At 38.3% G+C, this 115343-nt stretch carries 115 protein-coding genes (2 of these 115 cut by a window edge); 74 read left to right on the forward strand and 41 right to left on the reverse strand.

Features of this window, described 5'->3' with window-relative positions:
* The 3 genes from MS6x_RS11640 to MS6x_RS11650 form a co-directional block, all read right to left on the reverse strand.
* Positions 1 to 776, reverse strand: partial view of a M61 family metallopeptidase gene (locus MS6x_RS11640; protein ID WP_482602194.1) — the 5' portion only. The gene continues 1024 nt to the left of window position 1, outside the view; 776 of the gene's 1800 nt are visible here — the first part of the coding sequence; the start codon lies at positions 774 to 776; its stop codon lies off the left edge, out of view.
* 81 nt (positions 777 to 857) lie between these two features.
* Positions 858 to 1268, reverse strand: coding sequence for a response regulator (locus MS6x_RS11645; protein ID WP_482602196.1), 411 nt, complete (start codon positions 1266 to 1268; stop codon positions 858 to 860).
* Positions 1269 to 1276: 8 nt separating this feature from the next.
* Positions 1277 to 3913 carry a PAS domain S-box protein gene (locus MS6x_RS11650; protein ID WP_482602198.1) on the reverse strand — a complete coding sequence of 879 codons (2637 nt, stop codon included), beginning with the start codon at positions 3911 to 3913 and terminating at the stop codon, positions 1277 to 1279.
* Positions 3914 to 4209: 296 nt separating this feature from the next.
* On the opposite strand from MS6x_RS11650, the gene MS6x_RS11655 reads away from it, so the two are divergent.
* The 3 genes from MS6x_RS11655 to bioD are packed head-to-tail and all read left to right on the forward strand — an operon-like array spanning position 4210 to position 6372.
* Positions 4210 to 5364: an aminotransferase class I/II-fold pyridoxal phosphate-dependent enzyme gene (locus MS6x_RS11655; RefSeq protein ID WP_482602200.1), complete on the forward strand. Its 1155-nt coding sequence runs from the start codon at positions 4210 to 4212 to the stop codon at positions 5362 to 5364.
* 4 nt (positions 5365 to 5368) lie between these two features.
* Positions 5369 to 5752, forward strand: a complete 384-nt coding sequence (locus tag MS6x_RS11660) for a putative signal transducing protein (RefSeq protein WP_482602202.1) — start codon at positions 5369 to 5371, stop codon at positions 5750 to 5752.
* A gap of 2 nt (positions 5753 to 5754) precedes the next feature.
* Positions 5755 to 6372, forward strand: coding sequence for a dethiobiotin synthase (gene bioD, locus MS6x_RS11665; RefSeq protein WP_482602204.1), 618 nt, complete (start codon positions 5755 to 5757; stop codon positions 6370 to 6372).
* Here bioD and MS6x_RS11670 read toward each other — a convergent pair.
* The gene (locus MS6x_RS11670) at positions 6358 to 7851 is read right to left on the reverse strand and encodes an ArnT family glycosyltransferase (RefSeq protein ID WP_482602206.1); all 1494 of its coding nucleotides are present in this window, start codon (positions 7849 to 7851) and stop codon (positions 6358 to 6360) included. The two genes, bioD and MS6x_RS11670, sit on opposite strands and share 15 nt — an antisense overlap.
* Entirely contained in the window at positions 7844 to 8608 is a 765-nt protein-coding gene (locus MS6x_RS11675) for a glycosyltransferase (RefSeq protein ID WP_482602208.1), read from the reverse strand. The genes MS6x_RS11670 and MS6x_RS11675 overlap by 8 nt, the downstream gene beginning before the upstream one ends.
* Positions 8609 to 8651: 43 nt before the next feature.
* On the opposite strand from MS6x_RS11675, the gene bioA reads away from it, so the two are divergent.
* Entirely contained in the window at positions 8652 to 9920 is a 1269-nt protein-coding gene (gene bioA / locus MS6x_RS11680) for an adenosylmethionine--8-amino-7-oxononanoate transaminase (RefSeq protein WP_482602210.1), read from the forward strand.
* Here the strand turns inward: bioA and MS6x_RS11685 are convergent.
* On the reverse strand, positions 9906 to 10340 hold the full coding sequence (locus MS6x_RS11685) for a cytochrome c oxidase assembly factor Coa1 family protein (protein WP_482602212.1): 435 nt from the start codon (positions 10338 to 10340) through the stop codon (positions 9906 to 9908). The two genes, bioA and MS6x_RS11685, sit on opposite strands and share 15 nt — an antisense overlap.
* Positions 10341 to 10407: 67 nt before the next feature.
* Between MS6x_RS11685 and MS6x_RS11690 the strand changes: the two genes are divergently transcribed.
* The 8 genes from MS6x_RS11690 to MS6x_RS11725 all read left to right on the forward strand — a co-directional run bounded on the left by MS6x_RS11690 (position 10408) and on the right by MS6x_RS11725 (position 17719).
* Positions 10408 to 11580, forward strand: a complete 1173-nt coding sequence (locus MS6x_RS11690; RefSeq protein WP_482607164.1) for a beta-ketoacyl synthase N-terminal-like domain-containing protein — start codon at positions 10408 to 10410, stop codon at positions 11578 to 11580.
* An 87-nt stretch (positions 11581 to 11667) separates the two neighbouring features.
* Entirely contained in the window at positions 11668 to 12246 is a 579-nt protein-coding gene (locus tag MS6x_RS11695; RefSeq protein WP_482602214.1) for a hypothetical protein, read from the forward strand.
* Positions 12247 to 12250: 4 nt separating this feature from the next.
* Complete coding sequence (locus tag MS6x_RS11700) at positions 12251 to 13678, forward strand: flotillin family protein (RefSeq protein ID WP_482602216.1); 1428 nt, start codon at positions 12251 to 12253, stop codon at positions 13676 to 13678.
* Between the two features lie 128 nt (positions 13679 to 13806).
* The gene (locus MS6x_RS11705) at positions 13807 to 14586 is read left to right on the forward strand and encodes a HipA family kinase (RefSeq protein WP_482602218.1); all 780 of its coding nucleotides are present in this window, start codon (positions 13807 to 13809) and stop codon (positions 14584 to 14586) included.
* Positions 14576 to 14959: a DUF3037 domain-containing protein gene (locus tag MS6x_RS11710; RefSeq protein WP_482602220.1), complete on the forward strand. Its 384-nt coding sequence runs from the start codon at positions 14576 to 14578 to the stop codon at positions 14957 to 14959. The genes MS6x_RS11705 and MS6x_RS11710 overlap by 11 nt, the downstream gene beginning before the upstream one ends.
* Before the next feature lie 173 nt (positions 14960 to 15132).
* Positions 15133 to 16227, forward strand: coding sequence for a biotin synthase BioB (bioB, locus tag MS6x_RS11715; protein WP_482602222.1), 1095 nt, complete (start codon positions 15133 to 15135; stop codon positions 16225 to 16227).
* A 79-nt stretch (positions 16228 to 16306) separates the two neighbouring features.
* Positions 16307 to 17155, forward strand: coding sequence for a cupin-like domain-containing protein (locus MS6x_RS11720; RefSeq protein ID WP_482602224.1), 849 nt, complete (start codon positions 16307 to 16309; stop codon positions 17153 to 17155).
* 69 nt (positions 17156 to 17224) lie between these two features.
* The gene (locus MS6x_RS11725) at positions 17225 to 17719 is read left to right on the forward strand and encodes a DUF6646 family protein (RefSeq protein WP_482602226.1); all 495 of its coding nucleotides are present in this window, start codon (positions 17225 to 17227) and stop codon (positions 17717 to 17719) included.
* A gap of 17 nt (positions 17720 to 17736) precedes the next feature.
* Here MS6x_RS11725 and MS6x_RS11730 read toward each other — a convergent pair whose 3' ends face one another.
* From MS6x_RS11730 to MS6x_RS11745, 4 genes are all read right to left on the reverse strand, one after another.
* A complete protein-coding gene (locus tag MS6x_RS11730) occupies positions 17737 to 18222 on the reverse strand; it encodes a regulatory protein RecX (protein WP_482602228.1) in 486 nt (161 codons plus the stop codon).
* A complete protein-coding gene (locus MS6x_RS11735; protein ID WP_482602230.1) occupies positions 18200 to 18400 on the reverse strand; it encodes a hypothetical protein in 201 nt (66 codons plus the stop codon). The genes MS6x_RS11730 and MS6x_RS11735 overlap by 23 nt, the downstream gene beginning before the upstream one ends.
* 142 nt (positions 18401 to 18542) lie before the next feature.
* Positions 18543 to 20093, reverse strand: a complete 1551-nt coding sequence (locus tag MS6x_RS11740) for an Rne/Rng family ribonuclease (protein ID WP_482602232.1) — start codon at positions 20091 to 20093, stop codon at positions 18543 to 18545.
* Positions 20094 to 20361: 268 nt separating this feature from the next.
* Positions 20362 to 20652: an HU family DNA-binding protein gene (locus tag MS6x_RS11745; RefSeq protein ID WP_013306152.1), complete on the reverse strand. Its 291-nt coding sequence runs from the start codon at positions 20650 to 20652 to the stop codon at positions 20362 to 20364.
* A 116-nt stretch (positions 20653 to 20768) separates the two neighbouring features.
* Here MS6x_RS11745 and mutY point away from each other — a divergent pair, with 116 nt between their 5' ends.
* From mutY to MS6x_RS11775, 6 genes are all read left to right on the forward strand, one after another.
* Positions 20769 to 21818 (forward strand): A/G-specific adenine glycosylase, encoded by a 1050-nt coding sequence (mutY, locus tag MS6x_RS11750; RefSeq protein ID WP_482602235.1) that lies wholly within the window; start codon positions 20769 to 20771, stop codon positions 21816 to 21818.
* A 27-nt stretch (positions 21819 to 21845) separates the two neighbouring features.
* Complete coding sequence (locus MS6x_RS11755) at positions 21846 to 22313, forward strand: single-stranded DNA-binding protein (RefSeq protein ID WP_482602237.1); 468 nt, start codon at positions 21846 to 21848, stop codon at positions 22311 to 22313.
* Between the two features lie 17 nt (positions 22314 to 22330).
* Positions 22331 to 23656, forward strand: a complete 1326-nt coding sequence (locus tag MS6x_RS11760) for a gliding motility-associated protein GldE (RefSeq protein WP_482602239.1) — start codon at positions 22331 to 22333, stop codon at positions 23654 to 23656.
* Positions 23649 to 24206 carry a gliding motility lipoprotein GldD gene (gldD, locus tag MS6x_RS11765; protein WP_482602241.1) on the forward strand — a complete coding sequence of 186 codons (558 nt, stop codon included), beginning with the start codon at positions 23649 to 23651 and terminating at the stop codon, positions 24204 to 24206. The genes MS6x_RS11760 and gldD overlap by 8 nt, the downstream gene beginning before the upstream one ends.
* Before the next feature lie 74 nt (positions 24207 to 24280).
* Positions 24281 to 25228 carry a pyridoxal-phosphate dependent enzyme gene (locus tag MS6x_RS11770; RefSeq protein ID WP_482602243.1) on the forward strand — a complete coding sequence of 316 codons (948 nt, stop codon included), beginning with the start codon at positions 24281 to 24283 and terminating at the stop codon, positions 25226 to 25228.
* A 30-nt stretch (positions 25229 to 25258) separates the two neighbouring features.
* Positions 25259 to 26368, forward strand: coding sequence for an MBL fold metallo-hydrolase (locus tag MS6x_RS11775; RefSeq protein ID WP_482602245.1), 1110 nt, complete (start codon positions 25259 to 25261; stop codon positions 26366 to 26368).
* Here MS6x_RS11775 and MS6x_RS11780 read toward each other — a convergent pair.
* Complete coding sequence (locus tag MS6x_RS11780; RefSeq protein WP_482602247.1) at positions 26361 to 26786, reverse strand: hypothetical protein; 426 nt, start codon at positions 26784 to 26786, stop codon at positions 26361 to 26363. The genes MS6x_RS11775 and MS6x_RS11780 overlap by 8 nt on opposite strands.
* A gap of 4 nt (positions 26787 to 26790) precedes the next feature.
* Positions 26791 to 27132, reverse strand: coding sequence for a heavy-metal-associated domain-containing protein (locus tag MS6x_RS11785; protein ID WP_482602249.1), 342 nt, complete (start codon positions 27130 to 27132; stop codon positions 26791 to 26793).
* Positions 27133 to 27408: 276 nt separating this feature from the next.
* Between MS6x_RS11785 and MS6x_RS11790 the strand changes: the two genes are divergently transcribed.
* From MS6x_RS11790 to MS6x_RS11820, 7 genes are all read left to right on the forward strand, one after another.
* Complete coding sequence (locus tag MS6x_RS11790) at positions 27409 to 28296, forward strand: DMT family transporter (RefSeq protein ID WP_482602251.1); 888 nt, start codon at positions 27409 to 27411, stop codon at positions 28294 to 28296.
* A gap of 72 nt (positions 28297 to 28368) precedes the next feature.
* Entirely contained in the window at positions 28369 to 29112 is a 744-nt protein-coding gene (locus tag MS6x_RS11795) for a head GIN domain-containing protein (RefSeq protein ID WP_482602253.1), read from the forward strand.
* Positions 29113 to 29364: 252 nt separating this feature from the next.
* Positions 29365 to 29820, forward strand: a complete 456-nt coding sequence (locus tag MS6x_RS11800; protein WP_482602255.1) for a DUF4199 family protein — start codon at positions 29365 to 29367, stop codon at positions 29818 to 29820.
* 97 nt (positions 29821 to 29917) lie between these two features.
* Entirely contained in the window at positions 29918 to 30598 is a 681-nt protein-coding gene (gene rplU / locus MS6x_RS11805; protein WP_482602257.1) for a 50S ribosomal protein L21, read from the forward strand.
* A 63-nt stretch (positions 30599 to 30661) separates the two neighbouring features.
* Positions 30662 to 30922 carry a 50S ribosomal protein L27 gene (gene rpmA / locus MS6x_RS11810; protein ID WP_482602259.1) on the forward strand — a complete coding sequence of 87 codons (261 nt, stop codon included), beginning with the start codon at positions 30662 to 30664 and terminating at the stop codon, positions 30920 to 30922.
* A gap of 155 nt (positions 30923 to 31077) precedes the next feature.
* Positions 31078 to 31659, forward strand: a complete 582-nt coding sequence (locus MS6x_RS11815; RefSeq protein ID WP_482602261.1) for a DUF3332 domain-containing protein — start codon at positions 31078 to 31080, stop codon at positions 31657 to 31659.
* Between the two features lie 275 nt (positions 31660 to 31934).
* Positions 31935 to 32300, forward strand: coding sequence for a DoxX family protein (locus MS6x_RS11820; protein ID WP_482602263.1), 366 nt, complete (start codon positions 31935 to 31937; stop codon positions 32298 to 32300).
* A gap of 12 nt (positions 32301 to 32312) precedes the next feature.
* Here the strand turns inward: MS6x_RS11820 and MS6x_RS11825 are convergent, their stop codons facing one another.
* The gene (locus MS6x_RS11825; RefSeq protein WP_482602265.1) at positions 32313 to 32660 is read right to left on the reverse strand and encodes a DoxX family protein; all 348 of its coding nucleotides are present in this window, start codon (positions 32658 to 32660) and stop codon (positions 32313 to 32315) included.
* Positions 32661 to 32778: 118 nt separating this feature from the next.
* Positions 32779 to 33300: a 5' nucleotidase, NT5C type gene (locus tag MS6x_RS11830; RefSeq protein WP_482602267.1), complete on the reverse strand. Its 522-nt coding sequence runs from the start codon at positions 33298 to 33300 to the stop codon at positions 32779 to 32781.
* Positions 33301 to 33513: 213 nt separating this feature from the next.
* Here MS6x_RS11830 and MS6x_RS11835 point away from each other — a divergent pair, with 213 nt between their 5' ends.
* A complete protein-coding gene (locus MS6x_RS11835; protein ID WP_482602269.1) occupies positions 33514 to 33849 on the forward strand; it encodes a CCC motif membrane protein in 336 nt (111 codons plus the stop codon).
* Positions 33850 to 33897: 48 nt separating this feature from the next.
* Here MS6x_RS11835 and MS6x_RS11840 read toward each other — a convergent pair whose 3' ends face one another.
* On the reverse strand, positions 33898 to 35001 hold the full coding sequence (locus MS6x_RS11840; RefSeq protein WP_482602271.1) for an SDR family oxidoreductase: 1104 nt from the start codon (positions 34999 to 35001) through the stop codon (positions 33898 to 33900).
* 69 nt (positions 35002 to 35070) lie between these two features.
* Positions 35071 to 36387, reverse strand: a complete 1317-nt coding sequence (gene ahcY, locus MS6x_RS11845) for an adenosylhomocysteinase (protein WP_482602273.1) — start codon at positions 36385 to 36387, stop codon at positions 35071 to 35073.
* Positions 36388 to 36514: 127 nt separating this feature from the next.
* Here ahcY and MS6x_RS11850 point away from each other — a divergent pair, with 127 nt between their 5' ends.
* From MS6x_RS11850 to MS6x_RS11890, 9 genes are all read left to right on the forward strand, one after another.
* Entirely contained in the window at positions 36515 to 37168 is a 654-nt protein-coding gene (locus MS6x_RS11850; protein WP_482602275.1) for a 4'-phosphopantetheinyl transferase family protein, read from the forward strand.
* Between the two features lie 214 nt (positions 37169 to 37382).
* Positions 37383 to 37643, forward strand: a complete 261-nt coding sequence (locus MS6x_RS11855; RefSeq protein ID WP_482602277.1) for a YkoF family thiamine-binding protein — start codon at positions 37383 to 37385, stop codon at positions 37641 to 37643.
* Positions 37627 to 38259: a nicotinamide riboside transporter PnuC gene (gene pnuC, locus MS6x_RS11860; protein ID WP_482602279.1), complete on the forward strand. Its 633-nt coding sequence runs from the start codon at positions 37627 to 37629 to the stop codon at positions 38257 to 38259. Before MS6x_RS11855 ends, pnuC begins: the two co-directional genes overlap by 17 nt.
* The gene (locus tag MS6x_RS11865; protein WP_482602281.1) at positions 38220 to 38783 is read left to right on the forward strand and encodes an AAA family ATPase; all 564 of its coding nucleotides are present in this window, start codon (positions 38220 to 38222) and stop codon (positions 38781 to 38783) included. The genes pnuC and MS6x_RS11865 overlap by 40 nt, the downstream gene beginning before the upstream one ends.
* A complete protein-coding gene (locus MS6x_RS11870; protein WP_482602283.1) occupies positions 38780 to 40312 on the forward strand; it encodes a DUF4301 family protein in 1533 nt (510 codons plus the stop codon). The genes MS6x_RS11865 and MS6x_RS11870 overlap by 4 nt, the downstream gene beginning before the upstream one ends.
* A gap of 92 nt (positions 40313 to 40404) precedes the next feature.
* Entirely contained in the window at positions 40405 to 40710 is a 306-nt protein-coding gene (locus MS6x_RS11875; protein ID WP_482602285.1) for a hypothetical protein, read from the forward strand.
* A gap of 217 nt (positions 40711 to 40927) precedes the next feature.
* Positions 40928 to 41110: a hypothetical protein gene (locus tag MS6x_RS11880; protein ID WP_482602287.1), complete on the forward strand. Its 183-nt coding sequence runs from the start codon at positions 40928 to 40930 to the stop codon at positions 41108 to 41110.
* Positions 41111 to 41574: 464 nt separating this feature from the next.
* Positions 41575 to 43749, forward strand: coding sequence for a TonB-dependent receptor (locus tag MS6x_RS11885; protein WP_482602289.1), 2175 nt, complete (start codon positions 41575 to 41577; stop codon positions 43747 to 43749).
* Between the two features lie 14 nt (positions 43750 to 43763).
* Positions 43764 to 44672 carry an ABC transporter substrate-binding protein gene (locus MS6x_RS11890; RefSeq protein WP_482602291.1) on the forward strand — a complete coding sequence of 303 codons (909 nt, stop codon included), beginning with the start codon at positions 43764 to 43766 and terminating at the stop codon, positions 44670 to 44672.
* Here MS6x_RS11890 and MS6x_RS11895 read toward each other — a convergent pair.
* Entirely contained in the window at positions 44665 to 45102 is a 438-nt protein-coding gene (locus MS6x_RS11895; protein WP_482602293.1) for a Rieske (2Fe-2S) protein, read from the reverse strand. The genes MS6x_RS11890 and MS6x_RS11895 overlap by 8 nt on opposite strands.
* 133 nt (positions 45103 to 45235) lie before the next feature.
* Here MS6x_RS11895 and greA point away from each other — a divergent pair, with 133 nt between their 5' ends.
* Together greA and MS6x_RS11905 are read left to right on the forward strand one after the other, a co-directional pair.
* Positions 45236 to 45712 carry a transcription elongation factor GreA gene (gene greA, locus MS6x_RS11900; protein ID WP_482602295.1) on the forward strand — a complete coding sequence of 159 codons (477 nt, stop codon included), beginning with the start codon at positions 45236 to 45238 and terminating at the stop codon, positions 45710 to 45712.
* Between the two features lie 105 nt (positions 45713 to 45817).
* Entirely contained in the window at positions 45818 to 46210 is a 393-nt protein-coding gene (locus MS6x_RS11905) for an HIT family protein (RefSeq protein ID WP_482602297.1), read from the forward strand.
* On the opposite strand, the gene MS6x_RS11910 is transcribed toward MS6x_RS11905, so the two are convergent.
* Positions 46197 to 46553, reverse strand: coding sequence for a hypothetical protein (locus MS6x_RS11910; RefSeq protein ID WP_482602299.1), 357 nt, complete (start codon positions 46551 to 46553; stop codon positions 46197 to 46199). The genes MS6x_RS11905 and MS6x_RS11910 overlap by 14 nt on opposite strands.
* Positions 46554 to 46555: 2 nt before the next feature.
* Positions 46556 to 47704: a sensor histidine kinase gene (locus MS6x_RS11915; protein ID WP_482602301.1), complete on the reverse strand. Its 1149-nt coding sequence runs from the start codon at positions 47702 to 47704 to the stop codon at positions 46556 to 46558.
* Between the two features lie 130 nt (positions 47705 to 47834).
* Between MS6x_RS11915 and MS6x_RS11920 the strand changes: the two genes are divergently transcribed.
* Together MS6x_RS11920 and aat are read left to right on the forward strand one after the other, a co-directional pair.
* Positions 47835 to 48212: a DUF3127 domain-containing protein gene (locus tag MS6x_RS11920; protein WP_482602303.1), complete on the forward strand. Its 378-nt coding sequence runs from the start codon at positions 47835 to 47837 to the stop codon at positions 48210 to 48212.
* 143 nt (positions 48213 to 48355) lie between these two features.
* Positions 48356 to 49021 (forward strand): leucyl/phenylalanyl-tRNA--protein transferase, encoded by a 666-nt coding sequence (gene aat / locus MS6x_RS11925; protein ID WP_482602305.1) that lies wholly within the window; start codon positions 48356 to 48358, stop codon positions 49019 to 49021.
* 11 nt (positions 49022 to 49032) lie between these two features.
* On the opposite strand, the gene MS6x_RS11930 is transcribed toward aat, so the two are convergent.
* Both MS6x_RS11930 and MS6x_RS11935 read right to left on the reverse strand, forming a co-directional pair.
* A complete protein-coding gene (locus MS6x_RS11930; protein ID WP_482602307.1) occupies positions 49033 to 49617 on the reverse strand; it encodes a hypothetical protein in 585 nt (194 codons plus the stop codon).
* A gap of 17 nt (positions 49618 to 49634) precedes the next feature.
* A complete protein-coding gene (locus MS6x_RS11935; protein ID WP_482602309.1) occupies positions 49635 to 50204 on the reverse strand; it encodes a DNA-3-methyladenine glycosylase I in 570 nt (189 codons plus the stop codon).
* A 583-nt stretch (positions 50205 to 50787) separates the two neighbouring features.
* On the opposite strand from MS6x_RS11935, the gene MS6x_RS11940 reads away from it, so the two are divergent.
* The gene (locus tag MS6x_RS11940; RefSeq protein ID WP_482602311.1) at positions 50788 to 51708 is read left to right on the forward strand and encodes a LysR family transcriptional regulator; all 921 of its coding nucleotides are present in this window, start codon (positions 50788 to 50790) and stop codon (positions 51706 to 51708) included.
* A 2-nt stretch (positions 51709 to 51710) separates the two neighbouring features.
* Here the strand turns inward: MS6x_RS11940 and MS6x_RS11945 are convergent, their stop codons facing one another.
* Both MS6x_RS11945 and MS6x_RS11950 read right to left on the reverse strand, forming a co-directional pair.
* On the reverse strand, positions 51711 to 52028 hold the full coding sequence (locus tag MS6x_RS11945) for a hypothetical protein (protein WP_482602313.1): 318 nt from the start codon (positions 52026 to 52028) through the stop codon (positions 51711 to 51713).
* 160 nt (positions 52029 to 52188) lie between these two features.
* Positions 52189 to 52581 (reverse strand): hypothetical protein, encoded by a 393-nt coding sequence (locus MS6x_RS11950; protein ID WP_482602315.1) that lies wholly within the window; start codon positions 52579 to 52581, stop codon positions 52189 to 52191.
* A 142-nt stretch (positions 52582 to 52723) separates the two neighbouring features.
* On the opposite strand from MS6x_RS11950, the gene MS6x_RS11955 reads away from it, so the two are divergent.
* The 6 genes from MS6x_RS11955 (at position 52724) to MS6x_RS11980 (ending at position 59226) form a co-directional block, all read left to right on the forward strand.
* Positions 52724 to 53398, forward strand: a complete 675-nt coding sequence (locus tag MS6x_RS11955; protein WP_482602317.1) for a TetR/AcrR family transcriptional regulator — start codon at positions 52724 to 52726, stop codon at positions 53396 to 53398.
* A gap of 5 nt (positions 53399 to 53403) precedes the next feature.
* Positions 53404 to 55071 carry a peptidase domain-containing ABC transporter gene (locus tag MS6x_RS11960; protein ID WP_482602319.1) on the forward strand — a complete coding sequence of 556 codons (1668 nt, stop codon included), beginning with the start codon at positions 53404 to 53406 and terminating at the stop codon, positions 55069 to 55071.
* 4 nt (positions 55072 to 55075) lie between these two features.
* Positions 55076 to 56428, forward strand: coding sequence for an HlyD family secretion protein (locus MS6x_RS11965; RefSeq protein ID WP_482602321.1), 1353 nt, complete (start codon positions 55076 to 55078; stop codon positions 56426 to 56428).
* A 2-nt stretch (positions 56429 to 56430) separates the two neighbouring features.
* Positions 56431 to 57834, forward strand: coding sequence for a TolC family protein (locus tag MS6x_RS11970; protein WP_482602323.1), 1404 nt, complete (start codon positions 56431 to 56433; stop codon positions 57832 to 57834).
* A gap of 279 nt (positions 57835 to 58113) precedes the next feature.
* The gene (locus tag MS6x_RS11975) at positions 58114 to 58479 is read left to right on the forward strand and encodes a hypothetical protein (protein ID WP_482602325.1); all 366 of its coding nucleotides are present in this window, start codon (positions 58114 to 58116) and stop codon (positions 58477 to 58479) included.
* A 135-nt stretch (positions 58480 to 58614) separates the two neighbouring features.
* Positions 58615 to 59226 (forward strand): thioredoxin family protein, encoded by a 612-nt coding sequence (locus tag MS6x_RS11980; RefSeq protein WP_482602327.1) that lies wholly within the window; start codon positions 58615 to 58617, stop codon positions 59224 to 59226.
* On the opposite strand, the gene MS6x_RS11985 is transcribed toward MS6x_RS11980, so the two are convergent.
* The 5 genes from MS6x_RS11985 to MS6x_RS12005 form a co-directional block, all read right to left on the reverse strand.
* Positions 59209 to 59937 carry an energy transducer TonB family protein gene (locus MS6x_RS11985; RefSeq protein WP_482602329.1) on the reverse strand — a complete coding sequence of 243 codons (729 nt, stop codon included), beginning with the start codon at positions 59935 to 59937 and terminating at the stop codon, positions 59209 to 59211. The two genes, MS6x_RS11980 and MS6x_RS11985, sit on opposite strands and share 18 nt — an antisense overlap.
* A gap of 58 nt (positions 59938 to 59995) precedes the next feature.
* Positions 59996 to 60700 carry a tRNA pseudouridine(55) synthase TruB gene (truB, locus tag MS6x_RS11990; protein ID WP_482602331.1) on the reverse strand — a complete coding sequence of 235 codons (705 nt, stop codon included), beginning with the start codon at positions 60698 to 60700 and terminating at the stop codon, positions 59996 to 59998.
* Between the two features lie 169 nt (positions 60701 to 60869).
* Positions 60870 to 61667, reverse strand: a complete 798-nt coding sequence (locus MS6x_RS11995) for an undecaprenyl-diphosphate phosphatase (RefSeq protein WP_482602333.1) — start codon at positions 61665 to 61667, stop codon at positions 60870 to 60872.
* Positions 61668 to 61931 (reverse strand): DUF3098 domain-containing protein, encoded by a 264-nt coding sequence (locus tag MS6x_RS12000; protein ID WP_482602335.1) that lies wholly within the window; start codon positions 61929 to 61931, stop codon positions 61668 to 61670. It lies immediately after the preceding gene.
* 85 nt (positions 61932 to 62016) lie between these two features.
* Positions 62017 to 62895: a cell division protein FtsX gene (locus tag MS6x_RS12005; protein ID WP_482602337.1), complete on the reverse strand. Its 879-nt coding sequence runs from the start codon at positions 62893 to 62895 to the stop codon at positions 62017 to 62019.
* 540 nt (positions 62896 to 63435) lie between these two features.
* Here MS6x_RS12005 and leuS point away from each other — a divergent pair.
* From leuS to MS6x_RS12025, 4 genes are all read left to right on the forward strand, one after another.
* Complete coding sequence (leuS, locus tag MS6x_RS12010; RefSeq protein ID WP_482602339.1) at positions 63436 to 66291, forward strand: leucine--tRNA ligase; 2856 nt, start codon at positions 63436 to 63438, stop codon at positions 66289 to 66291.
* Positions 66292 to 66349: 58 nt separating this feature from the next.
* Complete coding sequence (locus MS6x_RS12015) at positions 66350 to 66595, forward strand: SemiSWEET family sugar transporter (protein WP_482602341.1); 246 nt, start codon at positions 66350 to 66352, stop codon at positions 66593 to 66595.
* A gap of 143 nt (positions 66596 to 66738) precedes the next feature.
* Positions 66739 to 67839, forward strand: coding sequence for an alanine dehydrogenase (ald, locus tag MS6x_RS12020; RefSeq protein WP_482602343.1), 1101 nt, complete (start codon positions 66739 to 66741; stop codon positions 67837 to 67839).
* A 147-nt stretch (positions 67840 to 67986) separates the two neighbouring features.
* Positions 67987 to 68682, forward strand: coding sequence for a zinc metallopeptidase (locus tag MS6x_RS12025; RefSeq protein ID WP_482602345.1), 696 nt, complete (start codon positions 67987 to 67989; stop codon positions 68680 to 68682).
* A gap of 125 nt (positions 68683 to 68807) precedes the next feature.
* Here the strand turns inward: MS6x_RS12025 and MS6x_RS12030 are convergent, their stop codons facing one another.
* Both MS6x_RS12030 and MS6x_RS12035 read right to left on the reverse strand, forming a co-directional pair.
* Positions 68808 to 69278, reverse strand: a complete 471-nt coding sequence (locus MS6x_RS12030) for an Lrp/AsnC ligand binding domain-containing protein (RefSeq protein ID WP_482602347.1) — start codon at positions 69276 to 69278, stop codon at positions 68808 to 68810.
* Between the two features lie 89 nt (positions 69279 to 69367).
* Positions 69368 to 70741 carry a saccharopine dehydrogenase family protein gene (locus MS6x_RS12035; protein WP_482602349.1) on the reverse strand — a complete coding sequence of 458 codons (1374 nt, stop codon included), beginning with the start codon at positions 70739 to 70741 and terminating at the stop codon, positions 69368 to 69370.
* Positions 70742 to 70822: 81 nt separating this feature from the next.
* Here MS6x_RS12035 and MS6x_RS12040 point away from each other — a divergent pair, with 81 nt between their 5' ends.
* From MS6x_RS12040 to pckA, 4 genes are all read left to right on the forward strand, one after another.
* Positions 70823 to 71206 carry a DUF423 domain-containing protein gene (locus MS6x_RS12040; protein WP_482602351.1) on the forward strand — a complete coding sequence of 128 codons (384 nt, stop codon included), beginning with the start codon at positions 70823 to 70825 and terminating at the stop codon, positions 71204 to 71206.
* Positions 71207 to 71265: 59 nt separating this feature from the next.
* Positions 71266 to 72735, forward strand: coding sequence for an SLC13 family permease (locus MS6x_RS12045; RefSeq protein ID WP_482602353.1), 1470 nt, complete (start codon positions 71266 to 71268; stop codon positions 72733 to 72735).
* Positions 72732 to 73862 carry a glycerate kinase gene (locus MS6x_RS12050; RefSeq protein WP_482602355.1) on the forward strand — a complete coding sequence of 377 codons (1131 nt, stop codon included), beginning with the start codon at positions 72732 to 72734 and terminating at the stop codon, positions 73860 to 73862. The genes MS6x_RS12045 and MS6x_RS12050 overlap by 4 nt, the downstream gene beginning before the upstream one ends.
* A 263-nt stretch (positions 73863 to 74125) precedes the next feature.
* A complete protein-coding gene (gene pckA / locus MS6x_RS12055; protein WP_482602357.1) occupies positions 74126 to 75742 on the forward strand; it encodes a phosphoenolpyruvate carboxykinase (ATP) in 1617 nt (538 codons plus the stop codon).
* A gap of 72 nt (positions 75743 to 75814) precedes the next feature.
* Here the strand turns inward: pckA and MS6x_RS12060 are convergent, their stop codons facing one another.
* From MS6x_RS12060 to MS6x_RS12070, 3 genes are read right to left on the reverse strand one after another with little or no spacing between them, the layout of a single operon-like run.
* A complete protein-coding gene (locus tag MS6x_RS12060; RefSeq protein WP_482602359.1) occupies positions 75815 to 76558 on the reverse strand; it encodes a uroporphyrinogen-III synthase in 744 nt (247 codons plus the stop codon).
* 8 nt (positions 76559 to 76566) lie between these two features.
* Positions 76567 to 77220, reverse strand: a complete 654-nt coding sequence (locus MS6x_RS12065; protein ID WP_482602361.1) for a DUF4271 domain-containing protein — start codon at positions 77218 to 77220, stop codon at positions 76567 to 76569.
* Complete coding sequence (locus tag MS6x_RS12070; RefSeq protein ID WP_482602363.1) at positions 77217 to 78893, reverse strand: glycosyltransferase family 39 protein; 1677 nt, start codon at positions 78891 to 78893, stop codon at positions 77217 to 77219. Before MS6x_RS12070 ends, MS6x_RS12065 begins: the two co-directional genes overlap by 4 nt.
* A 130-nt stretch (positions 78894 to 79023) precedes the next feature.
* Here MS6x_RS12070 and MS6x_RS12075 point away from each other — a divergent pair, with 130 nt between their 5' ends.
* From MS6x_RS12075 to MS6x_RS12085, 3 genes are read left to right on the forward strand one after another with little or no spacing between them, the layout of a single operon-like run.
* On the forward strand, positions 79024 to 79752 hold the full coding sequence (locus MS6x_RS12075) for a polyprenol monophosphomannose synthase (protein WP_482602365.1): 729 nt from the start codon (positions 79024 to 79026) through the stop codon (positions 79750 to 79752).
* 2 nt (positions 79753 to 79754) lie between these two features.
* Positions 79755 to 81089 (forward strand): dihydroorotase, encoded by a 1335-nt coding sequence (locus MS6x_RS12080; protein ID WP_482602367.1) that lies wholly within the window; start codon positions 79755 to 79757, stop codon positions 81087 to 81089.
* Positions 81086 to 81535: a DUF4296 domain-containing protein gene (locus MS6x_RS12085; RefSeq protein WP_482602369.1), complete on the forward strand. Its 450-nt coding sequence runs from the start codon at positions 81086 to 81088 to the stop codon at positions 81533 to 81535. Before MS6x_RS12080 ends, MS6x_RS12085 begins: the two co-directional genes overlap by 4 nt.
* On the opposite strand, the gene MS6x_RS12090 is transcribed toward MS6x_RS12085, so the two are convergent.
* Positions 81519 to 82523 carry an NAD-dependent epimerase/dehydratase family protein gene (locus MS6x_RS12090; protein WP_482602371.1) on the reverse strand — a complete coding sequence of 335 codons (1005 nt, stop codon included), beginning with the start codon at positions 82521 to 82523 and terminating at the stop codon, positions 81519 to 81521. The genes MS6x_RS12085 and MS6x_RS12090 overlap by 17 nt on opposite strands.
* 102 nt (positions 82524 to 82625) lie before the next feature.
* Here MS6x_RS12090 and tyrS point away from each other — a divergent pair, with 102 nt between their 5' ends.
* Together tyrS and MS6x_RS12100 are read left to right on the forward strand one after the other, a co-directional pair.
* Positions 82626 to 83921 carry a tyrosine--tRNA ligase gene (gene tyrS / locus MS6x_RS12095; RefSeq protein ID WP_482602373.1) on the forward strand — a complete coding sequence of 432 codons (1296 nt, stop codon included), beginning with the start codon at positions 82626 to 82628 and terminating at the stop codon, positions 83919 to 83921.
* 98 nt (positions 83922 to 84019) lie between these two features.
* Positions 84020 to 84469, forward strand: a complete 450-nt coding sequence (locus MS6x_RS12100) for a hypothetical protein (protein ID WP_482602375.1) — start codon at positions 84020 to 84022, stop codon at positions 84467 to 84469.
* Here the strand turns inward: MS6x_RS12100 and MS6x_RS12105 are convergent.
* The 5 genes from MS6x_RS12105 to MS6x_RS12125 all read right to left on the reverse strand — a co-directional run bounded on the left by MS6x_RS12105 (position 84466) and on the right by MS6x_RS12125 (position 90998).
* On the reverse strand, positions 84466 to 85455 hold the full coding sequence (locus MS6x_RS12105) for a LuxE/PaaK family acyltransferase (RefSeq protein ID WP_482602377.1): 990 nt from the start codon (positions 85453 to 85455) through the stop codon (positions 84466 to 84468). The genes MS6x_RS12100 and MS6x_RS12105 overlap by 4 nt on opposite strands.
* A gap of 182 nt (positions 85456 to 85637) precedes the next feature.
* The gene (locus tag MS6x_RS12110) at positions 85638 to 85961 is read right to left on the reverse strand and encodes a T9SS type A sorting domain-containing protein (RefSeq protein WP_482602378.1); all 324 of its coding nucleotides are present in this window, start codon (positions 85959 to 85961) and stop codon (positions 85638 to 85640) included.
* A 176-nt stretch (positions 85962 to 86137) separates the two neighbouring features.
* Entirely contained in the window at positions 86138 to 86446 is a 309-nt protein-coding gene (locus MS6x_RS12115; RefSeq protein ID WP_482602380.1) for a T9SS type A sorting domain-containing protein, read from the reverse strand.
* Positions 86447 to 86640: 194 nt separating this feature from the next.
* Positions 86641 to 89478 (reverse strand): TonB-dependent receptor, encoded by a 2838-nt coding sequence (locus tag MS6x_RS12120; protein WP_482602382.1) that lies wholly within the window; start codon positions 89476 to 89478, stop codon positions 86641 to 86643.
* A gap of 104 nt (positions 89479 to 89582) precedes the next feature.
* Entirely contained in the window at positions 89583 to 90998 is a 1416-nt protein-coding gene (locus MS6x_RS12125) for a thrombospondin type 3 repeat-containing protein (protein ID WP_482602384.1), read from the reverse strand.
* 225 nt (positions 90999 to 91223) lie between these two features.
* Between MS6x_RS12125 and MS6x_RS12130 the strand changes: the two genes are divergently transcribed.
* The 5 genes from MS6x_RS12130 to MS6x_RS12150 all read left to right on the forward strand — a co-directional run bounded on the left by MS6x_RS12130 (position 91224) and on the right by MS6x_RS12150 (position 94741).
* Positions 91224 to 91910, forward strand: a complete 687-nt coding sequence (locus MS6x_RS12130; RefSeq protein WP_482602386.1) for a response regulator transcription factor — start codon at positions 91224 to 91226, stop codon at positions 91908 to 91910.
* Positions 91910 to 92974: a sensor histidine kinase gene (locus MS6x_RS12135; RefSeq protein ID WP_482602388.1), complete on the forward strand. Its 1065-nt coding sequence runs from the start codon at positions 91910 to 91912 to the stop codon at positions 92972 to 92974. The genes MS6x_RS12130 and MS6x_RS12135 overlap by 1 nt, the downstream gene beginning before the upstream one ends.
* Before the next feature lie 115 nt (positions 92975 to 93089).
* Positions 93090 to 93758, forward strand: coding sequence for a tRNA (guanosine(46)-N7)-methyltransferase TrmB (gene trmB / locus MS6x_RS12140; protein ID WP_482602390.1), 669 nt, complete (start codon positions 93090 to 93092; stop codon positions 93756 to 93758).
* A gap of 4 nt (positions 93759 to 93762) precedes the next feature.
* Positions 93763 to 94392 (forward strand): LysE family transporter, encoded by a 630-nt coding sequence (locus MS6x_RS12145; protein WP_482602392.1) that lies wholly within the window; start codon positions 93763 to 93765, stop codon positions 94390 to 94392.
* 1 nt (position 94393) lies between these two features.
* Positions 94394 to 94741, forward strand: a complete 348-nt coding sequence (locus MS6x_RS12150; protein ID WP_482602394.1) for an MGMT family protein — start codon at positions 94394 to 94396, stop codon at positions 94739 to 94741.
* On the opposite strand, the gene MS6x_RS12155 is transcribed toward MS6x_RS12150, so the two are convergent.
* Positions 94738 to 96084 carry a sensor histidine kinase gene (locus tag MS6x_RS12155; protein ID WP_482602396.1) on the reverse strand — a complete coding sequence of 449 codons (1347 nt, stop codon included), beginning with the start codon at positions 96082 to 96084 and terminating at the stop codon, positions 94738 to 94740. The genes MS6x_RS12150 and MS6x_RS12155 overlap by 4 nt on opposite strands.
* 326 nt (positions 96085 to 96410) lie before the next feature.
* Complete coding sequence (locus MS6x_RS12160; RefSeq protein WP_482602398.1) at positions 96411 to 97775, reverse strand: sigma-54-dependent transcriptional regulator; 1365 nt, start codon at positions 97773 to 97775, stop codon at positions 96411 to 96413.
* A gap of 361 nt (positions 97776 to 98136) precedes the next feature.
* Between MS6x_RS12160 and MS6x_RS12165 the strand changes: the two genes are divergently transcribed.
* From MS6x_RS12165 to MS6x_RS12210, 10 genes are all read left to right on the forward strand, one after another.
* Positions 98137 to 99483 (forward strand): TolC family protein, encoded by a 1347-nt coding sequence (locus MS6x_RS12165; RefSeq protein WP_482602400.1) that lies wholly within the window; start codon positions 98137 to 98139, stop codon positions 99481 to 99483.
* Between the two features lie 51 nt (positions 99484 to 99534).
* On the forward strand, positions 99535 to 100785 hold the full coding sequence (locus MS6x_RS12170; protein ID WP_482602402.1) for an efflux RND transporter periplasmic adaptor subunit: 1251 nt from the start codon (positions 99535 to 99537) through the stop codon (positions 100783 to 100785).
* A gap of 95 nt (positions 100786 to 100880) precedes the next feature.
* Positions 100881 to 101576, forward strand: a complete 696-nt coding sequence (locus tag MS6x_RS12175) for an ABC transporter ATP-binding protein (protein WP_482602404.1) — start codon at positions 100881 to 100883, stop codon at positions 101574 to 101576.
* 153 nt (positions 101577 to 101729) lie between these two features.
* A complete protein-coding gene (locus MS6x_RS12180; protein WP_482602406.1) occupies positions 101730 to 103292 on the forward strand; it encodes an ABC transporter permease in 1563 nt (520 codons plus the stop codon).
* Entirely contained in the window at positions 103256 to 104107 is an 852-nt protein-coding gene (locus MS6x_RS12185) for an ABC transporter permease (RefSeq protein ID WP_482602408.1), read from the forward strand. Before MS6x_RS12180 ends, MS6x_RS12185 begins: the two co-directional genes overlap by 37 nt.
* Positions 104108 to 104240: 133 nt before the next feature.
* Entirely contained in the window at positions 104241 to 106622 is a 2382-nt protein-coding gene (locus MS6x_RS12190; protein ID WP_482602410.1) for an ABC transporter permease, read from the forward strand.
* Positions 106623 to 106642: 20 nt separating this feature from the next.
* On the forward strand, positions 106643 to 109045 hold the full coding sequence (locus MS6x_RS12195; RefSeq protein WP_482602412.1) for an ABC transporter permease: 2403 nt from the start codon (positions 106643 to 106645) through the stop codon (positions 109043 to 109045).
* 35 nt (positions 109046 to 109080) lie between these two features.
* Positions 109081 to 111513, forward strand: coding sequence for an ABC transporter permease (locus MS6x_RS12200; protein WP_482602414.1), 2433 nt, complete (start codon positions 109081 to 109083; stop codon positions 111511 to 111513).
* Between the two features lie 407 nt (positions 111514 to 111920).
* Entirely contained in the window at positions 111921 to 114338 is a 2418-nt protein-coding gene (locus MS6x_RS12205) for an ABC transporter permease (protein ID WP_482602416.1), read from the forward strand.
* 121 nt (positions 114339 to 114459) lie between these two features.
* On the forward strand, positions 114460 to 115343 hold the start of the coding sequence (locus tag MS6x_RS12210; RefSeq protein ID WP_482602418.1) for an ABC transporter permease. It continues 1546 nt past the right edge of the window; the window shows 884 of its 2430 coding nt (coding positions 1-884); it begins with the start codon at positions 114460 to 114462; the stop codon falls past the right edge of the window.

Below are 115343 nucleotides of genomic sequence, written 5' to 3' on the forward strand. Positions count from 1 at the left end.
TCCATACCGTCACCCGAGGCATTGGGAATATAACATGCTAAAAAGGTATAGGAGCCATAATCAAAATTGGGTAATTCACCGTATACTTTTTCTTGTTCCAATACAACTTTTTTGACTTTTTCAAAATAGGTGTTTAATTCTTCGGCAGTACCATTGTGGTGTAGCGCTAAACGTACGTTCTGCCCATTTACATCGAATTCCTGTAATCCAAAGTTGCTTATTTCCGTAGGGGAATCCATAAAATAATACAGGTTGGGAGCAGAATATGTAGTACCAGAAACAAGGGGTAATTGGGTAGCGATCTTCCAATTTAAGTCCTCTCTAACCTTATAATCCACTTCTATTTTCCTGTCTTTCAAAGCGGGTGCATACATAAACGTTGCCGGGATGTTTAAGTGTGCATGGGTTTCATCTATTTGTGAGTAGGTTCCATCACCACGGTTTCCAAAGAGGGTATATGCAATATTTACAGTGCCGTTGTGATTATAAACAAACCAAGAGTACGGGTCTTTTCTATATATTTTTAAAGGGTCTCCTTTACCATCCGTTGCTATAAAATTGTATACATTTTTTGCAAATTCATGCAATGCATAACGGCCGGGAGAAGAACGGCTCATACGCACCTCCAGAGTATCGCTAATGACGTTTGGGAAATTGACTGTTATGTTGGCTTCATGGTGTGCTGCATTCTCAAACGAAATACTGTAGGTATTGGTTTGTGCTACCAGGGATAAAACAGATAAAAAAAGTACAGGAATAAATAGTAAAGATCGCATGGAAATAATTTTTGGCTAAGATACTAAAGCCCTATGATTTAAAAATATTCACGTTTTGAATCCTTTATTACTCGCGATGGTTTAAACAATGGTTTTATTTCCAAATTTTTCTTCTATGAGTTCTTTTAAACTTTTAATAATTGTCTCGCTAATAGGTTTGGTAATATACCTTGCCACAAACGGATTGCTTTTAAAAATATCAATATCACTTTGACTTCTAGAAGAGGTAAGGATAAAGACCATAGTATTCTCTGTATGTGCCATTTCCTTGAAAACGTTCATGAATTCATACCCGTCCATTGTAGGCATATTTAGGTCTAGGAAAATAACGTAGTTATGTTCTAAGGTATAATTGTGTTTAAAATACTCTACAGCGAGAAGGCCATTGGAGAAATTCAAAATAGTGCCTTGCAATCCTACGCCTTTTATAGCTTTTTCTAATAGAAAAGTAAATATTGGGTCGTCTTCGACCAGCACTAATTCATACTTCATTTTAAAATTTATAAATCTGTTATTTTTGTGGTTTGCTCCACGTTTTTCTTGATAACATTATCTATTTCTTCTGCCGAGCTTACTATAAAGTTAAGAATTTTTTCTTTTTCTTCCGTTTCCGTACCCCCTTCTTTAATTAGGTTTATTAAGCCCATTAAACGGGCTACCGGGGCCCTCACGACATGTGATTGGTTCCAAGAAATTTCACGTAATACTTTGTTTTGTTCCTCAATTGCCTTTAGATGTAATATGCGATCTGTAACATCTCTAGTGTTTACCACGATACCGTTTATAGTTGGTTCCTCTGTTTTATTTGTAGCAATGGTTTCTAACCAGGTCCATTCCCCATCTCCGTTTTTAAACCTAAAAGGTTTAATATATACTTGTGGGTTTTTTAAGGTCTCTAAAAACTGTGCATATACCTCATCATGATCATCAGGATGTATATGTTCAAATGCATTGGTTCCTACGAGTAATTCCGGAGAGATATTTAGTGTCCTATTGGACGTGGGACTTACATAGGTAAAGTTGGCTTCTTGATCAAAAATGGCTATGAGCTCCGTTCCTTCCTGTACCAGGGTTTTAAAACGACGTTCACTTTGCACTAACTGCTCTGCAGTTGTTTTTCTCTCCGTTATGTCACGCGTATTTAGAACAATACCTCTAATATGGGGTTCATCTAATTGGTTGGTAGCAATTGTCTCGAGCCACCGCCATTCTCCTTCCTTATTTTTAAATCTATAGGAAGTTGTTACCGTTTGTTTCTTGTCTACTATTTCTACAAGCTCTGATTGTAGCCTCTTTTGGTCGTCAGGATGAATGTATTCGAAAGCATTAGTACCAATAAACGTATCCGGGTCGATATTCAGCACCTTAGTGGAGCTTGGACTTACATAGATATAATTTCCATGCTCGTCAATAATGCCAAACATCTCGGTGCCTTCTTGAACGAGGGCTTTAAAGCGAAGCTCACTTTTTGCTAACTGCTCAGCTGCTCTTTTTATTTCTGTATTGTCCCTCGCAATACAGTACATAATTTCTTCTTCATCATCCCAGTTAGCAGACCAAATCATAGGTACTAAATAATTGCCCTTATGCAAATATCTATTTTCAAAATAGCGTATTTTTTCTCCGCGAACCACTTGTTTTTCTACTTCTAAAGATGCGTTTATATCATCTGGGCAAACAAAATCTGTATATTTTTTACCTATGAGTTCCTGAGGGGTATAACCCCAAATACTATAACAAGCCTTATTAATAGTTAAAAAATAGCCATTCTTATCAACGGTACAGATTATATCAAGAGAGGTGTTCAAAATCTTATCCGTTTCTTCTTTTGCTTTAAGCGTAACCTGCTGTAACAGCACTTCTGCGGTGATGTCTTTTGAAAAACAGGAGACTCCTAACAATTCGTTATCGTCATCATAAATTGGATTTAACGAAATTAGCCCATAGGCAGTTTTAGGATTAGATGAATCTTCTAGTTTTTCTTTTATGGAAAACTGCTCGCCGCTTAGGGCTCTGTCATAATAGGATTTCCACTTTATAAGGTTTTCTTTATCAAATTCCTTAATAAGGGCAGACTCACCTGGATAAAGCTTACGTCCCAAGTTTGCCCGCATCATCTGTTCAAAAGCTTTGTTTGCTATTATAAAGTTGTATTGGGTATCTACAGACCATAAAAGATCTTTGGTACTATTAATAAGGGATTCTTGATTTTTTTTTGCCATTTCAAGTTCAGCAGTGCGGTCTACCTCCTCTGTAATATTAAAAAAGGTTCCTTGTATAATTAGGGGTTCGAGGTTTTGGTTCCATTCAAGAACCTTACCTGTCTCCTTTACCCATAGTACATTTTTTTGATGGTCAAAAATTCTATAGGAAATGGTGTACACCTTATTTTTTTTTGCAAAACAGTTATCCAGTTTGTTAAGCGTCTGTTCGAGATCCTTCGGATGAATTCTACTCTTCCAATCTTCTATGGTCAACTGTTTTGATCCCTTTGTGTATTCCCCGATAATCTCGGCTCCCTCGGTATTTAGTTGTATAAAATCAGATGTTTTTTCCCATTTCCAAATCCCTATTTCAGTAGATTCTATGATACTATTTAAGAGCGTTTCTTTGGATTTTAGTTCAGCTTTTGTTTTTTCAAACCTTATCGTTGTTTTTCGAAGTTCAAAAAGTTGAAGAATTTGTTGGGCTAAGGTATGAAGTGCTTTACGTTGATAGTTATTAAGTTTTTGAGGTTTGGAGTCCATTATGCTCAAGACCCCGAAGGGTATATCCTCTGGATTCATTAACAACACACCAGCGAAAAAATTGATGTTTGGATGTGATACCACCCAAGAATCCTTCATGAATCTTGGATCCTTGGTCGTATCTGCTATAATTAGTTCTCGTATGTTGTTGGTAATCATGTATTGGAAAAACCTTGTGCCTACAGGGATATTGTCAAGTGTAACACCAAAATGCGATTTATAGCATTCTTTGGAGTTGCTTACAAGGGTAATTAGGCATATTTCTGCATTGCAGATACTTGCGCCTAGGCTTGTAATATTATCGTATAGTTCTTCTTGTGTGCTGTCTAACAACCCGTAGGATTCAAGAATATCCGGTCTTGTTGTATTGTTGTTTTTATTATCTTTCATAGCATCCTCAAGAAATCATTTCTACAAATAGTAGTAAAAAAGTAGGAAAATTCATAAATAAGACACGAATTTAAATTTTCTCCTAAACATAGCCGATTTTTTAAACTTGTTTTAATCAAATTTTAGTGTTTGTCGCTATTTCTAAGTTGTTAAATATCAAATTATTAATTCGATATTTTCATTGAGAGTTTAAACAACTGTTGAAGTATTTAATCAATCTCTCCAAAAAATTAATTTCTGCCATCAATTCGATACTAATTATAATAATGATGCAATAGAAATATTATTTTTGTGGGATGATTCAATTTCCAGAAAAACTGGCTAAGATGCTGGATGTGCGCAAAAGTCAAGGGACATTGCGTAAATTATCGGCAACGGATGGCACTATAGATTTTTTGTCCAACGATTATTTAGGTTTTGCGAAAAATGATGCCCTATTTTCCAAGACCTTTCAGTTACTCCTAAATGAAGGTGTGGCATCTAATGGGTCGGGAGGTTCGCGACTACTATCAGGAAATCATAAATTGTATAGAATTTTAGAACCATTGTTGGCTACCTTTTATACGTCCGAAGCAGCACTCGTCTTCAATTCTGGCTATGATGCCAATATGGGTATTTTTAGTGCGGTGCCACAGCGTGGGGATTTAATTTTATATGACGAACTTATACACGCCAGTATTCGTGAGGGTATACGAATGAGTAACGCAAAGGCCTATCATTTTAAACATAATAGTATAGATAGTTTAAAGGAAAAGATAGCGCTGAACAAAACTCAAATGGGAGTAGATACAACTATTTATGTGGTAACGGAGAGTGTTTTTTCCATGGATGGCGATACGCCAGATTTAAAAGCTTTTGCGGCTTATACGACCAAAAATGGGTATCATTTAATTGTTGATGAAGCTCATGCGGTAGGATGCAACGGGACAAATGGAGACGGAATTATACCCCAGCTTAATCTGGAAAATAAGGTTTTTGCTAGAACGGTTACTTTTGGTAAAGGGTATGGATGCCATGGAGCAGCCGTTCTTGGGTCTACTGAGTTAGTCGATTTTTTGGTGAATTTTGCCAAACCTTTTATTTACACCACGGCACTTTCCCCACATGCATTGGCTACCATTATTGCAGCACATGAATTTTTCAAAGAATCCGGTAAGGAAGAAGTGGAAAAGTTGAGAGGAAATATTACCTATTTTAAAAAAGAACTAAAAGCGCAAGGACTACAAAAGCATTTTATTACAAGTGAGTCTGCTATTCAGTCTTGCATCATAACGGGCTCGGGCAAAGCAAAAACCGTTTCTGGAAAGCTTGTAGATAAGGGGTTTGGAGTAAAAGCGATACTTTCACCAACCGTACCGGAGGGGCAGGAGCGACTGCGTTTCTGTATACATAGCTATAATTCCAAAGAAGAATTAGGATTAATCTTAAAATTATTATCATCCTATTTATAATGCTATGGAAGAAACTTTTTATCGACTAGCTTCTTTTGAATATGCGGCTGACGTCCAGATAATTAAGGGTAAATTAGAGTCCGAGGGCATTCCTGTCTTTCTTAGGGACGAAAATACGTTAAATTCCGACCCGCTTATCAGCAATGCTATTGGTGGCGTAAAATTGCAGGTGTATTATAAGGATAAAGAACGGGCTATCGCTATATACAATGAGGTACGTGCCTATGCGCTAGATGACGATAACAATCCCATAGTTTGTCCTAATTGCAAGGCTACAAAATCCGAAGTGTATTATACCAGAAAGGGTATTTTTAATAAACTTTTCCCATTTTTTGAAAAAAGAAAATATAAGTGTTTAAATTGTGGAATAATCACCAAACCCAGTTGAACATGCAGAAAATATTTGTTACAGGAATATCAACCGAAGTGGGCAAAACAATTGCTTCTGCTATAATTACAGAGGCTTTAGAGGCAGATTATTGGAAGCCAGTGCAAGCTGGAGACTTGGATAATACAGACAGTCATAAAGTAGCGGGTCTTATCTCAAATACAAAAACGGTAATTCATCCAAGTAGTTATGAGCTAAAAACACCTATGAGTCCTCATGCTGCTGCGGAAATAGATGGCGTTCGCATAGATCGTTTCCATATAAACGAGCCGGCGACCAATAATCATTTGGTCATTGAAGGTGCTGGTGGTATTTTGGTTCCCTTGAACGAAGAGGATACTATATTTGATATTATCATGCCCAGCTACAAGGTTGTTGTGGTTTCTAGACATTATTTAGGCAGTATAAACCATACTTTGTTAACCATTGGCTGGTTGCAACAAAAGGGTTATGATGTGTCGGTCTTATTTAGTGGGAATGCCAACCCACATACGGAGAACATCATTTTACATAAAACCGGGGTTTCGTTACTAGGTAGGATTCAAGAGGAGGAAAGTTTTGATAAATCTGTGATCAAACGCTACGCAGAGAAGTTTAAGCACATTTTAGAGACCCTCTAAACGCTGTAATATTTCTGCGTTTTCGACTACCGCATGTAGTTTGTAGTGTTTTTCCAAATATGCCTCTATATAGGTATTTTCCTCTACTTCTTTTTTATCAAAAATTCGTTTGTCCTTTCTAAGTATAACTGTTTTCGGCCTAAGTTCTTCCATAATATATTCTAGTTCTTCTACCGATGTTTTTCTAGGGTTGTCAAAGAACTCGAACATTTCGTCTTTGCACAAATTACTTGGATGGGTAGCTATCTTTGTAGGTGGATTTACATTGAGAAACCAGTACCCGATATGGTATTCTAAAAACAGAATATTCTTTTTATCCAGATTATTTTCAACGATAAAGGCAGGGACTGAGATTCCCTCCCCATTGTAGAAAGTTCCTTTGTCTATTTTGTTTTTGATGATATTACCATATTCCAGATAGCTTTCCATGGGTATCAATACCATCAATAATAGTATTAGGTTTCTAATTTTTGGATTAAAATGCCATCGTATGTGGGAAAGGGTAATGCCAACAAAAACTATCAATAATGGATGTAATTGAATTAAATAGTGTCCGTTTACCCTACCACCTTTAACGAAGGACAATACCACACCTATAATAGTTATAAAAAGGATTTGAATCGCGGGTTGTTTAAAATCAACAGATCCTTTTTTCCACACAAACCCAAAAAAGGCACTTAGAATAATCAGAATGGGCATCAATTTAAAAATTGAATAACGTCTCGATTCGGAATAGGCAAGTGGAGCTTTTACCACGGAATTATACCAAAGGTCCAATTGGTCTGCCAAAAAGTAGGGGAGTATGGTTAGTCCAATGATAGAAAGTATTCCCAATCCGTAGGCCATCGTTTTCCATATACCATTTCGATAGTCTTTCTCCATGATATGGTTATATAGCTGGTACAGTCCTATAAAAAGAACGGCATACGCCATATTTAACTTTACCATGAGCGCAATACCCATAAGAATACCGGCAAGGAACACCATTAAAAACTTTCGATTTTTTAAAAGAATATAAACGGCAGGCATAAAAAAGGCCATGGTAATATGTTCGGACATAACGCCTTGCAAGCTTCCGAATAAACTTTGAAGGAGAACGGCAGCGATTGCGCACCAAAAACCTATCTTTTTAGTGGCAATATGAGCGCCAATTTTATAGGTAAAAAATGAACTTATGGTAACCAATAACACCCCAAAAAGACGAATGGTAAAAATGCTCTTGCCAAATGCATAAATAATACTAGCAAAAAAGAAAAAGGTAAGCGGGGGCTTTACATCCCAAAGTTCGGTAAAGGGTAAATTACCTTCTACCCAAGATTGGGCAACCAATATAAATGTACTTTCATCACGATCTACATAATCCCGAAAAAAAAACGGAAACCGAATAAAGAGGGAAACTAAAAAGAGTATCAGAAATACAGCCCTGCTGTTAAGAATCTTGCATTTAGCCAGAATTGTATTTATAACCTGATTAGCCATGTACCTTTAAATTTTGTTGATGGCTCTGCCAAATACGATACAAATCTACCCATAAGCGAAAGAAATAGGAGAGTTTAACCTTGGAATCGCCTTTGTCTACCCATCTTTTAACGGGAATTTCATCCATGAGCTCCAGTGCATTTGATTTGCCGTAATGATTGAGTATTCTGCTGAAAATCTCCACATCAAATAGCCATTTAGATATAAACGGTTTCTTGAACGCCAGGACCGCAATTTCTTTAGTAAATACTTTGCACCCGCATTGGGTATCATACACTTTAATATCCAAAATATTGGAAATAAAAGAGGCGATTATCCTCCCGGACAAAAACCGGGAAAATTTTCGTTCCACAATAGAGCCTATTTTAAGTATTCTAGAGGCAAAAACAAATGTCTTTCCATCTTGCAAATAGTGTAAATAAGAGTAACATTCCTCTAAAGAGGTAGCTAAATCTGCATCTAAATAGGCAAAGTTTTCACCTATGTTTTCCTCTAAACAGTGTAAGACAACCTTTCTGATAGATTCTGCCTTGCCTAAATTTATGGTATTTGATACTTTTAATACTTGATTCGGAAACTCTTTTTCTAAGGTCAGTAGTCTGTCAATGGTATTGTCTGTAGAAGCGTCATCTACAAAAAAAAGGGTCGTGTTCAGTTCTTTTCCAAGGAAATTCTGAATCTCGGAAAGTGGAAGTCTGCTATATTCGTTGTAGCAGGGAACAATAATCACCACCTTTCCAAAATTTTTATTTCCCATCTTTGCAAAATACGTAAAACCTTGTGCAACAAAATAGCTTCAATTGAAAAATCTTCCTGAAAGAGATAAAAAACACCTATGGCATCCGTTGACACAGCATAAAACGGCAGCAGCGCCCTTGGGCATTGTTAAGGCCGAAGGAGCCTTGTTTTGGGATGAAGCAGGAAACGAATATATAGATGGCATCGCATCGTGGTACACCAGTATGTACGGCCATGGTAATCCATACATTATTGAAGCCATGACCGCCCAGATGAAGCAATTGGATTTTGTTCTGTTCAGCGGGTTTACCCATGAGCCAGCTGTACAGTTATCCGAAAGGTTATTGCCGCTACTTCCAAAGAACCAAGCTAGGATATTTTTTAATGATAATGGCTCCACTGCAGTGGAAGCAGCGATAAAAATGGCCTTACAGTACCATCATAATCACGGCGATAAACGCGATACCTTAATTGCGTTTGAAGATGGGTTTCATGGCGATACCTTTGGTGCGATGAGTGCTTCGGGGCTCTCTTCCTACAACGGACCATTTGAGGATTTTCTGTTAAAAGTAGAACGCATTCCAGTGCCGCAAAATCATAATTTGGAAGCAATTATTTCAAAGCTCCAAGATGTTATTAAAAAAAATGAATGTGCGGCCTTTGTTTATGAACCTTTGGTACAAGGCGCGGCGGGAATGAAATTTCATTCTGCAGCCGGATTGGATGCGCTTTTGGAAGTGTGCAAGAATGCCGGAATTCTTTGTATTGCCGATGAAATTATGACCGGTTTTGGAAAAACAGGTAAAAATTTCGCTTCGGAGAATATGCAGCACAAACCGGATATCATGTGTTTAAGCAAGGCACTAACGGCCGGGATGTTTCCTTTGAGTATTACCAGTTGCTCCCAGGAAGTGTACGATCGCTTTCTAAGCGATGAGATTTCAAAAGGTTTTTTTCATGCCCATACCTTTAGCGCGCACCCCATTGGATGTGCTGCGGTATTGGCTGGCTTAGATTTATTGGAATCACCCCAAATAGTGGAACGGCGTAATGTTATAAAAAACGCTCATGAACGCTTTGTGGCTGAGGTTAGGGGCAATCCAAAAGTGGAGAATGCACGCTGCATGGGTGTTATTTTGGCACTAGATTTGAATATAGAGATGGAGCGTTATGGAAACCTGCGCGATAAATTGTACCAATTTTTTATGGAAAGGGGAGTTATTTTGAGGCCACTTGGGAATACAGTGTACGTGCTTCCGCCTTTTGTGATGACGGATGGGCAGTTGAACAAAATCTATGATACTATTAGAAGCGCGCTAAAAGTCTTCTGAAGTTTCCTCTAACAGATCAATATGTTCATCATCCTTGATTTCTACCCTAATTTCATCGTATGTCCAGTTATCATCTTTCCCAGTGGCTTTTACAAACAAGGTTCCGGAATCCTTAGGGCCTGAAATAGGAATTTTCATATCTGCTGTTTTGTTTCCATTGATACTGTTGTAACTACCTTGTATCATCCCGTTCTTTACAATGGGCGAACCTAAAGCACTTATGATTTCTTCGTCTTGGTTTATTTTTTCGAGCGCATATTCGTAGGGTTGAGATTCTTCTAATACTGCCGTTACTCCATAGAACAATGACCCAATAAATAGGATAAATACAGTTAGTAAGCTCAAACAACCACCTAAAGGTACTGCCCATTTCCAGTTTCTTTTCCACCAATTTGGGTATTCAACCAATTCGTTGTTCATTGTTTTTTATATGGTTTTGCTTTCATGAAGATAAGAACTTTTACTTTTGTCCAATAATTCATTTTTCGTGATTCAACCTATTTCAATTACTGCTATTGGTTCTATTTCTGCTTTGGGGACTTCCCTTGAAGAGGTGTGGTCCAGTTACAAGAAACCAGAACATTTTTTTCAACAACGAATGTTTGATGTTCATAAGGAGTGGTTGGCACCATTGACCAAAGGTGGGAGGAAGGAAATAGAAACACTTCGAAAGTCGGATACGAAGTATAAAAAATTGGATGATTCCGTTTTGTTCGCTTTGGTTGCATCAAGAAAAGTGATTGTACAAGCCGGTTGGAAAGCGGCTGATAACTTTGGAATCAATATCGGGTCCTCGCGTGGTGCTACTTCTTTATTTGAACAGTACCACAAGGAATTTTTAGAGTACAAAAAGACGGCCACACTAGCTTCGCCCACAACTACCCTTGGTAATATATCTTCTTGGGTAGCGCACGATTTACAAACGAAGGGACCGGAAATTTCCCATTCCATTACTTGTTCTACGGCATTACATTCAGTTTTAAACGGAATCGCTTGGCTACAAAGCGGTATGGCCGATAAATTTTTGGTAGGAGGTAGCGAAGCACCTTTAACTCCCTTTACCATCGCTCAAATGAAAGCTTTAAAAATTTATTCTAAATATGGAGATACGGATAAGTACCCCTGTAAGGCACTGGATTTAGAAAAGTCCGTCAACAGTATGGTTTTGGGAGAAGGAGCTGCTATGGCATGTTTAGAACGTGAAATAGTACCTAATGCTTTGGCCACGATAGTTGGGGTTGGCTATGCCACAGAACCTTTGGAACATAATGTGTCTATCTCAACGGATGCCCTGTGTTTTCAACGTTCCATGACAATGGCATTAGGGAATATTTCACCAGAAGAAGTAGATGTAGTGGTGATGCACGCACCAGGTACGATAAAAGGAGATGAGACCGAATACTGTGCTATAGAAAAAATATTCTGTAACAAAACTCCATTTTTAACTACTAATAAGTGGAAAATGGGTCACACATTTGGCGCATCGGGAATGTTAAATATAGAATTGGCAGTTTTAATGCTGCGCCATCAAAAAGCTATTCAAGTCCCATTTATTAAACAGCAACAAGATCCTAAAAGCATTAAAAAAGTATTGGTAAACGCTGTAGGGTTTGGCGGTAATGCAGTAAGTGTTTTATTGGAAGCCCCTATCCATGAGTAATTTCAGTAGTTCTTAATCTGACCTTTTTATTACAAAACATATTACAAGAAAACAGTATCTTTCAAGTTGCCAACTAAACCAAAAATTATGGAACAATGGTTCGAGACCTTATCGCTTTTTGAAAAAATTTATTGGGTCGTTGCCCTTATCTCATCTGCTATATTTGTAGTGCTAATTGTCATGACCTTAGCAGGTGGTGATGCCGATGATTTTGGGGGAGATGTGGATGTTGAGATAGAGGGCGATACCGGAATAGGTTTTCAATTCTTATCCTTTAAAAATTTAATGGGCTTTTTGACCATCTTTGGCTGGTCCGGTATAGCATGTATAGATGGCGGACTTTCAAAAACAGTTACGGTACTCATTTCCGTAATATGTGGTCTTTTAATGATGACAGCTATGGCAGCTTTGTTTTACTACTTGGCCAAATTACAAAGTAGCGGCACGCTTAAACTCAAAAATGCTTTAAATCAGATTGGCGAAGTATACTTGACTATCGGTGCAAATAGATCCAGTATTGGAAAAGTAAGTATCAATGTACAAGGAACGTTACGCGAATTGGAAGCTTTGACTGATGAGGCCCACGACCTTAACCAAAGCAATGTTGTTCGTGTCAAAGAAATTACCGCCAACGGAATATTAATTGTTGAACTCTTAAATAAATAACCCTATGCTATTACCATTACAACTTGGTGGCGGAGCCTCATTATTGGCTGTTGGTTTCGCTATTCTCTTCTTTTTTATCATTATTATCTCCTTCATAAGGCGGTATAAACGGTGTCCGTCCGATCGTATTTTAGTAGTCTATGGTAAAGTAGGCACGGGTAATTCCGCCAAATGTATCCATGGTGGTGCTGCATTTATTTGGCCTGTAATCCAAGACTATGAATATTTAGATTTGACACCCATTTCTATTGAGGTAGATTTGGCAAACGCCTTGAGCAAGCAGAATATAAGGGTGAATGTTCCTTCAAGATTTACCATAGGGGTTTCTACAGAGCCAGGGGTAATGCAAAATGCTGCAGAACGTCTCTTGGGCTTGGGTGCGCAAGAGGTACAGGACTTGGCAAAAGAAATTATTTTCGGACAGCTACGTTTGGTAGTAGCTTCCATGGATATTGAAGAAATAAATTCGGATAGGGATAAATTTCTAACGAATATCTCGCAAAGCGTAGAGTCAGAATTAAAGAAAGTAGGTCTTAAACTAATAAACGTAAATATTACGGATATTGTTGACGAGTCTGGCTATATCGAAGCTTTGGGTAAAGAAGCTGCAGCGCACGCCATTAACGCGGCACGTAAATCCGTTGCGGAGAAAAATAGGGATGGGTCTATCGGTGAGGCCAATGCCGTACAGGACGAGCGTACCCAAGTGGCCGCTGCAAATGCAAAAGCGGTTGAAGGCGAAAATATTGCAAAAATTAATGTTGCCAATTCAGATTCTTTACGAAGACAGCGAGAGGCAGAGGCCGAACGTACTGCAATAGCTGCTGAGAAGGTACAAAGCGCAAAGGCGCTACAGGAATCCTACGCTGCGGAACGTGATGCGGAAATGGCAAGGGCAGATCGAGAGCGTAGTTCACAAATGGCAGATATTGTTGTACCTGCGGAAATTGATAAAAAGAAGGTAGAGATTGATGCAGAGGCAGATGCAGAACGTACCAGACGTATTGCCAAAGGACAGGCCGATGCTATTTTATTTAAGGCACAAGCCGAGGCCCAAGGTATCTTAGAAGTTTTAACCAAGCAGGCAGAAGGTTTGGATAAAATTGTACGCGCAGCGGGCGATAGTCCAAAAGATGCCGTATTACTATTGGTAGCTGATAAATTACCGGAATTGGTAAAAACACAAGCCGAGGCTATCAAGAACATAAAAATCGATAAAGTAACCGTTTGGGATTCTGGCGCAAAAACGGAAGATGGTAAAAACTCTACCGCAAACTTTATTTCGGGAATGTACAAATCCGTTCCTCCTTTACAGGATATGTTCAATATGGCAGGGATGCAGTTGCCTGAGTATTTGAAAGGCAAAGATACCGTGGAAGATAAATCAGATGAGATAAAGAAAACGAATTCTCCCAAGAAAAAGGAGGAGTAGTTTAGTTTTTAAAGGGTGACAGCAGAAATTGGCCATTGAACTATTGTTCTTTGGCCTTTTTTCTAAAATAGATAAGTATCTAATAGCTTTGGAAGTAACGACTTTTAAGATTTAGTATATTAGGCATAATGAATAAAATCGATATTCGCACCGTAGATGTAGTTCAGTATATAAAACCGCTGCGGGAAGGAGGTTCGCTTCCTGCAATCGTAAAAGCAGATGACGGATTTTTATATGTGTTGAAGTTTCGTGGTGCAGGTCAAGGCAAAAAGGCACTTATTGCTGAATTTATTGGAGGAGAACTAGCACGTTCTATTGGATTAAAAGTGCCGGAACTGGTGTTTATGAACTTAGACGACTCGTTCAGTAAAACCGAACCTGACGAGGAAATTCAGGATTTACTTAAATTTAGTGTGGGTTTAAACTTAGGATTACATTTCTTGTCAAGTGCAATCACTTTTGAGCCTTTGGCATCTAAAGTAGATGGTAGAACAGCGTCGAAAGTGGTGTTATTGGACAGTATCATCAGCAACATAGACCGGACAGCTAAAAATACAAACCTGTTAAAATGGAATGAAGAATTATGGATTATAGATAATGGTGCCAGTTTTTATTTTCATCATAACTGGGAAACTTGGGAAAGCCATTTAACGAGGACTTTTCCACTTATAAAGGATCATGTACTATTAGCTCAGGCAACTAATTTACAAGAAGCTGCGCTTGCAATAAAAGAGTCGTTAAATGAAAGGAGGATTGCTGAGATTGTATCGAACATACCCGAGGAATGGCTAATTAACGAAACGGATAACATGTCATCTAAAGAGATTAAGGAGGCCTATGTGCGTTTTATTACAGTACGGTTAGCTATGATAGATTTACTTGTTAAAGAAGCTGAGGATGCAAGATAGATGCACATTTGAATATGCGATTATTAGAGTTGTTCCTAAAGTGGAACGCGAAGAATTTTTTAACGTAGGGGTGATACTTTTTTCAAAACAAAAAAAATTTCTTAAGGTACTATATCAAATAAACCAAAAACTTTTAGAGGCATTTACCAACGAAATAGAACTGGAACATTTATTGGAATATCTAAAAGCATGGGAATTAATTTGTAAAGGCGCACCTTCTGGAGGAGCTATTGGAAAGCTAGAATTGTCAGATAGGTTTCGTTGGTTAACTGCAACTAGAAGTACTATTATCCAAAGCTCTGAAACCCACCCAGGACTATGTGAAGATCCTGAAAGAGAGCTTCAGGATATTTTTAAGAAGATGGTCTTATGAAGATTTATGTTATCGTGCTATATAAACGTGTGGTATGTTTGAGGTGTAGTTTTAGAAGTTTTGTATAGAAATAGTGCAATAAAGCATACTATTGAAAGCACTTTTCAATTCGTTTAATTATTATATCTACCCTAATTCAGCTATTTTTGAAACCTAGAACAAGCAATTAATTTATGAGCGCAGCCAGACATAATTGGACCAAACAAGAAATTCTCGATATATATAACAGACCTCTGATGGAGCTACTTTACGATGCCGCTACCATTCACAGGAAAAATCATGACCCTAATACAGTTCAAGTGTCCACCTTGCTTTCTATCAAAACAGGAGGTTGTCCAGAAGATTGTGGCTACTGTCCGCAAGCGGCACGTTACCATACGGATATTGAAGGAAATGACTTAATGACCGTGCCTCATGTGAAGGCACAGGCACTTCGTGCAAAAGCATCCGGTAGCTCTAGAGTTTGTATGGGCGCGGCATGGCGTAATGTTAAGGATGGTCCTGAGTTTGACCAGGTGTTGGAAATGGTACGCACTATTAATAAATTGGATATGGAGGTTTGCTGTACCTTGGGGATGATTACAGAAAATCAGGCAAAGCGTTTGGCGGAAGCCGGTTTGTATGCCTATAACCATAATTTGGATACTTCTGAGGATTATTATAAAGATGTAATTTCAACTCGTGCCTTTGAAGACCGTTTGGATACGATAGAAAACGTTCGTAAGAGTAATGTTACCGTCTGTAGCGGCGGAATTATAGGTATGGGTGAGGCCTTGGAAGACCGCGCCGGTATGTTGGTAGCGTTATCTTCGTTGAGCCCGCAACCCGAATCTACGCCTATTAATGCGCTGGTAGCTGTGGAAGGTACACCTATGGAGGATATAGAGCCCATTGCCATTTGGGATATGGTGCGTATGGTGGCAACCACACGGATTGTATTGCCGGAAACCCAGGTAAGACTATCTGCCGGCCGTACTCAAATGAGCAGGGAAGGGCAGGCAATGTGTTTCTTTGCAGGTGCAAATTCTATTTTTGCAGGTGATAAGTTGTTGACTACCCCAAATCCGGATGTGAACGACGATATGGAACTATTTAAGCTGTTAGGACTTAATCCTCAAAAGCCTTTCAGCAAAATTTCTCAGCCCAAAACGGTAGAGGCCTCGGATTCTGAGTTTCAAACCTTAGGTGAAAAACCAAAATGGACTAGGCCAGGGCATAAAATAGAACGTAATGAGTTGGCGAAACAAAAGGCCAAATTGACGGACTAAACTTACATTATTCCCTTTTTTAAGAAATTGTTATAAGCGGGTTGATTAAATTTGTTCTTCCTAAACAAACCGAGCACCATTGAATCTAGTCGAAATTCCTAGGGTAAAATCGATTTCTAAGCAAGACTTTGTTTCTTCCTATTTGAAACCACAGCTTCCTGTAGTGATAGAGTCCTTTGACGGTGGCTGGGAAGCACATTCAAAGTGGTCCTTGGACTATATTAAGGATATTGCGGGAGATAAGATGGTTCCCCTTTACGATGACCGGCCTGTGCAACATGAAGATGGTTTTAATGAGCCACATGCTACCATGAAAATGTCGGATTATATTGATTTGCTTAAGAGAGAGCCTACCAAATACCGTATTTTTCTTTGGAACATATTAAAGGAGGTCCCGGAACTGCAAAAGGATTTTAGCTATCCAGATTTTGGTATTCGATTGTTAAAGCAGGTACCTATGCTATTTTTTGGTGGCAGGGATTCCCATACTTTTATGCATTATGATATTGATTTAGCCAATATTTTTCACTTTCATTTTGAAGGAGAGAAGGAATGTATTCTGTTTTCACAATCCCAGAATAAACATCTTTATAAGGTACCACATTCCCTCATAACCCATGAGAGTATTAATTTTTCAAATCCAGATTTGGGGCAATGGCCCGCGCTAAGAAAGGTCAAAGGGTTTAGGACCACACTTAAACATGGCGAGGTTCTATATATGCCAGAAGGCTATTGGCACTATATGAAATATAAGACTCCTGGTTTTTCCATGAGCCTTCGTGCTTTGGCCAGAAACCCTAAAAATCTTGGTCATGCGGCATATAATATTGTGATTATGCGTCATTTTGATGTATTGATGCGAAAATTAAAAGGTCAAAAATGGATCGACTGGAAAAATAAACGTGCCATAGAACGAACTACCGTTTAGTTTATCTAGTTGTTGTGGGGTAATTAAATATATTTGCACCCTTAAAACGCGAATCATTAAGTTTTAGATATGAAAAATATAATAGTAGGGATAGTATTAGTTTTTGGAATAGCCACCATGAATGCTCAGCCGTTTGATGGTAAAGGAGATTCAAAATTTCAGGTCGGTGCAAGCTTTCAGGATAACGGAACGGGAATAACCGCAACCTATGATTATGGACTTGGTGAGAACTTCTCGATTGGAGTTTCAACAGGTTATGTTTTAGGTGTAGACGAAACGATTGGAGCTGATTTTGCCGACCGTATTAACGTGGTCGCTCGTTTTAATGCAAATATCGGAAGTGTGCTAAATATAAGCGATGCCGTGGATATTTACCCTGGCCTTAATCTATCTATGAAACAATTTGGGGGTCACTTAGGTGGGCGTTATTTCTTTAGTGACGGGTTCGGCATTTTTACGGAATTTTCCGTTCCTTTTGCAAAGTATAATAACGATACCTTGTCTGATGCAGAATTGCTGAACAATCAGTTTGTATTTGGTCTGGGTGCTGTCTTTAATCTATAGATTAAAACTTTGAAAAGTTAGGGAATAAGCCTTTTGGTTATTTCGTAGACCAAAGGGCTTTCCCATCCTCTGTATAAAAGGTAATCGGCCAGCTTTTTTCGTTTTTGGAAGATATTGGTCTCGGTAAGCTGTCTGAAGCGCTTTTCTGCAAGCTGCTCTAAGGTTTCCAAATAATCGGTTTCGTCAAGTTCCTTAAGCGCTAGATTGATGTTGTATTTCGTGATATCGCGCTGCTTAAGTTCGTTAACGATTCTATTCTTGCCCCACTTTTTTATCTTGAATTTACCACGGGCAAAACTGCGGGCAAAACGCTCTTCATTTAGAAAATTCTCTTTTATAAGATGTCCTAGGATTTCGTCAATAGCTACTGGAATCATTCCCATTTCCCTTAATTTGGAAGTAACTTCTTTGTGACAGCGGTCTTGATAGGCACAGTAGCTTTCCAGTTTTTTGGTGGCTTCTATCAAGGAGTAGGAGGTATTATTTTTTATCTCTTTGTTCAAGTGCTTTTTTGTATTTTTTAATTTTAATATACTCTAATTCAGCAGTAATGCCAGTTAGCACCGGCATCATCATAATAACATCAAAGGTGTCGCTTCGTACGAAATCCCTTCCCATAAATCCACCTAGGAGTATGCTCAGTACAATTAATATCCAAAACGTGTTCTTCGTTTGTTTCAACTTTGTTCTTCATGCCGGAGATTCCAATTTTATTAATTCTTCTGTTTTCAAAAGCTGAGGTTAAGATGTCTTAGCAAGTTAAGAAATAAGGTCCTAATGGTGCCAAACAAAAAAAGCGACTCCGGTTAGAAGTCGCTTTTTATTAATAAATTGTTTTACCGTCTTTATTCTTAAAACGGTAGTCGAGATACGTATACGCATCCCTTGGTTGTATTTTGATCCATCTTTTATGCTCCAAGAACCACTTGGTGCGTATAGAAGGAAATCCTTTTGTGATGTAGGCCGCAATAAACGGATGCAAATTCAAAGTAATACTTTTACTTTCCTTTGCAGGGCCTTTTAAAAGCCGCTCTAGATCTACGTTTATTTTGTCTATTAAAACTATGGGAGCTTCTACTTCCTTTCCTTTTTGGTTTGGATTTTCCTCTGTGGTCTTAATATTCATTTCTGGTCTCACACGCTGCCTTGTAATTTGAATGAGTCCAAATTTACTTGGCGGTAAAATTTTGTGTTTGGCACGGTCGTCCTTCATCTCATCTCTTAGATGTTCAAAAAGCTTTTTTCTGTGCTGCGCCTTTACCATGTCAATGAAGTCAACCACGATAATACCACCCATATCTCTAAGTCGCAACTGTCTTGCGATTTCGGAAGCGGATATCAGATTCACCTCTAACGCGGTATCTTCTTGATTTTTTGCCTTATTGGAACGGTTACCGCTGTTCACGTCTATTACGTGTAAAGCTTCGGTATGTTCAATAATCAAATAGGCACCTCTGCTCATTACCGCTGTACGGCCGAACGAAGTTTTTATTTGCCGGTCTATTCCAAATTTTTCAAAAATCGGAACTTGGGAGTCATAGTGTTTTACGATAGACTCCTTGTTAGGGGCAATCTCTGCTACATAATCCTTTACTTGATTATATAGGTCAGCGTCATCAACATGTATTCCTGTAAAGCTGTCGTTGAAGACATCCCTTAAAATGGAGGAAGCCCTGTTAAGCTCTACTAATACTTTAGAAGGTGTTTGTGCACGCTGTAATTTTTTACACATGGTGGACCATTTGTCCAACAAGTTTTGTAAATCTTTGTCTAATTCTGCTACTTTTTTGCCTTCTGCAACTGTTCTGATAATAATTCCAAATCCTTTTGGTTTTATACTCTTTACAAGTCTTTTAAGCCTATCTTTTTCCTCATTGCTGCCTATCTTTTGAGATACGGAAACACGATCGGAGAAAGGAACCATGACCAAATAACGACCTGCTATAGATAGCTCGGAGCTAATTCTTGGTCCCTTGGTGGATATGGGTTCTTTAACAATTTGCACTAAAAGGGACTGATTGGCCTTAACAACATCTGTTATTACGCCATTTTTATCAATATCTTTTTCGAAAGGGAAATCCTTTAAGGAGTACTCTTTTAATCTTCCAGAGCTCACCTGTTTTATGAACTTAAGCATAGAGGATAACTGTGGCCCCAGGTCGTGATAATGCAAAAAAGCATCTTTCTCGTACCCAACGTTGACGAATGCAGCGTTAAGGCCCGTTACCGGCTTCCGTATTTTGGCTAAAAAAATATCGCCTACGGAAAAGTCGTTATTGTCCTCTTCTTTATGCAGTTCAGTGAGTTTTCCGTCCTTTAATAAGGCAAAATCGACGGCATCGGAACTAGATCTTACGATTAATTCTCTATTCACCTGAATGTATTTATACTTACCTAAAGCTTACAATGGCATGTAAGCCAGATAAATTGATTAAACAATATCGTAAACAGATTTATATAAATCTGCCGAAGTTCATCTTTGGAACCTCTCTGTCAAAGAACGTTATAAAATGAAAAAGTAGTTGTAACAACTACTTTTTCTTGTGTCGGTTAGCTCTTCTGCGCTTCTTGCGCTTGTGTGTAGCTACCTTATGTCTTTTTCTTTTCTTACCACTCGGCATAAAGTTCTATTTTTAAGATTATTATTTAACTTGTACGTTGCTCTTTACTCCTTCTACAAAAACCTTTGCAGGTTTGAATGCAGGTATATTATGGGCCGGTATTTTAATTGTTGTGTTCTTGGAAATATTTCTTCCGGTTTTTTCTGCCCTAGTTTTAATAATAAAACTTCCAAAACCTCTAAGGTACACATTGTCTCCGCTTTCTAAAGAAGTTTTTACCTCTTCCATGAAGGATTCAACCGTTGCCTGTACATCTCCTTTTTCAATTCCCAGCTTGTCTGAGATTTTAGATACAATTTCCGCTTTCGTCATTAGATTTTCTGTATTTTTTTCGGGTTGCAAATATATAAATTAAATTCAATCTTTCTTTCTAAAGGGTTAATTTTAAGTATTTAAACTGCTACTTTTAACGCTTAGTACAATAGTTAATGGTTTTTTCGGATAAAATTCTAGGTTGGTATCAGAAAAACAAGCGCGATTTACCGTGGCGTTCATCTACTGATCCTTATAATATTTGGCTATCGGAAATTATCTTACAACAGACTAGGGTAGCGCAAGGAACGCCATATTATGTAAGCTTCATAGAAGCCTTTCCCAAGGTAACGGATTTAGCTAAGGCAAAAGAAGAAACCATATTAAAATTATGGCAAGGTCTCGGGTATTATTCTAGGGCTCGTAATTTACACGCCGCGGCTAAAATGGTGGTAGAGGAATATAATGGTCAGTTTCCGGAGAACTATAAAGAACTTTTAAAGCTTAAAGGCGTTGGTGATTACACCGCAAGTGCTATTTCATCTATATGTTTTAATGAAAGGCAGGCGGTTGTAGATGGGAATGTATTTCGTGTGTTGTCCCGTTATTTTGGGGTGGCAACGCCTATCAACAGCACGGCTGGTATTAAATATTTTAAAGATTTGGCGCAACAGGTGTTGCATGTTAGCAATGTGAGGGACTACAATCAGGGTATCATGGAATTTGGGGCAATACAGTGCATTCCAAAAAATCCAATTTGTGCCGAATGTCCGCTGAAAGACGGTTGTGTAGCTTTAAAAGAAAAGAAAACTGAGATTTTACCGGTAAAACTAAAAAAGACCAAGGTCAAAAATCGTTTTTTTAATTATTTAGTGCCCATATACATTGCTGAAGATGGTAGAAAACATACCTTGTTGAGACAACGCACAGGAAAGGGGATTTGGCAGAAGCTTTGGGAGTTCCCCTTATTGGAATCTGACAAGAACATGGATTTGGATGGAGTAGAACAAGGCTATGGAAAAGTTTTAGAACTAAAATATACACCAAATGTTAGCCTATTTAACACTAATGTAGTGGTGCATAAATTGTCGCATCAGCATTTACATACGAAATTTTGGATTTTGGAAGTTGATGAGATGGTACTGGATGCTATACCGATTACGGAATTAGAAAGATATCCTGTTCCTGTTTTAATATCGAGCTTCTTGAATGCATTTAAATTTTAGTATTTTTGTACTTCAGAAACTAGTATTATGAGCGGTACATTAAATAAGGTTATGCTAATTGGGCATTTAGGCGATGAGGTAAAGATGCATTACTTTGAAGGCGGTGGGAGCATTGGCAGGTTTCCAATAGCTACTAATGAAACGTACACAAACAAGCAAACAGGCGAACGTGTGACCAATACGGATTGGCACAATATTGTGGTGCGGAACAAGGCTGCAGAGATTTGTGAGAAATATTTGAGCAAAGGTGACAAGGTATATGTTGAGGGTAGGCTAAAAAACAGACAGTGGCAAGGAGAAGATGGCAACACTAGGTACACTACTGAGGTACATGTACAGGAATTCACCTTCCTTTCTACCAAAAAGGAAAGTATGGCCAATAATCAAGCACAGTCTGCGGGTAACATCGCGACTGCGCCCGTTAACGCACCGGCGCAACAAACAACCCCTACAGGAGTTAGTGAACCCGAACAGGAAGATGACCTTCCCTTTTAAAACCAAACAACTGACCATTGGATCCTGACCCTTTAAGTGATACGTTAAGTTTTTTGGTGATGGATGGCGCTTTTGCGTTAAACATTGGTGTACTTGTAATATTGCTCTGTTGTTCTGCACTAATCTCTGGTGCAGAAGTGGCACTTTTCGGTTTGTCGATTACAGAGGTGAATACGATTAGTGAGCAAAAAACACCTCGAGGATCTATTCTTATCTCTCTTTTGGAAAGGCCAAAAAAATTATTAGCTACCATCCTTATTGCCAATAATGCCATAAATATTGGTATCGTACTCTTATTTAATATAATAGGCGATACCTTGTTTTCTGATATTACACAAGTCCTTTTAGGATTGGTTTCGCTACGTTTTCTGTTAGAAGTGGTAGTAGCTACCTTTTTAATATTGATGTTTGGAGAGATATTACCCAAAGTATATGCTAACCGAAATAGAATGAGCTTTTCCCATTTTATGGCTTACCCGTTAAGGGTGTTGGATTTTCTGTTTTCACCTTTGAGTTTGCCTATGCGTTCCGGGACCATTTTCTTATATAATAAATTGGGAAAGGAAAAATCTAGCCTTAGTGTGGATCATTTGTCCCAGGCCTTAGAGCTTACATCCGAAGGAGACACAACTAAAGAGGAGCAGAAGATATTGGAAGGAATTGTAAGCTTCGGTAATACCGACACCAAACAAGTAATGCGACCCAGAATAGATATCTTTTCCTTAAACGATCAAATGAAATTTTTGGAAGTTTTAGAAGAGATTAAAAAAAACGGATATTCCCGAATTCCAGTTTTTGCAGATAATATAGACAACGTTTTAGGAGTTTTATACGTTAAGGATGTTTTGCCTTATTTAGAGCGTAAATCCTTTAATTGGTTAAGCTTGATACGGGAACCTTATTTCGTACCCGAAAATAAAAAGTTGGATGATTTGCTTACTGAATTTCAAGCTAAGAAGAACCATTTGGCGGTGGTTGTTGATGAGTATGGTGGCACTTCCGGTATCGTTACCTTGGAGGATATCATAGAGGAAATTGTTGGGGATATAAGCGATGAGTTTGATGACGAAGATCTTATTTATTCCAAATTGGACGACTTCAATTATGTGTTTGAAGGCAAAACCACGCTAAAGGATTTTTACAGGGTTATAAAGATTGCTGATGAAACCCATTTTGAGGAAAATAAAGGAGAGTCGGAAACAATTGCAGGTTTTGTACTGGAAATAGCTGGCAGTTTTCCAAAAAGAGGAGAGGAAGTGCTTTTTGGTGATTATAAATTTATAGTTGAAAGTTTAGATAAAAAAAGGCTAAAACAAATTAAGGTCACATTGCCAAATGAATAATAACTATTTTATTTTGTGTTTTTTCTGCCTCTTTGGTATGGCAGCTTGTAATGACGAATCGCCAATTCCCAAGCCAAAAGCGCAAATAAGATTGGAATATCCCCAAGGAGAATTGGCTACATTAGAGACGGCTAATTTTTCTATTAGCTACAATAAGTTGGCAAATCCGAAAGAAAATAATGAAATGGCGTATACCTTAGAATACCCTGAAATGAAAGGGGCTATTTTCTTAAGCTATAGAAGGCTGGATAACGATTTAGATAAATTGACAAGGGATGCGAAGCGATTGAGCTATGAGCATGCGGTAAAGGCACACAACATTGTAGAACAGCCTTTCTTAAACCCAGACGCAAATGTATACGGTTCCTTATTCGAAGTTCATGGCGATGCTGCTTCACAGACACAGTTTTTTGTAACCGACAGCACAGATCACTTTCTTACAGGCTCGGTGTATTTCTATACCAAACCTAACTACGATTCTATTCTGCCTGCCGCAGCCTATTTGCAGAATGATATTCGTAATATTATGGAAACGCTTCGTTGGAAGTAATATAATTTGAGACCGGTCATGTTTTCAAAACCTTACGGTTCTCGTTTGCCAATTTATCATAAGTGCTTTTTGATATGAAAAACCAAACGCTATTAGATTGCCATGTTAGAATTGCTCCCTATATTCATAACACGCCCGTTATGACTTCTAGGTTAATTAACAAAATAGCGGGAACATCAATATTCTTCAAGTGCGAAAATTTTCAGCGCGCTGGAGCTTACAAAATAAGGGGCGCTACAAACGCCATATTGCTCTTATCGGATGAACAGCGAAAAAATGGAGTAGTCACCCATTCCTCCGGAAACTTTGCCCAAGCTGTTGCTTTGGCAGCAAAGAGCTTAGGTATTATGGCACATATAGTTATGCCATCATCCGCTCCCGAGATTAAGAAAATAGGGGTAAGGGAGTATGGTGGTATTGTGTATGAGTGCGAACCTACTTTGGAGGCAAGGCAAGCTATGGCGGATAAAATTGGAAATGAAACCGGTGCTACTTTTTTACATCCTTCTAATAGCAAAAACGTAATTGTGGGCCAGGGTACGGCTGCTTTGGAACTTTTAAAAGAGATACCCGATTTGAATGTGATTTTTTGTCCCGTTGGTGGTGGCGGACTCATTGCAGGGTCTTCCTTGGCTGCGACTTATTTTGGTGATAACTGCATCGTTATGGGAGGTGAACCTTTTGAAGCCGATGATGCCTACCGATCCTTGCTCAGTGGAAAAATAGAAGGAAACGACACTGTAAATACAATTGCAGACGGACTAAAAACTACCCTTGGCGATAAGAATTTTCCCATTATTAAAGAACACGTATCCAAAATTATTCGGGTTACGGAGAACGAAATTGTCGCCGCCATGCGCTTGGTCTGGGAGCGTATGAAAATCATTATAGAACCTTCTAGTGCAGTAACTGTTGCTGCCTTATTGCGAGATGCAAAAGAAAATCCTAATATGTACTTGGACAAAAAAGTAGGTATTATTATTTCTGGGGGCAATGTTGATTTGGGTAATTTGCCTTTTTAAATGCAAAAATTCAAAAAAGTAGCTTGGAAAATGATTCTAATTCTAATTGGCCTATTATCTCTCGTAGCTATAGCTGGTATCGTATTCTTAAATAGTAGCCCAGAATTTGGAGGTACTATCTCAAAAGTGGAACGGGAAAAACACGAACGTTCCCAGAATTTTAAAAATGGTGCCTTTGTAAATTTAGGCGGAGTTTCAATGAGTCTTGGCTTTAGCGATTTCATTAAAAGTTTTAAAGGTTATTTGAGTAAGCAGCCCAATGCTATTCCTGATAATAATATTGAAGTGGTTTCTTTGGATTCATCTGCTGTTGCCAATTATAGCGGTGCTACACGACTAGTTTGGTTCGGTCATTCAGCCTTTCTAATTCAAACCAATGGAAAGCATATTCTCATAGACCCAATGTTCGGGAATGTTCCGGCTCCGCACCCCATATTTGGTGGTTCGCGGTTTAGTAAGGAATTTCCAATTTCCCTTGCCCAGTTGCCACGTTTGGATGCGGTTATTTTTTCACATGATCATTACGACCATTTAGATTATGGCTCCGTAGTAGCTTTAAAAGCCAAGGTAGATCGCTTCTTCACACCGCTGGGGTTAGGAACGCATTTAAGGAAGTGGGGCGTTGCAGCGGATTGTATCACCGAATTGGATTGGTGGGATGCAATTACTACGGACGGACTCACATTTACCTGCACGCCCGCCCAGCATTTCTCTGGACGAGGCCTTATGGATAAAGGCAAGACCTTGTGGAGCGGTTGGGCGATTACTTCTCGGACAGAGAATCTTTTTTTTAGCGGCGATAGTGGTTATGGTCAACATTTTAAGGAAATAGGCGAACGTTTGGGACCATTTGATTTCGCTATGATGGAATGTGGACAGTACAACGAACTTTGGAAGGAGATTCATATGATGCCAGAAGAAACAGCCCAAGCAGGTCTGGATATCAAAGCAACTGTAATAATGCCCATCCACTGGGGCTCTTTTAAGTTGGCTATGCATCCATGGACAGAACCGGTAGAACGCCTCTCCAAAAAGGCAGAGGAACTGGGCTTGCCAATCATAGTTCCAAGAATTGGCGCCCCTATCTATACCAACAAGTTGGAAAGGGTCTCAAATAACTGGTGGAAAGAAGTTAATTAGTGCTGTTCAGAATTTTGTCAGCATTCGAGATACTACTATTTATTTTTTCCCTTACAATTTTAACCTTTTCTTCCTCCTCGTCCAACCATTTTTGTTTTTCCTCGGTAAGTGCTTTTCCTTTCATAATTTCATCGGCATCGAATCGTTTTCCGATACCTTGCATCCAATCCATCATAGACTTGCTGGCGTCTTGCAAATCTCGCATAGCTTTGCCTTGCGGAGAATCTATTCCAAGCGAATCTGCCATGGGTTTTAATTGCCCAACAAGTTTTCCAATTTGGCTCATTTTTGGCATAACTTCATCATGTATTGCCATTACCTCTTGCATTTGAGTAGTACCTTCTTGCTTCTTTTCATCTTTACATGAAGAAAGAAAGATCAAGCAGGTTGATACGAATAAAAAAAGTATTTTTTTCATATTATTATTCTTTTACGGTAATAGTTTTGATTGTATAAACATAGGTTTTCACCTTAGTATTGGTAATGATGTTCTTTAGCTTTTCTGTGGTTATACTTTCTTTGTCATATAGTATGACGGCCTCTTTTTTTTCATAACTTACAACAGCCGAAACCACCCCATACGCATCCTCTAGATTACTACTTATTTTATCCGCGCATCCTTCTTGGCAGGCCATACCTTCTATACCAATGACAGCTGTACTCATATTTTTTTTCTCGAAACTCATTGTATCTCGTGGACTTTCTTGAGCAAATGAAATGTTGACTAAAACAATAAAGCTGATTAGGGTTAAAAGTGACTTCATAATACAGGTTGTTTTGGTGTATTGAATAATTAATCCCTAACGGTGGCAATTAAATTCCAACAACCATGTAAAGATACTAAAAGTTCAAAAAAATGATTCGGTTTTAATTGTAGATAAAACACACCTTTGGTAGCTGATTGCCAGCAGGTATCTACAGGTTTAAAACGGTGAAAGGGTATTAATTATCAATCCAAATACCAGGAATTATTGGGCGGATAGTTTTTTCCTCCTCACTTTAAATCAGAAAAAAGCATCACTTTTGCAAAAAAAATAGCTTTGAGTCATCAACAACGAAAATGGTTTTACCTGATTGTACTCTCGTTTATTTGGGGAACATCATATATATTGATAAAAAAGGGATTGGAAGGCTTCGCTCCTTTACAGTTAGGTGCTTTACGTATTGTGATAGCAGGAGGTCTTTTAATGTTGATAGGTTTTAGATCACTAAAAACGGTTGAGAAGAACGATTGGAAATGGCTAGCGTTGTCCGGTTTTGTGGGTAGCTTTTTGCCCATGTTTCTGTTTGCTTTTGCTCAAACGGAGATAGACAGCGGTGTAACTGCGGTTTTAAATTCTTTAGTGCCCCTGTTTACATTGTTCGTTGGTTTATTGGCCTTTGGTATTTCATTTACCCGTAATCAACTTCTAGGCGTTCTTGTAGGTCTGTCAGGTGCTTGTTTATTGGTTGTTTTTGGAAGTAGTATACATCCTGGACAAAATTATTGGTATGCCGGGTTGGTTGTCATTGCTACGATTTGTTATGCCAGCAATGCCAATATAATTAAGAGCAAGTTACAAAATGTAAGTCCCATGGGAATTGCGGTGGGTAATTTTATATGTATTTTAATTCCGGGAATGATTTTATTGCCATTGTCTGGAACACTAACTACCGAGGTTATTGGCGGAGAATTTTTTTGGAGTTCTTTGGGATATATTACATTGTTATGCATTATCGGGACTTGTATCGCCAAGGTCTTATTTAATAAATTGATACAGATTTCCTCACCTGTTTTTTCAGTCTCGGTAACGTATTTAATTCCAATCGTTGGAATATTTTGGGGAATTATAGATGGAGAAGTGTTTACGCTAAAACAGCTTGGGGCTTCACTTTTAATACTGGCGGGGGTTTATTTGGTCAATCAAAAAAAGAAAAAGGTAGTTTAAGAGCATTTGTTACTGTAACAATCAAAAACAATTGTAGTCTTTTAGTGGAAATCAATTTTAAAAAGAGCCAAAATGAAATTAGTAAGCATTACACTTTTAGGTATATTTTTCACCATCACATCAAGCATTGCGCAGGAGCAAACTTTTCAGGTCAAGGATTTTAATAAGATTATTATAAGTCCACATGTAGAAGTAAACCTTATAGCGGGTGACGAAACTTCCGTTGTTATAGAAAATGCAAAGGTGCCTATCCATAAAATCAATGTAGGTGTAGAAGGAAGTACATTAAGGGTTTATTTGGACGGCGCAAAGACGGTTACAAAATCTGAGAGAGTTTCTTCGGATAATTGGAACGGTAAACGACCAATTTACAATGGTACTATGGTAACGGCTACGATTACTTACAAAACCTTGAAAAATCTATCGGTAAGAGGAGAGGAAATAGTGCGTTGCAAGAGCGCGCTGGACCAGGACGAACTAAAGATGACCCTTTATGGAGAAACAAAGGTATATTTAGAGGATTTGGTATTGAATGAACTAACGGTCGCTATCTATGGTTCTTCCTATTTAGAAATAGCCAAAGGGAACGTTGGGCGCCAAGTGTTCCGCGCTTACGGAGAAAGTGAAGTAAATACTATTGGCATGGGAAATAAGGAGACTAAAATTACCGCGTATGGCGAAAGTAATTTTAGGGTTAAAGTATCGGACCGTTTAAAGGTTACCTGCTACGGGGAGACAACGATCAACTATGAAGGTAGCCCGGATGTGGATAATGGAATTATAATTGGAGAGGCTAAGGTTAGAAAAATCGGATAAATATTTATGGACGAAAGTCCTAGATTGTTACAACATTTTTAACGGTAATTAACGGACAACTGCGACTCATGAGGCTTCAGTTGTTTTTTTATGCTTTTTCTGTAGCGTGTATCTCACTCTTGCCGCACATATCGCTTAATATCGTTTACATCAAAGTTTAAATCGTTTGCGCAGTTTATAGTTAAATATTGAATTTAAATTTGATTTTTAAGTTATGGAGTTATAACTTATAACGAAACCAAAAAAACAGCCATGAAAAATTTCACATTGCCAATTCGTTTTGGGATTGCCACTAGTGGTAGTCTAATTGCATATTTTCTAATTCTCTCTCTTTTGGGGTTGCATACCAACGTGTTTTTCAGTCTTTTTAATGCTGTGATAACAGGCTTTGGAATATATGAAGCTATTAAATATTATAAATTACAAGAGGGGCAATCATTTAGGTACAGCACGGGTTTTACTACAGGGTTAACCACTGGTGGTATGGCTACAATCGTTTTTACTATATTTTTTGCTTTGTATTCCACGGAGCTGAACCCAGGATTTTTAGAAATTCTATCTTCTCAGTGGGCCAGTGAATACGAAAGTTTTGAGGCCATTGTTTTCTTTGTAGTTGCCGTAATGGGTTTTAGTACCACCGTCGTTCTTACGCTTACCTTTATGCAATTATTTAAGAGCTCTAATAATCTAAAGAAAAATCAAAACTAAATTCCGAAAAAAGCCTTGTAGATTAAGCAATAAAAAGTATATTTGCAGCCGCCTTTGGAAAAAATCCACTAGGTTTTAATTATACATTTTTAACGATATGTACGCAATTGTAGAGATGGCAGGGCAGCAATTTAAAGTTGCAAAAGACCAGAAAGTGTACGTTCACCGTTTACAAACAGAAGAAGGAAAAAAGGTAACTTTTGACAATGTTCTTCTTTTGGATGATGGTACGAACGTTACTGTAGGCGCCCCAGCTATAGACGGAGCCGCTGTTGAGGCTAAAGTCATTAAGCACCTAAGAGGTGATAAAGTAATTGTCTTTCACAAGAAAAGACGTAAGGGTTACAGAAAGAAAAATGGACACCGACAGTCTTTGACTGAAATCGTAATCGAAAGTATCGTTGCGAAGGGTGCCAAGAAAACGAAGGCAGCAGAACCTAAAAAGGCTGCTCCCAAAAAAGAAACTGCGCCCAAAGCTGCAGCTCCTAAGAAAGAAGCTGCACCCAAAAAGGCTGCTGCTCCAAAGACCACTAAAGCAGATGACTTAAAAAAGGTTGAAGGGATCGGTCCTAAGATTGCAGAGACTTTAGCAGCTGCCGGAATTTCAACTTTTGCGGAATTAGCGAAAACGAAATCGGAAAAAATTGCAGAAATTATTGCGGATGTTCGTGGGAATCACGTGACGGATACCTGGCCAGCACAAGCTAAAATGGCTGCTGAAGGTAAATGGGACGAATTAAAAAAATGGCAAGACGAATTAGACGGTGGTAAGGCATAATTGCCTAGCACTATAAGTATAACTTTTTTTCCATGATAACATGGGAGTAAAAACCGTAAAAAAATGGCACATAAAAAAGGTGTAGGTAGTTCTAAAAACGGTAGGGAATCAGAATCGAAACGTTTAGGTGTGAAGATTTTTGGTGGACAAGCTGCCATCGCTGGCAACATTCTAGTAAGACAGCGAGGAACAAGACATAATCCAGGTGAAAATGTTTATGCTGGAAAAGACCACACGTTGCACGCTCGTGTAGACGGTCTGGTTAAGTTTGAAAAGAAAGCTGGTGGTAAATCTTATGTTTCCATTGAGCCTTTTGAAGCTTAGAATTAAGAACATTAATTATAAAACCCCGCCTCATGGCGGGGTTTTTTGGTTTTAGCTATTGTACGAAACCGGATAGCGTTAAGAATCCATGGTTTAGAATCAATGGGCTATTAGACAACATGCTACTTTTGGAATAATTAAAAATTTAAAGTATCATGAAAAAATCTATTGTTTGTATTACAATGTCAAGCTTACTCCTTTTTTCTAGCTGTTTAGGCTCTTTTAGTGCCTTCAATAACTTAAAAGAATGGAATCAGGAAGTATCGGACAGTAAATTCGTAAATAACCTTGTCTTTTGGGGTTTGAACATCATTCCGGTTTATGGGTTATTTTTTCTTGGTGATGCTATCATTTTTAATGTAATCGAGTTTTGGGATGGTACAAATCCCGTAGCGATGGAGGAAGGTGATGAAGAACTGCAAATGGTAGAAAAGGATGGTAATACTTTTGAAATGATAGCTACTAAAAACCGTATTGAGGTAACCGTAGTAGATGGGCCTAAAAAAGGAAATAAGATAGATTTAGTGTACAAGCCAAGTGAAAAATCATGGAATGCTGTACGACCAAATGGAGAAATTATTAAGCTGTCGTCATTCGAGGAAGGATTCTATATCGTATATATGCCAAACGGAGAAGAAGTAAAGATAAATCCATATGAATCTAGAGAACAAGGTTTGGCTGTGCTAAATGAACATTCCGATTGCTATTATCTAGAGGGAATGTTAGCTGAGAACTAAAATGTAATCAGAATAAAATAAGCACCTTTATATTGGATAAAGGTGCTTTTCTATTTTAAAATTAGTTGGATTAACGACTGAAAGAATTCATTTAATTTGTTACCCATAAGTAGTTTTTTTTAAAAAATTGTCCATCGATGTTTGATAATTTGGATATATTGGCATGATTTAATGAACGTTTTTTAAATCGTTGTCACATCAATATTTAAGCTTAGAAAAGAATTAATTAATTATTAAGGGTTAACTTTAAAGCAAGAACGCTAACTTTTACTGCTATGGAATACATCACTTTTGCATTACAACTAATTGTTGGATTAAGTATTTTAAATGTTTGGTTAATTCAGCCAACTAAAAACACGCAATGGCGTGGTGGTAATGCGACAACTATAAAAGAGGAATTTAAAGTTTACGGGTTACCGGAATGGAGTTGTTATCTTATTGGATTTTTAAAAGTGGCTCTTGCTCTGGCTCTGATTGCCGCTTTTTGGTTCCCTCAACTTCTACAACCCTCGGCTATGGGTCTTGGCCTGCTGCTAGCAGGGTCTATCTTAATGCACATCAAAATAAAGGACCCTATTAAGAAATCTTTTCCTGCCTTTTTGTTCCTATGTATTTGTGCTTATCTAGCCTTTTTTGCCTAACAAAGCGTTGACTCATAAATTTTGAAGAAGTAGTAAAGCGATATAGCCATTGACTACCGCGTACAAAAATGCCGGGGTTGATTGTAAAATAGAATCTCGGATTTTTAGGCGTACCCCAAAACCTAACAGCATTAGTAAGCTAAGTCCTAAGGCCGAAAATAGACAGACCAAAGGACTATAAAAATAGCCAAGTATAAGGCCAAGTGCTCCCGCAAGCTGTAAGGTACCCACCAGTGTTCGTTGGTCGTCAAGGCCGTAGCGTTTAAACTCAGTATTCATTCTGGGTGACAAAAAACAGCCCATTCCAAAAAAGAGAAAAGAGCACGCCGAAAAAAATATTAGGAATATCTGTAAATTCATACCTAAAGTAAAGATAGACTAACCACGGTTGATACAGGGCTCAATTATTTTAAATGCCTTCTTTCGGTGTAAAAAGCTAAATAGAAGCTCATAAATTTGTTGTTTATTCGTCTTGAGGTTACATCAGTTTCTCCGCTATTTGAAGCCACGTATCTGCCCGTTCAAATCCTCTGGTATGTACGTTGTGCGGTGAGGTAAATAATATTCCCTTGTTCTCAAAATGCTGAAGATTATAGCTTCGGTCGTCTATCAATACATCGCCATTAAGAATGTGCTTATGCCCACATAATATTCTGTTTTGCCAAGGTATAAATGGAAAATGCTCATCTAGCCATTCGCTTTTTTCCTCTAAGGAATTAGGAAATTGCATGGCAGCCGAGGCAATATAGATGTCGTGCTTTTTGGAAAGTTCCGTTAAGACCCTAATGCTGTTAGGTATAACCTTTAAATCTCTAAAAAATCCCCTTCGTCTAGCATGTTGGCGAACACTATCTTGGTGGGCTTCAGGCACCATGTGCCAAACTTCTTTTCCGGCACATGTTTCTGGCGAAAGCTGGCCGTTGAACTCGGCATTGTACATTTCTATATGCGCGCCGTAGGTGTCCGCTATTACCTCGTCCATATCCACAAATATTCTCATAGTTTTTGTTTTTATGCTAAGTTCGTAAATGCCAGTAAATTCTGGAAATTATTATAGTCTGATAATGTTGAATATTCGCTAAACCTTAATGATTCTGTTAGTAAGACTATATTTGTAGATTAGGATGTTGTCGTTTTTAGATATGGATCAACTAGATAGCAAAACTTGGAATATTTTCTATAAAATGTTTATTTTAGAGCAAACTACATACCAATGACAGTAAATAAATTACCTAATTCAAAAATAATCTACCTCCTTGCGTTACTAAGCATATTTATTTTCTGTTTTGGGGGAATAGGGCTTATACCCGCCATAATTTCTTATGTTTTAGCAATAAAATCTGAAAAATTATATATGGCCAATTCAGATTTGTATACTAATCTGGCAACAATTAAGAAAGGGAAAATTATCGCTATTATAGGTATAGTGCTTAATTTAATAATCGTTGGAATTACTATTTGGACCTTAAGTACCATAGGCTGGGATGCATGGTCCGATGAATTTGTGAGAAAATGGAATGAAGGCTTAGAAAGTGGAGGAAGTTATTAAGAGTAAAATTTTCTATTCGTTGATTTAAAATCTGCTAAAGGGCAGCAATTACCATTGCTGCCCTTTAAAGCCTTGTGTTTTTGCATATTGAATAGTATCGCCCAAGTATTCCTCTAGATTATAGGTAGGCATGGGTAAAATACTTTCGAGTACCTCGGTGTCCCATTCGCAAGGTTTAGAGGTAAGATATGGCGTTAGGTGTATGCCTATCGTATCATAATAAAATTGCTCCAACTTTGATTCAAAGCCTGAAGTGGCCGAAATTACAGTATTGGTAAGCTTAAAGTTTTTAAAATCTACCGTTTCCAAAATTTTTGAGATACCACTATTAATTTTTGTTGTTTTGGCGTGTACAATATTTAACTGTTGAATTTGGGTATCGAATACGGCTACAATTACCCTAGCTGCATAATCCGTTGGTATAATGTTCAAGCCACTTTCGGCATTTGAGGTTATCCGAATACTGTCTTCAGAGTTGTTTCTGTGGAAAAACTTAGCAAACAGATAGAAAACCATGTATTTGGAAATAAAGAAATCTGGGCTATCCATAATATTACCGCCGAGTACACTTGGCCTTAAAATTTGTACGGGAATACCCGATGCCTTACCGGCTTGTATCACATATTTTTCAGTCGCATATTTAGAAGCTTCGTAATGGTTTCTATGTGTTTTTGGTTCGTCGGACAGATAATCGTTAGTAATAAGCCCTTCCTTATTCCCTACGGAAAAAGCGGTACTGATGTAAATGAATTTGTCTATCAGCTCTTTATAGGTATAAAAAATACGTTGGGTAAACTCCAAGTTTTCCTTAAAAATTTGATGCTTTGCCTCCGGTGCGGTCGAGAGGTTTACCAATCCGGCCGAGTGTATAAAATGACTAATTCTATGGTTCCCTAAGAATCCATTAGGATGTAAAAGCATGTTTGCAGCTACGACGGTTATTTTGGCTTTTATTGCTTCGCTATTGGTTTTTATAAAATCTGGGGCAAAATTGCTTGTTAGCATTTTGGTAATCCTGCTTGATGGTGTTTTGGATTTGCGTTCCCGTACTGGTAGGTAAATCTGCTCTATATCTGCCCATTTATCTTCCAAAAGTGAGAATAGAATTCTGGAACCTAAGGTTCCGGTCGCACCTGTGAGGAGTATAATCATATACCGAAGTTAAAAAGAAAACCCTTATCTAGAGGTGAGATAAGGGTTTTATAAGTTTTTAAATAACTATTAATATCTATAATAATCTGGTTTAAACGGGCCTTCTACGGTAACACCAATATATTCTGCTTGGTAGTCTTTTAACTCTGTCAATTCTGCGCCCAAGCGCGACAGGTGTAATTTAGCCACTTTTTCGTCCAAGTGTTTTGGTAGCATATATACATCGTTCTCGTAGTTGTCCTTATGCTTCCATAGTTCTATCTGTGCCAATGTCTGGTTGGTAAAGGAGTTGCTCATTACAAAACTTGGGTGTCCTGTAGCACATCCTAGGTTTACCAATCGACCTTCGGCCAAAACAATAATATCCTTGCCGTTAACAGTGTATTTATCTACTTGCGGTTTAATTTCATCCTTGGTGGCACCATGGGTTTTGTTCAGCCAACCCATATCTATCTCATTATCAAAATGACCGATATTACAAACAATGGCTTTGTCTTTTAGAGCTTCAAAATGTTCTGCACGGATAATATCCTTGTTTCCTGTGGTAGTAATTACGATATCGGCATTACCAATCACGTTCTCCAATTTTTTTACTTCAAAACCGTCCATACAAGCCTGTAAGGCACAAATGGGGTCAATCTCCGTAACAGTTACTATAGAACCAGCTCCCTTAAAAGATGCCGCGGTACCTTTCCCCACATCGCCGTAGCCTGCAACTACAACTTTTTTGCCGGCCAACATGGTATCTGTTGCCCTTCGGATAGCATCTACCGCACTCTCGCGACAACCGTATTTATTATCGAATTTGGATTTAGTAACAGAATCATTAACATTGATTGCAGGCATAGGTAAAGTGCCATTTTTTACGCGCTCGTACAATCTATGGACTCCCGTAGTTGTTTCTTCGGATAGTCCGTTTATACCTGCGGCCAGTTCAGGATACCTGTCCAATACCATATTGGTCAAATCGCCACCATCGTCCAAAATCATGTTCAAAGGCTTACGGTCTTCGCCAAAAAATAAGGTTTGTTCAATACACCAGTCAAACTCTTCTTCGTTCATTCCTTTCCAGGCATAAACTGCTATTCCTGCATCTGCCATTGCCGCAGCAGCTTGATCTTGTGTAGAAAAAATGTTACAAGAACTCCAAGTTACCTCTGCTCCCAAGGCTACCAATGTTTCTATTAGTACCGCTGTTTGTATGGTCATGTGAAGGCAACCTGCGATACGTGCCCCTTTTAAGGGTTGCTCGTTATGGTACTCTTCACGTAAAGCCATTAATCCTGGCATTTCCGCTTCTGCTAAATTAATTTCTTTACGCCCCCATCCAGCTAAACTAATATCTTTAACTTTGAAAGGTACGAATGGAATAGTTTTGGTGCTCATATTTTATTTGTTTTATCTTTAACTCTTAAGTATAATTGCTTTAAATCTATAAAAAGGAGAGGGCAAAAGTGCCATTTCGCATCTCTAAATTTACTGATGCGAAAGTACAAAAAAGACAAGAAATGTCATGCCGTTACACAAAACAATAGCTGTAAGTCATTATATATCCGTTGTAATTTGGAAGGTAGAGGAAACTGAGGAACAACTAGCATCAGGTATACAATTAAGTCAGCATTGCCAAACTCGTTTCAATGGCATGAAATCCGAAATGCATCGAAGGGCATTTTTGAGCATACGACATTTATTGGCTATTTATGGATATGTTGACCAAGATTTGTTCTATAATGAAGCAGGGAAACCTCATCTAAAGGACGGCACTCATATTTCTATTACCCATTCCCATAATTTTACGGCTATTATTATTGGTAAACGAGATGAGGTAGGTATCGATATTGAGAAGCAACGGGATAAAATTCTAAGAATAGCCCATAAATTTACCCCTGTACATGAATATAGAACCTTGGCTAATACCGAAGCTGTGGTGCGAAAACTGACCATAGTTTGGGGCGCAAAGGAATCCCTATATAAAATTTATGGCCAAAAGGGACTTAGTTTTTTACAACACATAAACGTCAGTGATTTCTTATTTGATGATGCACAAACCACAGCCATAATCCAGTATGAAGGCGGTACGGCTACCTACCATATTTCTTTTTTGGAGTTTGAAGGCTTTACCTGTGTGTATGCGTTTGGGGTGGATGTAGCTGAATTTGAAAACTAAACAGGTTATGGGAACAAAGAATCTAGAGAAGAATTTCTGAAAATAAATAGGATTAACGAACTAAGAAAAAGATTTTCTAAAATTAGTTTTGCGATAAAAATAGAATGCAGAACATTTAAATTCAGAAAGTATAAATTCCTTAAACCTTAAACCTTAAACCTTAAACCTTAAACCTTAAACCTTAAACCTTAAACCTTAAACCTTAAACCTTATAATGAACATATCCGTAGAACTAACATTTTCTCCCTTACAGGACGATTTTGAGGAACACATTATCAATTTTATCAAAAAATTGAGAGCTTCAGGACTAATTATTCTCGAAAACCCCCTAAGTACCCAGGTTTACGGCGACTATGACACGGTCATGAAAGTACTCCAATCCGAAATAAAAATAGCGTTCGAGTTAATGGACAAAGGCTTGTTGTACATGAAACTGGTAAAATCCGATAGGAGCGACTATGAACCCCATTTCTGATTTTTTTCTAGACCCTTACAAAACTAAGGAAACCTATATTATTGTATTGGAGGCCATAGTCTTTGTCTTTGGTATACTGAGTGTTTGGTTCGCCAAAAAGGAAAATATTTGGGTGTACCCTACGGGACTTATCGCTACGATACTTACGGTTTATCTTTTGTTTAGGGACGGACTTATGGGAGACATGACGATGAATTTCTATTTTTCCATTATGAGTATCTACGGCTGGTGGAACTGGTCGCGCACCAAAAACAGTAAGAAACTGGTGCAGATTTCAAGAACTACGACAAGGGAAAAAGGGATTGGTTTTGTACTTTTTACATTCACTATGTTGGTCACTTATGGTGTGTATACTGTATTTGATGTTGAAGTCACAACCAGTAATTACATCGATATATTTACTTCGGGCATCTTTTTTACGGCAATGTGGTATATGGCACTTAAAAAATTGGAAAATTGGACATTATGGATATTCGCGGATATCATTACCGTGCCATTGTATGCCTATAGAGGTTGGGGTATGCTTTCCCTGCAATACCTTATATTTACAATTCTCGCCATACAGGCCTATTTCGCATGGAAGAAAAGTATAGACAACAACCTTCAGACATTATAAAGGTGGTTCTTTTTGGACCCGAATCTACCGGAAAAACAACATTGTCAGAACAATTGGCACGGCATTACCATACCGTTTGGGTGCCGGAATATGCCCGCGAATACCTACAGCGAAAATGGAATAATGAACGCAAGACCTGTGAACCCCATGATCTGTTGCCCATTGCGGAGGGACAGATGAAACTGGAAAACGACTTGACCAAAAAAGCTACGAATTTGCTCGTTTGCGATACCGATCTCTTGGAAACCAAGGTATATTCCGAAGCCTATTATATTGGAATTTGCGACCCAATTTTAGAGAAATATGCTTTAGAAAACACCTATGACCTATATTTTCTTACATATATAGATATCCCTTGGGAGGCAGATGATTTAAGGGACAAGCCTGGTGAAAGAGAAGAAATGTTTTCTTATTTTCAAAAAACATTGGAGAAATACAATCGCAATTTTATTATCTTAAAGGGCGATAAAAAAAAGCGTTTACATACCGCTATCGAACACATAGAAAAGCTACTTAAAAAATGATGGAACTCACCGAAAAAGATAAAGAACAACTGGCTGCCAAAGGAATTAGCGCTAAAAAAGTAGAAGGGCAAATAGCAACTTTTAAAGAGGGTATTCCCTTTGTAGAACTCAAAAGAGCTGCCGTTGTAGGAGATGGAATTTATAAGTTTTCCGAAGTAGAAGAAAAGGAGCTGGTAGCTACTTATGATAAAAATTTAAAAAAATTGGACGTTCTTAAATTTGTACCGGCCTCGGGAGCCGCTTCTCGCATGTTCAAGGCGTTGTTCAATTTTTTAGAGGCTTATAATCCAAAGAACGAAACTTTAGAAGCCTATTTGGAAAGAACGAATGACAAGGATATCAAGGTTTTTGCGAACGGGTTGGAAAAGTTTGCTTTTTATGCCGATGTCAAAAGTCGCTTAAAGACAGACGGCCTTAGCAAGGGTAGCAAAGTACATGCCTTTGTAAACGAACTTTTGGATGAAAATGCACTGAATTACGGATTTTACCCTAAAGGGCTATTGCCTTTTCATAAATACGGAAGTGAAACTGTAACCCCTTTTCAAGAACATTTAAAGGAGGGTGCCTTGTATGCTAGTTCCCAAGGAAAATCGCTATTGCATTTCACTATATCCGAACAGCACGAGGCCATGTTTAATTTTGAACTGAATGACATACGCGAAAAGATATCCGAGGAAACACAAACCGATTTCCATGTAGCATATTCCTTCCAAAAATCGGCTACGGATACTATAGCAGTGGATATGGATAATAATCCATTTCGAAATCCGGATGGTACACTACTATTTCGTCCAGGAGGTCACGGGGCGCTTATAGAGAATTTAAATGACCAAGATGCAGATATTATTTTTATTAAAAATATTGATAATGTAGCAGTTAGCCGTGATGTGGATGCAGTGGCACAAAGTAAAAAAATATTGGCCGGTGTACTTTTAGATGTTCAAAATAAGACCTTTGCCTATATCAGGACATTGGAGAATAAAACCACCGAAGCCTTTAGTGAAATAAAGCAGTTTTTGGAAACAAAGTTGAATGCCAGATTGCCGGAGGGATATCAAAAGATGTCAGCTGAAAATCAAAAAGAAGCGCTTTTGTCAAAACTTAAACGTCCCATTCGTGTTTGTGGAATGGTAAAGAACGAAGGGGAACCAGGCGGAGGCCCGTTTTGGATTATCAATGCCAAAGGAGATCTTTCCTTACAGATTATAGAGTCTGCCCAAATAGATATGGCAAATACGGAGCAAGTTGCTATTCTAAAAAATTCGACTCACTTTAATCCCGTAGATTTGGTTTGTGGCGTTCGTAATCATAAAGGTGAAAAGTATAATTTATTGGATTTTGTAGATCATAAGCAAGGTTTTATTACCGGTAAAACAAAGGACGGTAAGGAATTAAAAGCCTTGGAACTTCCGGGACTTTGGAACGGAGCCATGGCCTATTGGAACACAATTTTTGTTGAGGTTCCTTTGGTAACGTTCAATCCTGTAAAAACGGTCAACGACTTGTTGAAGCCATCTCATCAAGGATAAATCAAATTATTTTTGCTCTGGTCTAAAATCCAAAATCATTTTTCTTCCGTAAATAAATCACGATACAAATAGTAACGATGAAATTTTATAGTATGAAAAAATACATAGTAGTTGGACTTATGGTAATTGGAACAATGGTTGCCGCAAAAGCGAGCGAACCTATAAATCTCATAAGTAATGAAGTGCTATTCTTGACTGCAGAAGAGTTCAAAAAGGTTAATTCAAAAGAATTGACCCCAAGGATAGTAGAGGAGTTGATAAAAGAATATCCAACGTCCAAACTAGGTGGGGTATATAAAAACGATAAAGGGGAATTTAAGCTTATTATGGTTTTGAAGAGTGGTACCAGAAGAACAGTGTATATAGATTCGAATGGTAACTGGTTCAATAGAAGGTAGTTAATTTAAAGAATTTAAAAAAAAGCCGCTTTTTAGCGGTTTTTTTATTCTCAAAAGTGACTTTTTAAAAATACCGGTGTCTTAAACAATAGAACACAAGAAGTTAAAATATGATATCTATAGTATTTACGGCAATAGGCATTCTAGTCTTTGTAACCTCTCTTTGTGTGATGGCCAAGATTTATTTGGAAAAGAATTAAGATTAATATTACGAAGCATGAATGAAATTATAAAATCAATTGTTTTAGGAGTATTGACCGTTACAATCTGGTTATTTGCCTCCGTAATATTAAATGATATCGGAAATACGGATTCCTCTGGAAATGAAAGTATTAAAGAACAAACAACCTTCGTGGAAACACTAACCATTGACTATGAAGGCGACACCAGAAAAATTTAAAACTTTAACCCCCGTTCAAATACTTTCGTTTGATAGTGTTTATTATGACGTAACAAAGTTTTAAGACTGATTTTTTTTGGTTGGTTGTGAGGGAGTTACTTCGGTAACTCCTTTACTTTTTTAATTGTTATGTATTTTTTTCTTTTATAGTATGAAAGATTAAAAATGTGTATTACATTTGCGACATCTCAAAGGGGTGCTAAGTCCCGAACAAGAATCAGGCTGGTCCTGAAACGAGTTCAGGACGAAGCTGAGATTATACCCAAAGAACCTGGGCAGTTAATGCTGCCAAGGGACAGACGAATACAAAGGTCTGGTAGACCTTTGTATGAGGAGTGAGATGGTGCGCTGGCTAAGGTTTAATTTTGCACCATGTCTCAAGTAGGGTAGCGTAATTGCTAACAAAAATCAAACTTTAATTTAGAATAATAGCCCCTTTTATTCGTAACTAAATTGTAGTACGAATGAAGCTATCTATTTTTACAATTGCCGCAGCTCTTGCGATGAACATGGGGCTACAGGCCCAACAACAACCAACGGATTCTTTACAGGGTAAAAAAGTAGACTTGGACGAGGTCTTTGTCTCTGCCATACGAGTTACAAAGGCATCTCCCGTTACCTTTTCAAATCTTACCAAAGAAGAGATTGCACCCAGAAATCTTGGGCAAGACATTCCCATTTTAATGAACTTTCTACCCTCTGTAGTCACTACCTCCGATGCGGGTGCCGGAGTCGGCTATACTGGAATACGTGTACGTGGTAGTGATGCAACTAGAGTTAACGTAACCATTAATGGAATTCCATATAACGATGCAGAATCCCAGGGAACGTTTTGGGTAAACATGCCCGATTTTGCCTCATCAACGGAGAGTTTGCAGTTACAACGTGGCGTAGGTACATCCACAAACGGTGCAGGAGCTTTTGGTGCGAGTCTAAATTTGTTAACCGATGGTTTTTCGGAGAATGCCTACGCTCAAGTAGGATCTTCTATAGGTAGTTTTAATACCATGCGCAACAACATAAAGTTTAGTACAGGGATGTTGAACAATTACGTTGAAATTTCAGGGCGTTTGTCCCAGTTGAATTCTGACGGGTATATCGATCGGGCACGTGCCGATATGGATTCCTACTTTCTGCAAGGTGCCTATAAAGATGACAATACAGTTATAAAGGCATTACTTTTTGGCGGACATGAAATTACCTACCAAGCTTGGTATGGTATTGATGTGGAAACATTGGAGCGAGATAGGACTTTTAACCCGTCCGGGATCTACACCGACGAGAATGGAGTCACACAATTCTATGATAACGAGGTAGATAACTACAAACAAGACCATGCCCAACTGTTATGGAACGAGCAAATAAGTGCCTATTGGAGTACTAACATTGCTTTGCATTATACTAGAGGTAGAGGCTTTTTTGAACAATTTAGGGAAGATGACGATTTTGCCACTTATGGTTTTGAACCGCTTACCGTAAATGGAGCCGAGGTAAACACAACGGATCTTATCCGTAGAAGATGGCTAGATAATGATTTCTACGGCACGGTCTTTTCTGCCAATTATAAAAGGGATAAGCTAGACCTGATCATGGGTGGTGGTTGGAATAAATACGAAGGCGATCATTTTGGGGAGGTCATATGGGCACGTTTTGCCAGCGACAGTGAAATTAGAGACCGCTATTACGAGGATAACTCTGTAAAGACCGACTTTAATTTTTACACCAAAGCCAATTATCGGTTGGACGAACAATGGTCATTTTATGGAGATTTGCAGTACAGGACCGTTGGATATCAGGCCAATGCTATTGAGACCGGTCTGGTAGACGATACCTTCAACTTTTTTAACCCAAAAGCGGGTTTAACTTTTGATTTGAACCGGAACAATAATTTATATTTTTCTTATGCCATAGCCAATAGGGAGCCCAATAGGAACGATTACGAAGGTGGTAATCCTAAACCAGAACGGTTACAGGATTACGAGCTGGGCTGGCGCTATGTTTCCCCAAGTGTACAGGTAAATACCAACATGTACTATATGCAATACCAAGATCAGTTGGTTCTTACCGGTGCACTAAATGATGTAGGTGCACCTCTGCGCGAAAATGTGGGCGATAGCTATCGATTAGGTCTGGAAATAGATGCGAACATAAGTCTTGGAGACAAGTTTGCCCTAAGACCCAATGCAGCATTGAGCATCAACCAGAACAGGGACTTTGTTTTTGAACGGGATGGGGAACTAGAAGAATTGGGAAATACCAATATTGCGTTTTCGCCAAATTTGGTATTGGGAAATATCTTTGTTTACAGTCCTACTGCAAACTTTCAGATGTCATTGTTATCCAAATATGTGGGAAAACAATATATGGGAAATATAGATTCTGACACCTCCGTTCTCGATGCCTATTCCCAAACCGATTTCAACATCCAGTACGAACTAAAATGCAATGGATTTTTAAAAAGCATTGTGTTTTCTGGTCTGGTCAATAATATTTTTGATGCAAAATTTGAATCAAACGGGTATTTTTTTACGTTCGACGATGATTTTTCAACGCCAAATACTATAACAACGATAGAAGGGGCAGGATTCTATCCACAGGCAGGTACTAATTTCTTGTTGGGTGCCATCCTTAATTTCTAAACAAAACAAAAATTATGGAGGAATTTAGGATTGCGTTGGATTGGACTGCAAATACGAACCATACCGGTTTTTATGTGGCCAAAGAAAAAGGCTTTTATGCAGAGCTGGGACTGGAAGTTGATTTGACTACTCCAGATAGGGATGATTATGCAGTAACTCCCGCTAAAAAAGTAGAACTGGGACAGGCAGATATGGCACTTTGTCCTTTTGAAAGCGTTGTCAGTTACCGTTCTAAAACCAATGTATTTGATGCTGTGGCAATCGCTACTATTTTTCAGGAAGATGTGAGCGCCATTGCAAGTTTGGACATTAGCGAAATTAAACGTCCAGCCGATTTGGATGGCAAGGTATACGCTTCCTACAAAGCGCGTTATGAAGATGAAATAGTGCGAAAAATGATACAGAACGATGGTGCTAGTGGCGATTTTAAAATAACGTATCCACAAAAGTTGGGTATTTGGAATACTATTTTAACGGGGAAGTCCCACGCTACTTGGATTTTTAGAAACTGGGAAGGAATACAGGCCAAAAATGAAGGCATCGCCTTGAACCTTTTTAAAATGGCGGACTACGGAATACCCTATGGGTACTCCCCAATAATACTTGCCAGCGAAAAAGAGGTAGACGAACGAAAGGATGCCTATACCCGTTTTCTGGCAGCTACTAAAAAAGGCTATTTATTTGCCCAAGAAAACCCGGCAGAAGCGGTCTCCTGTTTTACCCCTTTTGTAGCGGAACAGGACAAGAGTATCAATTTACTGCAAAGTCAGCTATTTACGTCTCCTTTTTATGGTACTGCTGAGAATTGGGGTGTTTTGGATAAGCAAAAAGTTAAAGAGTACTTGGATTGGTTGTTAGAAAGCAAGTTGGAGGAGCAGCCTTTTAGGGCAGCCGAGTTGGTGGTTTTTGGTTTGGTTAATTAGAAATCCGAACAGAATTTCCTCCAAAATTAGCTCTATATTCTAACATGTCGTAATAACGGTTGCCGTCGTCCGGTCTGTTTAACTGTTGGCCTGTAAACAAACTGTATTCATAGTCTTCGCAAGCGCAGGTGGCTACTTGGCCGGTAAAGGACATGGTAGAGCACTCGTTAGGAACGTGGTTGGGGCAACTGGCCTCAAAAGCACGGTATTGGTTAAAACCGGTATTGATGACAAACACACCTCGTGTTCCAACACCGTCTTGCCGTATTAATATCGCAGTTCCTGTATTTGTAAGCGGACTGTACAGCGGAAGTCTTAAGTTGAGTTCAAAACTAAAACCTATCTCCTGTAAGTACGGATTTCTATTCGTTCTTTCATCATCGCAGGCACATAAAAGACCTATAACCAAAAGGAATAAAATACGTTTCATTTGTAACTATGGTTTTAACAAATTCGAAGCAAAATTGCGTAAAAAATATGTATATTTGCGTTAAATCCTCTTTAAAAACGCCTGTGAATAAGGCATATACGGAGGATTTTTTTATTTATTAAATATTGTTGTCATGAGTAACGTATCTTACTACACTGCAGAAGGGCTTAAAAAGTTAAAAGCGGAACTAAATCAGTTACGGGATATTGAACGCCCAAAGGCCTCACAGGCTATTGCCGAAGCCCGAGACAAGGGAGATCTTTCCGAAAATGCGGAATACGACGCCGCCAAAGAGGCACAGGGGCTTTTGGAGATGAAAATCTCTAAAATGGAGGCCGTTGTTGCCAATGCCAGATTAATAGACGAATCCCAATTGGATACCTCCAAGGTGTTGGTCTTGTCTACCGTAAAACTTAAAAACCAGAATAACGGTATGGAAGTAAAATACAAACTGGTTGCCGAAAGCGAGTCGGATATAAAGACGGGCAAGATATCTGTTAGCTCTCCTATTGGTAAAGGATTATTGGGTAAAAAAGTAGGCGAGGTAGCAGAAATTGCCGTTCCTAGCGGTACTTTAAAATTAGAGATTATAGAAATCACAAGAGAATAATAAATTTTAATACGGTATATTTAATCCCATTCAAAATTGAATGGGATTTTTAGTTTTAAACATTCACCTTCTTTTTTAGACTCGAAACCTGAAAACCCTTACCCTATGCCAACCATTTTCACAAAAATTATAAACGGAGAAATACCTTGTTACAAGATTGCAGAGGATGATGACTTTTTTGCCTTCTTGGATAGTAACCCGAACGCCAAAGGGCATACTTTATGTATTCCTAAAATTGAAGTAGACAAAATTTTGGATATGGAAGAAGATCATTTTATAGGATTAATGGCTTTTTCTAGAAAGGTGGGTAAGGCTATCGGTGCGGCCATTGATTGTAAGCGTGTAGGTATTACTGTTATTGGGCTTGAGGTTCCGCATGCACATGTGCACTTAATTCCGTTACATACGATGGAAGATGCTAGATTTCAGCATAAGGAAATACTTACGCCCGAGGAATTCGAAGCAATAGCAGCAAGTATTCGCACTAATATTCAATAGGACCTGCTAAGAAAATATAAATAGCACCGGCGACCAAGGTTATCAATAGCAATAGTAGTACATAAAAGAAAACGGTCGCTTTTGACGATTTTGGCTCCGGGACTACCGTTTTTTGATAATAGCTGAACATCCGTTCTATATCCTCTGTCCAACTTACAGGATAGATATTGCATTTGCATTTGTTGCAGACCAATTTATTTGAAACCTCCGAAGTAGTTTTGTGAAAAAAACGGCCGTAGGTGTGTTTTTGAAAAAAGGTAAGGGTTAAGTCCTGATTGAAACACTCTGGACAGTTATTGGTGAGGCCGGCCTCCTTTATAACTACTAACTTTTCTTTTGCCATGATTATGCTGCTACTTTTAGGGATATCTGCATTATTGTGCCCTCTTTGCCCGACGAAAGTACTTTTATTTTTCCATTATGGTATTCTTCAACTATTCTTTTAACAAGAGATAAGCCTAATCCCCAACCTCTTTTTTTTGACGTTACCCCTGGATTAAAGATTGTGGCGTAATTACTTTTTGAAATTCCGGAACCTGTATCCGCTATAAGGATATTTACAAATTTCCCATCGGGAACAATCTCAATAACAATGCTGCCTTTACCTCTCATAGCATCTATTCCGTTTTTAACGAGATTCTCTATAGTCCAATTATATAAAGAACTATTAAGTAGTACCGGCAGGGTTTCTATTTTACTGGTGAAGGAAAAATGGATGAGCTTGGAACTACGTTTTTTTAAGTACTCATAGGCTTTTTCGGTTTCATCAACAATGTCCAATTTGTCCAGCTTAGGTAAGGAGCCAATCTTAGAGAAACGCTCTGTAATGGTTTGTAAACGATCAATATCTTTTTCTATCTCTTTGGTGATGTCAGGATTTATGTGTTCCGTCTTTAATAACTCGTTCCACCCCAACAAGGATGATAAAGGCGTGCCTATTTGGTGAGCGGTTTCTTTTGCCATACCTGCCCATAGCTTATTCTGCTCCGAAGATTTGTTGGTCTTAAAGAGGAAATAAATGACCGTACCGAACAATAAAATAATTAATAAAAGAGCAATGGGGTAATATTTTAATTTGTTAAGCACTTCGGAATTCCCATAATATAAGGTAGCCAAATGTTCGCCTTGCTGATCTACTGAAATAGGTGTGTTCTCGCTTCGGAATTGTTTTAATTTTTTTTGAATATAAATAGAGTCCGTTGCTTTTTCTTTTGGAATGTTGTTTACGCGAATAGAACTGTCCTTGTTGATTAAGATCATCGGAGTTGAGCTGTTGTTTTGGAAGACGCGAAGATGAAGGTTTCCAAGCTCCACGTTTTCGGAGGATTGCAAGAATTCCGACTGTGCTGTAGCCCAGATTTCCATTTTAAGACGCTCTTCTTCTTTAAAGGTTTTGAAAAAGCTATTGGTGTTCCAAAGAATAAGGCTAACCACCACAAAAGACCCAATAAGAAGAAAAATGTTCGAGGTCTTGCTTTTAGGGTTAAATTTCATTCCATTGTTTTCTAGTAATAAAGATAACCCAAATTGTAAATAATTGTTGTGTTGTATTCCTATGTGTTAGTTTTATAAACGCGTCATTTTATGTACTTTTGATTTAAGATTGAATAAAAGAGCATTTAAGATGGAATTAGAAGGTAAAGTAAAGTTAGTTGGAGAGACCAAGACTTTTGGTAACAACGGATTTAGAAAAAGAGAATTGGTCATCACAACAGATGAGCAATACCCACAACATATTTTGATAGAGTTTGTACAGGATAAATGTGAATTGTTGAACAATTGTGGTGTTGGACAAGATGTAAAAGTGGGGATTAACGTACGAGGAAGGGAATGGACCAACCCACAGGGAGAGGTTAAGTATTTCAACTCTATTCAAGGATGGCGCATAGAGACGTTGCAACAACAGGCTCCGGCAGCCGGAATGCCTCCTGTGCCTCCTATGGAAGCATTTGAACCGGCAGATAATCTAAACGAAGAAGACCATGACGACCTTCCTTTTTAACAGGAGGACTATGGATTATTGATAATTATAGATTTTTTAAATTTATTATCATTCGTTTGAAACATGAAACTTGTTTGACTTAAAAAAGTTGAACAAGTTTTTTCTTTTTTTTTGCTTTTGATTACATTGTACAATAAAACCTTGTGAACGAACGAAATCAAAATACCTCTGTTGTGTTTCTTTCGGATAGACTAGCTTTCCCTGATGTAAATCAGGCGAATGATGAAGGTCTTTTGGCCGTTGGTGGAGATCTTTCGCCAGAACGGCTTTTATTAGCCTATCAAAAAGGGATTTTTCCGTGGTTCAATGAAGATTCCTTAATTCTTTGGTGGAGTCCGGATCCGCGAATGGTACTTTTTCCAGAAAATATCAAAGTTTCTAAAAGCATGCGGAAAGTATTGCGGGACCAAAAGTTTAGGTTAACCACAAACACCTGTTTTGATACTGTAATGAAATATTGTTCCACAGTAAAGCGCGTGGACCAAGAGGGAACATGGATTACCGATGAAATGAAAAATGCGTACATAAAGCTTCATAAGTTGGGATTTGCCAAATCTTACGAAGTATGGGAGGGCGATAGTTTGGTAGGTGGATTGTATGGAGTAGATCTAGGTGCCGTTTTTTGTGGCGAAAGTATGTTTAGTTTGCAGCCCAACGCCTCTAAATTTGCATTTATAAAACTTGCACAGGAACTAAAAGAGAAAAATTATCGGGTTATTGATTGCCAGATGTATACAGATCATTTAGCAAGCTTGGGAGCAGTCGAAATCTCCAGAAACGAGTTTATTGGTATTCTTAACGACAACTAACAAAGTTTTTATTAGTAAAGAACATGGTCATAGTTTGGTGGCAACCTTTGGCTGATAGCTTTAAACTTTCCCTCCGCATCAAATAGAACCTCGTAGTCAATCTTTTGCTTTGTCTTTTTACCTGTAATTATAAAATTATACCGCAGATCGGGCAGGAGTAAATTTTGAAACGCATTTCGTAATGTTTTTTCTAAGGATTCCGTTTCGGTAGTTTGGTATTGTTGTCTAATCTCTTTTACCTTGTAGGTAGTGAAGCTAGCATTAAGGTAATTTTCAATTGTGGCGTACGCATCGGATGGTATATCTAGCGGTCGTATGATTATTTCGATATTTATAAGCGAACCAACATTATCAAAATTCATGAAATACCAAAGTCTATCTTTTTTGAATTTTGTGCTGTACCTATTCTCTGAAGTATCCTTTTCCTTATAATATCGGAGACGTTTGGCATTTTCTATAGAATCTTCCAAAAGTTTAAGGGACGCAATTGGCATTTGATTTTTCCTAATTCTATGTGCTCTTTCATAGGTGTCCTGAGAACTACAATAGTTGGCGCATAAAATCAGTGTTATGAGAATTAATAACCTAGTTTTCATTTCGTTGGAGTTTTTGACTAAGAAGCTACTTCGTTATACCTAAAGCAACTTGTTTCGTGATCATTTACCATTCCTGTTGCTTGCATGTGCGCGTAAATAACAGTACTTCCTACAAATTTAAACCCCTTTTTCTTAAGGTCTTTGCTTAGGTTGTCTGAAATAGGGGTATTTGCCGGAGCTTCCTTGTAGTCGGCAATGGTATTCTTAATAGTTTCGTGGTTTACAAAGCCCCAGATATAGTCGCTAAAACTCCCGTAGGTTTTTTGTATTCGGATAAACGCTTGAGCATTTGTGACGGTTGCATTTACTTTAAGTTTATTCCTTATGATTCCTTTGTCCTGCAAAAGCGCTTCTATTTTTCTTTGGTCGTAACTTGCTATCTTGGTATAATCAAAGTTGTCAAAGGCTTTCCTGAAATTTTCCCGCTTTTTGAGTACGGTTATCCAACTGAGGCCGGCTTGAAAAGTTTCAAGTATTAAAAATTCAAAAATTGTAGCATCGTCCTTTACTGGCACACCCCATTCTTCATCATGATACGCTTCGTAAAGAGAATCTCCCTTGCACCATCCACATCTATTTTTATCCATAATTTATTTTAAGGAACCTAAAGATAAGCCAATAACAATAACGACGTTTTTTTGATAACTAAAAGTATAGTGTCTAGTCGTTTGATCGTTGTGTTAAATTGTTAGGTAAAACAATAGTATAGCTGATGCTCCTTGTACTATGTAATCTTAGTAAACCACATATGTTTTGATTGTGGTACCATAAATGGATTTTTACTTTCTTAATGAAATTTTTAGGTTTAATGTGGCACCTATTTCCGTAATCCTATGAAAGGGCTTTAGCTATTGTTTTTTCGCATTCAGATTCTACCGTTCTCCTGTTGGGATAATTGGTGTTCGCCTTAGAAAATCTTTCGCTTAAGAATAGCGTTCGGAGTTGCTGAGAATTTAATTTTTCTTCAATTAGAGATGTTACCACATCGTTAGGTTTTGATACGTTTAATCCTCCTTCTGCCCGTTGAATTTTTGTATTGATTTTTTGTTGATTTTCGCTTTAGCTTTTTTAGGACTGTATTTCGTATAAGTTTAGTTATACAAAAAAATCCGGTGCTATTTAGTAATCGATTTTTGTTTATATTTATCTTGTAGAATATAAAAAATATTTATGAATTATACCTTGCATCAATTACAAGTATTCTTGAAGGTTACCGAAAAGGAGAGTATTACAAAAGCTGCAGAAGAACTTTTTTTGACACAACCTGCTGTATCGATTCAATTAAGGAATTTTCAGGATCAGTTTTCTATTCCTCTTACGGAGGTAGTTGGCCGAAAACTTTATGTGACCGATTTTGGTAAGGAAATTGCCGAAGCGGCAGAAAAAATTATAAATCAGGTCTATGCTATCAACTTTAAGTCTTTGGCTTATGAAGGACGGCTGTCAGGTAAACTCAAAATTTCAATTGTATCTACAGGACAGTATGTGATGCCGTATTTTTTAAGCGATTTTATAAACCATAATTCTGGGGTGGAATTGGTAATGGATGTCACTAACAAATCTAAGGTCGTTAGGTCCTTGGAGCGCAATGAAGTAGATTTTGCCTTGGTGTCTGTGGTCCCTGATCATCTAAAGGTAAGCTGTGTAGCCCTCATGGAAAACAAACTTTTTCTTGTAGGAAGCACGAAAAGTGAGATGAAGCCTAAAATAACCAAGAAAATTTTTGAACAACTACCATTAATTTACAGGGAGCAAGGATCGGCAACGAGAAATGCAATGGAGGCGTTTATCAAGAAAAACAAGTTGCCAGCGTCAAAGAAAATAGAGTTAACCTCAAATGAGGCTGTAAAACAGGCTGTAATTTCTGGGCTAGGTTTTTCTATAATGCCATTGATAGGAATAAAGAGCGAACTTTTGAACAAAGAATTACAAATTATGGAGGTGATGGGTCTTCCTATTAGCACTACCTGGAATTTAGTATGGCTTTCTGCAAAAAAATTATCTCCTGCTGCAACAGCATTTTTACATTATACAAAAAAAGAAAAGGAACATATTATTTCAGAGCATTTTAGCTGGGTGAACACGATTTGAAATTATACTTTGGCCGTATTCTCACGAAGTAATTGAGCCAGTTCTTCATCCATGTAGATGATAGGGACAGCATATAACATAGGCATATTTTCAAAAAAATGTTTTTTAAGTTCCTTGTTTATGGCGGTAAAAAGCAGCCCCTTGGTTTTGCCTATGATGAGCGTTCTAGATTCACTAATTAATTTGCCACTTTCCGTTTTTCTCTGATAAATAGTTTTTTCGGAAACGGCAGCTTGCAATAGTAGCTTTTTGTCCATTAATAAATTGATTATTTCAAGAGCCTGAGTGCGGTCGGTTGCCATTATGTGTGCAAGTATCATCCTTTTGTTTTTTGGTAAAACAATAGCAGCGGGTTTTTAAGGTTGTTAGGCGTTGTAAAATGTTCAAGTAACAAGGGGTATAGCAAACTGTATTTTCTAAAACTAGTCTTGATTTTTTATTTTACTGCCTTATTTCATTGATTTGTTTTACGATAGTTGGCTATAAGGTTTTGGTGTTTATGGGTTGTATTTTGTTATTCTTAAGATAGCGAACTGGGGTAAGTTTTGCTTTTATGCTAGGGTATAAATTGAAAAAGTTATCGCCATCTTCGCGTCTAAGGACTACACGCTGGGTGCCATCTGAGGCTATGTCCAAACTATCTACAATAAGTTTGCTGCCAAAAATATTAAAATAGTTGCCAATACCGTCCAAATCATTGAGACCACCTATGATTATTGTAGATTCCTTTAAAGGAAAACTAGTTTCATTGGTATCGTCCCAAGCGCTATAAATCGATGACTGTCTATGTTCAAATGATAAATGAAATAGCTCTTGTGCTCCACCTAAAAAAGGAGAGAGAAGTAATGCGAGTAAAAGTATTTCTTTGTTCATAGTTGTCTTAATTTTAAATCATAGTCATTAAATATACTATCATTAAGTAGAATTTCATATGGAATCCCCGTTAAATATTAGTTAAACTATCGCTAATTGGTAGTATTGCTATTATATTTGTAATTATCCTTAAACTGATGCTATGGAACATTTGCTTAAATCCGTTAAAATAAACATTAACGAGAAAATCTATCTCAAAGATCCCGAGTCTTCGAATTTAGGAAAGAGGATTATAGAAAATAGTATTCTAATGATCAATGAAATGGGCTTTGAAAGTTTTACCTTTAAAAAGTTAGGTATAAAAATTGGTTCTAACGAGAGTTCTATATATAGGTATTTTGAAAATAAGCACAAGTTACTCTTGTACCTCACTTCTTGGTATTGGGGCTGGTTAGAGTATCAGTTGGTATTTGCTACTAACGGAATTGCAGATGCTAAGGAAAAATTGGCAAGGACTTTGGAAATAGTAACGAAAAATACGGAAGAGGATTCTGCTTTTTCACATATTAACGAAGTACTTTTGAATAGAATAGTGATCAATGAATATTCTAAGTCCTACCTCACAAAGGAGGTAGACCTAGAGAACAAAGAAGGTTATTTTGTTATTTACAAGAGACTGGTGAATCGATTAACGGATATGATTAAAAAATTAGATTCAACATATGAGTATCCCTCCAGTTTGGCGAGTACTGTTCTTGAGGGATCTTTGCATCAACATTTTTTAAAGAATCATTTTAGCTCTTTGACGGATTGTCGTGGTAATGATGATCTTGGTCAATATTTTTCAAATTTGGTTTTCTCCGTACTTAAATCTTAAAAATAATGTCAAAAAATATTTTGACCGCCTGGCAGCGGCTTATTGGTATGTTGCGTTTGGATAAGCGAGACGTTTTGCAAGTATTTTACTATGCAATTTTTGCCGGACTAGTAAGCCTTTCCTTGCCATTGGGTATTCAGGCCATAATCAACTTAATTCAAGGAGCGCAGGTAAGTACTTCGTGGATTGTGTTGGTGATTCTGGTAACATTGGGTGTTGCATTTGTAGGGGTTTTACAACTCATGCAAATGCGTATCATTGAAAACGTGCAACAAAAAATTTACACTAGGGCCTCGTTTGAATTTGCGTACCGGTTCCCTAAAATGAAAATGAGTGCACTATATAACTATTATCCTCCAGAGCTGGCCAATCGGTTTTTTGATGTACTCAATATCCAAAAAGGAGTTTCCAAATTATTGTTGGATTTTCCCGCAGCGCTGTTGCAGATCATTTTTGGCTTGTTGTTGTTGTCCTTTTATCATCCGTTTTTCATTGCATATGGAATATTATTGTTGGTATTAATTTATATTGTTTTTAAATATACCATAGAGAAAGGTTTGGAAACCAGCCTTGTAGAATCAAAGAAGAAGTATGCGATGGCACATTGGATACAAGAGGTAGCCAGAACCATCATCAGTTTTAAGCTATCTGGCAGAACATCGCACGCCTTAAGGAAAACAGACAATTTAGTGGACAAGTATTTGGATGCTAGGGAAAATCACTTTAGGATATTGGTGTTGCAATTTGTCCAAATGATTGGCTTTAAAATATTAGTAACTGGTGGCCTTTTGATAATCGGTGGTTTATTGGTACTCAACCAGGAAATGAATATTGGTCAGTTTGTTGCAGCGGAAATTATTATTCTTACGGTAATCGCCTCTGTAGAGAAGTTGATTATGGGCTTAGAATCATTTTATGATGTACTAACTGCCTTGGAGAAACTGGGCCAAGTCGTAGATAAAGAATTGGAGCCACAAGAAGGCGAAAAATCCTTTGGGGATAATGAGGGTTTTACGGTAGAACTTAATAATGTTTCTTATTCCGTTCCTGGACGGAAGAGTAAAATAATAGATGATGTGAGTTTTATTGTTACACCAAAATGTTCCATTTTATTGCAAGGGGCAAATGGGTCTGGAAAGGCAAGTCTTCTGCGTTTAATTGCTGGTACGGCAGAACCTACAGAAGGCGAAATCTATGTTAACGACGTATCTCTAAAAGGGTTGCATCTTAACCATTACAGGTCACATTTGGGGCAATCGTTGGAGGAAGAGTCTCCTTTTGAAGGAACTTTATTGGAGAACATAACATTTGGGGATACAACTATTTCGCGGGAAGATATTTCGTGGGCGATAGAGAATACGGGATTGTCCGACTTTGTAAAACGACAGGAACTTGGATTAAATGCTTTTATTTTTCCTGAAGGAAAACAGATATCCTCTACGTTGGCAAAGAAAATTGTTTTGGCAAGAAGTATTGTGCGTAAACCTAGATTACTTATTTTGAACGATCCCTTTTATCAATTTGACGATGCAGAAGCGAAAAAAATCATAGAGTTTTTATTGTTGCCCGAACAGCCTTGGGCCATTGTGGTTACTAGTCGAAACCCAATATGGGCAAAACGCTGTGGCAGGATTATAACATTGGATAAGGGTAAATTAATAAGCGAAATATAAAACAATGCTCAACATTTCAAAGAGTAGTCTGAACAAGAAGGTAAGTCTTGAAGGCTATAGGTCTACTGAAAAGGTTTTTCATAAAAGACATTACAAGCACTTTAATCGATTCCTTAAGGTGTTTGCCGTAATTATGGTAATCATATTGTTTTTACCTTGGACGCAAAATGTAAAAGGAGTTGGTTTTCTTACCACTTTGAGACCAGATCAACGTCCTCAAACCATACAATCGCCCATACCGGGAAGAATAGAAAGATGGTATGTACAAGAAGGGGATTATGTAAAAAAGGGAGATACCATACTATTTATATCGGAAATCAAAAATGAGTATTTTGATCCGATGTTGGTGGAAAGGACCGGAGAACAGATTCGTGCCAAGTCTGCATCGGTTATTTCTTACGAAGGCAAGGTAGGTGCGCTTAACAATCAAATCGTTGCATTAGGTAGGGAACGGGAGTTGAAGTTGCAACAGGCACGGAACAAATTGCTACAAGCTAAATTGAAGGTGCAAAGCGATAGTATCGATTTTGAGGCCGCCAAGACCAATATAAAAATTGCGGAACGCCAGTTTGAGCGAACCCAGCAGCTAGAAAGCGAGGGATTAAAAGCGGTTACCGATGTGGAAGAAAAACGCCTTAAACTACAGGAAACGCAGGCGAAGTTAATTTCCCAAGAAAATAAACTCTTGGCCGCAAAGAACGAAGTAATTAATGCCGAAGTTGAAATTAACAGTGTGCAGGCCTCTTACACGGATAAAATATCCAAAGCCCAGAGCGATATGTTCACTGCGCAGTCTAGTCAGTTCGATTCCGAAGCTCAAGTGACCAAACTGCAGAACGAGAAAACCAACTATGAAATGCGGAACGATATGTATTATATACGGGCACCGCAAAATGGTTTTATAAATAGGGCGATACAAGGGGGTATTGGAGAAACATTCAAAGAAGGTGACCAGTTGGTAGGAATAATGCCGTCTGATTATGAAATGGCAGTAGAGACTTTTGTAGCACCTATAGATTTACCTTTGATTCATTTGGGTGAAAAAGTAAGGATTGAGTTTGATGGTTGGCCTGCGATAGTCTTTAGCGGTTGGCCCAATGTATCTTATGGTACGTATGGCGGTAAAGTAGTAGCCATAGAAACGTTTATCAGTGCAAATGGCAAATATAGGGTCTTGCTGGCGCCCGATGAGGAGGACCATGCCTGGCCAAAGGATATCAGGGTGGGTTCCGGAGCCAATACTATAGCTTTGTTGGAGGATGTGCCCATTTGGTTTGAACTTTGGAGGCAATTAAACGGATTCCCACCAAATTATTATCAGCCAACTGGTGCCCAAGCTAAACCGGTAAAGAAATAACGATGCGAAATAGTTGTACTGTTTTACTTTTATTGATTGCGTTTGTTGGTAGAGCTCAAGTTCAGGATTCCATTGTACTTCAGTTTAACGAATACTTGGGGTATGTTAAAAGTTACCACCCAATTGCGAAGCAGGCGCAATTGGCCATAAGTATGGGACAGGCAAATTTAATGAAGTCCCGCGGCGGTTTTGACCCAAAGATAGAGGTAGACTATGCACGTAAAGAGTTTAAGGGAACGGAGTATTATGATGAGCTAAACGCTACTTTCAAAATTCCCACATGGTATGGTATAGATTTAAAAGGAAATTTTGAGCAGAACGAAGGCGCTTTCTTAAACCCCGCCGAAACCGTACCCACAGATGGTCTTTACAGTGCAGGAGTATCGGTGTCCTTAGGAAGGGGTTCTTGGATAAATGAACGAATGGCAACCTTAAAGCAAGCCAAACTTTTTAGGGAGCAATCCAAGGCGGATAGGGATTTGTTGGTGAATCAAATATTGTTCGATGCTTCCTTGACGTATTTTGATTGGATACAGGCCTATAAAGACAGTAAAGTTTTTGCAAATTTTTTAAACAACGCTCAAATAAGGTTCGTAGGGATTAAAAAAAGTGCTTTGGCCGGAGAAATCGCGGCTATTGATACCGTAGAGGCCAAAATTGCCGTTCAAAGTAGGGCACTGGAATTGGAGCAGGCAAATGTTAGATTCAGAAATAAATCATTGGAGCTTTCCAATTTTCTTTGGTTGAACGATAATGTACCGTTAGAGCTTCAGCCCAATGTGATACCAGAAGAAAATATTGCCTCCGATATAGATACAACTCTAGAAATTTTAGGAAAACCCTTGGATAGTTTTACCCTAGAGAATCACCCAAAACTAAGGTCATTAGGTTTTAAGATAGATGGTTTACAGGTAGACAAGCGCTTAAAGACCAATAAGCTGTTGCCTACTATAGATATGGATTATAATTTTTTAACGGAAACGCCCGAGTTTATAAATTCCTTTGTCACGGAACAGTATAAAGGAGGGCTCACTTTTCAGATGCCTCTATTTTTGAGAAAGGAACGGGGAGATTTAAGGTTAGCGAAGATAAAATTACAAGATGCGGAGTTTGAGTATGATAATGCTCAAATAGAAATTCGAAATAAGGTTCTCGCCATTTATAATGAGCTGGATTCTTTTGAGAACCAGAATATACTTATAGATGATATTGTGATGAACTACAGGGTCTTGTTATCTGCAGAGGAAAGAAAGTTCAGTTTTGGGGAAAGCTCTTTGTTCCTTATAAATTCTAGGGAAAGTAAACTCATAGATGCAGTACTGAAACAAAATTCCGTTCAAAACAAATACTATTCCGCAAAAGCCAAGTTGTTTAATAGCTTGGCAGTGAATCCTGAAAATCTGTAATGTAGGTTTTTGCATGTTGATAACCAGAAGCTATAACTTTGGTATCGTAACCGCTTAGAGTCTACGCTCCTTTAGAAATCCTATCCCCATCGATTAGCATTATTTTTTGTCAATCCTAAGCAGTTATAGTTATAATAGTTATACTATTATTAATTAACATATTAACTATTGTTTAACGGATTATTGCTATCGAAATAAAATTTGTGAGGTATTTTTGTGTACGGCACTAGACCAACAACCTAGTCGATTTATAGTAGTATATATAAAAAGACAAATCATATGAAGAAGAGCAGACCAGTGTTGTTTCCCGAGTTTATTGGGAACGAAAACATGTCAGCCAAGGTAGATATCCGATGGCAGGATATTAGACCTGGACAAAAGCTGAAAATAGGAAAACCGTCTAATCGATATTATCAATATATCTCCCCATCACTTAATTTTAAGGAGCATAGTTTAGATAATCTAAGGGCTTTATTGGATTTGGAAGGAATTATCGTTTCCGTCAGAAGTGTTTTGAAAATGAAAAATGGAGAGTCATATGCCGTTTTGGGTAGAGAAGGTGAAGTTCCTTTTTGTAACAATAGCATACATGTGTACGCAGAACTTAGAAAATCACTTGATTCATTAGAACTTTTAGATGAGTAACTACATACTTCTACTGTGTACGAATTCTTAGATGGTCACGTTTGTTAATGTAACGGGAGTAAGAATATAGCAATATTTAAGGTTGTAAATTGCGCTGTTAATTCTTAATAGACGTAAACATATAGTATTAAAACCATGGTAAAATCTACAGAAGAACTAATTCAACAGGCTTTGGCCAAATCAATGTCTTATGCTGAATATAGAGCACTAGTAGCTACGTTGGCCGTAAACGGCTCATCTACCGGTCCTGTGCAGACAGATGATTTGGCGAACTATACAAAGCTGAACGATAGACGGATGCGGCGTTGGGATAAGATGGTAAAGATAACGGAAGAGCTTGCACAAGAAATTGAAAATATAAATAAGAATCACACATGGTTGGTGCTGACAGAAAGTTGGTGCGGAGATGCCTCTCCAGCTTTGCCTATTATGGAAAAAGTAGCAAGTCTTAATCCGGGTATTACCTTTAGGGTGGTGCTTAGGGATGAGAATGAGGCTTTAATGGGTAGATTTCTAACCAATGGCGGCATGTCTATTCCAAAACTTATTGTTTTGGATAATGCAACTCAAACAGTAATTGGAACTTGGGGTCCCCGATCTGGTAATGCCACAAAACTGGTGGAAGATCATAAGGCTATGCACGGTGCCATCTTACCACAATTTAAGGAGGAACTACAAGTTTGGTACAATACAGATAAAGGGGAAAGTATTTTAACAGAAGTATTAGAGCTACTTACTTTGGAATAAATAGGTAATCGTCCCTTTTTGAATTGGTTTGGATGCTTTACTAAATCTGGCTTTTAAAGCATAGGCAATGGCATTATCTACCAGACATCCATTCGATGTACCCGAGCTTTTTGCATTAAAACTGGCATCCGTAACATAGCCATTTGCGTTTACCTCGATATTCACAACGACTTTCCCCCCCTCTATACAAGTATAGATAGGTGGTGGTAGTTTGTAGTTGTTTCTATCTATAAGCGAGAAGGATATGCTTGTTCTTTTCTCTGCCAGATAGTTGGTGAATTCTTGTTTTTTAGCTTCTTTTTCTCCTAAAAGCTGCTTCTGTTCTTCGCGTTTTTTAGCAAGTTCCTTAATCTTTGCTGCGTATTCCGAGTCGGCAATTAAATCGTCGGATGGTTCGCTTTCATCAGAAGTTGCGTTTTCTTCTAGGATTTCCTCGAAGGTCTTTAGCGGTTCTGGATTCCCATAACTTGGTTTAGCCGTTTCGTTAAATGCGGTATGGCTTTTAATGGCTTGGGTGTTGGACTGCTCCTCATTATCTTTTTCTTCCTCAAGAATTTCCTCGAGTATCTCTTCGTCCAGAATCATTTCTACAACATAATCTTCGTCCTTTTCGGTTTTTCCTCCTAATTGAATCGAATAGAGTATCAATACAACAATTGCCATGGAAAACACGGTACTGATTAGGGATAATTGTTGCCTGTTAAAGTTCATTAATATATAACTGCTTTATTTGAAAAATAGTACAAAAAATGAATAAAGCTAATTGGGTTTACGTATCTAGTTCTTTTAATACTATTTCTTCAAAAGTTATTGGGTCTAGCGCTTTATTTACGTTGTAAACCCCTATTTTGGTTCTCCTAAGCGATGATAAATATGCGCCTGAGCTTAAAGCTTTTCCATAATCATGTGCAATAGAACGAATATAAGTCCCCTTACTGCACACAATTCGGAAGCTAATTTCCGGAAATTCGATTTTGGTTATTTCAAATTCACTAAGGCTTACCTTTCTGGTCGGTATAGTCACTTCTTTACCCTCGCGTGCGTATTCGTACAATCTTTTTCCGTCTTTTTTTAGCGCTGAAAAAATAGGTGGGGCTTGGTCTATCTCACCAATAAATTTTCTTGTGGTTTCAACTATGAGTTGTTCTGTGATATGGTCTGTATTGAATCTATACTCTACTGGTGTCTCCATGTCATAGGAGGGTGTAGTAGCACCGAGGATTAGCGTGCCTGTATATTCCTTTTCCAAGCCTTGGAACTCGTATATTTTTTTAGTGAACTTACCAACGCATACAAGAAGAAGTCCAGTTGCAAGTGGATCTAGCGTCCCTGCATGGCCTATTTTAATCTTTTTTAAGCCAAAGCGTTTTTTTAATACCCATTTTAGTTTGTTTACCGCCTGAAAAGAGGTCCACTGTAGCGGCTTATCAATTAATAGCAACGTACCATTCAAGTAATCTTCTTTTGTTTTCACGTTTTATTAGATATATAATTGATGTAACGCTTAGTTTAACACCGTTATCTTCTCTCTAAAATAGCCAAGTATCAATACCCCGACCGGCTGGTGTTAAAAAGCAAAAGCATTACTGGCATTCGTCAAATACCTAGCCATAGCACTTTAAATTTCAATTGATTAGACAACCCTATGGATTCATAAAACCGTAGATTATGGCAACGAGCCCAACAATCAAACAGTAGATGGCAAAATAGCTTAATTTACTTTTACGAACCAACTTTATCATCCAGGTACAGGCAGCAAGTCCGGCAATAAAAGCAGCGATAAAACCTGCTCCCATAGCTATATTGTTTTCTCCATTAAAAGTAAGATCTCCACTAAGTATATCTTTTGCGATTTTTCCAAAAATTAAAGGCACTACCATTAAGAAAGAGAAGCGTGCAGCTTTGGATTTATCTACGCCTAAAAGTACAGATGTAGATATAGTGGCACCGCTTCTAGAGATTCCGGGCAACATGGCAATAGCTTGTGAAACCCCTACAATAAAGGCATTTTTAAAACTCACTTTTTTATTGGTATCCTTGGCCTTATCCGCAAAGTATAGTAGCACGGCTGTAATCAGCAACATAAAGCCCACAAAGCGAATATTGCCGCCAAAAAAGGCTTCTAACTGTTCTTCAAAAAATAATCCTATGAATACGGCAGGCAGCATAGAAATAATAATCTTTACAGAAAACTTACTTTCTTCGTTCCATTTGAATCGTAAAAGTCCACTTATTATTTCCCAAACATCTTTTCTAAATACTACTATGGTGCTTAACGCTGTTGCAAAATGAAGTATTACCGTAAAAAGGAGACTTTCTTCCGGCACCGAATTATCACCAAGGATTGCTTTGCCTAATTCTAAATGTCCACTAGACGATACGGGTAAAAATTCTGTTAATCCTTGGATTATGCCTAGGATAATAGCATCTAAAACTTCCAATTAGCTTTTGGTTTTATGCGGATTCAACAAAATTGCATATACCTCTATTCCTAAGCCTATAAGCACTAAAGTAGGAGCTAATCGGATTCTCCTAAAGTTATATATTTCAGGATTAAACACATTTGGGTCATCTGTTCCGCCACCACTCATCAATATAAAGCCTAAGGTAATCAAGACCAATCCTATAAACATGAAGAGATAATTTTTCTTTTGGAAGATAAACTCTTGTTTTGGGGCGGGTTGCATATGTTTCTTCTTACTCATGATACAAAGTTAGTAAAGTTGTTGAATAAGTGCATGATGGCATTAAATAAAACCTGCCGAACCAAAGTAATAAAACACAATGGGTTTAATAATATAGTTCGTCCGTTCTTAGGTTTAAAAAACGTTGCGTTGCAAAATAGGTGCTTGTTAACGATATTAGAATACCTAGCACAAAAACCCCAATGAGTAAACTTATGATGATATATGGCTCGTCTAAAAGTCCCAGATCTTGAAAGTTGGTGTTCAGGTAATAAAGTACACCACCAATAGCTATCAAGGCCAAAACAGCTCCCAACATACCTAATTTTACATTCTGCCAAATAAATGGCCTTCTGATAAAGGTTTTGGTAGCTCCTACCATTTGCATCGTTTTAATAACAAATCGTTTGGAATAGATAGATAATCGAATAGAACTATTAATCAATAATACTGCGATAAAGGTAAAAATAGCGCTTGCCGTTAAAATCCAAAAACCAATTTTCTCCACACTTTTGGCTACCATCCCTACCAATACCTTGTCGTAGCTTACTTCATCTACATATGTTTTTTCCGAGAGGGTTTGGGCAATCTCCGTCACTTTTTCTTCCGTTACAAAATCGGCCTTTAGGTTTACATCGATGGAGTTTTTTAAAGGATTATAACCTAGGTAATCAACAAAATCTTCTCCAATATCCTCACTATGTTGTTTGGCCGCTTCCTCTTTGGATACATACACTGCAGATTTTGTATACTCGGACATGGCCAGGGTCTTCTGTAATTGCTCCACCTCTATCTCCTTTGCGTTCTCTTTCAAAAATATAGATATGGTAATCTGTTCCTTGGAGCGATCAGCCATTTTTTTCGTGTTCAACACCAAAAGACCCAGGATTCCCAATAAAAAGAGTACCAAGCCAATGCTAAGCACCACTGAGAAATAGGAGGAGATAAGCTTTCGCTTCTGGTAATTTTCAAAAGAAGTGCTCATAAGGCTAATTAAGTAGTGTAAAAATAGGAAAGTAATGTGAAATGAGCCACAACAATTAACACTGCTAATGATGAATTATAATAACGATTGGTTGCAAAAATGATTTGCGAACAGTTCAAAACAGGATGCTATCACCACAACATATAAACACCATTTCAAATTGTATCTCCTGTCTACAAGAGGCGCTGGCACAAAGTCCCAGGCGATTGGGGTGTCCTATTGCAACAGCTATGGTAACTATGGGTATTCCATAATTTTCACTGTAAAACCCAAACTACCCACTAACTTTTTGGAGAAGAATCCAATGATATGGCAGAGTGTCTAGTAGGAAGGGGAACAGCTTTTTTCACAGCTGTAAGGATACTACTTTTGAATAAATGGTGCCGTTTAAAGGCTAAATTGCAATAGAAAAGGGTTAATCGTCAATATCTTTTTAACTTTCATCGATTACACCTATTTTTGCCCCGCAAAATAAGGGCATGCCAAAGTGTTGGAAGAAAACTTTTAGGTGTGTTTTTATGTTTTTTATATAAGTATCCTATGAACTACGATTTTAATGCAATAGAGAAGAAATGGCAAGACCATTGGGCCAAAAATCAAACATTTAAGGCAGCGAATATTTCCGATAAAGAAAAATTCTATGTATTGGATATGTTTCCTTATCCTTCTGGTGCAGGTCTTCATGTGGGTCACCCATTAGGATATATCGCCAGTGATATATATGCACGCTATAAAAGACATAAAGGATTTAATGTGCTACATCCGCAAGGATATGATTCTTTTGGTCTGCCCGCAGAACAGTATGCAATACAAACTGGGCAGCACCCTGCAATCACTACCGCTGAAAACATAAAGACCTATAGAAGACAACTTGATCAATTGGGTTTTTCCTTTGATTGGAGCAGGGAAGTACGTACCTCAGATCCCAGTTATTATAAATGGACACAGTGGATTTTTATTCAATTGTTCAATTCGTGGTATAATACAGAAACCGATAAGGCAGAGGATATAAAGACATTAGTCGATATTTTTGAGGCGCAAGGAAGTACAGCGATTAATGCGGTCTGTGATGATACTGTTGTGCCATTTACAGCGGCAGATTGGGCGTCTTATTCAGACAGGGAAAGACAAGAAATACTGCTAAAATATAGGCTTACCTATTTGGCAGAAAGTGAAGTAAACTGGTGTCCGGCATTGGGAACGGTTCTCGCGAATGATGAAATTGTAAACGGAGTTTCCGAGCGTGGAGGTCATCCGGTTATTCGTAAAAAGATGACGCAATGGAGCATGCGAATTTCCGCCTATGCACAGCGATTGTTGGATGGTCTAAACAAAATCGATTGGCCCCAACCGCTAAAGGATTCTCAAACGAATTGGATTGGAAGGTCAGTTGGGGCGAGTGTCACTTTTAATGTACTTTCCGAAAATAGAACTGGCCAGCACGTCATCGACGTCTTTACGACAAGACCGGACACCATTTTCGGTGTTTCCTTCATGACCCTAGCCCCAGAACACGAACTGGTATCACAAATAACTACTCCAGAACAGAAAGGGGAAGTAGAAGCCTATGTGGAAGCTACGGCAAAACGTTCCGAACGAGATCGTATGGCAGATGTGAAAACTATTTCCGGTGCATTTACGGGAGCGTTTGCAGAACATCCGTTTACGAAAGAGCCTATTCCTATTTGGATAGGCGATTATGTATTAGCTGGCTATGGCACGGGAGCGGTAATGTCCGTTCCGTGTGGAGATCAACGGGATTATGATTTTGCAAAACATTTTGGTATCCCAATTCCCAATATTTTTGAAGGTGTGGATATTTCCGAAGAAGCCTTTGCCGATAAAGAAAAGGCAGTCATCGCGAATTCCGACTTCCTGAACGGATTGGGGCAAAAACAGGCTAGTAAAATAGCGATACAGACCTTGGAGACTTTAGGCCAAGGGGAAGGCAAGATAAATTATCGTTTACGCGATGCCGTTTTTAGTCGGCAACGGTATTGGGGAGAACCATTTCCGGTATATTATGATGCAGACGGAATGCCGCAGATGTTGGATGATAAATTCCTACCATTGGAATTACCAGAGGTCGATAAATACCTGCCTACCGAAACAGGCGAACCGCCCTTGGGAAATGCCAAAGAATGGCATTGGTTGCAATATGGCGAAGAAGGAAAAGTAGTTTCGGAAGCAGAGTTCAATAGTTCCTCACTAAAAGGTAGACTTGGAGGGCCTTTGGAATTGAACACCATGCCGGGTTGGGCGGGAAGTTCCCAGTATTTCAATAGGTACATGGACCCGCATAACGAGAAAGAAATTTTCTCCCAAGAGGCCATCAATTACTGGCAAGATGTAGATCTGTACATTGGCGGTAGCGAACATGCAACCGGACACTTATTGTATTCCCGTTTCTGGCAAAAATTCATGTTCGATAAAGGCTTGGTTCCTAAGGATGAGTTTGCGAAAAAGTTGATCAATCAAGGGATGATTACGGGGACGAGTGCTTTTATTTATAAGGATATTGATAAAAATAAAGTCTATTCCAAAGGAAGGTTAAGTAATAAGAATGTTATTCCTATTCACGCAGATGTTTCGTTGGTAAATGCCTCAGATGAATTAGATGTGGAAGCTTTTAAAAGGGGGAAGCCAGAATACAAGGATGCTGAGTTTGTTTTAGAGGATGGCAGGTACATAGTAGGCCGCGAAATCGAAAAAATGTCCAAATCCAAATACAATGTCGTCAATCCAGATGCTATTTGTGAGGAGTATGGGGCAGATAGTTTACGGCTATATGAAATGTTTTTGGGGCCTTTGGAACAATCAAAACCGTGGAATACCGCAGGTATTACCGGAACGCATTCTTTTTTGAAGAAGCTATGGCGTTTGTATCATTCAGGCACTGATAGTTCTTTTTCTGTTTCGGACAACGAACCAACCAAAGAGGCTTTGAAAACCCTTCACAAGACCATTAAAAAAGTAGAGGAGGATATTGAAAACTTCAGTTTTAATACCTCGGTATCTACCTTTATGATATGTGTAAACGAGCTTTCTAGTCAAAAATGTTCCAGCCGTGAAATTCTAGAACCGCTTGCCATTTTGGTATCGCCCTATGCGCCACATATTGCAGAGGAACTTTGGGAGAAACTAGGGCATGCGGAGTCTATATCCACATTACCCTTCCCAACATTTGAACCGAGCTATTTGGTAGAGAGTACCAAAGAATACCCTATTTCGTTCAATGGTAAAATGCGCTTTAAATTAGAATTGCCGTTGGATTTAAATAAAGATGAAATTGAGGCGGTTGTTATGGCGCACGAAAAAACCAAGGACCAATTGCAGGGTAGAACACCTAAAAAAGTAATTATTGTGCCTGGTAAGATTGTGAATATTGTAGGTTAACCTACCTGTAACCTGCTCAATAGTCAAACGTATAAAATACCAGAATCAAATGCACTACATGGAAATAATAGGTCTGGTTGCTGCTAGTTTAACCACAGCTGCCTATGTTCCGCAGGTATATAAAACCTGGAAAGAGAAATCAACTAAGGATATTTCTTTAAGTATGTATGCCGTTTTGTTGACCGGTGTCCTCCTCTGGTTAGTGTATGGGATTTATTTAGGTAGTTTGCCTATTATTTTATCAAATATTATTACTTCTATGCTTTTGTTATTTATGTTGGCTATGAAATTAAAATATAAATAATTTGAACTATACCCCTATTTTTTAGGGGGTAAATTATTTAAAACATATGTTTTTGCCCAACAACCCCTACATTTTATCGAATAATACTTTTAAAATCCTTTTAATAGTTACAACTTAGCCGAATAATCTAAAAAAGTAACGCAATGATTGTTGGTATCCCAAAGGAAATTAAGAACAATGAAAGTCGGGTGGGAATGACCCCTGCCGGAGTTTTTGAAATGGTAAAGAACAACCATACCGTGTACGTGCAGTCCGGTGCTGGGGAAGGCAGTGGTTTTTTTGATGCCGATTACCAACAGGTCGGAGCTATGATTTTAGAAACAATTGAAGAGGTATATGCTATTGCCGAGATGATTGTAAAGGTGAAGGAGCCCATTGAGAGTGAATATGATTTAATTCGTGAGGGTCAGATTTTGTTCACCTATTTCCACTTTGCTTCCAGTGAATCGTTGACCAAAGCTATGATCAAACAAAAAGCAATTTGTATTGCGTATGAAACGGTAGAAGATGAGGAAGGTACCTTGCCTTTATTAACGCCCATGTCCGAAGTCGCAGGAAGAATGGCCATTCAGCAAGGAGCCAAGTACTTGGAAAAACCGGTAAAAGGGCGTGGTGTATTGTTAGGAGGTGTTCCTGGAGTGGCACCAGGGAAGGTACTGGTCTTAGGTGCCGGTGTCGTAGGCATACAAGCTGCAAAAATGGCAGCCGGTTTGGGCGCTCATGTGACTATTATGGATATTAATATGAAACGGCTTAGATACGCCAATGATGTGATGCCGCCCCACGTGGTAACCGAGTTTTCAAACGAATACAATATCAGAAAACATATCAAAACACATGACCTTATCATAGGAGGTGTATTGTTGAAAGGCAAGAAGGCTCCAAATTTAATTACGAGGGATATGCTGAAAGAAATGCGGCCCGGAACGGTTATCGTAGATGTAGCGGTAGACCAAGGTGGATGTGTGGAGACCACCAAACCAACGACTCACGAAGATCCTATTTATATCATAGATGATGTGGTTCATTATTCCGTTGCCAATATGCCTGGCGCTGTGCCTTATACGTCTACCGTAGCTTTGACCAATGTAACATTGCCTTATGCCGTTAGGTTGGCAAATTTTGGGTGGGAAGTAGCTTGTGAAAAAGATGCCAGCTTAAAAAAGGGTCTTAATATTATCTATGGAAAGGTAGTATATCAAGAAATTATAGAAGCTTTTGGTTGGGAAGAAATCCTTGTTTAAAAGTACATTTTGTCAGTATTTCGAACCTCTCCAGACCTTTTACAGCGTAAAAAGGTTTTGGCGGGGTTTTTGCTTTTAGGTAATCGATTTCTTTAACAGATGGGAATCTTTAGTATATTTAATTTGAAATTTAAAAGTTGAAATGTTATGATGGGATATTATATATTGATAGGTGCTATTGCTTTGGTAAGCTGGTTGGTAAGTAGCCGACTTAAAAGTAAGTTCAAGCACTATTCAAAAGTGCATTTACAAAATGGGATGAGTGGTGCCGAGATTGCGCAGAAAATGTTGGATGACCATGGTATTCGCGATGTGAAAGTCGTTTCCACTCCTGGTATGCTAACAGACCACTACAATCCTAAAAACAAAACGGTAAACTTAAGTGAAGGAGTATACAACCAAAGAAATGCATCTGCTGCTGCTGTTGCGGCTCATGAAGTAGGGCATGCCGTACAACACGCCACTGCTTATGAGTGGTTGGGAATGCGTTCCAAATTAGTGCCTATTGTTAGTGTAACATCAAGTATGTCTACTTGGGTAGTTTTTGGGGGTTTAGCTCTTGGAGCAGCTGCTGGAGTTGGTTTTGGGTATTGGGTGGCCGTTGCTGGTTTGGTAATGATGAGTTTTGCCACGTTGTTTAGTTTTATAACCTTACCGGTAGAGTACGATGCTAGCAATAGAGCTTTGGCATGGCTAAAGAACAAAAATGTAGTTACCCAAGCGGAATATGCAGGTTCTGAGGATGCTTTGAAATGGGCGGCGAGGACGTACCTTGTTGCAGCAATAGGTTCCTTGGCAACTTTAGTCTATTGGGGTCTTCAAGTGTTTGGAGGTAGAGATTAGAGAATGTTGAAAGAATTTAAAAGCCTGTCGGTTTTATGCTGTACAGGCTTTTTTTGTTTATAGTTTCTCAATAGAAAACTACCTCAAAATGTTTGTGGGTCGACTTAGTGATCGGTTCGTATCTACTAAATCGTAATCTGTCGGTCTATTTGTTGTGCGAGGGAAATAAAGGTTTCTGTTCTAGAAACACCTTCGATTTGCTGTATTTCCTTATTCAGCACATGCATTAAGTGCTCGTTGTCCTTGCATAAAATTTTGATGAGTATAGACCAGTTGCCCGTGGTGTAATGGCACTCTAACACTTCCGGTATTTTTTCCAATTGTTTAACCGCAACGGGATTACTCATGGCCTTGTCCAAGTAAATACCAATATAGGCCATAGTGGTGTAGCCCATGACTTTGGGATTAATCACAAATTTAGATCCGGCTAAAAGGCCGGAAGCCTCTAATTTCCGTAATCTTTGGTGTATAGCTGCTCCTGATATTCCAATATTACGGGCAATTTCTAGTACAGGTTTACGGGCATCCTCCATCAAGAATCTTAGGATTTTCTTGTCTATACCATCAATTTTAACGTTTTGACTGGATGATTTCATAATCGACATATCAATTTGAAATCAAAAATAGATAAAATACCCCTGTATTGTTAGTTTAGAAAAAAAGAACTATCGATTATGAATTTCTTTTAGCTCGCTACGGTATCCGGATTATATCCCAAATAAGGTACATGGTGTTCTTTGAAACGAATACCATAATTTTCCAATTCTTTAAGAATTGGGGTATACACCTCTTTTGAAATAGGAATCTGTACGCCTGGTTCGGTAATTTTTTTGTTTAGGATAAGTAAGGTAGCAATGGCTACGGGAAGGCCTACGGTTTTTGCCATGGCCGTATGGGTCCTGTCTTCACCAAGCACCACCATATTGGAATCTATTTGTTCTTTTTCGCCATTTATTTCATAGCCAAATTTGTGGTACATCACAATCATGTCCTTATCTTCTGGTGCTAAAGTCCAACTATCTTCCAGTATTTTTTGTAGAATTTGTGCAGGTGTAGCATCTTTAAGTCCAATACGTTTTGTCGTGTCAAAAAGATTTAGCTCGGTTAGCTTGTCCCACATAATATCATCTTGGTCTATCTTTAAATAGTGTCGTAATTTAAGCTCAACGGAGTCGGTTGGAGAATATGGTAAAAACAGGTTCACGAATTCGCGATAGGTCATGATTTCTGAATCTTCAATGGTATAACTATCGTCAGTCATCCCTAATTGTACAAACATATTCCATGCTTTGGAAAAACCTACCCTGCGCATGGTACCTCTATAAATAGTAAGTGCATTTTGTAATCCGTACGCTTCCTTATAATTTAGGGAATCTCGATTGGCATAGCCTTCGAACCGGCCATAGCCCTCGATTTCGAAAAACTCTGTCCTGCGAAATAATTTGTGATAGGGAATAAACTTATACGTTCCTTCCTGAATAAACTTTGCGGTTCCCCCTTGGCCTGCCAAGACTACATTTCTAGGATTCCAAGTAAATTTATAGTTCCATAGGTTCTTGTCCGATTCTGGCGCTACCAACCCTCCGGTAAAGGATTCGAACAATAGAATTTTACCACCTTTATCCCTAATACGGTCAATGACCTGCATAGCACTCATGTGGTCGATACCTGGATCAAGGCCTATCTCGTTCATGAAAACCAACCCGTTTTCTTTAGCAGCTTGGTCCAGTTCCATTATTTCTGGACTCACATAAGATGCGGTAACCAAATGTTTTTTGAATTTGATACAATCTTCCGCTACTTTGATATGAAACCGCGCCGGAAGCATGGAAACAACAATATCTGCATTTTTGATTGCCACTGCGCGTTCCTCGTTCTTAAAAACGTCTAAGTGAATTACGCTACAGTTAGGGTGTGCTGTAATGTTTGTTGGGATGGCGTCAGGGTTCAGATCACCTATTGTAAGATGTAATGAGTCACTTACCGATTTATCTAAGAAATAATCTAATAAATATGAGGTGGATTTACCAGCACCAACTACCAAAATTTTTCGCGACATATGTATTGCTTACTTTTGTTATAGAACGATAAACTAAGGTATCAAATTGTTATATTTTTAAAAAATTAACGCAGATAAGTTATGAACAAAACAATATTTGTGACGGCATGTATTTTAGGTCTTTTTGCTGTTGTGTTTGGCGCATTTGGTGCACATGGGTTGCAGAAGCTTGTAGATGCCAAGGCTGTCACCAGTTTTGAAACTGGTGTTCGGTATCAGATGTATCATGTTTTTTTATTGTTTGTGCTAGGCTTATTGCCTGGCCTAACTATTCGCATAAAACGCACCGTTTTTTATTTGGTGATAGCTGGTATCGCTCTATTCTCTTTTTCTATTTATTTATTGGCTATCAATAGCTTGTTCGATTTTGATTTTAAGGTGATTGCTTTTATAACGCCTATCGGTGGTACTTTACTTATTGCTGCATGGGGGTTGTTAGGTTATAATATGTATAAAGCTAAATAGAGCCTATTTGCTTTTTAATGTATATTAGGTCATTGATGAAAACGAACAGATAGGTATTTATGAATAAGACGAAATTAATAGGTCGTATATTAGGTCCACTATCTTTCTTTCTAATACTATTCTTTTTTCGTCCCGCAGGACTTTCCCAAGAGGCCAATGCTGTGTTGGCCACCACGGTTTGGATTGCCATTTGGTGGATTACCGAGGCTATACCTATTGCTGTTACAGCATTGCTTCCGTTGATTTTATTTCCTTTGTCCGGTGGATTAGAGTTGTCTTCTACCGCTGCTTCCTTTGGTCATAAATATGTTTTCCTTTATATGGGTGGATTTATTATTGCTATTGCTATTGAAAAATGGAATCTACATAAACGCATCGCTTTAGTAATCATCAATTTTATTGGTTCGGACGTACGTAAAATTATTTTGGGTTTTATGGTTGCTACGGCTTTTTTATCGATGTGGATTTCCAATACCGCTACCTCCGTAATGATGCTGCCAATTGGTCTGGCGATTATCAAACAACTCAGGGACAATCCGGATACTATTGAAGATGAGAACCAAACGTTCGGGAAAGCGCTAATGCTGGCCATCGCTTATAGTGCTTCAATTGGTGGGGTAGCCACGTTGATTGGCACACCTCCCAATTTGGTTTTGGCAGGTGTTGTTTTGGATACCTATGGCTATGAAATTACATTCATGCAATGGTTCAGCTTTGGTCTGCCTATTTCAATTATCCTTCTTTATATCTGTTGGAAATACCTAACTCGGTACGCATTTAAATTCAAACAAATTCAATTTCCCGGAGGAAAACTGGAGATCAAACGACAATTGAATCAGTTGGGTCGACTATCCTATGAGGAAAAAATGGTAGCTTTTGTTTTTGCGTTGACTGCATTTTGTTGGATATCTAGGTCCTTTCTATTGCAAAAATTCCTTCCTGCATTGGACGATACCATTATTGCCATTTTTTTTGCTATTGTTTTGTTTTTGATTCCTGCAAAAAATAAAAGGGAGCATTTGATTAAATGGGAGGAGGCTGTAAAAATGCCATGGGGCATTATCTTGCTCTTTGGAGGGGGCATGGCCTTAGCCAAGGGTTTTGAGGTAAGTGGACTGGCCGTGTGGATCGGTAGTCAAATGGCGGCACTCTCCGGGCTTCCCATTTTACTTCTGATACTGGCATTGGTTGCAGCGGTAAATTTCCTAACGGAGATCACGTCAAACTTAGCGACTACTGCTATGCTTCTGCCTGTACTGGCACCAATGGCATTGACCATAGATGTCCACCCTTTTGTTTTAATGGTAGGTGCTGCCGTTGCTGCTTCTTGTGCATTTATGCTCCCAGTGGCAACGCCACCCAATGCCGTAGTATTTGGTTCTGGGTATCTTCGTATTCCGGATATGGTGGGTAAAGGTTTCTTTATGAACATTGTTTCTATTTTCTTGGTAACATTATTTGTATATTTTGCATTACCAGAATTATGGGGTCTTGTTATAGATACATTTCCTGAACAGTTGAAAAAATGAGATTTTTGTTGATTCCAGATAAGTTCAAAGGGTCGCTTACGAGTGAAGAAGTTGCCAGTGCCATACAGTTTGGTGTAGAGCAGGTCTTGCCTAGAGCTACCTTTCATATAATTAAAGCTTCCGATGGTGGTGATGGATTTTTAGAAGCCATTGCACGATATAGGCCATGTGTAGGTATCCAAACGGTTGGTAAGGACCCTTTGGGCAGGGCTAGATTATGTAGCTATTTGTATAATCGAGAAGAATCTGCTGCATATATAGAGCTAGCAAACGCTTCTGGCATGGAGCTGCTTAAGCCGAAAGAGCGCAACCCCATGGAAACATCTACCTACGGTACTGGATTGCAAATCAAGGATGCTATTGAAAAAGGAGTACGTAATATCTATGTGGGGTTAGGTGGTAGCGCCACCAATGATGGAGGTATTGGGATTGCCAGTGCTTTGGGATTTGTTTTCCTGAACGGAAAAGGTGAGGCTCTGGAGCCTATCGGTAAAAATTTGATACATATTAGGGATATTGATACCTCTGGTGTCTCTCAGTTGTTGCAAGAAGTATCGTTTTTTGCGGTTAACGATGTGGGTAACCCCCTGTATGGTGCCGATGGTGCTGCCTTTGTGTATGCCAAGCAAAAAGGAGCTTCTGCTAGCTCCATAATAAAACTGGATGAAGGGCTTCGGAATTTACATAACATTGTTAGGCAGCGATTCGGCAAGGACAATTCTTTGATTCCTGGAGCCGGTGCGGCAGGTGGTACAGGGTATGGACTTAAAAGTTTTTTAAAGGCTGACTTCTTGCATGGAATAGATTTTATACTCGAACTATCAGGAATCGAAACGACGCTGGCTTCGGATACATTTGATTACATCATTACCGGAGAAGGAAAGTTGGACGAGCAGACCCTTAACGGTAAACTTGTACAAGGTGTATTAGATTTAGGAAAGAAATTTGACATCCCGGTTCTTGCTGTTTGTGGGCAATTGAATATTGATAGTGCTCTATTAAACGAAATGGGTATCATGGATGTTATCGAAATACAGAATAAGAAAAAACCACTTTCCTATAACATTAAAAATGCAAAAGAGTTGTTGGAACACGCAATCGAAGAATTTTATAAAAACATAAGATAAACCAGTCAGTGAACTCGCTGCATTCCACTACTACAAAGTGATAAAATCGTAAAAAAAGTATTTTATTTTATCAAAATCACAATACAACGAGGTGTTTTTCGATTTAAATTTAAACTCTTGTAAAAAAGGTATTAGTATGTTCAATAGTTTTTATCGTGAAATAGGGATAGTGCAATTCAACCGATATCTCTCTGATTAAAGCTTAAAATCAATCTGCTTCAGATATAATTTTAATAGCTTTGTACAAATTAAATTTTGAATTTATGACTGCATCCGACCAAAATACGAAAACGATTTCGTTGAAAGATTATGGTATTACGCACGAGAATATACACTATCAACTAAGTCCTACCCAACTGCAGGCGATAACTGTGGAAAATAAAATGGGGGTTGAAACATCGAATGGCACTTTAGCTGTAAATACCGGGGAGTTTACGGGACGGTCTCCCATGGATAGGTTTATTGTCAAAGATAGTATTACAGAAGATAAGGTGTGGTGGGGAAATATTAACATTCCTTTTCCAGCAGATTCCTTTGATGCCTTGCACAAAAAAGTTATTGCTTATCTGAACGATAAAAAAATATTTGTCCGTGACAGCTACGCATGTGCCGATCCGGAATATAAATTAAATATTAGGGTAATAAATGAATACCCATGGTCTAACATCTTTGCTTACAATATGTTTTTAAGGCCAACCGAGAAGGAATTGGAAAGCTTTACCCCGGAATGGACGGTAATCAATGCGCCAGGTTTTATGGCGAACGCATCTGAGGACGGTACCAGACAGCATAATTTTGCGATTCTTAATTTCACTAAAAAGATAGCCTTGATCGGCGGTACCGGTTATACTGGAGAAATAAAAAAAGGTATATTTTCTGCATTAAACTTTATACTGCCCGTAGAGAAGAACACTTTGCCAATGCATTGTTCTTCCAATGTTGGAAAAGAAGGAGATACCGCTATTTTCTTTGGCTTGTCCGGGACAGGGAAAACCACCTTGTCTACCGACCCAAACAGGGAACTTATAGGAGACGATGAACACGGTTGGACCAATAAGAATACGGTTTTTAATTTTGAAGGTGGGTGTTATGCCAAAGTCATTAACTTGTCCGAGGAACAGGAGCCTGAAATTTATGGAGCTATAAAACCCGGCGCCATATTGGAAAATGTTGTTTTGGATAGCAATAAAAATGTAGATTTTGCTAATACTTCAATAACGCAAAATACGCGGGTAAGTTACCCTATTTATCATATTGATAATATTAAGCAACCATCTATTGGAGAGAATGTAAAGAATATTTTCTTTTTAACGGCAGATGCTTTTGGCGTGTTGCCTCCAATCTCCAAGCTTACGCCTAGCCAAGCGGCATATCATTTTATTTCTGGATATACCGCAAAAGTTGCGGGTACTGAAGCTGGAGTTGTAGAACCACAGCCTTCTTTCTCCGCATGTTTTGGCGCACCATTTATGCCATTGCATCCAACAAAGTATGCAGATATGCTAAGTAGGAAAATGAAAGAGAGCGGTGTAGCAGTTTGGTTAGTGAATACAGGTTGGACAGGAGGCCCCTATGGAATAGGAACACGAATGAAATTGAAATATACCAGGGCAATGATAAGTGCTGCCTTAAACGGCGATTTGGGATTGTACTCATACGATAAGTACCATATACATTCTGTTTTTGGAGTAGCGCAACCTAGAGAATGTCCAGGTGTTCCAACCAATGTTCTGAGTCCTAGGACTACATGGAACGATGATAAAAAATATTATACCACTGCATTTAAGTTGTCGAATGCATTTAGGGAAAATTTCAAAAAGTTTGAAAGTTACGCCAGCGAGGAGATAAGAAGAGGTGGCCCACAGCGGTATGCATTTTAGATAAGGGATAACAAGCATAAAAAAACCGGCAATAATGCCGGTTTTTTTATGCTATATCATTGGTAGTCTTTGTTACTTGTTAACGCTTGTAATATATTTTTGCAATGCCATGGTCATTGATGGTGTTTCAGGAGTAGGTGCCTTAATATCGATTCTAAGACCTGCACCATTCGCCGCGTCTACTGTAGAATTACCAAACACTGCTATTCTTGTTTCTTTTTGTTCAAAATCAGGAAAATTCTGAAGTAAAGACTCAATTCCAGAAGGGCTAAAGAACACTAAAATATCGTAATAGACATTTCTTAAGTCGGATAAATCGCTAATTACCGTTTTATAAAAAACACCTCGTTTCCACGAAATACCAAGTGTATCTAGGGTATCTGGAACATCGGGCTTCAAAGCGTCCGATGATGGTAGAAGAAATGTCTCGTCCTTATATTTTTTAATGAGCGGTACCAGTTCGGAAAATTGTCTTTTACCTACGTAAATTTTACGTTTTCTATATACGACATACTTTTGAAGGTAATAGGCAACAGCTTCGGATTGACAAAAATATTTCATGCTATCCGGAACTTTAAACCGCATTTCTTCGGCAATCCTAAAAAAATGATCCACCGCATTCCTACTGGTCAGTATTATTGCAGTATACTCCTTAGGATCGATCTTTTGTTGGCGAACGCTTTTGGCATCCACTGCTTCCACATGTATAAACGGTCTAAAATCTACCTTAATTTTCTCTTTGTCAATAAGCTTGGAATAGGGAGAATTTTCCATCTTTGGTTCGGGTTGAGAGACCAAAATCGTTTTTACTTTCATATGTCGCTCTATTTGAGAAGGCTTCCTATTAGTACTAAGGGTGCAATTTCGAGAGTGCAAAGGTACAAAATAAAATAGAAGAAATGGTTAGCAAAGAAGTTTTGATAATTCTTTAGCACTAGGCCCCAACCAATTAGGTTAACACTTATAAATAGGAAAATAGTTGTAATAATAACAATCTTAGGGCTAATGCTTACGTAGGCTAGTAAAAGATTAGCTAAGAAAAATAGGATGCCTCCATAGTTCAGATAGGATGTTTTTTTGAAAATAATTTCGCTAAAAACAGATTGCGATCCAAAAATAAATCCATTAGCTAATTGCAATGCTATTTTTAAAAGTAAAAACAGAAAAAAGCCTATTAAAATTAAAGGATATAGATAGGAATGCTGGGTATTATCAGTAGGCATAAAATACTCGTAAACGAAGAACAGGAACAGTGCGGTATTGATGACTTGAAATGCAGTAAAAAGGATATGAAACCAGTTGAGTAACCGTTCTTTTTTATTATACATAAAAATATACTTGTTGTTGAACGGCAAAACAATAAAATTTAAAAAACGAGCGTAGTATAGGCTTTTCGCAATAAGTAGAAAAATTAGACTACCAAAGATGAGTAAGGTAATCCAATCCAATGATTCATAAGTTCTTAAAATGGGATTCATTGCAGTAAAGGTATGGGTTTACCGTTAAGTCCAAAATACAGATTGTTTTCCGAAATTACCATTCTAACGTAGCTGGGGTTTTTAACCTTAGTGCTAAAAGGCAAGGTTAGGTTAAAATAAGTGGTATCCTTGGCTTGTAACTGCTTTGTTTCTGTTCTTATTGGTTCAACTGTTAAAGCCTTTATCTCCTTCACTTTCTTATAGCGATCTAAATAGGCTACCCCAAACTCTAATTCGTTCAACGGAATCTCAAAATTGTATGGGTTGTATACTTTTAGGGTAAGTGGTATACCCAATTTTGCATCTGTTTTATCAATATCGACTATGCATTGGAGTTTTCGGTATGAATTAAATTTTTCAATATACCTTCCATGATATTCTCCTCCAGTCATTTTGGTAAACGTAAAAGGCCATTCCTTAGCATATTTAGATATGTACAGTATATCTTTACCTCGAACCGTTTCTTCTGAATTATCTATCGAGTATTGGTTCTTTCTGTATTGCACATTGTTTAGCGAAAAGGAAGTATTTCCGCTGTAAAAGGCATACATGGGAGCATTTCGATAGGAGTTTTCAAAAACGACTGGGCTATCTTCGGCTTCCTTGGCCACTTTAGAGACCCATTCTTTATTTCCATGTGTTTCGTAGTAAATATTGAATAATAAAGGCTGATGAACCAGCCCAACACGTAGGTATAATATGATGATGATATTAGCCAACCCTAAGCGATAAACCCACTGTGCGTTTGTTTTGTTTTCCAACATATATTGGAACACCAAAACCACCATTGGAATGCATATTATTATAATCCATTGGGTCTGTACCCTGCGATTAAAGGTAGATATGAAAAAGAATAGGACAACCCCATAGGTTAAAAACAAAAGGGCCTTATTGAAAAGACTGTTTGCCTTACTCTTAAACAAAGCTTGGTAGATAAATGGGAACGTTAGTCCAAAAATGGCCACTAGATTCACAAAGAACCCTAAGGTATATTTTTCAAAATCATAAGCTCCGTTGGGCCGCTCTGATATATGATAGTTGATAGAGACAAAATCTTGTTGGTAGAGCCAATGAAAATGTGGTGCATAGCATGTTAATGCAATTGCTACGGCGTACCAGGCATATTTGTTTTTAACCAGTTTTAGATTGGATAATAGCACAAATATAATAACCAGCACCGCATGGTATTTACTATACATTAAAGCAGCCATTACCGCACCCAGTAGAACCGATAGGCCTAAAGATGGTTTTTCAATAAACTTTTTGTAGACCAATAGAAAACAGGAAGTAAAAAACAGTAAGGGCGTATCTGGCAACGTAAGGAACCCATAGGCGTTTAGTAAGGTCATTGAAAAGACCAACACGAAAAAATGGGGTATAAATCCGTTCTTTTTCGGATGGTCTATGAGCAACCATAACACCAGAATATTGGCTACGGATAGCAAGCAGCTTATAAATCGCACACCTAGTTCTCCATTGAAAAAGAAGCTGCTGATTTTTATTAATAAAGCCACCATAGTAGGATGGTCAAAATAGCCCCAAGCCATGTTTTGACTATAGTACCAATAGTAAGCTTCATCATAGATCAGCTCCGTAAAAAAGGATTGTACGATATTGAGCGCTAGAATAGCGGCCAAAAAATAATAAAACTGTTTAGGTATGTTGGTTAACATGGTCGGTTTAACTTGATGCAAAACTACAAATTCTGTTCATTACCCAGTTTCTAAAAAAATCATAAAGCTTTATCCCTTGCACTTCTACCATTATTAAAATAGTATTTTTGTTTAAATACGGTACTATTCTATGACCAACAGCATTGTAATAATTCCAACTTACAACGAAATCGAAAACATCGAACCCATTATTAGGGCTGTTTTTGAGTTACAAAAAGAGTTTCATATACTTATCGTAGACGATAATTCACCAGATGGTACTGGCGCGGCGGTTACCAAGTTGCAGGAAGAATTTTCTGATACACTATTTTTGGAAACGCGTATGGGAAAATCTGGGTTGGGGACTGCATATATTCATGGATTTAAGTGGTGTATTGCCAACAAGTATGATTATATTTTTGAGATGGATGCCGATTTTTCCCATAACCCATCAGATTTGTTACGCCTTTTGAAGGCTTGCGAAAACGGTGCTGATGTAGCTGTGGGTTCGAGGTACAAACAAGGTGTAAATGTAGTAGATTGGCCGTTGTATAGGGTATTGTTGTCCTATGGTGCCTCATTTTACGTAAAAATGATTACCGGGATGCGTGTTCATGATCCTACAGCCGGTTTTGTGTGTTATAAAAGGGCAGTTTTAGAATCTATTAATTTAGATTCGGTACGTTTTGTAGGTTATGCTTTTCAAATCGAAATGAAATTCAGGGCCTATCTAAAGAATTTTAATATTCAGGAGATTTCAATTATTTTTAGAGATAGGGTAAGTGGTAAATCCAAAATGAGCTCTTCTATCATTACCGAAGCTATTTGGGGAGTTCTCTCTATGAAAATTAAAAGTCTATTTCAACGCAATAAGTTTTAGTTATGGCCAAGATACTTATAAAGAATGGGACCCTTGTTAACGAGGGCAAGATACAAGAGCTGGATATCCTGTTGGATGGAGAGTTAATCGTTAAAATAGCACCGAGTATTTCTGATGCAAATGCAGAGGTAATTGATGTGGCCGGAAAATTTATTTTACCTGGAATCATTGATGATCAAGTACATTTTAGAGAGCCCGGTCTTACGCATAAAGGAACAATAGCCACCGAAAGTAGAGCGGCAGTAGGCGGTGGGATTACAACCTTTATGGAACAGCCAAATACAGTTCCGCAAGCTACTACCATAGAAAAACTGGAACAAAAATTTGCTACGGCCAGTAAAACGGCTTTTGCCAACTATTCCTTTCCTTTTGGCGGAACCAACGATAATCTTGAGGAGTTAAAACGTTTGGATAAGAATTCCTGTTCCGGAATAAAGTTGTTTTTAGGGTCTTCTACCGGTAATATGTTGGTAGATGATGAAGAAGTGATAGAGCGTATTTTTAAGAGTACCGAAATGGTTATTTCAGCACACTGTGAGGATGAAACTACTATTCGTCGCAACTTGGCGGAATATATGAATACCTATGGAAATGATATCCCAATCGAATATCATCCTCTTATCAGAAGTGAAGAAGCCTGTTATTTATCTTCATCTAAAGCTATTGCATTGGCAAAAAAAACGGGAGCAAGATTACACGTGTTCCATTTATCAACTGCAAAGGAAATGGACCTGTTTAGAAATGATATTCCTTTGGCCGAGAAAAAAATAACTGCCGAGGTATGTTTGCATCACCTTTGGTTTTCTGATGCGGATTATAAAGAAAAAGGAACCTTGATCAAATGGAATCCGGCGGTAAAGACATCCGAAGATCGCGACGCGCTCTGGGAAGCACTCTTGGACGATAGAATAGATGTTGTTGCTACTGATCATGCCCCACATACACTTTCGGAAAAGGATAATGTGTATACGAAAGCACCAAGCGGCGGTCCTCTAGTACAGCATGCTTTGCCAGCAATGTTGGAAAAACACTTGCAAGGGAAAATAAGCTTGGAAACAATGGTTCAGAAAATGTGTCATAATCCTGCTATACTATTTAAGATAGAAAAAAGAGGATATCTTCGGGAGGGGTTTTATGCAGATTTAGCGATTGTTGATCTTAATCTTCCTTGGCGGGTAACCAAAGAAAACATAGCCTATAAATGTGGCTGGTCTCCTTTTGAAAATGAAGTGTTTAAAGCTTCGGTTACGCATACTTTTGTAAACGGACATTTAGCCTATGAAAACGGCATCTTTTCTGAGGAGCGAAACGCAAAAAGACTTACGTTTAACAGATGATGAAAAAATCTATCGGCATATTATTGGTTCTTTTGTTCCTGACCTCTTGTGTGGAAAATCTAATCGAAAAACCTGACAATTTAATCCCAAGGGATAAAATGGTAGCTATTTTAGAGGAGATGGCAATTTTAAATGGTGCAAGAGAGCATAAAGCTAATATTATTGTCCTAAAGGAGAATGGTATTGATCCAACACAATACCTTTTTGAAAAATATGATATCGATTCAACTATTTTTGTGGAGAGCGATCGATATTATGCTTCGCTACCTTTAGAGTATGTTAGTATGTATGAAGAGATTGAAGCCTCGTTAATAGTGAAAAAGGAGATAATGGATGCGGCAAAAAAAATCAAAGACAGTCTCAAAGTATTGGAACGGCAAGCCTTGCGCAAAAAAAACGATAGCTTGGCAAAGATTCCAAAAAAGTTAGCTAGTGATCAGAAATAAAGTGATTGGCACTAAGTTTAATGGTTTCGTCCAATGTTTTAAATTCAAATTCTAAAGTCGCTTTGATTTTATCACTACTGTACATCTCCCTATTTTCAAGGGAATAAATGGTACTTTTTGTAATTCTGCGTTTTTTTCCAGTGAGTAGATAGGCCACCATATCCAAAAATCTAAGTATTTTTAATTGCCATATTTTAAGCTTCCTGAAAGGTGCTTTTTTGCCCATAGCTAAGGCAATCTTTGTTAGTATTTCCTTGAACGTAATGTTGTCCGAAACGAGAATAAAACGTTCATTTTTAATATTGGACTTTAATAAGCTGATCATTATCTTAACGACATCCGAAACAGTTATAAAACCAGTTCCACCGGGCGGATAATAACTGGAACCCTTGTTAGCGGTCTTGAAGAATTTACCACTAGCTGTTTCCCAAAAACCAGGTCCTAAAATAACTCCGGGATTTACGATAACAATCTCTAAATTTTCCTGTGAGCCACGCCAAACCTCCATTTCTGCCTCATACTTGGTCAATGCATACACGTTTTTGTTTTGGTTTGTCCATTCATTTTCTTCGGTAGCTACCTTGGTAACTAGATTTCTCCCAATGGTGCCTATGGTACTCACATAGCATAACTTTTTCACCTCATTAGCGGTACAAAGATTAACAATGTTTGCAGTACCTTCTACATTAACTTTTTGTAAGGTATCAAAATCATTGGGGTCAAATGAAATTAGTGCGGCAGCATGGTATACATACTCAACCCCCTTAAACGCAATTTCCAAAGCCGGAATATCTAGAATATCGGCTTTTATCCATTCAATTTCATTAAATAGCAGATATGAATTGTTTGTATAATAGGAGAATACTTTTTTTACTGAGGCCAATTTGGATTCGTTTCTGTAGATTGCCCTGACCTGTGTCTTGGAACGTACTAATTCCAAAAGAAGATGTGAACCTACCAACCCTGTGCCTCCGGTAACTAAAACCATAACTCAAAGTTAGGGAATACAGGTAAATAAAATCCCTATAATTTCTGGTAGATAGCCTGCGGATTTCCTTTTATATTTGCATAATATCTAAGAACAACACGAATGACTTTGAATTTTGTTAAGGAACTGGAATGGAGGGGAATGTTACACGATGCAATGCCCGGTACAGAAGAACATCTACTGGAAGGTATGCAATCTGCGTACGTAGGGATTGATCCAACGGCCGATTCACTTCATATTGGTCATTTAGTTGCTGCAATGATGTTGCGCCACTTTCAGTTGGCAGGTCATAAACCATATGCGCTTATTGGTGGCGCCACGGGAATGATAGGTGATCCATCCGGAAAATCTGCAGAACGGAATCTTTTGGACGAGAAAACCTTACGTCACAACCAGAATGCTTTAAAAGAACAACTTTCCCGGTTTTTGGATTTTGAAAGTGATGCTGATAATGCCGCAGTTTTGGTGAATAATTATGATTGGATGAAGGATTTTACATTTCTCGATTTCATACGCGACGTTGGAAAGCATATTACCGTAAATTATATGATGGCTAAGGATTCCGTTAAAAAAAGATTGTCCTCCGAAGCCAAAGAAGGAATGTCCTTTACCGAATTTACCTACCAATTGGTACAGGGATATGATTTTTTACATCTGTATAGAGAACATAATTGCACGCTACAAATGGGTGGTAGTGACCAATGGGGAAATATTACTACAGGTACGGAGATGATCAGACGAATAGGTGGAGGCAAAGGTTTTGCACTTACTTGTCCTTTGATTACCAAGGCCGATGGCAGCAAGTTCGGAAAGACAGAAAGTGGTAATGTTTGGTTGGATGCCAATAGAACATCACCCTACCGATTTTATCAATATTGGCTAAACACCTCTGATGCAGATGCGGAGAAGTATATAAAGATTTTCACCTTTATTCCTAAAACTGAAATTGAGGCACTTATTTCTCAACATGCGAAAGCACCACACACTCGTTTGCTCCAAAAACGTTTGGCAGATGAAATTACCGTCATGGTCCATTCTCAAGATGATTTAGATAATGCGATAAAGGCCAGTGCCATCTTGTTTGGGAAATCTACCGCGGAAGATTTAAAAGGCTTGGATGAAAAAACCTTTTTAGATGTTTTTGATGGAGTACCACAGGCGGAGATTCCAATCTCGGAACTTGAGGATGGCTTGAATATGATTGCTGCTCTTGCTGCCAAAACTGGCTTTTTAGGTTCAAATGGGGAGGCACGCCGTGAGCTCAAACAAAATTCTATCTCTGTTAATAAGGAAAAAGTGACCGATGCATATGCGATTACCAAAGTTGATTTGATTAACGGTAAATTTGTATTGCTACAACGTGGTAAAAAGAATTATTACGTGCTGGTAGTAAAGTAGCACCATGCATGCGGTTTATAGTTGCTTTTAAATTGAAAAGTGACGCAACCATTTTGAATGTATTCTATCTTAATTAATATGAATATATACGTTTTAAGATGAATAAGTGGTACGTTGCCATACTTTACGTTTTTATGTTATACTCGTGCTCCGAACCTGATACTTCTACTTTCGATGATGCGGGGCTACAATTCGTTGATCAAAAATGGAAATTGGTACGGATGTCGGGAAACATGGTGAATTCTGTGACAACAGGAGCGGAAATGGATTGGCAGGAGTACTATATCTTTAGTGTGAACGGTACGTTTAAAAAATATAGAACAAGGGCCGGTGTCGTTTCAGAAGCTGCAGGGACTTTTGAAGTAGCGGAATATGAAAATGACGAAGCCGATTATTTAGAGCTAAGTTATACCGAAGGTTTGGAACTCATTGGAAACTGTTTTGGCAATCAAAAAGAAGTATTAATGTATAGGTCCGCTACCGAAATTTCTAATACATGGCAAGCCTGTGATGGTCCGGGCTTGGATTATGTTCTTACAGAAGACTAAAGCACCATTAAATTACAGCCCCTAATATCGGAATCGTCAAACCTTCCTAAAATTTCAAAATTATCATCATCGTATTTTTTGCCTAGATCTTGGGTGGCAATAAACGAACACGAATTCTTGTTTGCTAGATCAATCACATTAATGCCGCCGGTTTTCCCATGAGGTAAATAGGTCAAGGGGTCTTCGGTATCCCTTACTAAAACCCGCATCCAAGGCGGACAATTAAATATGCCATTTCCTTTGGAGTAAGCTTGTGATAGTAGTTCGGTCATCCCGTATTCAGAATGAATATGGTCAACACCGAAGCCTTTTTTGAGTAGGGCATGTAATTCTTCGCGAATAAGTTCTTTTCGGCGACCTTTCATGCCTCCGGTTTCCATAATTGTAGTGTGGTTTAGGGAGAATTGATGTTGTTCGCAAAAATCCAAAAGTGCAAACGAAACACCTAGTAATAAGGTTTTGGTTCCCATAGCTTCTAGTGCAATCAGATGTTTTTTTAATTTATCAAAATCGTTTAGAAAAAAACCGCTCTTTGGGTGGCCTGATTTTTGTATAAGGTCGTTTACCATATAGATGAGTGAAGAGCCTTCCCGCTCTAAATAGGAGGGTAATAATGCAAGAATACAAAATGAGGAAGGTTTACCGTAGAATTGTTCAAAAGCGGTAAGATAGCTTTTTTCGTATAGGCCAATATCTGTAACAATATGTTTGCTGGTGATGCTTCCAGAGGTGCCGCTGCTCGTGAAAATTGCCTTTGGGGAATCCGTAGTACTAACCAGCTTTTTGTTCTTAAAAAATTGAATGGGTAGAAATGGTATGTCCTCTAAAAAAACAACCTTTTCAGGTGCTATTTCAAGATGCATACAAAAGGATCTATAAATAGTGTTGTTGGTATATTGAAAACGAAAGGTGTCTAGTGCAGTTGCCAAGAATTCTGCCTCTGCCTTAATTTGAAACAGGGCTTCATTATGTACTATCTTTCCCATAAATACAAAGGTAGGAAACACCAATAGATATAGAAATGCTAATGGTTGTATTAAGTTTTGGTAAAGAAGTCAATGTAAAGGTACTTTTGATCAATACAAAGTAATTTAGGGAGAAGCTGAGTCTCTTCTGCTAAAGTGATTGGAATCTTTTCAATTAGGATTTATTTACTTGCATTACAGATCTAACGCACTACAAGTTTTCGATTAATAGATTTATGGTTCTCTACTACTTGTACCATATACACTCCGGGGGATAGACGGGAAATATCCAGTGTTTTGCTAGAAATTCTATCGGTAAGTATGAGTTCGCCAAAAACGTCAAAAATCCGTATGTGCTTTATGGCATTTTGTTCTGTAGTTACGTAGACAATATCCGCAGTGGCAGGATTAGGATAAAGCTTAAAACCTGAAATTTCCGGATTTGTATTTTGCGCAAGTAGTTTATTGTCCTGTGCATTGTTCAGTAGGGAAAATCCTAAAAATAGGATAACGTAGATTTTTTTCATTTTGTATTGATTTGGGATCAACACAGTAAAGGTACATCAGGAACAAAGAGGTTGTCTGAAAATGTTGTGAAAGCTAGTATTTTGTAGGTCAATGGAATACGTTCCGTTTTTCATCGGTTTTTTTTACCGATGGTCGATATGGAATAAAAAAAAAGGTTAATGGGATGGCAGAAAATTTACTTGATAATCAGCTTTCGTGTTGCAACTTTGTCTTTTTCAAAAACACGCAAAACATAAACTCCGGCATCCAAGTCACCAACATTTAATTCTTTGCGCAAAATCGTTGTTTTTAACACTAAGGTACCAAGCACATCATAGATTAGAATTTCTTTAGCATCATTATTTAAAGTGGAAATATATACCTTGCCTGTGGTAACGGGATTGGGATACATGCTGAAGCCATCTATCTCTCCCTTGCTTTGGGTACTTTGCCCATAGCTAAAAGAAATAAAAAGAAAACAAAGGATAAAGTAGATTTGCTTCATATATAGCTGGTTACAAATGCTATGCCATAAAGATATGAAATCTATTGGCCTATAATAAAACTAGACTATTCTTTATTGCTTTTTTTCGATGAAACGCAAAAAAACCCACTTTTGGTGGGTTTTTATTAATGTTTCTAGCTCAATTCTAGAAGAATCTGAATCTTGACTCTTTAAATATTCTAGTTTATCCGGTATTAGAACTGATAGCTATAACCTAAGGAAATTGCCTGTCCTGGATATCTTGAAGAAAATAATTGGTCTTCAGCACCAAAAGACTGATAAACACTTTCAATCTTATCGTTTAAAATATTTTCAAAACGTAATGAAATTTTACTGTTTTTTTCCTTTCCAAGCTCTTTACTAAGATTAAATTTTAGATTATGAAACGGTAAGGTAAAAACATCGGGAATATCACCGTTACCAACTATTTCGAGAGTTTTCCCTTGTATGTTATAGTTAAGTCCGCCTTGCCAACCGTTTTCACTATTGTCATAATTGAAACCTATGTTCAATAATAAAGGAGATTGACCTTGTAATTGACGACCATCAGGAAGGTTCTCTCCTTCTCTTAGGTTATCTGTTCTCGCTTCCCGCTCATCTTCTGTAAAAGTTTGATTCGATTCTATGATAGAAACGTTAGCGTTAAAAGAAAAATCTTGCCAACCAGGGATAAAGTCTAAATTTCTTCTAACTTCCAGTTCCCCACCATATACGGTTGCATCCCCTAAATTTAATGGTATAAATTGGCCCCTAGCTTCTCTAATAAAAGAAAGTTCAATCGGATCATCAAAGGTCTTGGCGAATGCACTCAAAGCAAAAAAATTGGTTCCCTCGCCATACGACTCAAAGCGAAGATCAAAATTATTGATATATGTAGGTTGTATATTTATATTACCTATGAAAAAGGTGCTTGATACAGGGTCAAATATTTGGGCATTGGAGGCTTCTTTGAATGAAGGTCTTGCCGTAGTGCTGGAGAAGGAAGCCCTTAGCTTTTTATTTGCTTCTTCGTTTAACTCGTAAATAAAATTGGCCGATGGGAAAAAGTCCATTTTATCCAAAATTGTCGCTTGGTCAAAAACTTCACCATCTTGGTTTTCTCCTGAGTAAAGCAAATCAAACTTTTCTAAACGTAACCCTACGATTGCATTTAACCTGTCAGAAAATTTAAATTCATCGGATACATAGCCAGCCGAAACTGTAATCTCTGAGTCAAAGGAATCGGATATATTGGAATCACGTCTCACGTACGTTCCTTCTCTTGTAATAGTGCTATAGATATTGTCAGGAGCTAAAACTTGGTCGGCATCCCCACCGAAACCAAGGCTAAAATTACCTTCTCGTGACTGTACGGGATGTGAGAATTGATCTACAATAAATTCTCGTTGTTTTAACGTATGAGCTCCGCCAAATTTAAATTTTGCATCCCTACCGAATAATTGGTGTCTTCGCGTTAAATCCAGTTTGCCAGCTATATTTATTTCTTCAAGATTTCTCCAAATTCTGCTGGGGTCCCCAGATTCACTAGGTGATATTGAAAAGTTACCTGTCTCGTCATTAAATCTAAACGGTGTGGTCCTTAAGTCTTTATCGTATATTTTAGAAAGGGTGGGTGCAAGTTTCCAAGAGACTTTCCACGAACCATCTTCATTTGCATGTTCTCCGTTTAATAGAATGTTGGTAATGGAACGCTCAGTGTACGTTAATACATCTTTAAATATTACATTTGAATTTACATTGAAGTTATCTTGCCTAAGGTAAGCAGCGCTAGATTCTCCATTTTGTATATGAAGTATATTTAATTTGTATTTGGAGGTTAGACCTTTTAATGAAATACCGGCAAGGCCACTAATCAAAACATTATTTACGCCTAAATTACCAGATTGTGTACGGTCATCTATTAATTCAAGGACAGACCTGTCCTGGTCCTGTTTTCTAAAGACTTGTCCGTTTACGATTCCATCGTAGAATTCCGTACTATTTTTGTACGTCAAAGAAGCCAAGTAGCCAATTTTTTTACTTCCTTCATCATTTAAATTATATTGGTTGCCAGCAGTAAAGCCAAAATTAAAATTCATTAGACTTTGTTCTTCCAGTGCTTTGAGATTTGGCCTAAATAATTGGGTCAATTGTCTTATTCGTGGGCCATTGGCAGCTGGGTTTGGTGTTTCAACGCTTTGTGGGAGTACTAAATCTCTTCTTCCGCTATCAAATCCAAGGATGTCACCTGCACTTCCCTCAGAGCTTAAGTAATTATTATTAAAGTGCATAGTGGAATTATATCCAAGACCTACCGAAACACTATATTCGGCCCTAGTCGGAAAGTCTTTAGTTACGATATCTACAACACCTCCGGTAAAGTCGGCTGCTTGGTCTGCCGTTGCGGACTTAATAACGAGTATGTTATCTAGAATATTGGTAGGGAAAATGTCCAACTGCAATGTATTTCTGTCAGGGTCTAATCCGGGAACGTCAACGCCATTTAAAATAGATTTGGTATAACGGTCTCCAAGACCACGCACATAGACAAATTTACCTCCTTGAACGGATACTCCTGGGACCGATTTAATAGCACTAGCGATGTCACTAGCACCTGATTTCTTCATACTTTGAATAGATAGCCCATCCAATAATGCAACGGAGTTTTTTTGAAGGTTTAGTACAGATACCTCTGTATTTTTTGAAATCGTTGTGGTTACGACTACTTCATCCAATGCATTTGCAAGTGGATTTAATGTAACATCAATTATTTGCTCAGCACCGGGTCCAATTACTACTTCAGATATCGCTTTTGTTTCATATCCTAAATAGGAAAATGTAACGGTATATGTTCCGGGTTCTACCTCCAATACATATTTTCCGTCAAAATCCGATGTAGTTCCTATGGTGGTTCCGCTTATGAGTATATTGGCAAACGGTAGCACATCATTCAATTCACCATCATTGACGGTTCCTGAGATAATGCCGCTTTGTGAAAAAGCATGGAGTGAAGATAGTAGTGATAAAAAAATAAATACTAGTTTGAGTTTCATCTAAAAATGTTGTTAGAACAAATTGTCTGTTAATATATAAATTGCTCGTCTTAATAATTTAAGACGAGCAATTTGATACAGTGATTAGGTTTTTAAGGATCCTATTAGAAACCTAAGCCAGCTTTCGTGTTTGAATATGTCCATGAAAAGGCAGAAGTGGTAGCTCCTACAGTTGGCATCATTGGGGCAATAGCAGAGAATGTGGCTGCATCAGCTTCAAAAGTAGATTCATCTGTAGTATCATTAAATATTTCTGCAGATGTTGTAACTCCTGTGGGTAATACTACTTCCCAATCAGAAAAGACCAGTGTTCCGGCGGTGTAGTTTGCCGCAACTCCAGCGTTATCCAATTCCACGTCCGAAAGTTGTAAGTCTGTGCCAATTCCTGTAAAACCAGTTACCAATATATTAGAATTCGTTCCAGTAGCTCCAGATCTAAAATCGGCTACCTCTCCATTTTCCTCATTATTGTCAAGTCCTATTAGTGTAGCGTTTGTTAAAGTGTAAGCCCCGGCAAGTGAGCCTTCAGGACCATCTATTTCTAACGCGTGATCAGAAACGTTTCCTTGAACAACGATGGCATTGTCAATAGTACCGCTATACGCTTGGTCAATGTCAAGTCCGTCATCACCTACTGCCCATACGAATAAGTTAGTTGCATTTACCGTTCCACCAAAGAATTCGATACCATCATCAACATTACCAACAACTTCAACATTGTCAACAGTTGTTCCGGAACCTACGGCGCCTAATGTAAGACCGTTTATTTCGTTCCCTTCACCGATTAAAGCCCCGCCATGACGTATAGATACATACTGTATGGTGCCACTATCATCGGCAGCATTGCTACCACCATATAATCCTTTGTCTCCATCAGTATCGGATGGGATACCTTCGATTTGTGCAGATTCAGCGTCACCGTCAAACGAAGAAGGTGCATTACCCAATACGATAAGTCCTCCCCATAACCCTCGATCGTTTTGATCAAGATTGGTACCTGCAGTCTCTCCAAATTGGATATTATCAGCAAAAGAGGTAAAAATAATGGGAGCCTCAGCAGTCCCAACGGCTTCTATTTTACTTCCTCTTGTAATAACAAGCACGGAAGCGTTGGCGCCTGAACCTGCACTAGCTTTAATTATCGTACCAGCTTCTATGGTAAGAGTAGCTCCGTCCGTTACAAAAACTCTACCGTCTAGATTGTAAACAGAATCTGAAGTCCAAGTAGTATTAGAGGTAATATCAGAATCTACTACTACAGTGCCGCCAGCAGGAGGTGTTGCACCATCATCAATAGGGTCGCAAACATCACCAATACCATCACCATCACTGTCTGCTTGATCGGCATTTGCCGCAGCTGGACAGTTATCAACGTCATCGTTGATTCCGTCATTGTCAAAATCAACATCCACTTCTACTGGCGGAATGACCGGATCGTCATCGCTACATGCCACAAATGTTAAAGAACTGACAAGCAGTACAAGGCCAATTACCCTTTTAATAAAATCGAATTTTTTCATTTTCTCGTTTTTAGAATTAATCTTTAATTACTGTTTTACTTTTTGAACAATAGAAAGTTATTTTCGCTGCAAAGAAACCGGTATCTTGTAAAGGTGCAGTTACCTCCATGTTAAACATTTATTTTTTTAGTGTTATCTAAAGGTTACTACATTAAATCAATGTTAAGCGACACTGTAGTTTCGCTATTATCTTTACTTTTGAGAAAACAACCCTACCAAGAAACTATGAAAAAAAAGGATATTAGAATACTATTAGTAGATGATGAGCCAGATATTCTTGAGATTGTTAGTTACAACCTCACTGCCGAAGGCTACGAAGTGTTTACTGCTAAAAATGGACTTGAAGGAGTAGCTAAAGCAAAAAAGAAACAACCTCATCTGGTTATTTTAGATGTAATGATGCCAGAGATGGACGGTATAGAGGCATGTGAATTACTTCGAAAAACTAGCGGATTAGAAAACACGGTCATTACTTTTTTGACAGCCCGTGGCGAAGATTATTCACAAATGGCGGGTTTTGATGCAGGGGCGGATGACTACATAACCAAGCCAATAAAGCCCAAAGTACTCGTAAGTAAGGTGAATGCCTTACTTAGGCGAGTGTTAAAAGGAGATGATTCACAAGAAGATATTACCCAGGTTGGAGATATCATTATAAATAGGGAAGAGTATAAAATTGTTAAAAAGGGAAAGGAGATTATTCTACCCAGAAAGGAGTTTGAACTTTTGGCGCTTTTGACTTCCAAGCCTAGCAAAGTGTTCAAAAGAGAGGTTATCTTGGATAAAGTTTGGGGCAATGAGGTTGTAGTAGGGGGGCGAACTATAGATGTACATATCCGAAAGCTAAGAGAGAAAATTGGGGAGGAACATTTTAAAACGGTAAAGGGAGTGGGATATAAGTTTGTACTCTAATGTCTGGAAAATCAAAGAAGTCCTATAGGTTTGCCTTAAGGTCTTCCCTTTATATTAGTGTTTTGTCTGGATTGGTTCTAGGCTTTTTATGTTGGCAATTTGACTATGTAAATAGCTGGTTTTTATCAGCTGCTATTGTACTTATTTACATAATTTCTTTTGTCACACTTCAAATTCGTATAGAGAAATTCATTTATAAACGAATTAAAAAAATCTACGATGATGTGGCATTGTTAGAATCCTCTACATTAACTACTGATCCTATCACTACAGACATGCGAACGCTTACCGCAGAAATCGAAAAATTTGCTAAGGACAAGAAGATAGAAATCGATACGTTAAAGATTCGAGAGGAGTATCGAAAGGACTTTTTAGGGAATGTATCCCATGAACTAAAGACTCCCTTATTTACCGTTCAAGGTTATTTAGAAACGCTTTTAGACGGTGCAATTGAAGATAAAAACGTTAGAAAAAAGTATATTTCAAGGGCTAACAAAGCCGTAGATAGACTTATATACATTGTAAAGGATTTAGATTTAATTACAAAGTTAGAAGTTGGAGATCTACGATTAGACAAACAGGATTTTAATATCATTGAGCTAATACAAAGCGTATTTGATCTTTTAGAAATGAAAGCCGCAAAAAACAATATTATCCTGACTTTTGATATGCCTTATGATAAGCCAATTATGGTATATGGCGATAGGGAAAAAATTCGGCAAGTACTTACCAACCTGTTGGTCAACTCCATAAAATATGGTAATGACAACGGTACCACAGAAGTAAGTGTTGAGAATTTAGTTAAAAATAAGGTGATTGTAAGGGTAACCGACAACGGTGATGGTATCCCCAAAGAGCATATTCCCAGATTGTTTGAACGCTTTTACAGGGTTGATCAAAACCGAAGTAGAAAAGAGGGTGGTTCCGGGTTAGGACTAGCGATAGTAAAACATGTTATTGAAGCTCACGGAGAAAAAATATACGTAGAAAGTGTATTGGACGTAGGATCGGAGTTTTCGTTTACCTTAGAAAAGAGCAAGCCCGAAGTTTTAGATACGGTGTAGGTTTTTAATTTTTAGATATCAAGAGCAACTGGCATAAGCTATTTCCTAAGTTTTCCTAGCAGATGGTTATCAGTTCTTACTCATTTCATAGCTTTGCATACTTATAAAGGAAATAGTGGGAAGTAAGAACAAGCTTAAAAGATTTAAGGAAAACGAAACATTTAAAAATGTGATTCAACCCACAAGGGACGCCGTGAGCAAAGGCTTTTCCAAACGCGGAACTTGGAATGATCATTTCGGAAATAACAATCCCATTGTATTAGAGTTAGGCTGTGGCAAAGGGGAATACACCATAGGGCTTGCAAAACTGTTTCCCAACAAAAATTTTATTGGAGTTGATATCAAGGGAGCGCGTTTTTGGCGTGGTGCCAAAACAGCTTTGGAAGAGGGGCTGGACAATGTCGCTTTTTTGAGAAGCCAAATTGAATTGGTGGATCGGCTTTTTGCCGAAAATGAAGTCTCGGAAATCTGGATTACCTTTCCTGACCCGCAAATCAAGTACAAGCGAACCAAACACCGTATGACCAATCAGGTGTTTTTAAATCGATATAAAAAAGTACTAAAACCGGGCGCTCTCTTGCATTTAAAGACCGATAGTGAATTTATGCACGGTTATACGTTAGGGCTATTGCATGGAGCTGGGTATGAGGTACTATATGCCAACCATAACGTATACAAAAATGAGGGAAGCCCTAAAGAGGTCTTGGAACTACAAACATTCTACGAAAATCAGTACCTTGAAAAAGGAAAACCGATCACCTATATCCAGTTTCGGATAAATTGATGCTATGCAACACCTTTTGATTCTTTTTTTTGCCACGTTCTCTGCCGCATTTATGGCAACTGTTCCTCCTGGATTGTTAAACGTTAATGCTGCTAAAACCAGTGTAGAAAAGAATAAACTTAATGGTATTGTATTTAGTTTGGGCGTGTCTACCATGATTATGTTACAGGCATTTGTAGCTGTGTTCATATCTAAGTTTCTCCATAAGAATCCAGAAGTGGTCGCGGTATTATTAAAAGTTGCCATTGGTGTTTTTGCAGTATTGTCCGTTTATTTTTTTATGGCTGCAAGGCGTAATAAGAAAAAAAAAATAAAGGAAATTAAGATTAGTAAACGAAGTAGTTATTTTAAAGGCGTTTTTCTTGCAGGTGTCAACCTATTAACTATTCCCTATTACAGCGGATTAAATATTATGTGGAATGCATCTGGGTGGATAAAATTTCAGGTTTTGGATATTGCAACCTTCGTTTTAGCGGCAGGTATGGGTACTTTTTCCGTACTCTATCTTTATGTTTTTTATTTTGATAAACTAGAGCACAAGACACAAAAGTTTGCCAAAAACGCCAATTATATTTTAGGATTTTTAATGTTGGTATTACTGGTAATCACTATTATTAGAGTTTACAATACCTAGAATGTCGGATAACACTAATTTTTTCGCAAGGGTTTATGAGGTGGTAAAGCAGATACCTTACGGTAGGGTTACGTCGTATGGCGCGGTGGCTAAATATTTAGGAGCCGCCCGCAGTGCAAGAATGGTTGGCTGGGCAATGAATGCTTCACACGGTATGGATGATGTTCCTGCTCATAGAGTAGTCAACAAACAAGGACTTTTAACAGGAAAGCATCATTTTGACGGAACGAACCTCATGCAACAATTATTAGAAAGTGAAGGTGTTAGTGTAATTGACAATCAAATTCAGAATTTGGAAAGTCACTTCTTGGACCCCTGGAAAGAGTTGGGAACACCAGAAGATTACTAGTCGAAAGTAAGCGTAAATTGAGTAGTGTTACCCGAGGCAACACTAATGCTCCCACCGTGGAGTCTCATAATTTGTTTGGATAGGCTCAATCCAATGCCCGTGCCCGTATTTTTTGTAGTAAAGAAAGGAACGAAAATTTCATCGATTAGATTTTCTGGTATTCCCGCACCATTGTCTGTAACTTGGATAAATTTTTTGTTCGATGCAGTTATGCCAGCGGTAAAATGGATATAGCCTTCATCTATTCCCTCTAAGGATTGTTTGGCATTTTTACCCAAGTTTAACAATACCTGTGTCAGTTGTTTTTGGTCAATATAGAACTCCAGTCCAATGGGCTCTATTTGAGTTTTTATAGTAAGACTGGAATTTGCTTTTTGCTCCTGTAGCAAGACTATGATTTTTTCAAATAGGGACTTAGCGGGTACCAGTTCCCGGTCTGGTTCTGGAATGCTTAAAAAGTTTCGATAAGATTGTACAAAACTCATTAAGTCAGACCCCTGTTCTTTGATTACCTCTAAGCCCTTAGTTGTGTTTTTTATTTGTTGCTCGGAGAAATGGGTTGGTATTTCTTGGTCGTTAGCCTTTTTAAAGTAATTGAGAATCGATTCGGAAATAGAGGTTATTGGGGTAATCGTATTCATAATCTCATGCGTAAGTACCCGAATAAGTTTTACCCAAGAGTCTGTTTCTTTTTCGTCTAGTTCCTTATGGATATCATGGGCGACTACTAAAAGTAACTGTTCGCCTTCTATAACAATCGGTGTGCATTTAAGACTTAGTTCTTTTTTGCCCCGTTCGTTTCCTAGTTTAAAAATCGTATTACCAAAAGGTTTAAGCTCTGCAAAAAGTGTATAGAGTTCTTTATCTACTTGGTTCAGTTGCTTTACATGATTTAAGGGTCTATAGTTCAGAAGTTCTTGAACGGTAGGATTCGCATAAAGAATATGCCCCTTAGGATTAATAGTGAAGATGCCAATATCGGCCTGACGTAGTATTTCTTGATAGTATTGTTCTTGTGCTTGTTTTTTTAGATGAATATCCTGAATCATGGAGTTAAGCATATTTAAACTATGGTTAAGCTCTTCCAATGACTTGACACTCAGCTTCTCTGGAAATCGTAATGTGAAATCTTCGTTCTTAATTGCATCGAAAAAATAAGCAATTTTTCGATTGGTCTGGTTTACATAATCGATAAGTCCAACAATTTGGAAAATCATGATAATTGCTCCAATACTTCCAACCACATATTGTTTGTTAAAAAAGAAATAGGTTGCAAATACTACCGTCAGCGTCATAAAAATGACCCGGAACACTAATTGTATATATATATTTCTGCTTACCATATTTCAAGTTCAAGTTCAAGTTCAAGTTCAAGTGTCAAGTCTGCCCGCCATAGGAGGGTTCAAGTTCAAAAATCAAACACAACCGTAACTGCAACTGTAAAACGAACTGCTTTACCGCTATTCTTATGTCATTGCGAGGCACCAAGCATTCTGTTATTTCCCAATGTCCGTATTTCAACAGTTTGCCACCTCGCAGCGGCCTTTGTTTATCACTTCTACATTCCCGCTGCTCCTAGCAAAGGCGATTACTTTTTATTCGTGACTTTCTACTTATTACCGCGAACTGCAACTGCCCAGTGCTTACTTTTTTCACTACCCTCTAAACACTATGCCCCTTTTTTCTTCAATTTATTATAAAGTGTTTGTCTAGAGATACCAAGTTGTTCTGCAGCTGCGCTGTAGTTTCCATCATTTTGGTTCAAGGCATTGGTAATCATTACTAATTCCATTTCCTCCAAAGTATTTGGTCCATTTTCCGTTGAAACTGCTTGCCCTGTTTCCAATAAAAAGTCAGTAGGTTTTAAAACATTTCCTTCAGATAGGATTACGGCCCGTTCCATAGTGTGCAGGAGTTCCCTTATATTGCCAGGCCAATGATAGTCCATTAATTTTTCTTGGGCTGCCTGATTTATTTTTAGACCAGGCTTTCCATATTTGTTCACGAATTTATTCAAGTAAAAATCAGCCAAGACGAGCACATCTCCTTCTCGTTCACGTAAGGGCGGTACTTCTACCCGTATGGTATTAATTCTATATAACAGGTCTTCTCTAAAAAGTCCGTCCGCTACCATTTGATCTAGGTTACAGTTGGTAGCGCATATCAATCGGATATCCACTTTAATAGGCTTATTGGAACCTACCCTAACGATGATTCTATTTTGAATAGCAGAAAGTAATTTAGCTTGTGTCTGTAGCGAAAGATTCCCTATTTCATCCAAGAATAAGGTACCTCCGGTAGCGGCCTCAAATTTTCCCGCTCTATCCTCTTTAGCATCTGTAAAGGAGCCTTTTACATGGCCGAACAATTCACTTTCAAAAAGATTTTCCGAGATAGAGCCCATATCAACAGATATGAAAACTTCGTTATTTCTACTAGATCGGTTATGTAATTCTCTTGCAATCAATTCTTTTCCGGTTCCGTTTTCTCCGGTGACTAGCACATTTACATCTGTCTTTGCTACTTTTTGCACAAGATTTAGTACCGAGTTTAAGGCTTTGGAAGTTCCTACGATGTAATTTTTATTTTGGTTAATGACCTGTTTAAGGTTGTTCTCCTTTTGTTTAAGCTGGGTGACTTCTTTGCGGCTTTTTCGTAGTTCATAGGCAGACTTTACAGTAGTTAACAACCGCTCATTGTTCCATGGTTTTAGGATAAAATCTGCGGCCCCTTCTTTTAAGGCTTCTACAGCAAGGTCAATGGCACCGTAGGCTGTCATCATTATTACGGAAATATGTGGTGATTTTTTTCTTATTTCCCTAAGCCAATACAGGCCTTCGTTTCCCGTGTTTACGCCGGCAGAAAAATTCATATCCAAGAGGATAATATCAATAGCGTTAAAATTGGGAAAGGATGAGATTTGATTGGGATTAGAAATGGTTTGTACACTTTTATGCTCAAATTGCAATAATATCTCCAAAGCACTTAGGACACTTTTGTTGTCGTCTATTACAAGTATGTTTGCATCTGTCATGATATTCTTTAGTTTAAAATAATGCTAGTCCCTAAACCTTACATAGGTAGTAAATTCCAAATTGCTGACCTCACCAATAAACCTATATTCTATTTTAACTGCTATGCCAATCTCTCTACAAAAATAAGACAGCTTTAGTTGTCTTTGAGTTTAGCACAACTTTCCTTATACCTAATTTCGGTTAAAACTACAAATCAAAACCTTTACGATATACCTGCTGTCCAAATTTTTGACAATATCTGTATATTTATTTTACACTTGATTTTATGATAGTAAGAGTATTTTGTGTTAAAATATTGATTTTCAATATATTGAATTTATGGCACGTATATAGTATTGAGTTTGGCACAGTAATAAACGTATGAATTTAAAAATTAAAATAACGCTACTTTTTTTCTTTGTGCTTGGTGTTAACGCTAGAGCACAAGAGCAATGGACCTTGGATGCTTGTATTGCGTATGCACTGGAGCATAATCTGTTACTTAAGGACTTTACGTATACCAGTGATGCTAATAGGGAAGACTATCGGCAATCTATTCGAAATTTGCTGCCCGAGATTAATGCTAATTCTAATTACACTATTAATTCAGGTCGTGCAGAAGATCCTAATACCGGTACTTTCGTAGTACAGGATTTCTTTTCTAACAATTATACATTACAGTCCAATATAGATTTATTTCAAGGTTTTCAAAAAATCAATTCCATAAAGGCTTCTAAATTTTTATTTCAAGCTGCAAAGGAAGAGCGTTTGCAACAAAAATATCTTTTGGCTTTCAGGGTCATGCAAGCATTTAATAACATCAGATTTTTTGAAGGTCTGGTTACTATTGCAAATGAACAGGTAAACGTTTCAAAAACCAATTTCCAATTAGTGGAAAAGCAGATTGAACTAGGTCTTATGGCGGGGGCCGATATGTATGAGGCAAAATCTGCCTTATTATCCGATGAGTTGAATCTTACCCAAAGCGAAAATCAATTGGCAGCGGCCAAGTTGGTGCTGATTCAAGAAATGAATCTAGAAAACACCTCGGATATTTCGATCATTGCTGATTTTGAGATGGTAGCGGACACAGAAGTCGCACAAGAGATGAAATCAGATACGGTATATGCCAAAGCCCGGGAATTTCTGCCATTGATCAAGGCACAAGAACTAAGGGCGCAGGCTGCAAAAAAACAAGTAGGAATAGCTAGAGGTAGGTTTTATCCTTCACTATCGCTCTTTGCAGGGATGGGCACAGGCTATTTTGAAACTTTTAGAGATAGCTTAGGAAATACGTTGCCTTTCAGGGAGCAGTTCAGGGATAATTTTTCTAGATTTTACGGACTCAACCTTAATATTCCGATAAGTAACGGATGGTCCGCAAGATCGAGAGTTAAACAGGCAAAAATAGAAAGACTACGACAGGAAAATAACTTGGAAGTACAGGAACAGGTACTTTTTCAAACTATTCAGGAATTGGTTCAACAGTATAATGCTCTTCAAGTAGAAACCGGGCAGAGCGATCAAAATGTAGAAGCACAACGTATGGCTTTTACAATCGCACAAAAACGGTATGAAAAAGGTATGATAAACGGGATTGAACTGTTTACTGCAAAAAATCTTTTTGCCAGTGCACAAAATGAGAATCTACAGGTAAGGCTACGTTCTGAAATCAATAAAAGCACCTTGGATTTTTATAGGGGTTTACCGGTCTTTAATATTAATTAGGATAAAACGTTTTCTGGATTTACGAAAAGGTTAAAAAGAATACAATAAGAAATGGACATACAATTAGAGAAAAAGAAAGGATTAAGGCCAAAGCATTATGGGTATATAGCCATAGGTTTGTTAGTGCTTTTTGTGGGGTATCAGCTCATTTTTGCTACATCAGTTTCCACGTTTAGAACAGAGAAGGACAAACTCTCCATAGCAGCCGTAACACAGGGCAAGTTTGATGATTATATTACCATAAATGGTAATGTTGCACCTATTACTACAATTTATATGGATGCTTATGAAGGTGGCCGTGTAACGGAAAAATTGATAGAGGAAGGCGCCATGGTCAAAAAAGGAGATATTATTCTAAAGTTGGAAAATATGAACCTTTACGAACAGATTCTAGCTAGTGAAAGTAATTTGGCACTTAAGCAAAACGATTTACGTTCTACGAAACTTACATTTGATTCCCGTCAGGTGGAAGGTCGGCGATCTCTTGCTACTGCCAGTACTGATTTACAACGACTGAAACGGAATTATGAGCAGAATAAGGCCTTATTCGAGGATGAGCTGATTTCTAAAGAAGCCTATCAGCTTTCAAAAGAGAATTACGAGCTTTCTCAAAAGCAATACGATATTGTAAAGATGCAGACTGAAAATGATGATGAATTGCGCGTTACGTCTTTAACTGGTTTGGACGCAGATTTGGCCCGTATGCAAAAAACCTTGGGCATGGTCTACCAGCGATTGGATCATTTAAATGTTCGTGCTCCCGCAGATGGTCAATTAGGGTTCTTGGACGCGGAGATTGGACAGAATATTTCCCAAGGACAACGTATAGGTCAAATCAATGTATTGACAGATTATAAAATAGAGGCAGATATAGATGAGCACTATATTGATCGTGTAAAGCGTGATTTAAGTGCAGTTTTGGAGCGTAATGGAAAAGACTATCCGCTTAGAGTTCGAAAAGTATATCCAGAAGTACGTAACGGTAGATTTAGGGTAGATCTTGTTTTTACGGATGACAAACCGGAAACCATCCGTACCGGGCAGAGTTATAACATTAAACTACAGTTGGGCGAATCCAGTGACGCCTTGTTGCTGCCTAAAGGGAGTTTTTTTCAAAGCACTGGCGGGCAATGGATTTTTGTTGTTACCCCGGGTACGGATGAAGCGATTAGAAGAAATATCAGAGTAGGAAAACAGAATGCTCGATACTATGAAGTACTGGAAGGCTTACAGGCCGGTGAAGAAGTAATAACCAGTAACTACGATAGTTTTGGAGAAGCGGAACGAATAGTCTTAAAGTAAAATAATACCCCAAACCCTCAAAGAGGGATGGTTATACAAGGGTTTTAATGGAATAGCTAAAAGCAAGATTTATACAAAACAAAAACAACGAACAAATGATAACAATTAAAGATTTAAAAAAGAGCTTTCGAACAGAGGAAGTGGAAACCTTAGCATTGAACAATGTGAATCTTAAGGTTGAAGACGGCGAATTTGTAGCCATAATGGGTCCCTCAGGTTGCGGGAAATCTACCTTATTAAATATCATTGGAATGCTTGATAACCCCACGGACGGAAGTTACAATTTTGCTGGCCACGAAGTTGCCGGCCTTAAAGAAAGTCAACGTACGCAATTGCGTAAAGGAAATTTGGGATTTGTTTTCCAGAGCTTTAACCTTATAGATGAACTTACCGTCTACGAAAATGTAGAACTGCCCCTTATTTACTTAAAAATGGGAAAGGCGGAACGTAAGGAAAAAGTGATGAAAGTTTTGGAACGCATGAAAATTGCTCACAGGGAAAAGCATTTTCCACAACAATTATCAGGTGGTCAACAACAACGTGTCGCTATTTCCAGAGCTGTGGTAACAAATCCTAAACTAATTCTTGCAGATGAGCCAACAGGTAACTTAGATTCTAAAAATGGTATCGAAGTTATGAATTTGCTTACTGAGCTTAATCAGGAAGGTACTACTATTGTTATGGTAACGCACTCGGACAGAGATTCTCATTACGCTCATAGAGTTGTGAATTTATTTGATGGTCAAGTAGTAACGGAAAGTCAAAATAGGGCTATTGGCGCCATGATGTAGTTTTACAACCTACTTGGATATATTAAAAAATAGGAGATAAATAGTAAGGAAGTTTATTCATCAATAATTTACCGAAATGTTTCGGTACTAAAGCTAATCATCAAATTCAGTTCTCTTTTTGTGGAGTGAAGCATCAATCAAAAAACGAACATCATGTTCAAAAACTATTTTAAAATCGCTTGGAGAACACTCTGGAAAAACAAAGGATACAGTGCACTGAATATTTTTGGGTTGGCTATAGGAATTACCTGCGCTTGTCTCATATTGCTTTGGGTTGAAGATGAGATAAATTATGATAGTGTTTTTCCAAAACAAGATTTGATATATTATGTGCCTACAAACCAAACCTTTGAAGGTGAAGTATATACTTATAACGTTACCCCTGGACCACTTGCCAAGGATTTAAAAGAAGAAGTGCCTGGAATTGCACGATCTGCAACAACATTTGGGGAGGAGATGTTGCTCACAAACGGGGAAACGGGAATCAACAGATTTGGAAGGTATGTGCAACCTGATTTTTTAGAAATCTTTAGTTTAACTTTTTTGGAAGGAGAATTGAAGACAGCCCTTTCCAGACCAGACGGAATTGTGTTGACACAGAAAACCGCAATTGCGCTTTTCGGCACCGATAAAAACGTCTTGAATAAAGTACTGCAATTGAATAGTGAGTTTTCCTTTACCGTAACGGGTATCATACAAGATTTGCCAAGTACGATTACCTATAAATTTGATTGGCTTATACCCTTTCAGCGTTTCCAATTGGGACAAGAAAATATGGCTTGGGCCGAACGATATGGTGGAAATTTTGCTGATACTTTCGTAGAACTTACTCCAAATACTGACTTTAAAACAGTAGATAGCAAGGTCAGGAAAATGATAGCTTCCAAAATAGAATATGCTACGGAAGTTCCAAATGAGGCGTTTTTACATTCCATTAAGTATTGGCATCTACGTTCCGAGTTTAAAGAAGGGAAAATTGTTGGAGGCAAAGTTACTTTGGTCAGGTCGCTGGCCTTCATCGCTTTAATTATTCTTGTGATTGCCTGTATCAATTTCATGAACCTATCTACGGCGAGAAGTAGTAAGCGGGCCAATGAAGTTGGTGTGCGAAAAGTATTGGGATCTAGTAGAAAAAGATTGGTAGGTCAGTTTTTAACGGAGTCTATGATTTTATCCGCTATGTCTGCGATATTAAGTGTTGTTCTTGTAGTGTTATTGCTCCCATACTTCAATACCCTAGTAGAAAAGCAGATAGCGCTTAGATTGGGTGACCCTACTCATGTTCTTTTTGTTTTGGGTATCACTTTGATTTCTGGTCTTTTGGCAGGTTGGTATCCCGCCCTGTACTTATCCTCTTTTAGACCTGCAGAAGTACTTAAAGGTACCGGTAAAAATCCAGGAAACGCATCAATAGTTCGTAAAGGTTTGGTGGTTGCTCAATTTGCGGTTTCTATCATGTTCATCATCTGCAGTACAATCATCTATCAACAGATACAACATGTAAGCACTCGAGATGTAGGTTATAGCAAAGGAACATTACTAAATCTACCCGTAAATGGGAATCTGATTGAGAAATTTCAACCTATTAAAGAGGAAATGATAGCATCAGGTCTAATAGATAATGTGGCGCTGACCAATGCAAATATGCTCACAGGGGGTTTTAATGGGCAAGGATATCGATGGCAAGGGGGCAGAATTCCGAGAATGTACTGGTAAGATATAGGTTTGTAAGTCCAAACTTTTTTAGCACCGTAGGATTAAATTTACTTGAAGGTCGTAGCTTTAACAACGATACTATGATAGACAGTACCAATGTTATAATAACCCAATCTTTTTCTAAATTAATGGGAGAAGATAGTGCTATTGGTAAAACTATTATGGACGATGGTATCAACTATAATGTAATAGGTATAGTTAATGATTATGTCTATGGGGACGTGTACGGTAATAACAATACAGGACCGGTTATTTTTTATAGTTATTCGGACAATGCGAACACCATGTATGTGAACCTAAAAGCAAATGTGTCATCGACTGATGCCTTGGCCGTGGTACAAAACGTACTTAAAAAGTATAATCCTTCATTTCCATTTGAATATCGATTTGAAAATGATTTGTTCAATTCAAAATTTAAGAATGAAGCGCTTGTAGGTGAACTGTCCAAGATTTTTGCTGCATTGGCCATTATTATCTCTTGTTTAGGCTTATTTGGTTTGGCAGCTTATACCTCAGAACAACGTAAAAAAGAGATTGGGGTTCGAAAAGTATTGGGTTCTAGCGTTTCAAACATCGTCCGGTTACTGTCGAAAGATTTTATGGGTTTGGTGGCAATTTCCCTACTTATTGCAATCCCTTTTGCATGGTGGTTTATGAATTCATGGTTAGAACGCTTTGCATACAAGGTCGCTATAGAGCCTTGGGTTTTTGCGGCGGCTGGCGCAGTTGCGATCATCGTGACCATAGTCACTGTTAGTTTTCATGCAGTGAAAGCCGCAATAGCAAACCCTGTAAAAAGCTTGCGAACAGAATGATAAGGTTCCCTATTTAAATCGAGTTTTGGTAAACATGCTTTTTAAAACGCAAGGATTATATGAAAGAAATAAAACAGGCAAAAATAATAAAAAAGTAAATTAGTTTATTCATCAATCAAATATCGAAACAGTCATGTTTAAAAACAATCTTAAAATCGCTTGGCGAAATCTCTGGATAGATAGAGAATATAGTCTTATTAATATTTTTGGTTTGGTTGTTGGGATTACGTGCAGCCTATTTCTCATTTTGTACGTGTTGGATGAATTAAGCTATGACCGCTACAACGAAAAATCGGAGCGGATGTATAGAATAGTCTCCTATATTCAAGAACCGGAGCGGGATATGAAAATGGCCAACACACAGTTTCCGTTAGGACCGGTACTCCAAACAGAATTTCCCGAAGTTGAGCAATCTGTTAGGGTGGTAAGGGAGAATGAACTCTATTATGAAGTTGGTCAAAACCAATTTTCCGAAGCAAAAATTTACTATGCGGATGAAAATATTTTCGAGGTGTTTACCTATCCGTTTATAGAGGGATTAGCGGATAATGCCTTGATAGAACCTAATTCTATGGTCTTGACCGAGTCCATGGCCAAAAAATATTTTGGAAGTGTTGCTGTAATAGGGCAGACAATAAAAAACAGTAGAAACGAATTATTTACGGTGTCTGGTGTTATCGCTGATATTCCTAAGAACTCACACTTTATTGCAGACGCATTTATTGCTTCCAAGACACTTCCCGAAGACTTTTCAAACTCTTGGGGACAGTTTGGCACGTATTATACCTACGTGCTATTAAAGCCCAATACCGACCCCATGGTGCTTCAAGACAAGATGCTCTCCCTTTACGATTCGTACATGGCAGAGATTTTTGAACCCTTCAATGTTAAGATTCATTATGGTGTCTATCCTATAACTTCAATTCATTTAAAATCTGATTTTGAGGGTGAACCAGAAGAAATAGGTAGCATGTCCTACATCTATATTTTTGCTATTGTCGCCTTTTTTATGTTGCTTATTGCAAGCATAAACTATATGAACCTTACGACCGCAAGAGGTGCTGGCAGGGCAAAGGAAATAGGAATACGCAAGGTAGTAGGTTCCAACAGGAGGCAACTGGTAAAACAGTTCATTTTAGAATCGATTTTGGTTACTGCTATTGCTACCCTATTAAGTATTCTTATGGTTATTCTTCTGTTGCCCTATTTCAATGATATCTCGGGCAAGATGTTGGATATAGGAATACTTTTAAACCCTACCATTGTTTTGGTTTTAGCTGGTATTGTTTTTTTGGTAGGCTTTATAGGGGGCAGTTACCCTGCAATTTACCTTACCGGCACCAGTGCTATTAATGTCCTTAAGGGAAAATTGGCAAAGGCGTCTAGCAATGCTATTCTTAGAAACGGACTGGTTACGGTTCAATTTACCATTTCAATGGTAATGCTCATCTGCACGTGGGTGGTTTACAATCAACTGGATTTTATGAGGGATAAAGATTTGGGATTTAACTCCGAGCAAATTATTTCTATGGATATAGACCCTGTAAAAAATCCCAACGGGAAACTTACAACGTTTAAAAACGAAATGAAAAAGCGTCCGGAAATTCTTATGGCAAGTATTTCGGAGTCCGCCCCGGGCAAAGATTCAAACTTTAACTTGTTTACGGTAGAAACCAATGACGGTTTTATTGAAAAAGGATTAGACGTATACGGTGTGGATGAAGCGTATTTTGAAACCTTGGGCATTAGATTGATAGAGGGAAGGAACTTTTCCCCGGATATACCTGCCGATACCTTAAATAATCTTATTGTGAACAAAGCTATGGTAAAGGCCTTAGGTTGGGAAAAGGCCCTAGGTAAGAAGGTAACCAATCCTGGCGGGGATTTTGAACTTGAGGTTATTGGAGTGATAGACGATTTTAATCAAAAATCCTTGTATAACCCTATAGAGCCCTTGATTTTGGTTTACAGGCCTAAAGCTTCCGGGTTGCTTCTAAGGATAGCGAGTACCGATATTTCAAAAACCGTGAACGCTCTTGAAACATCATGGCAACAAATGTTTCCCGATACACCTTTTGAGTATAATTTTTTGGATCAAGAGTTTAATTCCCAATATGGTGCCGATCAAAAAAGGGGGCAGATTTTTACCGCTTTTTCGGCATTGACCATTCTTATTTCTTGTCTTGGCCTTTTTAGTTTGGTCGCTTTCACGACCCAGCAGCGAAGAAAGGAAATCGGTATACGAAAAGTAGTAGGGGCAAACATTTCCGATATTGTAGGTCTCATCATCAAAAGTTTTATGGTTTTGATAGTACTTGCCTGTATATTGGCATTTCCCATAGCCTATTATTTCATGAACAAATGGTTAGAGGTGTTCCCCTATAAGACAGACTTAAAGATATCTACGTTTCTGTTTTCAGCCTTGGTAATAATGACCATAACCCTTCTTACTGTAAGTTTTCATACCATAAAATCTGCCATGGCTAACCCCGTAAAAAGTTTACGCACAGAATAAATAATCAAAAAACGAACATCATGTTCAAAAACTATTTTAAAATCGCTTGGCGAAACCTTTTGAAGAACAAAGGGTATTCTATTATTAATATTGGAGGTTTGGCCATTGGTTTAGCCTGTTTCCTGCTGATTGCCATTTTTATATCCAACGAGCTTTCGTATGATACGTATCACGAAAAGAAAGATTCCATTTACAGGGTAATTCATCATTCAAATGCTGCTAATCCAGATGATGCTTGGGTGTGGGGCAATGCTCCGATTGGTCCGGCGTTACAATCGGATTTTCCAGAAATTATTGAAAAGACACAGTTTTCCGGTAGAAGTGATATCCTGTTGGAGTACAATAACCGTAAGTTTCAAGAAGGGGAATGCTTTTATGCAGATGCCTCCGTTTTTAATGTCTTTAGTTGGCCCTTACTCAATGGGGATGCTAGAACCGCCCTAGAGGCTCCCTATTCCATTGTTCTAACTGAAAGCACGGCAAAAAAATATTTTGGCAATGAAAATCCTGTTGGTAAAACCATCGAAGGTATTGGTGGTAGGGCAGCAGATGGAACCTACACCGTTACAGGTGTAATGAAAGACATTCCTCAAAATTCCCATTTCAATTTTGATGTACTCATGTCCATGAGTAGTTTTCAACAGACCAGGCCCGAGATTTTCGATTGGTGGGGCTATGTTGATTTTTACACCTATCTCTTGGTTGCCCCGAACTTTGATCAAGCTGCATTTGAGTCCAAGATTCCAGGTTTTTTAGAAAAACATATTGATTCGGAAGAAGCTGAAGAGTATTACTACAACTTCTCTTTGGAAAACATGAACGAAATATATCTGTATTCTACTGCAGATCGGCAACCGGGCGAAACGGGTAGTTTATCCAATATCTACATATTTGCTATCATTGGACTCTTTATTTTAGTTATTGCCAGCATCAATTTTATGAATTTGTCCACTGCACGTTCTTTAGAAAGGGCAAAAGAAGTGGGGATACGTAAAGTAATTGGTGCGGAACGAAGGGGCCTAATATATCAATTCTTAGGGGAATCGTTGATTTTGGTGCTGATTGCCTCACTTCTTGGTCTTGGTCTAGCATTTATAGGCGTACCATGGTTGAGCTCGTTAACAGGTAACGTATTTACGATGGCCTCTTTTATGACCGTGCCTATCCTTCTGCTTTATTTTGGAACGTCTTTGTTGACCGCGCTTGTTTCGGGCAGTTATCCAGCTTTTGTACTTTCTGGGTTTAGACCGGTCAGCGTACTTAAAGGCGCCTTTAGGACATCGCCTCAAGGGACCAACCTTAGAAAAGGCTTGGTCGTGCTTCAATTTAGCATATCCATTGCTCTTATTGCCAGTACGGTGGTGGTATACTACCAACTTGGGTTTATGCTAAATAAGGAGATGGGCTTTGATAAGGAACAACAATTGATATTGGACTTTAATTGGGACAACGAGGTACTGAACAACGCTGAGGCGATTAAAGGAGAGCTCTTGGCGCTAGCTGATGTGAGCTCAGTTTCCCTCTCAAGAACGGTACCCAGTAGTCACTTTCCTGCTGCGGGAACAGACATAGAAACGTATGAGGGAAATATGGAGAATTTTTCCCCCTACATCTACGAAGTTGACAATAATTTTATTCAACACTATAAAATTGATGTGGTAGCCGGCAGGGCATTCTCTCCAGATTTTCCGGCAGATAGTATTAGCTCTCTCATCATAAACGAGGCGGCCGCTAAAGAATTCGGATATACGGACCCAAATCAGATTATCGGAAAAAAGTTTCAACAATGGGGGCGCGAAGGAACCATCGTGGGGGTAGTCAAAGATTTTAACTATATCTCGCTGCACTCGGAGGTCGCACCGCTTACCATAAGGCAAGTGCCATACGGAAGGTACCTTTCTTTACGTGTCAGCTCAACTAATTACACCAAAGCGATAGCGGCAATAAAAAACAAATGGAGTCAATTGGCTCCGCATAGACCGTTCCTATATAGCTTTTTGGATGATGCTTTTAACAAGCAATATGTAGCTGATATACGTTTTAGAAAATTATTTACGATATTTTCTTGTTTGGCCATTTTTATTGCTTGTCTTGGTCTATTTGGATTGGCAACCTATAGCGCAATGTTGCGAACGAAGGAAATTGGTATACGAAAGGTGCTAGGGGCCGAAGTCTCCAGTATAGTTACCCTATTGTCCAAAGATTTTATTAAACTGGTAGGTATTGCCATTCTTATAGCCATACCCTTTTCTTGGTACGCTATGCGACAATGGCTTAATGAATATGCCTATAGTATTGATGTGGAATGGTGGGTATTTGTTCTAGCTGGGGCAATAGCGCTTTCGATTGCGATAGCTACCGTTGGTTTCCATGCGTTTAAATCTGCCAATAACGACCCGGTGAAAAGTTTACGTACCGAGTAAAGCAGACATATCATCAAAATTAAAAAAAGAGAATCATGCTCCAAAACTATCTCAAAATCGCTTGGAGAAACCTTAGGAACAATACGTTTTATTCCTTGATAAATATCGTAGGAATGACCGTGGCCATGATATGTCTGCTCTTTGCTGGAATCTATTGGAACGACGAACGTCATTTTGATGATTTTCATACAAATAACCCCAATTTATACAGGGTTACCACGAATTTTGTGGAACATAAAGGGGCCATTGCAAAAACCGTTGGTGCAACCGGACAGGTTCAAGGGAAGGCCTTCAAGGATGCCATACCTGAAATACAGCAATATGTTCGTGTGATGGGCGGTGAAATCTACAACGAGGTTACTACAGAAGATAAGACCCTTAACTTAAATATCCTTTTTGTAGATCCTAATTTCTTTGATGTCTTTACCTTCCCATTAGTCCATGGCGATAATACTGCGGCGCTAGCCGATCTGAATTCGGTAGTAATTTCAGAAAGTACAGCGATGCGACTTTTCAATTCTACCAATGTGGTCGGTGAGGTATTGCAAATGAACAATGACCCATCTTTTCAACGTTTAAAAAAACCTTTGGTGATTTCTGCCGTTGTCAAAGATGCTCCTAATAATTCTTCCATTCAATTTGAGGTTTTACTCCCTTTCAGTTTTTTAGAACTTTCTTTTGTAGATGCCAATTGGCTCAATGCGTATTTGGGAACCTTTTTGGTCTTGGAACCTTCTTCCAACCTAGAAGCGGTGATACAAAAATTTGATCGTGTTTTTGATGTGTATGCCAAAAATCAAGTAGCGCAGGAAATGATGCGTTATGGTTTCAATTCCAACATCAGCTATGGGTTACAGAACATCGAAGAAATACACCTAAATCCCCTTTTGAGTGGTGATAATTTCAGTATTGAATCGGGTGCTGGGGTAAATGCGAGCAATCCGATTTATTCCATTGTTTTTGCTGCCATTGCCCTACTTATTTTAATCATGGCGGCCATTAATTTTATCAATATAAGTATCGCTTCGGCCATAAAAAGAGCAAAAGAAATAGGAGTTAGAAAAATAACAGGGGGCAATACGACTCAAATCGTTTTTCAATTCCTTGTGGAATCGGCCTTGCTTTGTGGGATTTCATTTTTAGTTACTATGGTATCACTAAAACTACTGACCCCATTTTTCAATGCTTTGACCGGTAAACAGTTTGAGTTTGTCCAATTGCTCAATCTTGAAACCGGAGGCTTCCTCTTTTTAACTTTTGCGGTGGTTATCTTAATTACCGGTCTTTATCCGGCTTTTGTACTTTCCAGGCTAAATCCATCAGAGGTCCTTTATAATAAGTTGAAATGGAACAAGAGGAATGTAGCCGGCCGTGGTTTGGTTGTCTTTCAATTTTCTTTGGGAATCTTTTTACTCATTGCAACAATCGTTTTCCATTCGCAGATGGATTATATACGTACCAAAGATTTAGGCTACAGCCCCAACCAAATCATTACCACCACTATTTCAGGGAACAGGGATTATGACGCCATTGGCAAAGTATTAAAACAAGAATTGTCGAAACAAGCTGCAATAGCCACTGTTTCTTACGCCCGTAATTACTTTTCGACTGGGGTAACCAGCAACGACCGGCAAATCGAAACCGCTTTCATGCAGATAGATGAAAACTACTTGCCCGCTGTTGAGATTCCAATACTCTTGGGGCGTAATTTTTCTAATGATTTTGCAACCGACCCTACCACTTCAGTGATTGTGAACGAAACTTTCGTAAAAGAATTCAATTTATCCGAACCCATAGGGCAAAGGATAGGGCTTATTGAAAATGATGAAGGAAACCAGATTAAAACCATAATTGGAGTGGTGAAAGACTTTCATTTTGGTTCATTAAGGGAGCCTATAGCCCCTATGGCCATGTCTATGTTGCAAGTTCCTATTGGCGATATCTTGGTTAAGTTTCAAAAGTCAAAAAAAAAGGAAGCCATACAGGCGTTGGAAAAAGTGTACAAGACTATAATGCCAAAGGCGGTGTTTGCCTACAATTTTTTAATTGTGCAGAATGCCAAACAATACGAAAAAGAACAGCAATGGCAAAAACTGGTAAATATAGCTACGATACTTTCTTTACTGATCTGCTGTATGGGTTTGTTGGGCATGGCTCGCCTAGCTATAAATCAACGTGTTAAGGAAATTGGAGTTAGAAAAGTGCTAGGGGCAACGGTTGTACAAATAGTAAGGTTGAACACCACCGGTTTTATGAAACTGGTAGGTATTGCTTTTGTAATAGTAGCTCCCGTTTCTTGGTTTGCAGCTGATTTTTGGCTTCAAAGTTTTGCGTATAGTATACCCTTATCCTTTTGGTTATGGGTATTGGCGGGAGGGATTTCGATTCTTATAGCAGCTTTGACCATAGGCATTCAAGCGATAAGGGCAGCGAGGGCAAATCCCGTAAAAAGTTTGCGTACGGAGTAGCCTCCAACCCCCAAAGGTGAAATCGTTTATCGGTATGGGTAAAAGGTTGTTTAAAAAACCTACTCCCTTTTTTCAAAGGGAGGTGACGGCCTGCTGACGTAGGAATCATGTGTTGGGAAGGTTAACACAAATGAAAAGAATAGTCGGGTAAATTGTGTAAATGCCGCTAGACTAAATCTCCTTTTTCTCTGTCAAAAGCAAATTCATTACTCAATTTGTAAGAAGAGAGGCACTTAAAAATTTCAAATTAAGCGTAACGCTGTAAAAATTATATACATAACGTGTAAAAAAATTTTACAGTCGGTGTTATATAGTTGTATATAACTATTTGATATACAGATTATTGAATGTGTGGCATGAATATCGATTCGTGTTTTATTCATCACATCAATCAAAATTAATCGATCATGTTCAAAAACAACTTAAAACTTGCTTGGAGAAGCATTAAAAAGGACAAACTCTTCACTACAATTAAAATTGGAGGGTTTGCGGTCGGTATCGCTGCCTGTCTCTTAATAGCCTTATTTATTCGTGATGAAGTTAGCTATGATCAGCATTACGAAAACAAGAACCAAATTTACAGGGTTGTGATGCAAGGCGAGTTTCAAGGAGAGCTTTTCAAAAGTACCCATTTTCAACTGCCCTTTGCCGAGGCCCTACAAACCGATTTTCCTGAAATACAGAAGGCCGGCAAAGTAAATACAATTGAAATTTTCGGCGCTGGAAAGCGTGGCATGCGTTTGCAAGGAGAATTACAGAATAATTTTGAGGAAGGTTTTATTTTAGCTGACCAAGGAGCCTTTGATATTTTGGAACTTTCATTGGAGCAAGGTAATCCAGAGATTGCTTTGACAAATCCAAGAAGTATGGTGCTTTCCAAGGCTAAGGCCGATAAGTACTTTCCAAGCGGAAACGCCCTAGGGCAAACCATCATTCTAGATAATAATGATGCCAAACCGTATCGGATAACTGGGGTCATGAAAGAGGTGCCTAAAAACTCCCACCTAAATTTTGATTTTGTCCTACCGATTGTGGATACAAACGGCGGTTGGACCAACCAAAACTACTTTACTTATGTTTTAGTAGATGAGCGAGTTAGTATACCCGAACTACAGCTAAAAATGAAATCCATTGTAGAGAAATATATTATTCCTGCCCAAATGGAACGAGGTCGTGCCCCAGATTTTATTGAGGTACTTCGTGGAATAGAATACAAACTACAGCCTGTGACCGATATTCATTTGTACTCAGATATTAAAATGGGAGATGGTCTTAAACATGGGGATATCCGCTTTGTTTGGTTGTTTGCTGCTATTGCAGGTTTTGTTCTACTATTGGCCATCATTAATTTCATCAATCTATCCACCGCAAAATCTGCCAATAGGGCCAAGGAAGTTGGTCTTCGGAAAACCGTTGGTGCTTTCAAGTACAATCTTGTTTCCCAGTTTCTTACGGAATCCGTAATTTTCAGTGGTATCTCTTTTGTACTTGGAGTGCTCATCGCCTGGCTATTACTTCCGTATTTCAATACTATTGCCGCTAAGAGCATTACCATACCATGGATTGCATGGGGATTTATACCTATGCTACTGGTATCTTCACTTTTGGTTGGAGCCATCGCAGGATTATATCCGGCTTTTTATTTATCCGCCTTCAGACCTGTAGATGTACTAAAAGGCAGCCTCAGTATTGGTAGTAAAAGTGGAAGATTACGAAGTGGTTTGGTGGTGTTTCAATTTACGACCTCCGTTGTTTTGATTATTGGGACGTTGATTATTTATAAGCAAATGGATTATATCTTAAAGAAGGAATTAGGATATGACAAGGAGCAGGTGGTTATTTTGGAAGGAACTGGCGTTTTGGGTACTAATACTGGTACATTTAAAGAACAACTTTTGGAACTACCACAAGTAAAGGAAGTAACTATTACGAATTATTTACCCATAGATGGTGCGAATAGAAATGGGAATACTTTTAGAGTGGCGAACGAAGGTAATGAAGGCACTAGTACTCCCGCTCAAATTTGGAGGGTAGATTATGATTATTTAAAAACACTGGGCATACAACTAAAGGAGGGAAGGGATTTTTCAAAAGAATTCGCTTCTGATTCAACAAATTCAATTATCATTAATTCAAAAATGGTTGCAGAAATGGGACTTGTTGATCCTTTGGGCAAGCAAATAAACAATAACGATCGAGACTGGACTATTATCGGTGTTGTAGAAAACTTTCATTTTAAGTCCCTAAAGGAGGATATTGCCTCCTTGTCTTTGGTTATTGGTGCCGATAATGGAACCATATCCATAAAACTCGAAAAAGGGAATGTCAACGAAGCTTTAGCGGGAATAACGGCAATATGGAGTAAGAGTGTACCCAACCAAACTATTAATTATAGTTTTTTAGATCAAGAGTTTGCCCAAATGCATGCAGATGTGCAGCGCATGGGTAACATTTTTAACAGTTTCGCCCTCTTTGCGATTTTGGTAGCTTGTTTAGGCCTATTTGCTTTGTCCGCATTTATGGTGGAACAACGGAAAAAGGAAATAAGCATCCGTTTGGTCTTGGGCGCACCCTTCAAAAGCATCTACCGGCTGCTGACCATGGATTTTATGAAACTGATTTTAATCTCCATTGCAATAGCCATACCCTTGGGTTGGGTTCTGATGAACCGTTGGTTAGAAGATTTTGTATATCGGGTGAGTATTGGTTGGGAACTATTTATAGTTGCCGGCGGTATTGCGCTCGGCATAGCCATCTTAACGATTAGTTATCAGTCGGTTGCAGCAGCGCTTATCAAGCCTTTAAAGAGTTTGAGGGCGGAGTAAATACGAACTTATCTATCGTTATCTCAAAATTCAATACTCAAACAAAAGTAGATGAATAGTGGGGAGTTTTAAGCTTAAGAACAGGTTCCTGTGTATACAGGAATGAAATAGAAATATCATCATGCTAAAAAATAACTTAAAGATCGCTTGGAGAAGCTTAAAGAAGCAATCCTTTTTTACCCTGTTGAATATCTTTGGTTTGGCCATCGGTATTACCGGAGCCCTTCTGATTTCACTTTATGTGTATGACGAACTGAATTACGATACCATGTTCGCAGATGTAGATCGCATTTACCGTATAGATGCGGATATTAAATTCGGTGGTGCAGAAATTAAAGCTGCTGAGGCCGCTGCACCCATGGCAGCGGCCTTGGAAAAGGACTTTCCTCAGGTAGAACAAACCGTTAGATTACGCACTAGAGGTAGTGCGCTGGTAAGGCCTGAAGGTGAGGATGTAAATGCGAAAGAAACGGATATTGCCTTTGCCGACGCCTCCTTTATCGAGTTTTTTGGCATCGATATAAATTCCGGTGATGCTAAGACAGCCTTGGCAGAACCCAATACCGTAGTAATTACACAAAAAGCTGCAACTAAGTATTTTGGTGAGGAAAACGCTTTGGGAAAACGGCTGTTGCTCAATAACACCAGTACTTTTACCGTAAGCGGAGTCATAGAAGATTTACCTAAAAATTCCCTTCTACGTGATTATACCATGTTTATGGCCATGGAAGGTCATCCTGCGGCAAAAGAAAATAATTGGGGAGGTCACAATTTTTTCACGTTCATAAAACTGATACCCGGCGCTAGTATTAAAGAGTTTCAAGAACCGCTTCGTGGCATGCTGGAAGATTACATGCTGCCATGGGCCCAGGAGTTTTTTCCGGGAATGACTGCAGAGACTTTTGCTGCCTCAGGTAATTACATCCGCTATCATACCATACCCTTACGTGATATTCATTTGTATTCCCAAAGGGATACAGAAATGAGCGCTAATGGGAGTATCCA

The organism is Maribacter sp. MS6 (genome assembly GCF_056839185.1).

Coding starts and splice junctions, on each gene's coding strand:
- MS6x_RS11645 (WP_482602196.1), bottom strand. CDS start 1,268: ATGAAGTATGAATTAGTGCTGGTCGAAGACGACCCAATATTTACTTTT.
- MS6x_RS11650 (WP_482602198.1), bottom strand. CDS start 3,913: ATGAAAGATAATAAAAACAACAATACAACAAGACCGGATATTCTTGAA.
- MS6x_RS11655 (WP_482602200.1), top strand. CDS start 4,210: ATGATTCAATTTCCAGAAAAACTGGCTAAGATGCTGGATGTGCGCAAA.
- MS6x_RS11660 (WP_482602202.1), top strand. CDS start 5,369: ATGGAAGAAACTTTTTATCGACTAGCTTCTTTTGAATATGCGGCTGAC.
- bioD (WP_482602204.1), top strand. CDS start 5,755: ATGCAGAAAATATTTGTTACAGGAATATCAACCGAAGTGGGCAAAACA.
- MS6x_RS11670 (WP_482602206.1), bottom strand. CDS start 7,851: ATGGCTAATCAGGTTATAAATACAATTCTGGCTAAATGCAAGATTCTT.
- MS6x_RS11675 (WP_482602208.1), bottom strand. CDS start 8,608: ATGGGAAATAAAAATTTTGGAAAGGTGGTGATTATTGTTCCCTGCTAC.
- MS6x_RS11685 (WP_482602212.1), bottom strand. CDS start 10,340: ATGAACAACGAATTGGTTGAATACCCAAATTGGTGGAAAAGAAACTGG.
- MS6x_RS11695 (WP_482602214.1), top strand. CDS start 11,668: ATGGAACAATGGTTCGAGACCTTATCGCTTTTTGAAAAAATTTATTGG.
- MS6x_RS11700 (WP_482602216.1), top strand. CDS start 12,251: ATGCTATTACCATTACAACTTGGTGGCGGAGCCTCATTATTGGCTGTT.
- MS6x_RS11705 (WP_482602218.1), top strand. CDS start 13,807: ATGAATAAAATCGATATTCGCACCGTAGATGTAGTTCAGTATATAAAA.
- MS6x_RS11710 (WP_482602220.1), top strand. CDS start 14,576: ATGCAAGATAGATGCACATTTGAATATGCGATTATTAGAGTTGTTCCT.
- bioB (WP_482602222.1), top strand. CDS start 15,133: ATGAGCGCAGCCAGACATAATTGGACCAAACAAGAAATTCTCGATATA.
- MS6x_RS11725 (WP_482602226.1), top strand. CDS start 17,225: ATGAAAAATATAATAGTAGGGATAGTATTAGTTTTTGGAATAGCCACC.
- MS6x_RS11745 (WP_013306152.1), bottom strand. CDS start 20,652: ATGACGAAAGCGGAAATTGTATCTAAAATCTCAGACAAGCTGGGAATT.
- mutY (WP_482602235.1), top strand. CDS start 20,769: ATGGTTTTTTCGGATAAAATTCTAGGTTGGTATCAGAAAAACAAGCGC.
- MS6x_RS11755 (WP_482602237.1), top strand. CDS start 21,846: ATGAGCGGTACATTAAATAAGGTTATGCTAATTGGGCATTTAGGCGAT.
- gldD (WP_482602241.1), top strand. CDS start 23,649: ATGAATAATAACTATTTTATTTTGTGTTTTTTCTGCCTCTTTGGTATG.
- MS6x_RS11770 (WP_482602243.1), top strand. CDS start 24,281: ATGAAAAACCAAACGCTATTAGATTGCCATGTTAGAATTGCTCCCTAT.
- MS6x_RS11775 (WP_482602245.1), top strand. CDS start 25,259: ATGATTCTAATTCTAATTGGCCTATTATCTCTCGTAGCTATAGCTGGT.
- MS6x_RS11780 (WP_482602247.1), bottom strand. CDS start 26,786: ATGAAAAAAATACTTTTTTTATTCGTATCAACCTGCTTGATCTTTCTT.
- MS6x_RS11785 (WP_482602249.1), bottom strand. CDS start 27,132: ATGAAGTCACTTTTAACCCTAATCAGCTTTATTGTTTTAGTCAACATT.
- MS6x_RS11795 (WP_482602253.1), top strand. CDS start 28,369: ATGAAATTAGTAAGCATTACACTTTTAGGTATATTTTTCACCATCACA.
- MS6x_RS11800 (WP_482602255.1), top strand. CDS start 29,365: ATGAAAAATTTCACATTGCCAATTCGTTTTGGGATTGCCACTAGTGGT.
- rplU (WP_482602257.1), top strand. CDS start 29,918: ATGTACGCAATTGTAGAGATGGCAGGGCAGCAATTTAAAGTTGCAAAA.
- rpmA (WP_482602259.1), top strand. CDS start 30,662: ATGGCACATAAAAAAGGTGTAGGTAGTTCTAAAAACGGTAGGGAATCA.
- MS6x_RS11815 (WP_482602261.1), top strand. CDS start 31,078: ATGAAAAAATCTATTGTTTGTATTACAATGTCAAGCTTACTCCTTTTT.
- MS6x_RS11820 (WP_482602263.1), top strand. CDS start 31,935: ATGGAATACATCACTTTTGCATTACAACTAATTGTTGGATTAAGTATT.
- MS6x_RS11825 (WP_482602265.1), bottom strand. CDS start 32,660: ATGAATTTACAGATATTCCTAATATTTTTTTCGGCGTGCTCTTTTCTC.
- MS6x_RS11830 (WP_482602267.1), bottom strand. CDS start 33,300: ATGAGAATATTTGTGGATATGGACGAGGTAATAGCGGACACCTACGGC.
- MS6x_RS11835 (WP_482602269.1), top strand. CDS start 33,514: ATGACAGTAAATAAATTACCTAATTCAAAAATAATCTACCTCCTTGCG.
- MS6x_RS11840 (WP_482602271.1), bottom strand. CDS start 35,001: ATGATTATACTCCTCACAGGTGCGACCGGAACCTTAGGTTCCAGAATT.
- ahcY (WP_482602273.1), bottom strand. CDS start 36,387: ATGAGCACCAAAACTATTCCATTCGTACCTTTCAAAGTTAAAGATATT.
- MS6x_RS11850 (WP_482602275.1), top strand. CDS start 36,515: ATGCCGTTACACAAAACAATAGCTGTAAGTCATTATATATCCGTTGTA.
- MS6x_RS11855 (WP_482602277.1), top strand. CDS start 37,383: ATGAACATATCCGTAGAACTAACATTTTCTCCCTTACAGGACGATTTT.
- pnuC (WP_482602279.1), top strand. CDS start 37,627: ATGAACCCCATTTCTGATTTTTTTCTAGACCCTTACAAAACTAAGGAA.
- MS6x_RS11865 (WP_482602281.1), top strand. CDS start 38,220: ATGGAAGAAAAGTATAGACAACAACCTTCAGACATTATAAAGGTGGTT.
- MS6x_RS11870 (WP_482602283.1), top strand. CDS start 38,780: ATGATGGAACTCACCGAAAAAGATAAAGAACAACTGGCTGCCAAAGGA.
- MS6x_RS11875 (WP_482602285.1), top strand. CDS start 40,405: ATGAAAAAATACATAGTAGTTGGACTTATGGTAATTGGAACAATGGTT.
- MS6x_RS11880 (WP_482602287.1), top strand. CDS start 40,928: ATGAATGAAATTATAAAATCAATTGTTTTAGGAGTATTGACCGTTACA.
- MS6x_RS11885 (WP_482602289.1), top strand. CDS start 41,575: ATGAAGCTATCTATTTTTACAATTGCCGCAGCTCTTGCGATGAACATG.
- MS6x_RS11890 (WP_482602291.1), top strand. CDS start 43,764: ATGGAGGAATTTAGGATTGCGTTGGATTGGACTGCAAATACGAACCAT.
- MS6x_RS11895 (WP_482602293.1), bottom strand. CDS start 45,102: ATGAAACGTATTTTATTCCTTTTGGTTATAGGTCTTTTATGTGCCTGC.
- greA (WP_482602295.1), top strand. CDS start 45,236: ATGAGTAACGTATCTTACTACACTGCAGAAGGGCTTAAAAAGTTAAAA.
- MS6x_RS11905 (WP_482602297.1), top strand. CDS start 45,818: ATGCCAACCATTTTCACAAAAATTATAAACGGAGAAATACCTTGTTAC.
- MS6x_RS11910 (WP_482602299.1), bottom strand. CDS start 46,553: ATGGCAAAAGAAAAGTTAGTAGTTATAAAGGAGGCCGGCCTCACCAAT.
- MS6x_RS11915 (WP_482602301.1), bottom strand. CDS start 47,704: ATGAAATTTAACCCTAAAAGCAAGACCTCGAACATTTTTCTTCTTATT.
- MS6x_RS11920 (WP_482602303.1), top strand. CDS start 47,835: ATGGAATTAGAAGGTAAAGTAAAGTTAGTTGGAGAGACCAAGACTTTT.
- MS6x_RS11930 (WP_482602307.1), bottom strand. CDS start 49,617: ATGAAAACTAGGTTATTAATTCTCATAACACTGATTTTATGCGCCAAC.
- MS6x_RS11935 (WP_482602309.1), bottom strand. CDS start 50,204: ATGGATAAAAATAGATGTGGATGGTGCAAGGGAGATTCTCTTTACGAA.
- MS6x_RS11940 (WP_482602311.1), top strand. CDS start 50,788: ATGAATTATACCTTGCATCAATTACAAGTATTCTTGAAGGTTACCGAA.
- MS6x_RS11945 (WP_482602313.1), bottom strand. CDS start 52,028: ATGATACTTGCACACATAATGGCAACCGACCGCACTCAGGCTCTTGAA.
- MS6x_RS11950 (WP_482602315.1), bottom strand. CDS start 52,581: ATGAACAAAGAAATACTTTTACTCGCATTACTTCTCTCTCCTTTTTTA.
- MS6x_RS11955 (WP_482602317.1), top strand. CDS start 52,724: ATGGAACATTTGCTTAAATCCGTTAAAATAAACATTAACGAGAAAATC.
- MS6x_RS11960 (WP_482602319.1), top strand. CDS start 53,404: ATGTCAAAAAATATTTTGACCGCCTGGCAGCGGCTTATTGGTATGTTG.
- MS6x_RS11965 (WP_482602321.1), top strand. CDS start 55,076: ATGCTCAACATTTCAAAGAGTAGTCTGAACAAGAAGGTAAGTCTTGAA.
- MS6x_RS11970 (WP_482602323.1), top strand. CDS start 56,431: ATGCGAAATAGTTGTACTGTTTTACTTTTATTGATTGCGTTTGTTGGT.
- MS6x_RS11975 (WP_482602325.1), top strand. CDS start 58,114: ATGAAGAAGAGCAGACCAGTGTTGTTTCCCGAGTTTATTGGGAACGAA.
- MS6x_RS11980 (WP_482602327.1), top strand. CDS start 58,615: ATGGTAAAATCTACAGAAGAACTAATTCAACAGGCTTTGGCCAAATCA.
- MS6x_RS11985 (WP_482602329.1), bottom strand. CDS start 59,937: ATGAACTTTAACAGGCAACAATTATCCCTAATCAGTACCGTGTTTTCC.
- MS6x_RS12000 (WP_482602335.1), bottom strand. CDS start 61,931: ATGAGTAAGAAGAAACATATGCAACCCGCCCCAAAACAAGAGTTTATC.
- MS6x_RS12005 (WP_482602337.1), bottom strand. CDS start 62,895: ATGAGCACTTCTTTTGAAAATTACCAGAAGCGAAAGCTTATCTCCTCC.
- leuS (WP_482602339.1), top strand. CDS start 63,436: ATGAACTACGATTTTAATGCAATAGAGAAGAAATGGCAAGACCATTGG.
- MS6x_RS12015 (WP_482602341.1), top strand. CDS start 66,350: ATGGAAATAATAGGTCTGGTTGCTGCTAGTTTAACCACAGCTGCCTAT.
- ald (WP_482602343.1), top strand. CDS start 66,739: ATGATTGTTGGTATCCCAAAGGAAATTAAGAACAATGAAAGTCGGGTG.
- MS6x_RS12025 (WP_482602345.1), top strand. CDS start 67,987: ATGATGGGATATTATATATTGATAGGTGCTATTGCTTTGGTAAGCTGG.
- MS6x_RS12030 (WP_482602347.1), bottom strand. CDS start 69,278: ATGAAATCATCCAGTCAAAACGTTAAAATTGATGGTATAGACAAGAAA.
- MS6x_RS12035 (WP_482602349.1), bottom strand. CDS start 70,741: ATGTCGCGAAAAATTTTGGTAGTTGGTGCTGGTAAATCCACCTCATAT.
- MS6x_RS12040 (WP_482602351.1), top strand. CDS start 70,823: ATGAACAAAACAATATTTGTGACGGCATGTATTTTAGGTCTTTTTGCT.
- MS6x_RS12045 (WP_482602353.1), top strand. CDS start 71,266: ATGAATAAGACGAAATTAATAGGTCGTATATTAGGTCCACTATCTTTC.
- MS6x_RS12050 (WP_482602355.1), top strand. CDS start 72,732: ATGAGATTTTTGTTGATTCCAGATAAGTTCAAAGGGTCGCTTACGAGT.
- pckA (WP_482602357.1), top strand. CDS start 74,126: ATGACTGCATCCGACCAAAATACGAAAACGATTTCGTTGAAAGATTAT.
- MS6x_RS12060 (WP_482602359.1), bottom strand. CDS start 76,558: ATGAAAGTAAAAACGATTTTGGTCTCTCAACCCGAACCAAAGATGGAA.
- MS6x_RS12065 (WP_482602361.1), bottom strand. CDS start 77,220: ATGAATCCCATTTTAAGAACTTATGAATCATTGGATTGGATTACCTTA.
- MS6x_RS12070 (WP_482602363.1), bottom strand. CDS start 78,893: ATGTTAACCAACATACCTAAACAGTTTTATTATTTTTTGGCCGCTATT.
- MS6x_RS12075 (WP_482602365.1), top strand. CDS start 79,024: ATGACCAACAGCATTGTAATAATTCCAACTTACAACGAAATCGAAAAC.
- MS6x_RS12080 (WP_482602367.1), top strand. CDS start 79,755: ATGGCCAAGATACTTATAAAGAATGGGACCCTTGTTAACGAGGGCAAG.
- MS6x_RS12085 (WP_482602369.1), top strand. CDS start 81,086: ATGATGAAAAAATCTATCGGCATATTATTGGTTCTTTTGTTCCTGACC.
- MS6x_RS12090 (WP_482602371.1), bottom strand. CDS start 82,523: ATGGTTTTAGTTACCGGAGGCACAGGGTTGGTAGGTTCACATCTTCTT.
- tyrS (WP_482602373.1), top strand. CDS start 82,626: ATGACTTTGAATTTTGTTAAGGAACTGGAATGGAGGGGAATGTTACAC.
- MS6x_RS12100 (WP_482602375.1), top strand. CDS start 84,020: ATGAATAAGTGGTACGTTGCCATACTTTACGTTTTTATGTTATACTCG.
- MS6x_RS12105 (WP_482602377.1), bottom strand. CDS start 85,455: ATGGGAAAGATAGTACATAATGAAGCCCTGTTTCAAATTAAGGCAGAG.
- MS6x_RS12110 (WP_482602378.1), bottom strand. CDS start 85,961: ATGAAAAAAATCTACGTTATCCTATTTTTAGGATTTTCCCTACTGAAC.
- MS6x_RS12115 (WP_482602380.1), bottom strand. CDS start 86,446: ATGAAGCAAATCTACTTTATCCTTTGTTTTCTTTTTATTTCTTTTAGC.
- MS6x_RS12120 (WP_482602382.1), bottom strand. CDS start 89,478: ATGAAACTCAAACTAGTATTTATTTTTTTATCACTACTATCTTCACTC.
- MS6x_RS12125 (WP_482602384.1), bottom strand. CDS start 90,998: ATGAAAAAATTCGATTTTATTAAAAGGGTAATTGGCCTTGTACTGCTT.
- MS6x_RS12130 (WP_482602386.1), top strand. CDS start 91,224: ATGAAAAAAAAGGATATTAGAATACTATTAGTAGATGATGAGCCAGAT.
- MS6x_RS12135 (WP_482602388.1), top strand. CDS start 91,910: ATGTCTGGAAAATCAAAGAAGTCCTATAGGTTTGCCTTAAGGTCTTCC.
- MS6x_RS12145 (WP_482602392.1), top strand. CDS start 93,763: ATGCAACACCTTTTGATTCTTTTTTTTGCCACGTTCTCTGCCGCATTT.
- MS6x_RS12150 (WP_482602394.1), top strand. CDS start 94,394: ATGTCGGATAACACTAATTTTTTCGCAAGGGTTTATGAGGTGGTAAAG.
- MS6x_RS12155 (WP_482602396.1), bottom strand. CDS start 96,084: ATGGTAAGCAGAAATATATATATACAATTAGTGTTCCGGGTCATTTTT.
- MS6x_RS12160 (WP_482602398.1), bottom strand. CDS start 97,775: ATGACAGATGCAAACATACTTGTAATAGACGACAACAAAAGTGTCCTA.
- MS6x_RS12165 (WP_482602400.1), top strand. CDS start 98,137: ATGAATTTAAAAATTAAAATAACGCTACTTTTTTTCTTTGTGCTTGGT.
- MS6x_RS12170 (WP_482602402.1), top strand. CDS start 99,535: ATGGACATACAATTAGAGAAAAAGAAAGGATTAAGGCCAAAGCATTAT.
- MS6x_RS12175 (WP_482602404.1), top strand. CDS start 100,881: ATGATAACAATTAAAGATTTAAAAAAGAGCTTTCGAACAGAGGAAGTG.
- MS6x_RS12180 (WP_482602406.1), top strand. CDS start 101,730: ATGTTCAAAAACTATTTTAAAATCGCTTGGAGAACACTCTGGAAAAAC.
- MS6x_RS12185 (WP_482602408.1), top strand. CDS start 103,256: ATGGCAAGGGGGCAGAATTCCGAGAATGTACTGGTAAGATATAGGTTT.
- MS6x_RS12190 (WP_482602410.1), top strand. CDS start 104,241: ATGTTTAAAAACAATCTTAAAATCGCTTGGCGAAATCTCTGGATAGAT.
- MS6x_RS12195 (WP_482602412.1), top strand. CDS start 106,643: ATGTTCAAAAACTATTTTAAAATCGCTTGGCGAAACCTTTTGAAGAAC.
- MS6x_RS12200 (WP_482602414.1), top strand. CDS start 109,081: ATGCTCCAAAACTATCTCAAAATCGCTTGGAGAAACCTTAGGAACAAT.
- MS6x_RS12205 (WP_482602416.1), top strand. CDS start 111,921: ATGTTCAAAAACAACTTAAAACTTGCTTGGAGAAGCATTAAAAAGGAC.